The organism is Paenibacillus oryzae (assembly GCF_001675045.1).
GTDB lineage: Bacteria > Bacillota > Bacilli > Paenibacillales > Paenibacillaceae > Pristimantibacillus > Pristimantibacillus oryzae.
In genome coordinates, this window is the sequence record NZ_LYPA01000046.1 from 1 (window position 1) to 115,343 (window position 115,343).

The 115,343-nt window shown below is 47.0% G+C and carries 99 protein-coding genes, 1 tRNA gene and 1 pseudogene (1 of these 101 running past the window's edge); 67 read left to right on the plus strand and 34 right to left on the minus strand.

Annotation, left to right across the window (positions count from 1 at the left end):
* Positions 1 to 611 precede the first annotated feature (611 nt).
* Positions 612 to 3,080, minus strand: a complete 2,469-nt coding sequence (locus tag A7K91_RS08440) for a pullulanase X25 domain-containing protein (protein WP_068681637.1) — start codon at positions 3,078 to 3,080, stop codon at positions 612 to 614.
* Positions 3,081 to 3,272: 192 nt separating this feature from the next.
* Here A7K91_RS08440 and A7K91_RS08445 point away from each other — a divergent pair, with 192 nt between their 5' ends.
* From A7K91_RS08445 to A7K91_RS08465, 5 genes are all read left to right on the plus strand, one after another.
* A complete protein-coding gene (locus A7K91_RS08445) occupies positions 3,273 to 7,133 on the plus strand; it encodes a phospholipid carrier-dependent glycosyltransferase (RefSeq protein ID WP_082967308.1) in 3,861 nt (1,286 codons plus the stop codon).
* Positions 7,134 to 7,176: 43 nt separating this feature from the next.
* On the plus strand, positions 7,177 to 8,205 hold the full coding sequence (locus tag A7K91_RS08450; RefSeq protein ID WP_082967309.1) for a glycosyltransferase family 2 protein: 1,029 nt from the start codon (positions 7,177 to 7,179) through the stop codon (positions 8,203 to 8,205).
* Positions 8,165 to 8,650 (plus strand): GtrA family protein, encoded by a 486-nt coding sequence (locus A7K91_RS08455; protein WP_082967310.1) that lies wholly within the window; start codon positions 8,165 to 8,167, stop codon positions 8,648 to 8,650. Before A7K91_RS08450 ends, A7K91_RS08455 begins: the two co-directional genes overlap by 41 nt.
* A 43-nt stretch (positions 8,651 to 8,693) precedes the next feature.
* The gene (locus A7K91_RS08460) at positions 8,694 to 9,371 is read left to right on the plus strand and encodes a class D sortase (protein WP_068681639.1); all 678 of its coding nucleotides are present in this window, start codon (positions 8,694 to 8,696) and stop codon (positions 9,369 to 9,371) included.
* A gap of 221 nt (positions 9,372 to 9,592) precedes the next feature.
* Complete coding sequence (locus A7K91_RS08465; protein ID WP_068681641.1) at positions 9,593 to 11,872, plus strand: heavy metal translocating P-type ATPase; 2,280 nt, start codon at positions 9,593 to 9,595, stop codon at positions 11,870 to 11,872.
* A 129-nt stretch (positions 11,873 to 12,001) separates the two neighbouring features.
* Here A7K91_RS08465 and A7K91_RS08470 read toward each other — a convergent pair whose 3' ends face one another.
* Positions 12,002 to 12,883 (minus strand): hypothetical protein, encoded by an 882-nt coding sequence (locus A7K91_RS08470; protein ID WP_068681643.1) that lies wholly within the window; start codon positions 12,881 to 12,883, stop codon positions 12,002 to 12,004.
* Between the two features lie 293 nt (positions 12,884 to 13,176).
* On the opposite strand from A7K91_RS08470, the gene A7K91_RS08475 reads away from it, so the two are divergent.
* The 9 genes and pseudogenes from A7K91_RS08475 to A7K91_RS08510 all read left to right on the plus strand — a co-directional run bounded on the left by A7K91_RS08475 (position 13,177) and on the right by A7K91_RS08510 (position 23,447).
* Complete coding sequence (locus tag A7K91_RS08475) at positions 13,177 to 13,542, plus strand: virulence RhuM family protein (protein ID WP_068681645.1); 366 nt, start codon at positions 13,177 to 13,179, stop codon at positions 13,540 to 13,542.
* Between the two features lie 57 nt (positions 13,543 to 13,599).
* Complete coding sequence (locus tag A7K91_RS08480; RefSeq protein WP_068681647.1) at positions 13,600 to 13,824, plus strand: helix-turn-helix domain-containing protein; 225 nt, start codon at positions 13,600 to 13,602, stop codon at positions 13,822 to 13,824.
* Between the two features lie 408 nt (positions 13,825 to 14,232).
* Positions 14,233 to 14,421, plus strand: a pseudogene (locus A7K91_RS27430) (FMN-binding protein); the annotation flags it as partial.
* 6 nt (positions 14,422 to 14,427) lie between these two features.
* A complete protein-coding gene (locus tag A7K91_RS08485) occupies positions 14,428 to 15,930 on the plus strand; it encodes an FAD-dependent oxidoreductase (protein WP_425415652.1) in 1,503 nt (500 codons plus the stop codon).
* A 179-nt stretch (positions 15,931 to 16,109) separates the two neighbouring features.
* Complete coding sequence (locus A7K91_RS08490; protein ID WP_068681862.1) at positions 16,110 to 16,778, plus strand: tetratricopeptide repeat protein; 669 nt, start codon at positions 16,110 to 16,112, stop codon at positions 16,776 to 16,778.
* Positions 16,779 to 16,803: 25 nt separating this feature from the next.
* Complete coding sequence (locus A7K91_RS08495; RefSeq protein WP_068681649.1) at positions 16,804 to 18,549, plus strand: sensor histidine kinase; 1,746 nt, start codon at positions 16,804 to 16,806, stop codon at positions 18,547 to 18,549.
* A 105-nt stretch (positions 18,550 to 18,654) separates the two neighbouring features.
* Positions 18,655 to 20,223, plus strand: coding sequence for an SWIM zinc finger family protein (locus A7K91_RS08500; protein ID WP_068681651.1), 1,569 nt, complete (start codon positions 18,655 to 18,657; stop codon positions 20,221 to 20,223).
* Positions 20,220 to 23,141, plus strand: a complete 2,922-nt coding sequence (locus tag A7K91_RS08505) for a DEAD/DEAH box helicase (RefSeq protein ID WP_068681653.1) — start codon at positions 20,220 to 20,222, stop codon at positions 23,139 to 23,141. Before A7K91_RS08500 ends, A7K91_RS08505 begins: the two co-directional genes overlap by 4 nt.
* Positions 23,142 to 23,159: 18 nt before the next feature.
* Positions 23,160 to 23,447: a hypothetical protein gene (locus A7K91_RS08510; protein ID WP_068681656.1), complete on the plus strand. Its 288-nt coding sequence runs from the start codon at positions 23,160 to 23,162 to the stop codon at positions 23,445 to 23,447.
* Between the two features lie 154 nt (positions 23,448 to 23,601).
* Here the strand turns inward: A7K91_RS08510 and A7K91_RS08515 are convergent, their stop codons facing one another.
* Positions 23,602 to 23,967 (minus strand): DUF3221 domain-containing protein, encoded by a 366-nt coding sequence (locus tag A7K91_RS08515; protein WP_068681658.1) that lies wholly within the window; start codon positions 23,965 to 23,967, stop codon positions 23,602 to 23,604.
* Positions 23,968 to 24,239: 272 nt separating this feature from the next.
* Here A7K91_RS08515 and pssA point away from each other — a divergent pair, with 272 nt between their 5' ends.
* The 4 genes from pssA (at position 24,240) to A7K91_RS08535 (ending at position 26,304) form a co-directional block, all read left to right on the plus strand.
* Entirely contained in the window at positions 24,240 to 24,761 is a 522-nt protein-coding gene (gene pssA, locus A7K91_RS08520; RefSeq protein ID WP_068681660.1) for a CDP-diacylglycerol--serine O-phosphatidyltransferase, read from the plus strand.
* Positions 24,762 to 25,039: 278 nt separating this feature from the next.
* Entirely contained in the window at positions 25,040 to 25,627 is a 588-nt protein-coding gene (locus A7K91_RS08525) for a TetR/AcrR family transcriptional regulator (protein ID WP_068681662.1), read from the plus strand.
* Positions 25,628 to 25,643: 16 nt separating this feature from the next.
* The gene (locus tag A7K91_RS08530; RefSeq protein ID WP_068681665.1) at positions 25,644 to 25,988 is read left to right on the plus strand and encodes a DMT family transporter; all 345 of its coding nucleotides are present in this window, start codon (positions 25,644 to 25,646) and stop codon (positions 25,986 to 25,988) included.
* Between the two features lies 1 nt (position 25,989).
* Complete coding sequence (locus tag A7K91_RS08535; protein ID WP_068681667.1) at positions 25,990 to 26,304, plus strand: DMT family transporter; 315 nt, start codon at positions 25,990 to 25,992, stop codon at positions 26,302 to 26,304.
* A gap of 94 nt (positions 26,305 to 26,398) precedes the next feature.
* On the opposite strand, the gene A7K91_RS08540 is transcribed toward A7K91_RS08535, so the two are convergent.
* Positions 26,399 to 27,538, minus strand: coding sequence for a YfbR-like 5'-deoxynucleotidase (locus A7K91_RS08540; protein WP_068681669.1), 1,140 nt, complete (start codon positions 27,536 to 27,538; stop codon positions 26,399 to 26,401).
* A gap of 115 nt (positions 27,539 to 27,653) precedes the next feature.
* Between A7K91_RS08540 and A7K91_RS08545 the strand changes: the two genes are divergently transcribed.
* The 3 genes from A7K91_RS08545 to A7K91_RS08555 all read left to right on the plus strand — a co-directional run bounded on the left by A7K91_RS08545 (position 27,654) and on the right by A7K91_RS08555 (position 31,519).
* The gene (locus A7K91_RS08545; RefSeq protein ID WP_068681671.1) at positions 27,654 to 28,616 is read left to right on the plus strand and encodes a bile acid:sodium symporter family protein; all 963 of its coding nucleotides are present in this window, start codon (positions 27,654 to 27,656) and stop codon (positions 28,614 to 28,616) included.
* A gap of 295 nt (positions 28,617 to 28,911) precedes the next feature.
* The gene (gene pnpS / locus A7K91_RS08550; RefSeq protein ID WP_068681672.1) at positions 28,912 to 30,681 is read left to right on the plus strand and encodes a two-component system histidine kinase PnpS; all 1,770 of its coding nucleotides are present in this window, start codon (positions 28,912 to 28,914) and stop codon (positions 30,679 to 30,681) included.
* A gap of 115 nt (positions 30,682 to 30,796) precedes the next feature.
* The gene (locus tag A7K91_RS08555) at positions 30,797 to 31,519 is read left to right on the plus strand and encodes a response regulator transcription factor (protein ID WP_068681675.1); all 723 of its coding nucleotides are present in this window, start codon (positions 30,797 to 30,799) and stop codon (positions 31,517 to 31,519) included.
* A gap of 231 nt (positions 31,520 to 31,750) precedes the next feature.
* Here A7K91_RS08555 and A7K91_RS08560 read toward each other — a convergent pair whose 3' ends face one another.
* The 4 genes from A7K91_RS08560 to A7K91_RS08575 are packed head-to-tail and all read right to left on the minus strand — an operon-like array spanning position 31,751 to position 35,139.
* A complete protein-coding gene (locus A7K91_RS08560; RefSeq protein WP_068681677.1) occupies positions 31,751 to 32,617 on the minus strand; it encodes a helix-turn-helix domain-containing protein in 867 nt (288 codons plus the stop codon).
* Positions 32,604 to 33,068: a threonine/serine exporter family protein gene (locus tag A7K91_RS08565; RefSeq protein ID WP_068681679.1), complete on the minus strand. Its 465-nt coding sequence runs from the start codon at positions 33,066 to 33,068 to the stop codon at positions 32,604 to 32,606. The genes A7K91_RS08560 and A7K91_RS08565 overlap by 14 nt, the downstream gene beginning before the upstream one ends.
* A gap of 35 nt (positions 33,069 to 33,103) precedes the next feature.
* Positions 33,104 to 33,892 carry a threonine/serine exporter family protein gene (locus tag A7K91_RS08570; protein ID WP_068681864.1) on the minus strand — a complete coding sequence of 263 codons (789 nt, stop codon included), beginning with the start codon at positions 33,890 to 33,892 and terminating at the stop codon, positions 33,104 to 33,106.
* 53 nt (positions 33,893 to 33,945) lie between these two features.
* Positions 33,946 to 35,139 (minus strand): M20 family metallopeptidase, encoded by a 1,194-nt coding sequence (locus tag A7K91_RS08575; protein WP_068681681.1) that lies wholly within the window; start codon positions 35,137 to 35,139, stop codon positions 33,946 to 33,948.
* Positions 35,140 to 35,347: 208 nt separating this feature from the next.
* On the opposite strand from A7K91_RS08575, the gene A7K91_RS08580 reads away from it, so the two are divergent.
* The 9 genes from A7K91_RS08580 to A7K91_RS08620 all read left to right on the plus strand — a co-directional run bounded on the left by A7K91_RS08580 (position 35,348) and on the right by A7K91_RS08620 (position 47,153).
* Positions 35,348 to 36,637, plus strand: coding sequence for a methyl-accepting chemotaxis protein (locus A7K91_RS08580; RefSeq protein WP_068681683.1), 1,290 nt, complete (start codon positions 35,348 to 35,350; stop codon positions 36,635 to 36,637).
* 167 nt (positions 36,638 to 36,804) lie between these two features.
* Positions 36,805 to 37,464 (plus strand): phosphate signaling complex protein PhoU, encoded by a 660-nt coding sequence (gene phoU, locus A7K91_RS08585; protein WP_068681866.1) that lies wholly within the window; start codon positions 36,805 to 36,807, stop codon positions 37,462 to 37,464.
* Between the two features lie 38 nt (positions 37,465 to 37,502).
* Positions 37,503 to 38,936 carry a GGDEF domain-containing protein gene (locus tag A7K91_RS08590; protein ID WP_156739416.1) on the plus strand — a complete coding sequence of 478 codons (1,434 nt, stop codon included), beginning with the start codon at positions 37,503 to 37,505 and terminating at the stop codon, positions 38,934 to 38,936.
* Between the two features lie 8 nt (positions 38,937 to 38,944).
* A complete protein-coding gene (locus A7K91_RS08595) occupies positions 38,945 to 40,117 on the plus strand; it encodes an EAL domain-containing protein (protein WP_068681687.1) in 1,173 nt (390 codons plus the stop codon).
* Positions 40,118 to 40,322: 205 nt separating this feature from the next.
* The gene (gene polA, locus A7K91_RS08600; protein ID WP_068681689.1) at positions 40,323 to 43,001 is read left to right on the plus strand and encodes a DNA polymerase I; all 2,679 of its coding nucleotides are present in this window, start codon (positions 40,323 to 40,325) and stop codon (positions 42,999 to 43,001) included.
* A 235-nt stretch (positions 43,002 to 43,236) separates the two neighbouring features.
* Entirely contained in the window at positions 43,237 to 44,097 is an 861-nt protein-coding gene (mutM, locus tag A7K91_RS08605; RefSeq protein WP_068681691.1) for a DNA-formamidopyrimidine glycosylase, read from the plus strand.
* Positions 44,098 to 44,884: 787 nt separating this feature from the next.
* Positions 44,885 to 45,715, plus strand: coding sequence for an MntP/YtaF family protein (locus A7K91_RS08610; protein ID WP_068681868.1), 831 nt, complete (start codon positions 44,885 to 44,887; stop codon positions 45,713 to 45,715).
* Between the two features lie 269 nt (positions 45,716 to 45,984).
* Positions 45,985 to 46,581, plus strand: coding sequence for a dephospho-CoA kinase (coaE, locus tag A7K91_RS08615; protein WP_068681692.1), 597 nt, complete (start codon positions 45,985 to 45,987; stop codon positions 46,579 to 46,581).
* The gene (locus tag A7K91_RS08620) at positions 46,578 to 47,153 is read left to right on the plus strand and encodes a lytic transglycosylase domain-containing protein (RefSeq protein WP_068681694.1); all 576 of its coding nucleotides are present in this window, start codon (positions 46,578 to 46,580) and stop codon (positions 47,151 to 47,153) included. The genes coaE and A7K91_RS08620 overlap by 4 nt, the downstream gene beginning before the upstream one ends.
* Before the next feature lie 90 nt (positions 47,154 to 47,243).
* Here A7K91_RS08620 and A7K91_RS08625 read toward each other — a convergent pair whose 3' ends face one another.
* The gene (locus tag A7K91_RS08625) at positions 47,244 to 47,459 is read right to left on the minus strand and encodes an alpha/beta-type small acid-soluble spore protein (protein ID WP_068681696.1); all 216 of its coding nucleotides are present in this window, start codon (positions 47,457 to 47,459) and stop codon (positions 47,244 to 47,246) included.
* A gap of 106 nt (positions 47,460 to 47,565) precedes the next feature.
* Here A7K91_RS08625 and nrdR point away from each other — a divergent pair, with 106 nt between their 5' ends.
* From nrdR to A7K91_RS08670, 9 genes are all read left to right on the plus strand, one after another.
* Positions 47,566 to 48,042 (plus strand): transcriptional regulator NrdR, encoded by a 477-nt coding sequence (gene nrdR, locus A7K91_RS08630; RefSeq protein ID WP_068681699.1) that lies wholly within the window; start codon positions 47,566 to 47,568, stop codon positions 48,040 to 48,042.
* 242 nt (positions 48,043 to 48,284) lie between these two features.
* Positions 48,285 to 48,917: a 3-hexulose-6-phosphate synthase gene (gene hxlA, locus A7K91_RS08635; RefSeq protein WP_068681701.1), complete on the plus strand. Its 633-nt coding sequence runs from the start codon at positions 48,285 to 48,287 to the stop codon at positions 48,915 to 48,917.
* A gap of 9 nt (positions 48,918 to 48,926) precedes the next feature.
* Entirely contained in the window at positions 48,927 to 49,496 is a 570-nt protein-coding gene (gene hxlB, locus A7K91_RS08640) for a 6-phospho-3-hexuloisomerase (RefSeq protein ID WP_068681703.1), read from the plus strand.
* Between the two features lie 34 nt (positions 49,497 to 49,530).
* Positions 49,531 to 49,884 (plus strand): winged helix-turn-helix transcriptional regulator, encoded by a 354-nt coding sequence (locus A7K91_RS08645; RefSeq protein WP_068681705.1) that lies wholly within the window; start codon positions 49,531 to 49,533, stop codon positions 49,882 to 49,884.
* A gap of 160 nt (positions 49,885 to 50,044) precedes the next feature.
* Positions 50,045 to 50,965 carry a phosphate ABC transporter substrate-binding protein gene (locus A7K91_RS08650; RefSeq protein ID WP_068681706.1) on the plus strand — a complete coding sequence of 307 codons (921 nt, stop codon included), beginning with the start codon at positions 50,045 to 50,047 and terminating at the stop codon, positions 50,963 to 50,965.
* Positions 50,966 to 51,071: 106 nt separating this feature from the next.
* The gene (gene pstC / locus A7K91_RS08655; RefSeq protein ID WP_068681708.1) at positions 51,072 to 51,974 is read left to right on the plus strand and encodes a phosphate ABC transporter permease subunit PstC; all 903 of its coding nucleotides are present in this window, start codon (positions 51,072 to 51,074) and stop codon (positions 51,972 to 51,974) included.
* Positions 51,975 to 52,817 carry a phosphate ABC transporter permease PstA gene (pstA, locus tag A7K91_RS08660; protein ID WP_068681710.1) on the plus strand — a complete coding sequence of 281 codons (843 nt, stop codon included), beginning with the start codon at positions 51,975 to 51,977 and terminating at the stop codon, positions 52,815 to 52,817.
* Positions 52,818 to 52,847: 30 nt separating this feature from the next.
* Positions 52,848 to 53,663 (plus strand): phosphate ABC transporter ATP-binding protein PstB, encoded by an 816-nt coding sequence (gene pstB, locus A7K91_RS08665; protein ID WP_082967315.1) that lies wholly within the window; start codon positions 52,848 to 52,850, stop codon positions 53,661 to 53,663.
* Positions 53,664 to 54,263: 600 nt separating this feature from the next.
* Positions 54,264 to 54,336 (plus strand) — tRNA-Ala (locus tag A7K91_RS08670).
* Between the two features lie 189 nt (positions 54,337 to 54,525).
* Here A7K91_RS08670 and A7K91_RS08675 read toward each other — a convergent pair.
* Both A7K91_RS08675 and A7K91_RS08680 read right to left on the minus strand, forming a co-directional pair.
* Positions 54,526 to 55,665 (minus strand): site-specific integrase, encoded by a 1,140-nt coding sequence (locus A7K91_RS08675; protein ID WP_068681712.1) that lies wholly within the window; start codon positions 55,663 to 55,665, stop codon positions 54,526 to 54,528.
* 214 nt (positions 55,666 to 55,879) lie between these two features.
* Positions 55,880 to 56,065, minus strand: a complete 186-nt coding sequence (locus tag A7K91_RS08680; protein WP_245697347.1) for a helix-turn-helix domain-containing protein — start codon at positions 56,063 to 56,065, stop codon at positions 55,880 to 55,882.
* Between the two features lie 277 nt (positions 56,066 to 56,342).
* On the opposite strand from A7K91_RS08680, the gene A7K91_RS08685 reads away from it, so the two are divergent.
* Complete coding sequence (locus A7K91_RS08685) at positions 56,343 to 58,298, plus strand: hypothetical protein (RefSeq protein ID WP_068681716.1); 1,956 nt, start codon at positions 56,343 to 56,345, stop codon at positions 58,296 to 58,298.
* A gap of 178 nt (positions 58,299 to 58,476) precedes the next feature.
* A complete protein-coding gene (locus A7K91_RS08690) occupies positions 58,477 to 59,598 on the plus strand; it encodes a hypothetical protein (RefSeq protein WP_068681718.1) in 1,122 nt (373 codons plus the stop codon).
* A gap of 55 nt (positions 59,599 to 59,653) precedes the next feature.
* Here the strand turns inward: A7K91_RS08690 and A7K91_RS26375 are convergent, their stop codons facing one another.
* From A7K91_RS26375 to radC, 4 genes are all read right to left on the minus strand, one after another.
* Positions 59,654 to 59,857, minus strand: coding sequence for a hypothetical protein (locus tag A7K91_RS26375; protein ID WP_156739418.1), 204 nt, complete (start codon positions 59,855 to 59,857; stop codon positions 59,654 to 59,656).
* Positions 59,858 to 59,881: 24 nt separating this feature from the next.
* Complete coding sequence (locus A7K91_RS26830; protein WP_068681720.1) at positions 59,882 to 61,117, minus strand: stalk domain-containing protein; 1,236 nt, start codon at positions 61,115 to 61,117, stop codon at positions 59,882 to 59,884.
* A gap of 48 nt (positions 61,118 to 61,165) precedes the next feature.
* Complete coding sequence (locus A7K91_RS08700; RefSeq protein ID WP_068681722.1) at positions 61,166 to 61,534, minus strand: helix-turn-helix domain-containing protein; 369 nt, start codon at positions 61,532 to 61,534, stop codon at positions 61,166 to 61,168.
* A 391-nt stretch (positions 61,535 to 61,925) separates the two neighbouring features.
* Entirely contained in the window at positions 61,926 to 62,531 is a 606-nt protein-coding gene (gene radC / locus A7K91_RS08705; RefSeq protein WP_068681724.1) for a RadC family protein, read from the minus strand.
* Between the two features lie 247 nt (positions 62,532 to 62,778).
* On the opposite strand from radC, the gene A7K91_RS08710 reads away from it, so the two are divergent.
* The 4 genes from A7K91_RS08710 to A7K91_RS08725 are packed head-to-tail and all read left to right on the plus strand — an operon-like array spanning position 62,779 to position 68,937.
* Positions 62,779 to 64,626, plus strand: coding sequence for an ATP-dependent nuclease (locus A7K91_RS08710; RefSeq protein ID WP_068681726.1), 1,848 nt, complete (start codon positions 62,779 to 62,781; stop codon positions 64,624 to 64,626).
* Between the two features lie 4 nt (positions 64,627 to 64,630).
* Positions 64,631 to 66,610: a UvrD-helicase domain-containing protein gene (locus A7K91_RS08715; RefSeq protein ID WP_068681729.1), complete on the plus strand. Its 1,980-nt coding sequence runs from the start codon at positions 64,631 to 64,633 to the stop codon at positions 66,608 to 66,610.
* A gap of 13 nt (positions 66,611 to 66,623) precedes the next feature.
* Positions 66,624 to 68,096, plus strand: coding sequence for a DUF3696 domain-containing protein (locus A7K91_RS08720; RefSeq protein ID WP_068681731.1), 1,473 nt, complete (start codon positions 66,624 to 66,626; stop codon positions 68,094 to 68,096).
* Between the two features lies 1 nt (position 68,097).
* Complete coding sequence (locus A7K91_RS08725; protein WP_068681733.1) at positions 68,098 to 68,937, plus strand: hypothetical protein; 840 nt, start codon at positions 68,098 to 68,100, stop codon at positions 68,935 to 68,937.
* A 415-nt stretch (positions 68,938 to 69,352) separates the two neighbouring features.
* Here A7K91_RS08725 and A7K91_RS08730 read toward each other — a convergent pair whose 3' ends face one another.
* Positions 69,353 to 70,354, minus strand: coding sequence for a DUF4179 domain-containing protein (locus A7K91_RS08730; protein ID WP_068681735.1), 1,002 nt, complete (start codon positions 70,352 to 70,354; stop codon positions 69,353 to 69,355).
* Positions 70,320 to 70,844, minus strand: coding sequence for an RNA polymerase sigma factor (locus tag A7K91_RS08735; RefSeq protein WP_068681737.1), 525 nt, complete (start codon positions 70,842 to 70,844; stop codon positions 70,320 to 70,322). Before A7K91_RS08735 ends, A7K91_RS08730 begins: the two co-directional genes overlap by 35 nt.
* A gap of 560 nt (positions 70,845 to 71,404) precedes the next feature.
* Here A7K91_RS08735 and A7K91_RS08740 point away from each other — a divergent pair.
* Both A7K91_RS08740 and A7K91_RS08745 read left to right on the plus strand, forming a co-directional pair.
* The gene (locus A7K91_RS08740; RefSeq protein ID WP_068681739.1) at positions 71,405 to 71,992 is read left to right on the plus strand and encodes a TetR/AcrR family transcriptional regulator; all 588 of its coding nucleotides are present in this window, start codon (positions 71,405 to 71,407) and stop codon (positions 71,990 to 71,992) included.
* Between the two features lie 77 nt (positions 71,993 to 72,069).
* Entirely contained in the window at positions 72,070 to 73,896 is a 1,827-nt protein-coding gene (locus A7K91_RS08745) for an alpha/beta fold hydrolase (protein ID WP_082967325.1), read from the plus strand.
* A gap of 201 nt (positions 73,897 to 74,097) precedes the next feature.
* Here the strand turns inward: A7K91_RS08745 and A7K91_RS08750 are convergent, their stop codons facing one another.
* Positions 74,098 to 74,433, minus strand: a complete 336-nt coding sequence (locus tag A7K91_RS08750; protein WP_068681744.1) for a winged helix-turn-helix transcriptional regulator — start codon at positions 74,431 to 74,433, stop codon at positions 74,098 to 74,100.
* A gap of 255 nt (positions 74,434 to 74,688) precedes the next feature.
* On the opposite strand from A7K91_RS08750, the gene A7K91_RS08755 reads away from it, so the two are divergent.
* Positions 74,689 to 75,312 (plus strand): flavin reductase family protein, encoded by a 624-nt coding sequence (locus A7K91_RS08755; protein ID WP_068681746.1) that lies wholly within the window; start codon positions 74,689 to 74,691, stop codon positions 75,310 to 75,312.
* Between the two features lie 299 nt (positions 75,313 to 75,611).
* Positions 75,612 to 76,091, plus strand: a complete 480-nt coding sequence (locus A7K91_RS08760) for a double zinc ribbon domain-containing protein (RefSeq protein WP_068681748.1) — start codon at positions 75,612 to 75,614, stop codon at positions 76,089 to 76,091.
* A 7-nt stretch (positions 76,092 to 76,098) separates the two neighbouring features.
* On the opposite strand, the gene A7K91_RS08765 is transcribed toward A7K91_RS08760, so the two are convergent.
* On the minus strand, positions 76,099 to 77,286 hold the full coding sequence (locus tag A7K91_RS08765) for an MFS transporter (protein WP_068681750.1): 1,188 nt from the start codon (positions 77,284 to 77,286) through the stop codon (positions 76,099 to 76,101).
* A gap of 110 nt (positions 77,287 to 77,396) precedes the next feature.
* Between A7K91_RS08765 and A7K91_RS08770 the strand changes: the two genes are divergently transcribed.
* A complete protein-coding gene (locus A7K91_RS08770; protein WP_068681752.1) occupies positions 77,397 to 77,789 on the plus strand; it encodes a winged helix-turn-helix transcriptional regulator in 393 nt (130 codons plus the stop codon).
* 191 nt (positions 77,790 to 77,980) lie between these two features.
* Positions 77,981 to 78,535 (plus strand): NAD(P)H-dependent oxidoreductase, encoded by a 555-nt coding sequence (locus A7K91_RS08775; protein ID WP_068681753.1) that lies wholly within the window; start codon positions 77,981 to 77,983, stop codon positions 78,533 to 78,535.
* Between the two features lie 135 nt (positions 78,536 to 78,670).
* Here A7K91_RS08775 and A7K91_RS08780 read toward each other — a convergent pair whose 3' ends face one another.
* The 5 genes from A7K91_RS08780 to A7K91_RS08800 all read right to left on the minus strand — a co-directional run bounded on the left by A7K91_RS08780 (position 78,671) and on the right by A7K91_RS08800 (position 85,223).
* Positions 78,671 to 79,285, minus strand: coding sequence for a CPBP family intramembrane glutamic endopeptidase (locus tag A7K91_RS08780; protein WP_068681755.1), 615 nt, complete (start codon positions 79,283 to 79,285; stop codon positions 78,671 to 78,673).
* Positions 79,286 to 79,508: 223 nt separating this feature from the next.
* On the minus strand, positions 79,509 to 83,087 hold the full coding sequence (locus A7K91_RS08785; RefSeq protein WP_068681757.1) for an S-layer homology domain-containing protein: 3,579 nt from the start codon (positions 83,085 to 83,087) through the stop codon (positions 79,509 to 79,511).
* Positions 83,088 to 83,349: 262 nt separating this feature from the next.
* Complete coding sequence (locus A7K91_RS08790) at positions 83,350 to 83,880, minus strand: hypothetical protein (RefSeq protein ID WP_068681759.1); 531 nt, start codon at positions 83,878 to 83,880, stop codon at positions 83,350 to 83,352.
* 81 nt (positions 83,881 to 83,961) lie between these two features.
* Positions 83,962 to 84,183, minus strand: a complete 222-nt coding sequence (locus A7K91_RS26995) for a hypothetical protein (RefSeq protein WP_245697349.1) — start codon at positions 84,181 to 84,183, stop codon at positions 83,962 to 83,964.
* A 182-nt stretch (positions 84,184 to 84,365) separates the two neighbouring features.
* Positions 84,366 to 85,223: a hypothetical protein gene (locus A7K91_RS08800; RefSeq protein ID WP_156739423.1), complete on the minus strand. Its 858-nt coding sequence runs from the start codon at positions 85,221 to 85,223 to the stop codon at positions 84,366 to 84,368.
* A gap of 147 nt (positions 85,224 to 85,370) precedes the next feature.
* Between A7K91_RS08800 and A7K91_RS25970 the strand changes: the two genes are divergently transcribed.
* Positions 85,371 to 85,535 carry an alpha/beta fold hydrolase gene (locus tag A7K91_RS25970; protein WP_245697351.1) on the plus strand — a complete coding sequence of 55 codons (165 nt, stop codon included), beginning with the start codon at positions 85,371 to 85,373 and terminating at the stop codon, positions 85,533 to 85,535.
* On the opposite strand, the gene A7K91_RS08805 is transcribed toward A7K91_RS25970, so the two are convergent.
* Positions 85,532 to 86,185 carry a TetR/AcrR family transcriptional regulator gene (locus A7K91_RS08805; RefSeq protein ID WP_068681765.1) on the minus strand — a complete coding sequence of 218 codons (654 nt, stop codon included), beginning with the start codon at positions 86,183 to 86,185 and terminating at the stop codon, positions 85,532 to 85,534. The genes A7K91_RS25970 and A7K91_RS08805 overlap by 4 nt on opposite strands.
* A 210-nt stretch (positions 86,186 to 86,395) precedes the next feature.
* On the opposite strand from A7K91_RS08805, the gene A7K91_RS08810 reads away from it, so the two are divergent.
* The 3 genes from A7K91_RS08810 to A7K91_RS08820 all read left to right on the plus strand — a co-directional run bounded on the left by A7K91_RS08810 (position 86,396) and on the right by A7K91_RS08820 (position 88,237).
* Positions 86,396 to 87,181: an SDR family NAD(P)-dependent oxidoreductase gene (locus A7K91_RS08810; protein WP_068681767.1), complete on the plus strand. Its 786-nt coding sequence runs from the start codon at positions 86,396 to 86,398 to the stop codon at positions 87,179 to 87,181.
* Positions 87,182 to 87,538: 357 nt separating this feature from the next.
* Complete coding sequence (locus A7K91_RS08815; protein WP_068681872.1) at positions 87,539 to 87,745, plus strand: helix-turn-helix transcriptional regulator; 207 nt, start codon at positions 87,539 to 87,541, stop codon at positions 87,743 to 87,745.
* Positions 87,746 to 88,237 carry a hypothetical protein gene (locus A7K91_RS08820; RefSeq protein WP_068681768.1) on the plus strand — a complete coding sequence of 164 codons (492 nt, stop codon included), beginning with the start codon at positions 87,746 to 87,748 and terminating at the stop codon, positions 88,235 to 88,237.
* Positions 88,238 to 88,482: 245 nt separating this feature from the next.
* Here A7K91_RS08820 and pdxR read toward each other — a convergent pair whose 3' ends face one another.
* On the minus strand, positions 88,483 to 89,916 hold the full coding sequence (gene pdxR, locus A7K91_RS08825; protein WP_068681770.1) for a MocR-like pyridoxine biosynthesis transcription factor PdxR: 1,434 nt from the start codon (positions 89,914 to 89,916) through the stop codon (positions 88,483 to 88,485).
* A 154-nt stretch (positions 89,917 to 90,070) separates the two neighbouring features.
* Between pdxR and A7K91_RS08830 the strand changes: the two genes are divergently transcribed.
* The 4 genes from A7K91_RS08830 (at position 90,071) to A7K91_RS08845 (ending at position 94,793) form a co-directional block, all read left to right on the plus strand.
* Positions 90,071 to 91,120, plus strand: a complete 1,050-nt coding sequence (locus A7K91_RS08830; RefSeq protein ID WP_068681772.1) for an LLM class oxidoreductase — start codon at positions 90,071 to 90,073, stop codon at positions 91,118 to 91,120.
* 191 nt (positions 91,121 to 91,311) lie between these two features.
* Positions 91,312 to 92,010, plus strand: a complete 699-nt coding sequence (locus A7K91_RS08835; protein WP_068681775.1) for an FHA domain-containing protein — start codon at positions 91,312 to 91,314, stop codon at positions 92,008 to 92,010.
* A 13-nt stretch (positions 92,011 to 92,023) separates the two neighbouring features.
* On the plus strand, positions 92,024 to 93,328 hold the full coding sequence (murA, locus tag A7K91_RS08840) for a UDP-N-acetylglucosamine 1-carboxyvinyltransferase (RefSeq protein ID WP_425415651.1): 1,305 nt from the start codon (positions 92,024 to 92,026) through the stop codon (positions 93,326 to 93,328).
* Between the two features lie 229 nt (positions 93,329 to 93,557).
* Positions 93,558 to 94,793, plus strand: coding sequence for a winged helix-turn-helix domain-containing protein (locus A7K91_RS08845; RefSeq protein ID WP_245697352.1), 1,236 nt, complete (start codon positions 93,558 to 93,560; stop codon positions 94,791 to 94,793).
* Positions 94,794 to 94,898: 105 nt separating this feature from the next.
* Here the strand turns inward: A7K91_RS08845 and A7K91_RS08850 are convergent, their stop codons facing one another.
* A complete protein-coding gene (locus A7K91_RS08850) occupies positions 94,899 to 95,150 on the minus strand; it encodes a hypothetical protein (protein WP_068681776.1) in 252 nt (83 codons plus the stop codon).
* Between the two features lie 248 nt (positions 95,151 to 95,398).
* Between A7K91_RS08850 and A7K91_RS08855 the strand changes: the two genes are divergently transcribed.
* Positions 95,399 to 95,956 (plus strand): GNAT family N-acetyltransferase, encoded by a 558-nt coding sequence (locus A7K91_RS08855; protein WP_068681778.1) that lies wholly within the window; start codon positions 95,399 to 95,401, stop codon positions 95,954 to 95,956.
* 138 nt (positions 95,957 to 96,094) lie between these two features.
* Here the strand turns inward: A7K91_RS08855 and A7K91_RS08860 are convergent, their stop codons facing one another.
* Positions 96,095 to 96,919, minus strand: coding sequence for a sugar phosphate isomerase/epimerase family protein (locus A7K91_RS08860; protein WP_068681780.1), 825 nt, complete (start codon positions 96,917 to 96,919; stop codon positions 96,095 to 96,097).
* A 480-nt stretch (positions 96,920 to 97,399) separates the two neighbouring features.
* On the opposite strand from A7K91_RS08860, the gene A7K91_RS08865 reads away from it, so the two are divergent.
* Both A7K91_RS08865 and A7K91_RS08870 read left to right on the plus strand, forming a co-directional pair.
* Entirely contained in the window at positions 97,400 to 98,428 is a 1,029-nt protein-coding gene (locus A7K91_RS08865) for an alpha/beta fold hydrolase (RefSeq protein WP_068681782.1), read from the plus strand.
* A 103-nt stretch (positions 98,429 to 98,531) separates the two neighbouring features.
* Complete coding sequence (locus tag A7K91_RS08870; protein WP_068681784.1) at positions 98,532 to 98,846, plus strand: hypothetical protein; 315 nt, start codon at positions 98,532 to 98,534, stop codon at positions 98,844 to 98,846.
* 725 nt (positions 98,847 to 99,571) lie between these two features.
* Here the strand turns inward: A7K91_RS08870 and A7K91_RS08885 are convergent.
* The 3 genes from A7K91_RS08885 to A7K91_RS08895 are packed head-to-tail and all read right to left on the minus strand — an operon-like array spanning position 99,572 to position 104,116.
* Positions 99,572 to 100,606, minus strand: coding sequence for a sugar ABC transporter substrate-binding protein (locus A7K91_RS08885; RefSeq protein ID WP_156739425.1), 1,035 nt, complete (start codon positions 100,604 to 100,606; stop codon positions 99,572 to 99,574).
* Positions 100,560 to 102,320: a response regulator gene (locus A7K91_RS08890; RefSeq protein WP_068681792.1), complete on the minus strand. Its 1,761-nt coding sequence runs from the start codon at positions 102,318 to 102,320 to the stop codon at positions 100,560 to 100,562. Before A7K91_RS08890 ends, A7K91_RS08885 begins: the two co-directional genes overlap by 47 nt.
* Positions 102,317 to 104,116 (minus strand): sensor histidine kinase, encoded by a 1,800-nt coding sequence (locus A7K91_RS08895; RefSeq protein ID WP_068681877.1) that lies wholly within the window; start codon positions 104,114 to 104,116, stop codon positions 102,317 to 102,319. The genes A7K91_RS08890 and A7K91_RS08895 overlap by 4 nt, the downstream gene beginning before the upstream one ends.
* A 225-nt stretch (positions 104,117 to 104,341) precedes the next feature.
* Between A7K91_RS08895 and A7K91_RS08900 the strand changes: the two genes are divergently transcribed.
* From A7K91_RS08900 to A7K91_RS08920, 5 genes are all read left to right on the plus strand, one after another.
* Positions 104,342 to 105,379 carry an ABC transporter substrate-binding protein gene (locus A7K91_RS08900; protein ID WP_068681794.1) on the plus strand — a complete coding sequence of 346 codons (1,038 nt, stop codon included), beginning with the start codon at positions 104,342 to 104,344 and terminating at the stop codon, positions 105,377 to 105,379.
* A 91-nt stretch (positions 105,380 to 105,470) separates the two neighbouring features.
* Entirely contained in the window at positions 105,471 to 106,988 is a 1,518-nt protein-coding gene (locus A7K91_RS08905; RefSeq protein WP_068681796.1) for a sugar ABC transporter ATP-binding protein, read from the plus strand.
* Positions 106,985 to 108,010, plus strand: a complete 1,026-nt coding sequence (locus A7K91_RS08910) for an ABC transporter permease (protein ID WP_068681798.1) — start codon at positions 106,985 to 106,987, stop codon at positions 108,008 to 108,010. Before A7K91_RS08905 ends, A7K91_RS08910 begins: the two co-directional genes overlap by 4 nt.
* Positions 108,003 to 108,989, plus strand: a complete 987-nt coding sequence (yjfF, locus tag A7K91_RS08915; RefSeq protein ID WP_068681800.1) for a galactofuranose ABC transporter, permease protein YjfF — start codon at positions 108,003 to 108,005, stop codon at positions 108,987 to 108,989. The genes A7K91_RS08910 and yjfF overlap by 8 nt, the downstream gene beginning before the upstream one ends.
* 58 nt (positions 108,990 to 109,047) lie before the next feature.
* Entirely contained in the window at positions 109,048 to 110,196 is a 1,149-nt protein-coding gene (locus A7K91_RS08920) for an ABC transporter substrate-binding protein (protein WP_082967320.1), read from the plus strand.
* A gap of 1,166 nt (positions 110,197 to 111,362) precedes the next feature.
* Here the strand turns inward: A7K91_RS08920 and A7K91_RS08925 are convergent.
* The 3 genes from A7K91_RS08925 to A7K91_RS08935 all read right to left on the minus strand — a co-directional run.
* Complete coding sequence (locus tag A7K91_RS08925) at positions 111,363 to 113,597, minus strand: sensor histidine kinase (protein WP_068681802.1); 2,235 nt, start codon at positions 113,595 to 113,597, stop codon at positions 111,363 to 111,365.
* Positions 113,575 to 114,267, minus strand: coding sequence for a response regulator transcription factor (locus tag A7K91_RS08930; RefSeq protein ID WP_068681804.1), 693 nt, complete (start codon positions 114,265 to 114,267; stop codon positions 113,575 to 113,577). The genes A7K91_RS08925 and A7K91_RS08930 overlap by 23 nt, the downstream gene beginning before the upstream one ends.
* Positions 114,268 to 114,455: 188 nt before the next feature.
* Positions 114,456 to 115,343, minus strand: partial view of an S-layer homology domain-containing protein gene (locus tag A7K91_RS08935; protein WP_068681806.1) — the 3' portion only. Its footprint extends 486 nt past the window's final position; the window shows 888 of its 1,374 coding nt (coding positions 487-1,374); its start codon lies off the right edge, out of view; it ends in the stop codon at positions 114,456 to 114,458.

Below are 115,343 nucleotides of genomic sequence, written 5' to 3' on the forward strand. Positions count from 1 at the left end.
AGGGACTTGGAATCCTTCAATCCCTTATTCAGGTAGGCAAAAATAGCTTTTCCTTTGCAGTGGTACCTGAGTAGTAACGAAAAATCGTATAAAGCAGGTGAAATCGTGAGGGTGAGAGGCTAGTTTGTACGAAAAATCGTATAAAGCAGGCGAAATCGTGAGGGTGAGAGGCTGATTTGTACGAAAAATCGTACAAACCAAGCGACACCGTGAGAGTCAGGACCTGGTTTGTATGAAAAATCGTACAAATCAAGCGGCTACGTATGTGTGAGGAGCTGGTTTGTACGAAAAATCGTACAAATCAAGCGGCTACGTATGTGTGAGGAGCTGGTTTGTACGAAAAATCGCATAAACCAAGCGACACCGTGTGAGTGAGGACTTGGGTTTGTACGATAAATCGCACAAACCCAGAAACCCAGAAACTCTAGCCTTCTCTGCGGAACCCTATTGCAGTATTTGTTAGGGCTCTCGCCGCGATACCCCATCTGCCATCATCCATCTGTCATCATCCATCTACCAAGATCCATCTGCCATTCACATTACTGCAGCTTCGGCCGCCCGCCGTCCTTTCCGTATTTTTATACGGGTAGAACTGAAGAATTAGTATGCGTTTACGCCATATCGGGGGTTCGTATAGGGGTCCGGATAATAACAGCGGTCAAGGGCTCCAGCATGATGGAGTCCTTCGTCAGCTTAAAGCCAACTCTGTCCTGCAATGCGATTGCTTGCGTTCCAGCCTGCTGTCCATCCGCTACAACCTCGCCTTCCGTCAAATCTTCCTCCAGTGTAATGGTTCTTGCCCGAGAATCGGCATTTGCAAAAATAGTATAACAACCGGTGCCGTCACTGGATTGACAGCGATAGGCAATAACCAGATCGCATTCGCCGATTTCCGGGGCATACAGGCGATGAACATGGCGGTTTACAAGCTCCATGCTGCCAAGCCGAAACGCGTTGGTGGATTTGCGAAGCTCAATCAGGCCGACGGTATAGCTGCGGGTAACGGCAGAGACGGGATACCGGCTTGCATCGGCTGCTTTGCTCCAATCAAAGCGGTTAATGGCATCGGAGGAATTATAGGAATTGTGGACAAAATACCCCCGAATATTGCCGTGGCAATCGCGCAACGTATGGCTGTGGGCCTCCGGCGGCTGTGGGCCGCTCCACGCCTTGGTACGGCCGTATTCCTGTCCCGCATGCATAAACGCGGTTCCTTGCGCGGTGAACAGCAGCACATGGCCAAGGCGGATGCGCCGATGGATGTTTTCCTCATCCTCTGCCGAGGAAGGATCAGCGGATAGTGAAAGCGCAATGACATCATGAAGCGTCAAATTGTCGTGCGCTTCGAGATATTGAACCATGTCGCCAGGCGAATCGGCAGGCGTATTGGAGGGCTGGCCCTTCAAATTGGCGAACAGCCTGTCGATGGGTCTGGCTCCGCCTGTCAAAAAACGAGGCTCTCCTTCGTTGCCATAACCGGATTTCAACTCATTGCGAAATTCGTCGGAAAAAACGCCAACATCGTCCGTCCGGTTCATCCAACCCTGGTCGGCGCCTTGGCCTGCCAAGGCCGGTTCTGCGAGATGCCCGGAAAAGGTTCGCCAACCCTCGCCAATAAACAACGCTTGGGGATTCAGCTCCGCTGCCGCGTTGTAGGCGTTTTGCACCGCTTCACAGGTGGCGTCGCCCATCATATCCCAGCGCATGCCGTCGATTTTAAACTCCTTGAACCAATAACGGACAGAATCCACCATCAGCTTCTCCGCCATGCGATGGTTGGTTGCCAGATTGTTGCCAAATCCTCCAACCAGCTCCCCGTCCGGCTTGCGGTAGAAATAATAGCCGGGCACGATATCCTCCAAGAGCCATGCTTTCGCCATATGCGTATAAACTACATCCAGAATGACGCCCATGCCCGCGCGGTGAATAGCCGCAATCAGCTCCTTCAGCTCGCGGATTCTAAGCTCCGGGTCTCGAGGATTTTCCGAATAAGCGCCATCCGGTGAAAAATAGGAATGAGGATCATACCCCCAATTGTAGTGGTTCCCCGAAACGGAAGGCTCCAGCTCGCGTTTGCCCATTGCGTCTTCATCCCCGTAATACCAGGCCATAACCGGCAGCAGCTGGATGTGGGTAACGCCGAGCGAGGCGATATAGTCCAGCTTTTCGGCAAAAGCGGAGAACGTGCCGAAGCGATGCTTCAGGCTGCCTTCAAGACAGGGGTCCGAGGTGAAATCCCGAATATGAACCTCGTAAATAATAGCGTCCTCACGGCTGCGATAGCCTTCGATGACAGCATAGTCCAGCCCGCCCTCTGGATTGGTTTCCCCCAAATTCACAATAGCCGCTTTTCCGGTTGCATCTGCATTTTCCCCCAGCGGCAAGCCGTCCGGACTGGTACGGAACTCCGCCATCGACCTGGCGTAAGGGTCCAGCCCTTTTGTAAGCTTGCCGCCATGGCTGATTTCGTATTGATAGAAGCAGCCCCGCAGATCGGTTTGTCCAAGCTCGTGCGGCTCCGCGCGAAGCTCCCAGACGCCTTTGCTGTTTTTGCTCATAGCCATAAAGCCGATAGAACGGCTGCTGTCGTTTTTATCATAAAAAATAACGGTGACGGAATCCGCCTTTGGAGCCCATAGCTTTATTGCGACTCCGCCGTCCTTATAAACGGAGCCAAGATCGTCGCCGTCGTAATAAAACCATGCATCAAGCTCTCTCCAGCTCAAGGAGCCTGGATCGGCGTCCGGCTTCCCTTCAAACCACTCCGACAACTTTCGGGTTGAAGCATCCTCGTGAAAAATAAACGCAACCTCCTTGGGAGCCTTTAGCTCGAAAGAGATATTGCCGCCACCCTTTACCCCGCCTGCGCCATAGTTTTCATCCCAACTCCCGTTAATTGCGACCTTGTATTCGTAGCTGCCGGGATGCAGCGGCACTATCAGTATATGCGTTCCATTTCCAATGTTCTTCATTGCTGTAGCGTTGGCGCCCGGCGACCAGTCCCTGCTGCCTATTTGCGTCTGAAAATTTCCCGTTACATGTGCAACTCTATCCGATGCTTTGGCGCTGATCAGTCTCACAACCTTTTGAAAATGATAGTTTACTAACCAGTATGATGTCGATCTATGTCTATTATACTTATCGGGTTTTCCGTTGGCAGGAATTTGTTCATTTTCATTAATCAATACTTTTTTTGGCTTTTGGATTGACCGCAGAGTTCCCATTGTATAAAGTGAGAATGAGTTTTCAAATTAAGGGAGAACGTGATGACAATGAGCAGAGTGTTGATTCGCAGTGTCTGGTTGTTAATAGCCCTTTTACTTTTATTGCCAGGAGCAGGTGCTCGAGCCGCCGGCAATTTATTAATAAACGGAGATTTTGAAGTCTCAAAAAATGGACTTCCTGAAGGCTGGGAAACGGAAGCCTGGCTTAAAGACGAAGGTCTGACTGTATTTGGCTGGGATCAGCAGGGGGCATTTGAAGGAAGTGGAGTTGCGTTTATAACAAATACAGGGGATAATCACGCCCGTTTCATCCAGAAGGTCAAGGTAAAGGGAAATCAGCTTTACCGTTTTTCGGGTTATGTTCGCACGGAAGGCGTAGGATCGCATGGCACTGGAGCGCATCTGTCTGTTGAAGGAGCGGCGCTGACCTATCCTAATGTAACGGATACCGGAGGAGAATGGTCGTTTCTGGAGTTCTATGGCAAAACGGCTAAAAATCAGCGCGAAATTGAAGTTGGCATCAGCTTGGGCGGATACGGAGGCATCAATTCGGGGACAAGCTGGTTTGATTCCGTCTCGGTAGAGGAAGTGAGCAAAGCGCCCGAGGGTGCGGAGGTGCTGCCGCTTGCTCCGACCTCCATCGACGGAGGGGACAGCGGCGAAAAGGAAGCCGCTCCAAAAGTTTCGATCTTGTCCACGATGATTTATGCCGTGTTGTTTACCCTGCTGTTCGTATGGGTCAACCGGAGCTTCATTAGAGGCGGGGCGCTTGCGGCAGGAGAGCGTTCGCGCAATCTGGCGCCCGTGCTCCTGGCATTGGGCTTGGGCCTTGGGCTTGCCCTGCGCATTGTTATCGGACTAACGAATGAGGGGTATGTCAATGACATCGCCTTGTTCACTTATTGGTCGGATCATGCCGTGTCTCATGGCCTGGCGAACTTTTATCATACGGATATCTTTGTCGATTATCCGCCGGGCTACATTTATATCCTTTACGCTCTAGGCGTAGTCAAGGGCTGGCTTGGCATTGATAACGGAACAACGGCTGCCCTGCTTCTGTACAAGCTGCCCGCCATTTTGGCAGATTTGGCCGCAGCTGCCGTGCTGTACCGTGTATCGCGCTCCAAGCTGGGAAATCTGGCCGGAGCCGGCATTGCCTTGCTGTATATTTTTAATCCGGCCGCTATTTATGATTCAGCTGCCTGGGGGCAGGTTGACGCTATTTTTGCGCTTGCCTTGTGCCTCGCTGTTTGCGGCATGGCGGAACGCCGGTTTGGCTACGCATCTATCTGGTTCGCCATCGCTGCGCTGATCAAGCCGCAGGCCTTTATCTTTATGCCGGTGCTGCTGCTTGCGCTTGCCCTGAATCGCAAATGGAAGCCTTGGCTGCTTAGCGCAGGCTATGGCTTCACGACATTTTTGCTTCTTGCTACGCCGTTTTTCTGGAAAACAGGCGGGCTTGCTTCGTTGATCAAGCTGTACAGCGGCACGTTGTCCTCTTATCCGTATGCCACATTGAATGCATTCAATTTCTACGCGCTGCAAAACGCCAACTGGAAGCCGCTCGGCGAGTCCTTTCTTTTTATCCCTTACCAGGTATGGGGAGGGCTGTTTATTGCCTGCGCGGTTGCGCTGTCGGTCTATTTCGCGCTTGTTTCATTAAGGCGCAATGGAGGCAATCAGGACGACCGCTCCTTTTTTATCGCGCTAATTCTTATTGCCGTCGTGTTTATTTTTGTCACCAAAATGCATGAGCGCTACATGTTCCCGGCCTTGCTGCTTAGTTTATTTGCTTACATTCAATCCTCTGACCGGAGGATGCTGGGAATCTTTTATGGCTTCACCATCACAAACTTCATTAACATGAGCTATGTTCTGTTGTTCAGCAAATTTACGACCAACGTACCGATGGACGGCATTGTCATTTTGTGCTCCGCCGCCAATATCGGTTTGCTTCTATATGCCATCTACATTGGATATGATAGGTACAAACGAGGCAATATACTGCGCTCCGAAATGATTAAGCCGGAGGATCGCCAAGCGGAGGACAGGAGGCTGCTGGATGCAGCGCTTGGGGTCAAAGAAGGCAATGGCATGGGAGCTGCCGGAGGAGCCGTCCTGACATCCAGAAAACGCCGCAATCCGCTTTCCAAAAAGGAATGGCTCTGGATGGGCGGCATTACGCTGGTTTACGCCGCTGTTGCGCTATTTAACCTCGGCGCGATGAAAGGCCCTGTTACGCCTTGGCAGCCTGCATCCGGGGGAGAAAGCTTTTATGTCGATCTTGGTGAAAATAAGCAGCTGGAGCGGATTACGAGCTTTGGCGGAGTAGGTACGGGCAAATACAGGCTGGAATTTGCGCCGGATAACGGGGATTGGTTTAATCCAATCGAGGTGGACAATTCCCATGTTGCCGTTTTTTCCTGGCGGAGCGAAAAACTGGAGCTGACTGCGAGATACGTTAAGCTTACGGTTACGCAAGCCGGATTTTCGATGCATGAAATGGCCTTTTACGAAAAAGGCAGCAAGGAGCCGCTGCCCGTCATTGGCATTAATGAAGACGAAGCCGGAACGCCGCGCCGGGGAAGCCTGCAAAACCTGTTCGATGAGCAGGAGCTGATGATTTATAATCAGAACTTCCGCAACGGAAGCTATTTTGACGAAATTTATCATGCCCGCACGGCCTACGAAAATCTGGAAGGCATTGTTGCTTATGAAAATACCCACCCGCCGCTGGGGAAAATCATTATTGCCCTTGGCATCAAGCTGTTTGGGCTTAACCCGTTTGGCTGGCGGATTGCGGGAACGGTAATCGGGATTGCGATGCTGCCCATTATGTATATGATGGCAAGGCGGCTGTTTGGAAAACCGCTTTATGCGGCGCTGGCAACGATATTGTTTGCCGCCGACTTTATGCATTTTACGCAAACACGCATATCGACTATAGATGTTTACGGCGTATTTTTTATAATGCTTATGTTTTATTTCATGCATAAATATGTGTCCATGAATTTCTACCGCGACAAGCTGGCTGCAACATTGGTGCCGCTTGGTTTGGCGGGGCTGTTCTTTGGCCTTGGCGTCGCCTCCAAATGGATTGTCCTGTATGGCGGAGCGGGGTTAGCCATCATGCTGCTTCTGTCGCTCATTGATCGATGGAAGGAATATGCGGCGGCCAAACGGGCTATTAAAGCAGGCCAATACGACGAGAGAAATGAATCCGCTCTGCGGAATATGCTCAAACATTTCCCGAGAAATACTGTCGCTACCCTTTTAAGCTGCCTGATCTTTTATATCGCGATTCCAGCCGGGATCTACGCCTTGTCCTACATCCCGATTCTTTCGGTCATGAAGGACGGCTATACATGGCAGGCGCTCGTGGATTACCAAAAAAACATGTTTAATTATCATAGCAATCTGGTGTCCTCACATCCCTTCGCCTCCTCCTGGTGGGAATGGCCGTTTATGAAACGCCCCGTTTGGTATTATTCGGGCAGCGAGCTGGCCGAAGGAATGAAATCAACGATAGTGGCGATGGGCAATCCGCTTATCTGGTGGACCGGAATTTTCGCTATGCTGCTTACGATTTATGTCAGCGTAAAGCGCAGGGATAAGGGGATTTATATGCTGTGGATTGCGTTTTTGGCGCAATATGTTCCCTGGATGCTTGTGACGAGAGAGACATTCCTATATCATTATTTTGCAATGGTGCCTTTTGTAATCTTGAGCATTATATATATATTCAAGCATATGGAGGAGCAAAAACCCTGGTTCCATAAAGTCCGCAAAGGCTATATCATTGCTGCCGTAGCATTGTTCGTTCTCTTTTATCCCGCGTTGTCGGGCTTGACGGTGCCTAAGGCGTATGTAGATATTTTGCTGAGATGGTTCCCGAGTTGGGTATTTTAAATTTGAAACGTTTTGAACGACCTTTTAAAGGAAGGGTGTATTTATGTCAGCAGCAGCAGTCACCTATAGCGTGATTGTACCTATGTACAATGAAGAGTTAGTAATTGAGCATACGTATGAGCGGCTTAAGGAAACGATGGATGAGGCGGGAGAGCCGTACGAGCTTATTTTTGTGAACGACGGGAGCAAGGATCGGACCGTCGAGCTGGTGAACCTGATCGCAGAATGCGATCCCAATGTCCGGCTGGTTGATTTTTCGCGGAATTTTGGCCATCAGATCGCGATTTCAGCAGGCATGGATTATGCAAAAGGCGATGCCGTTGTTGTTATTGACGCCGACTTGCAGGACCCGCCTTCCGTCATTCTTGCCATGATCGAAAAGTGGAAGGAAGGCTACGAGGTCGTATATGGGCGCAGGCTTAAGCGCAAAGGAGAAACGCTGTTCAAAAAGCTGACGGCCAAAGCGTTTTACCGCTTGCTTCGCAGCATGACCAATGTGGATATCCCGCTGGATACGGGCGATTTCCGGTTGATTGACCGCAAGGTGTGCGACGTGCTGCGAGGCTTGAAGGAGAAAAACCGCTTTGTGCGCGGCCTGATCAGCTGGATTGGCTTCCGCCAGACTAGCGTGGAATACGTGCGCGAGGAGCGTTTTGCGGGAGAAACTAAATATCCGCTCAAAAAGATGATTTCCTTTGCGCTGGACGGGATTACCTCTTTTTCCTACAAGCCGCTTAAAATTGCAACCTATTTGGGCTTTCTGCTGTCGCTGAGCAGCTTTGTCTATTTGCTGATTGTTCTGTATCAAGGGTTCTTTACAGATACGACGACCCCGGGTTGGGCAACGATTGTGGTGCTCAACTTGCTGTTTAACGGCATTATTCTCATTTTGCTGGGAGTTATCGGGGAATATATCGGACGTATTTATGACGAATCCAAGGACCGTCCGCTTTATATCGTAAGGGAAGCTAAAGGGTTCCAAGCAACATCTGACAACGCGGCTGCGGCAGACAAGGAAGCAGACTCCAATAATGGGCCAGAAAACGCCAAGCGCCTGGGGAAATATGTCTAGCCCCGGCAAAAGGGACTGGGTAAACCAGTTGTTCAGGTTTGGGCTTGTCGGCGTGCTTAATACGCTGATTGATTTTTCCGTTTTTACGCTGCTCATCGTTTTGTCGGTGCATTATGTAGTAGCCCAGCCTGTAGCCTATTTGGCGGGAACGGCTAATAGCTATTATATGAATAGAGCCTTTACCTTCTCTGCGCGGAGTAGAGGAGAGAAGGGCTCTGAACCAACGGCCCCGATAGGGGATTGGGCAAGAAAGCTTCGCTTTTTGCTCTGGAATCTCGTCATGCTTGGCGCCTCAATCGGATTGATGGCTCTGGCTACTGAAGCGGCAGGTTTTCATGAGATGGTGTCCAAGGTATTGGTGACGGGGGTTATCGTTGTTTTGAATTTTGTCGGAAGCAAGCTTTGGGTTTTTGCAGAGGCGCCTGCTGTAAGCAAGGAGCATTAATAGCCAGGAAGCTTAGCGGCACTTATAGGAGGAGGCTGTCAAAATGAAAAAAGGATTGGCCTATAGTCTTGTTTTCATTGGCCTGCTGCTGTTGGCCTATCCCCGGGCAAGCGAGTGGTATAATGACCGGCAGCAGCAGAAATTGCTTGAAGCCTGGGAAGCCAGCGCAATGCAGGAGGAAGCTTCGCAGGAAGCGCTGGAGCAATATGACGGCCTTACTAATCTTTTTGCAGATGCCGATGAGGATACCGCCTTGCCCGAGGCAAGCGCATTTGAGCCGGAGGCAACTGCCAGCGAGCAGCCAGCGCCTACTAAGCAGCCGGCTGCGCTAAATGCGATTGCAAGCATCAAAATCCCCAGCATCAAGCTTAATTTGCCGGTGCTGGAGGGGGCTACGCAAAAAAATATGAAATATGCCGCCGCGCATCTGAAGGAAACATCGCCGCTTGGCGCTGTAGGCAATGCGGCGATTGCCGCCCATCGCATGAAAGCAAGGGGCAGCTTGTTCAACCGGCTGGATGAGGTGAAGGTTGGGGACACAATCGTTGTAGAGACCAAAAAAGAAAAATTTACGTATACCGTTTACAAGGTATCCATTGTTGAGCCAACCGATGTGTCGGTTCTCAATTACAATCAAACCGACAAACGGCTTACGCTCATTACGTGCGATCCCGTCGTCAACCCGACGCATCGCCTGATAGTGCATGCTGAAATGACTTAACGCCGTTCCGGCCAGCCGAATAGCTGCAGATTGCCGCCCTGGGCATAGTGCCAGGGCGGTTTTTTATTTACCGGAATATGCTGTATAGGCTGCGGCAGCCTTGAATCATAATAAAGCAGATTCAGGAAGGGAATTGACGAAAGCTGGAATTGAATCTATAATTAATATATGAATGATTGTTCATGCGTTAAGTTCCATACGTTTAGAATGGTGGTGCTGATATGGAAATATCAACCGAAAAGGTGAAACGTTCTTTTATATTGGAGGGGCTGGATTGCTCGAACTGCGCCATGAAGATTGAAGGCAATATTCAGAAGATAAAGGGAATCGAGGATTGCTCCGTCAGCTTTGCAACAAAAACCTTGACGATGGGCATGCCGAAGGAGCAGGAGCAAGCGCTAGTTGAACAGGTGACGCACAAAATCAAGGAGCTGGAGCCGCATATCAAGGTGGTGGACAAAAATGCGCGCAGAGCCAGAAAGCCGCAAAATAGCGGTCAAGGCAGCGGACACTCACATAGCGGCTCGCACAGTCATTCGCATAATCATTCCCATAGCCATAGCGGCGATCACGGGCATAACCACGCTCATGAGAATGAGGAGGAGCATGAAGACGGTCACGACCACGGACACGATCATGGAGCGGCCAACACAAAGATAATGTTAACCCGCCTGATTGCTGGAACTGTATTGCTTGCTGCCGGTATATGGGCGCCGCTGGCGGGTACTTACGAGCTTGCCGTCTTCCTACTTGCTTATATTATTATCGGCGGGGACATTTTGCTTCGTTCGGCCAAAAATATTATGCGCGGCAGAGTGTTCGATGAACACTTTCTTATGAGCATCGCAACCATTGGCGCTTTTCTTATCGGGCAATATCCCGAAGGCGTATCCGTTATGCTGTTTTATCAGATTGGCGAGCTGTTTCAAAGCATCGCTGTTAACCGGTCGAGAAAATCCATCAGCGATTTGATGGACATCAGACCCGATTATGCCAATTTGAAGCTTGGCGATGATACGAAACGGGTAAGTCCCGAGGAGGTAGAAATCGGGCAGCTGATTGTGATTAAACCCGGCGAGCGGGTTCCACTGGACGGCAAGGTTGTGGACGGTTTCTCCGCAATGGACACGTCGGCTCTGACGGGTGAATCCGTGCCGAGAGAGGTAGAGCCAGGCCAGGAGGTTTTAAGCGGCTTTATTAACAAAAACGGCGTGTTGACGGTAGAGGTCAACAAGGTGTTTGGCGAATCAACGGTTTCCAAAATATTGGACCTGGTCGAAAACGCCAGCAGCAAAAAAGCGCCTACTGAAAATTTTATAACTAAATTCGCCAAATATTATACACCCGTTGTTGTTATTGTAGCGGCATTGATGGCAGTAGCTCCTCCATTGCTATTTGAAGGAGCAACCTTTTCCGATTGGGTATACCGGGCACTTGTTTTTCTCGTTATTTCTTGTCCCTGTGCGCTTGTTGTTTCTATTCCGCTTGGCTTCTTCGGCGGTATCGGCGCTTCCTCCCGCAATGGCGTGCTTATTAAAGGCAGCAACTACCTGGAGGCGCTCAATGATGTCAAATATGTCGTATTTGATAAAACCGGCACCTTAACGAAGGGAGCATTTACGGTTACTTCCATTCAGCCAAAAGTCGCTGGCGTGTCGCAGGAGGAGCTGCTTCGTTATGCGGCTTACGCGGAAATGCACTCGAACCATCCCATCGCCCATTCAATCCGGGCGGCTTATGACCGTGAGCTGGATGAAGGTCTGATTTCCGACTACAATGAAGTTTCGGGCCACGGCATTGGAGTTCGGTTTGAAGGCAAGGAAATATTGGCCGGCAATTCAAAATGGATGGAAAAGGAGCAAATCGCTTTTTCGGCTTCCGATGAGGTCGGCACGATTGTTTATATCGCGGTTGACCGGGTTTATGCGGGTTATCTGGTCATTTCAGATGAAATTAAAGAGGATTCCGCCAAAGCTATATCAGCCTTGAAATCGCTTGGCATCGCCAGGACGGTCATGCTGACAGGCGATTTGAGGCCTGTTGCCGAAAAGGTAGGGCAGCAGATTGGCATTGACGAGGTTTGCGCCGAGCTTCTTCCGCAGCATAAGGTTGAAGAGATTGAAAGGCTGGATCGTCTAAAAAGCAAACGGGAAAAAATCGCTTTTGTCGGGGATGGCATTAATGATACGCCGGTGCTGGCAAGAGCAGATGTTGGGATTGCGATGGGCGGACTGGGGTCTGATGCGGCCATCGAAGCCGCGGATATCGTAATTATGACCGACGAACCCTCCAAGCTGGCAGCAGCCATCCAGATTGCCAAAAAAACAAGAGCAATTGTATGGCAAAATATTGGATTCGCCATGGGGGTAAAGGGCTTGTTCCTTGTATTGGGGGCGTTTGGAGTGGCCTCCATGTGGGAAGCCGTTTTTGCCGATGTTGGCGTAACGCTTATTGCCGTTATTAACGCAATGAGGGTGCTCAAAACAGAGCCTAAGGTTTAAGCTGTTGTCTTATCCTCTGTTGTCCTGTCTTGTCCAAAGACCTCCCCTCCCGTCGCAAGAGGAGATGCGGGAGGTTTATTACTTGCATAGGTTCATCGGGAAGCATAAATGGTAGCTTATAAGAGGGCTTTAATATAATTTTAAATAGTATAAAAGCTCAAACATATGAGATAAAAGCTTGGATTCATCTACAAGTTCTCCTTGCTTTAATGCCTTAATCATGTTTTGCAGATGATTGTATTTTCGGAGCATGAGCAGATCCGTTATTTTAGGTAAAGATTCGTTTATTGCGTTTATGTTGCTCTGGTATTTGCTCATGGCTTCTTCATAGGTAATCGATTGTATGGTTGAATGAGAGACAGGTGAAGCTACGGGTTGAAACGTATAGGTTGGATGATGCCCCTTCATTTGAGCTAAACGATGCCATTTATTTTGTTCTCGTATCTTGATTAATTGCTGCTTAAATCTTTTTTCGATTCTGCTCTCCTGAATAGAAGAGAGCGGAAGGCCAATAACAATTTGTGTTTTCAGCTCTTCTGCCAGAGGCAGTCGGCCATAAACGCTTGGCAGCTCCCAGCCTTGCTCATACCTGAGAAGAATGCCATCGCGCTCGAGGTCGATTTTATGGAAACCATTCGTTATATCCTTAATCAGCTCGGCAGACATCATTGTATAATTTCCGAGACAGGTTTCCCCTAGCCGATACGTTTTGTTTTCCTTGCGATGATGGACGATGTAGCAAAACCTAAGCGCCATGCCGCATTCGCATGTATAGGGACGATTTCCGTACCCGCCGTCCAAAATCTCCTTTAGCTCCCAATCATCCAATTGATCCCAAGCCTCATCTATAGATGTATCAGGATGCAGCACAACTCCCTTTTTGTGAGCAAGCTTCTCCAGCCATTTGCTTTTTTTGCTTTGCTTCAAATAACGCTGCAAAAATTCCGATTGCTCGTCATTTAACAGTTGAACTAGCCGGTTTACTTCCTTTTCGGTCAATGGAGATGCCATAACGTTTCCTCCGTTCAGAGCCAGGTTCCAGCACCCATATCATACCATATAATGGACAGGCAGGATGGGAACAAACGTTGAAGGGCAGCGGGACATAAGAGCAGGTTTTTATTGAAGCATTATGAACGAGAAGACCGTTCGCAATCATGTCTCAATTGAAGAAACAGGTGGGCACTTTATGGAGAGAGAATCAGAACTTGGAGGTTCTTTTTTTACCGTGAACTATACAAATGTGATAAGATGGGAACATATGATTGTATGATAAGGACAAGCATTAGAGAGGTGAATGTATAATGGATACCGATACAGATATTTTAATATATCAGACTGAGGACGGGAATACCAAGATTGACGTAAAGCTGGAGAATGGAACAGTATGGATGACTCAAAAGGCAATTGCGGAGTTGTACCAAAAAGGTGTCAGCACTATTAACGAACATATCAAAAACATCTATGAAGAAGATGAATTACAAGAGGAAGCAACTATTCGGAAAAACCGAATAGTTCAAACTGAGGGACAGCGGCAAGTGGAGCGAGAAGTCGCGTTCTATAATCTTGAATTAATTAGGTTTAAAATGAGGAAAGGAAAAACACAAGCGAAGTGCCCATTTTATATAGATACAGCACCACTCGGTTGCCCTCTTCATATGATAAGTTGACTGTATCCCTTGACCTTGTTATACCACAAAAACCCGAGCAAGGAGGGGTGACAAACTTTGAAGGGTAGCGACCACAAGAGCAAGTTTTTATTGACGCATCGTGAACGAGAGGTATTCGAGCTGCTGGTACAGGACAAAACAACGAGGGATATTGCCAAGCAACTTTTCATCAGCGAGAAGACCGTTCGCAATCATATCTCAAACGTTATGCAAAAGCTGAACGTCAAAGGTCGTTCGCAAGCAGTTGTCGAGCTGATCAAGCTTGGGGAGTTGCAAATATAACAACCAAATAAGCTGAATGAAGACAGCATGTCATTGTGCTGTCTTTTTCGTGTTATTCGTGTTTTCTTTATTTACAAATCTAAAAATACTTTAGTAATGTGACATTTTATTCAGCAAATCCCTTTTATTTTTGCTAAACTCACTAAGTGAAAAGATTCACAATTTCTGTGTTTATTTACTTTCTTAAAATCGGGAGGAAAAAAAGTGAAAACAGTCAGCATGGTTCAACTAAGTAAAAAAATGATGTCGTTAGCGCTTGTTGTTATTTTGGCGGCGGCAATGGTAACGGGTTGCAGTAAAGGAAACCAGGAGGCGGAGAGCACTCAAGCAGGTGTAAGCGCTACACCAAATGCCGGCGCTATATATGTGGCCGGAACTTACTCCGCAACCGTAGCCGGCATGCATGAGATGACTGTGCATGTTACCGTCTCTGATACGGCAATTACGGATATCAAGATCGACCACAGTGAAACTGCTGGGGTTGGCGAACCGGCAATCGAGTCCATAGCTAACGAAATCGTTGAAATTCAGGGGTTGGGCGTGGACATCGTGTCGGGAGCGTCCCTTACCAGTAACGCAATCGTTGACGGAGTTGCGGATTGCTTGAAGCAGGCCGGATTAAACGATGAAGGCATTAACAAGCTGCTCGCCATCAAAAAGGAAGTAACAAAGGAAAGCGATCAGGAGCTTGCAGCTGACGTTGTTGTTATTGGAGCCGGCGGCGCCGGCATGGCTGCGGCAACAACGGCCAATCAGGCTGGCAAAACTGTAATCGTAATTGAAAAGGCGTCCAAAATGGGCGGGAACACGATTTTGTCCGGCGGCGCATTTAATGCTGTTGACGATGGAAGCGAAACAGCGATTGCCAATAAGGACAGCGTAGAGAAGCATTACACTCAAACCTTTGAGGGCGGAGACAAGCAAGGCGATCCCAAGCTGGTGCGTACGCTTGTCGAAAATGCCTGGTCGGGCGTCGTATGGCTCAAAAGCCTTGGCATGGAGTTTCAGGACGGCGTATTTACCGTTACGGGAGGCATGTGGCCTCGCGCGCATAAACCGGTTGAGCCCGAAGGTACAGGCTTCTTTAAAACCTATCAGGAATACATTGATAAAAATAAAGGCATTACGATGGTGTACAACACAACGGCGGATGAGCTTATCGTTGAAAACGGAATTGTAACCGGCGTGCGCTGTACCGGCAAATCCGGCAATACCATTACGGTAAAAGCGCAAAACGGCGTCGTATTGGCAACCGGAGGATTTGGTCAAAACATTGAAATGCGCATGAAATACAATGAAATCAGCAAGAAGTGGCCAACCCTGGATGCCTCCATTCCAAGCACCAACACCAGCGGCATTACAGGCGACGGCATGATTATGGCGGAAAAAATCGGCGCTAATCTGGTTCAAATGGAAAATATTCAGCTATTACCGTTAGGCGATCCCAAAACCGGAAGCCTTTCGGGCAATATCGAGCATGCGGTAGAAAGCCGAATTTTCGTTAACCTGGACGGGAAACGTTTTGTCAATGAAGGCGGACGCCGCGATGAAATGACGCTTGCCTTATTCGATCAGAAGGATACCACCATGTATATTGTTATGGATAGCGATACGTATCCTAAGGGAGATGAATTAAACAACTTTGGCGAATCCATTGCCAGTCTGGTAAGCGCAGGCCGCAGCCTGAAGGCCGATACGCTGGAAGAGCTTGCCCAATTGATGGGCGTGCCTGCCGATAACTTGATTGGAACAGTCAAAGCCTATAACCGATATTGCAAAGACGGGGATTTGGCTGGAACGGCGGATGAATTTGGACGCACTTTATTTTCGGATACAGATGGTATTAATAATGGCATTAATGACGGTCCGTTCTATGCGGCAGTACGTGTGCCTACCGTGCATCATACGATGGGCGGCGTACAAATTAATGAATTGGCACAGGCCATTTCGACTTCTGGAGAAGTCATTCCCGGCTTGTTTGCCGCAGGAGAGGTAACAGGCGGAATTCATGGCAGCAACCGTCTGGGAGGCAACGCTCTGAGCGACACAATCGTATTCGGGCGAATTGCGGGAACAAGCGCATCAAACTTTGCGAGGCAAGAATAGCTGGCCATATTATATAAAAAATCCAAATAACCCGAATGAAGGCAGCATGGCAGCATGCTGTCTTTTTCGTGTGGCGGGAAATGCTCCATGAGGTAAAGTTTGTGGTATTATGGAAGGAAGTTGCTAAAAAGCCGTTGGAAAAACGGGAGCTAATTATAATAAAGTTGGTGAGGGGTCCCATGTTTAAATTAACTTTTTTATTCCTTTGGCTGTATTGGCTGTTGGGCAATCCGATTATAGCTATTCTTGTTTTGCTTGTGGTGTTGTATTTGCTGGACCGCCGATTTGTCGGCATTTCGCCTAGCATACTAAAGCCGCTTAAGCGGCTTTCGCGTATACGCAAGCTGAAGGCTCATATCGCGGGATCGCCTAATGATGTGTCCGCCAAGCAAGAGCTGGCCCGCCTGCTGATTGAACGAAAAAAATTCAAAGAGGCGCTGCAGCTGCTGGAGCCGCTGCAAAGAACGCTGGAGGACTCTGCGGAATATTGGGATGCTTTAGGCCACAGTCAGGCGGAAACCGGAAATGTTGAGCAAGGCATCGCTAGTATGAACAATGCGCTGAAGCTGAACGCAAGGGTCAAATACGGCGCGCCTTACCTGCGTCTTGCCGATATTTACGCAAATACGGATGCCGAAAAGGCGCTGGACTTTCTCCGGCAATTTCAGCAAATCCAGTCCTCCTCCTGTGAAGCGTATTATCGGATGGCGCAGCTATACAGCAAGCTTGGCAGACAAAACGAGGCCAAGGAGGCCGCCAAAGAAGGATTGATGATGTACCGCACATTGCCCCGTTACAAAAAACGTTCCGAGCGGGGTTATGCAGTTCGGCTGCTATTTAAAAAATGACGGGTAAAGGGGCAAGATGCAATAGATGCGTCGCAATATTTGGTTCATCGCAATTGGCGTAATTATAGCAGCCATTTTAATTAATAATACGGTCTATTATTTTTTGGCCAGACAATCGCTGGAGACAGCCCACCATAATGAAATGCTGGCGCTTTCGGCGCAAATCGAGCTTTCGGTGGAGCAGTCCCGAATCGGCGCCGAGCTTTACGAGGAAGGGATCGCAAGGGAGCTTCGCGCTGCGTCCATTGCGGCGCAATATGCGCTGGACCCCGATGTCGACAATATTACGAACGAGCAGCTAAGAGAGCTTAGAGACAAGCTGGAGCTTTCCCATATCTCCTTGTTGAAAAAAACGGAGGATGACATCGTTATCCATCGTTCCTCCGATCCCGGCCAGCTCAATAAAAGCACGAAGTCGTGGGAGCCTTGGCATGATTATTTTGGCCAGCTGTTCCGGCTTGAGCCCGTTGGCAAGGATTGGCTCGGTCAAAGCATGAGCCATTTCTGGAGCGGCCCCTTTGAGGTTTCCTCTACGGAACTGGATAAGGTGTACAAGTGGGGCTATTATTTTGACGGAACCACCAATTTTATTACCGATCCATACGTCAATTTTCAAAGGCAGGATGTTTATAACAAGGTGACGGGCGTAGACAGGCTGATCACCAGTCTGGAGGAAGGCAGACCCTCCTTGCTTGAGGTTGCTGTCATTAATCCGCGCACCTTCCCCGACGGCGTTTGGTCGACTGAAGAAAGCGGCGAGGTGCGGGAGCATTTTGTGCAGCGGCCTATCCTTTATGGAAAATACAGCTTTAAAAGCGATGGCGACGTGTCTGCCGTCCAGGAGGCCTATCAGACCAAAAGGCTGGTTGAGCTGGAGGAGCGCGTGGAGGGCAAACGGGTTCACAAAATGTTCGTGCCGGTTTTTGTCCGCGACAAAGGAATAAGCATAACCGATGAATCCGGCAAAGGGATGGATGCTTACGTCATTTCCATTGCTTCGGATTACGACATTTTGAGAGATCAGCTGAACTCGCAGTTTTTTAACCTGGGCTTTATTATTGTTTTGCTAACGATGGTTAGTCTTGCCATTGCGATTGTTGTGATGCGTTATTACAAAGGAACAAGGGAAAAGGCGATTGGGGTAGCTCAGCAAACCTATACGGATGAAATTAACAGCATGTTCCAGGCGATTCGGGCGCAGCGCCATGATTTTCTGAATCATGTGCAAACCATTCATTCCTTGGCCGTTCTGAACAAAACCCAGGAGCTTGCGGCCTATACCAAGGAGCTGACAGGCGAAATTCGTTTGATGAACGATATTATCAATATCGGGAATCCGGCGATTGCCGCCTTGATTCGGTCCAAGGTTTCGCAGGCGGAAAGCTACAAGATCCATTTTGATTGCAGCTTCAGCGGTCTTGATGTAAAAGGAATGGGCGTCAAAACGCTGGATATGAACCGCGTATTGGGCAATCTGATTGACAATGCGTTCGACGAGGCTCAGAAGTTTGATGAAGCTGATCGGCATGTTGTGCTGGCTGTCCGGCAAAATGATCAATTCATTGAAATCGACATCGCAAATCCTTGTATGGATGCCGTCCATTTGGCGAAGCAGCCATTGTTCCGGTCCGGGTATACAACCAAGCGCAAGGGACATCAAGGGCTTGGCCTGTTTATCGTCAAATCCATTGCAGAGCGCAATAAAGGCACAGTGAAGGTGGAGGCAAGAAGCGATAAGGTCATTGCTTTTGTTGTAACGCTGCCCCTATAACAACATGTTGGATACGCCGCATTCGAGATTGGTTTCTCGAAGCGGCTTTTTTTTTGGTATAATAATAAGATGCAAGAAAACGGGAAGGAACGGTGAGCGTTTCTGATGCGGGTGAACAAGGAGCTATATTCCATTTTTGAAAAGGAAATTCGGGAGCAGCTGTCCCTGCCTGAGCTTAAGAGGGGCTGGACTGTATATATAGAAGGAAACGTGGATGCGGTAAAGGAAGTTGCTCACAACACGATAACCGTTATTGTGAGAGGAAACGATTTGAACGCGGTCGTGATGGACTTCGACAACTTTCACTACACCTCCTGTACATGCCCTTATGACGGCGTCTGCATGCATATGGCGGCCGCCTTTTTTCAATCGCTGGCACAGCAGGAAGGTGAGCAGGAAGCCAAGCAGGCTTATTTTCGAATGATGGGTATTTCCACGGCCAGCGCGCTTGTTTCTGCGGGGGAGGAAGCTAGTCCCGGCATAACCCCGCATTCCCTTTCAGGCTGGTTTGACGATATGCATAGCATGTACGGACATACCTGGCAAAAATGCCGTCACTCGCTTCATGCTCTGCAGCCCGTATTGTCGGGATTAAAGGGTGTCTCAAAAAACTGGGATAAGCCAATGCTCAGGCTGCATTGGATTGCTTCCATTGTGTTTGTTTTGGAGCAGGCGGAACGTGCTATCGAAACGGTGGACAGCTTTAGCCGCTACTATCATGAGATGTCTTTTATCCGAATGGCGGAGCCGTGGATTGAGCATGCCTTTGAGCTGATTGGAGAAATCGACGCTGCCGGTCTTGAAGGGCAAGAGCTTGATATTGTAAACGAGCTGACAGCCTACGTTCGGAAAAGAGCTTTTTTGGATGAAAAACAGCTTTTTGAGTGGATTAGCTTCTATATGGCGATATGCGATAATTTTTCCTTTAATGAGGCCTGGTTCCAGCAGGAGCTTTTGTATCTGAACAACAGGCTGGAAGAAAACGCCGGGGCCGAACAAGCAAGCAGCGACAGGCTTCATGCAGCTGCCGGGATGATGCATTATTTTGCGCAGGACGACAGGAAAGCGATAGAGCATTTTCGCCAATGCAGCTTTGAGCGCAATCAGCGGCTTATTTATCCCTGCGTTGGCGCAAGGATGAATGAAGAAAACTGGGATATTGCGGGAGAATGGATGGCTTATTTGTTCGATTGTATAAAAGGGGTGCGCAGCGCCAGAAACATTGGACCTTTTATGACGCTGTGCAGACACGGAGATTTATTGCGACCGGATTTGCCTCAGTGGAACCACTATATGATGGAGCTTTTGCCTTATTCCTATGCCGATTTGTCGGAGCATTGGATTGAGATGAAGCGGTTCGGCGACTGGGCTGATTTGCAAATGCTTATGGGTGTGAAGCCGGAGGATCACAACGCGGCAACGCTGCGCGATGTTGGCAAAGCCGATCCCCATTGTCTCATTCCGCTTTACCATCAGTCCATTGAAGCCGCCATCCAATCCAGAAACCGCCAAAGCTATCGCTTGGCAGTCAAGCAGCTGAAGAAGCTGGAGAAGCTGTATAAGGCGGTGAAGGAGGGCAGCCGCTTTGAGGGCTACTTATCGGGACTCGCTGCAAAATACCAACGGCTGAGAGCGCTGCAGGAAGAACTGTGGAGGGGTAAACTGATACAATGAGAAATCTGGCAAATTTGCGTCAGCTATTGGTGGACGGAATGTGGAATGGAGAGGCTGGAAAACCCGGTGTCTGCCTCTGGTGCGGCGACCGCAAGGATATGCCGGAAGGAAAGCTGCGCTCCTTGCTGTTTGCCTGGCATAAGGGGTCCTGGTACGGAAGCGATATCGAAGAGGCGCGGACGAATGGACAAAGCGTGCTTAAGCTTTCGCCGCTGCAAGCGATGGATTTCCTTTCCAGGCCGCTGCCTGTCCGGCTGCTTCAGCTGGATTGGAGCCCAAGGCTCCAGACGCTAAGGAAGATGGCGGAGAGCATCCGTATCCTCTTGCTGAATGGCTGGTTTGTTCCGGATTGGGAGCTTTGGTCGGAGGAGCAGCGGCATTGGAAGGCGGCTTTTCCAGAAACGATGCAGGATCAAGCGGAGAGCTGGCTTGGTTTGCTGGAGGCTGCGGCTGAAGAAGGCGACGGCGGGGCGAAGCAATGGCTTGGAGCTGCCGTTGAGGAATGGATTGCACAAAACGGCGAGGTCGGAAATGCATGGGCTGATATAGGCCGAAGCGCTGGTGAAAGCGTAGTGCGTCACAAAAGCGTCGACGAAGAAGAGTGGCTGATTGCGATTGGTCTGGAAAAGGATGTGCTGCCGTTTCGGGTTGCGCTGCAGCTTGGCGAACCGGGTCATGGACATGGCTGGACGCTGCGTCCAGCCGTTCAGGATCAGAATGGCGGCCCTTGGCTGCCCATTGCCTGGAATGGAGGGGAAGCGGCTGTTATCAATGGAGCGGAGGATGGCGAGGAGCTGCCGCAGGAATGGCGGGAGCCGCTGCCCGGCAAGCTGATGAAGGAAACGGCCAAATGGCTGGCCGTGCTGCCGGATTTGGCGGAGGAAAGCGGCTTTGGTGAAGGTTTGGGCGAACCGCTGCTGCGGAATGAACTGACGGAGGACGAAGCGTGGCATTTGCTCCAGCACGGTAGCGTGGCGCTTCTGGAGGCGGGTTGTCCTGTGCTCCTGCCGGCGTGGTGGGAGGCTGTCCGTTCCAAAAAGCTGAAGCTGAGAGCCAAGCTCAAATCCTCGGTTGGTTCAGCCGCTCAGCCGATGTTTGGCCTGAACCAGATCATGCAATTCGACTGGAAGCTTGCGCTTGGCGATGTAGACCTGACGGAAGCCGAGTTTATGGAAATGGCGAAGCAAAACCGGAAGCTGTTCCGCGTTGGAGATGAATGGGTTCATCTGGACCCTCAGGATGCCGAAAAAATCAAGACATGGCTTAATCGCGCAGGAAAACGCAAAGGGCTTACCTTCCGCGATGTGCTGGAAATGCATTTGCGCGGGGAAAGCGTGGCGGACCTTGACGATGATCCTGAAAGCGATCTTCGCGCCGAGGTGGAGCTGAACCAGCATCTGGAGGCATGGCTGAACCAGCTCCAGCATATTTCCCATATTCCGCAGGCGAATGTGCCCATTACCTTCAAGGGCGAGCTGAGGCCGTACCAGCTGGAGGGCGTATCCTGGCTGCTGTTTCTGCGCCGCTTCGGGTTAGGCGGCGTGTTGGCCGACGATATGGGTTTGGGCAAAACGATTCAGTTTATGGCGTATTTGCTCTGCATCAAGCATGAGGAGCTTGGGGTAGACGGCCCTTCGCTGCTTATCTGCCCGACATCCGTTATTGGCAACTGGGAGAAGGAATTGGCCCGTTTTGCGCCGGAGCTTGACGTCATGCTTCATTACGGCAGCAGACGGCTCAAGGGCGAGGAGCTTTGGGAAGCGGCCGCCCGGAAGGATCTTGTTATTACCTCCTATTCGCTTGCCCAGCTGGATGAAGAGGAGCTGGCGGGAGTTTCCTGGAATGTGTTGTGTCTGGATGAAGCGCAAAACATTAAAAATGTATACACAAAGCAATCCAAAGCTATCCGCCAGCTGGAGGCTAGACATCGTATTGCGCTGACAGGCACTCCGATGGAAAACAGGCTGACGGAGCTGTGGTCGATCTATGATTTTATCAATCCCGGTTATTTGGGCTCGCTGCCGGATTTCCGCCGGGCGGTTGTGGCGCCAATCGAAAAAAACAGGGACGAAGGGCTGATCAGCGGCCTGCAGCGATGGGTCAAGCCGTTTATGCTGCGCCGGGTGAAGAAGGACCCCGCCATCCAGCTCTCGTTGCCTGACAAAATCGAAACCAAAAGCTATATGACGTTAACGACGGAGCAGGGCACTTTGTACGAAAACCTGGTATCGGATTTGATGGAAAAGCTGGATACGCTGGATGCCATGAGCCGCAGAGGGCTGATTCTGGCAACGTTGACCAAGCTGAAGCAGCTATGCGATCATCCCTCCTTGCTGCTGAACGATAATGCCGACAAGGAATGGGACCCCGAACGCTCAGGCAAAACAGCGCGTTTGCTGGAAATGTGCGAGGAAATTGCCGCAGAAGGCGAGCGTTGTCTCATTTTCACCCAATATGTGGATATGGGCAAGCAGATACAGCTTCTGCTTCAAAACAAGCTGGGCATCGATGTGCCATATTTGCATGGCGGAGTGCCCAAGCAGAAGCGGGATGAGATGATTAGCCGCTTCCAGTCGGAGGAGGTGCCGGGCTGCGCCTTTGTGCTTTCACTTAAGGCGGGCGGTACGGGACTCAACCTCACGGCTGCAAATCATGTGTTCCACTTCGACCGCTGGTGGAATCCGGCGGTGGAAAACCAGGCAACGGACCGGGCGTTCCGCATCGGCCAGACGCGACAGGTGCAGGTGCACAAGTTTATAACGCTGGGTACGCTGGAGGAGAAAATAGACGAAATGATCGACAGCAAGCAATCGTTAAACGATCAGGTCGTCAGCCAGTCGGATCAATGGATTACGGAGCTGAGCACGGATGAGCTGCGCGAGCTGTTTGCGCTGCGGGACGGCTGGATGAAGGAGTAAGCCAAAGGAGGTCTGGATGTGGAGGACGCCCGATTAAAGGATATGCGGGGCCGAACGGAGCGGCTGAAGGCGGGCAAGCCGCCTGGCGGCGGTACGGTTGCGGACAGCCATCCCGCAGAAGATGGACATGGGGATGCGGCAGGCAAGCTGGACGGAGCAGGCAGGCAGTTGGAAGGAGCCGGGCTTTCGGATGGAGCTTCGGCATTGGAAAGCTTGCCGGAGCAGCTTGGACCGCCGCGCGCCAACGAGGAATGGCGGCGCTTCTACGAGGCCATTTCCCGCGCTGTTCAGAAGCAGCGGGAGTAACCTTGAAGTGAAAAAAGCAAAGAGGCATGAGCCTGGTACTTTACCGGGATCATGCCTTTTAAATTGTTCAATAAAATAATGCTGTTTTCGTAAATATTGTTGCTATTAAGAAAAAGAAGCCGCTTAAAGCGGATGGTAAACCCAATAAAGCATATTATTTCTTCTTAACGTCCGCCGTCGTCTGCGCTGGGTAAGGCTGGTCAATACCGCCGCCGTTCGGAATTTCAATGCTCACCCGGTCACCTACCGCAACCGCATCGTAATCAGCTTGTTCAACCGAAATCCACATTGCGTTTGGTTCGGCGTTCTTCAATATTTCATTAAGGGGAGCTTTGAAATTGGAAGGTTTGTCGCGTACCACGAGGATTCTCCCGCTTTCTTTTGAGACGACGAATCCATCTTTGTAATCCCAATGCTCATCGTAAACCCAACGTTCATCGGAATTGCTTGAAGATGAACAACCTGTAACAACAACAAGCATTGCTATCAGAAAAACAAGGAAGATTGAGTTTTTTTTCAATTAAGTTCCCTCCAAAGTTCTTTCATGTTTTATACGAAACAATCACAATTTTGTTGCGATAGATATTACTGAGTTGATGCCTGAAAAAAGCCTACTCAACAAAGTAATAGATGGTTTCCCATTGCGCTTGATAGACTTAAGAATTATTAAGATTCCCCATCGGGCAATCTTAAGATCCTTCCAATAAGCTATTGATACGAATAGGAAGTGTCCGTGCTTGATTTCATTAAAGTATGGATGAAACATTATAAGTTGTTCGGAGGAGGGCGTCTATGTTAAAAAGGGTAATTCCAAACGTGCTTACATTCATAAACCTGGCATTAGGGGTCCTTGCCATTCTAGAAATCATAAAAGAAAATTACATTGCAAGTGCTGCATTTATCATTATTGCGGCTTTTATAGATCGATATGACGGGAGAATTGCACGCCGGTTAGATGTTTGCAGCGAATTCGGAAAAGAATTGGACTCCTTGGCCGATCTGGTCTCCTTTGGAGTTGCCCCCGCCTTATTAATATTCAATCAATTCAACCTTATCGAATGGGAAAAAGCCAAGCTGGCAGGGCTGGCCATACTTATTTTGTATATCATAAGCGGTTCGTACCGACTGGTCAGATACAACATCAATACATTTGAAGGTACATTTACCGGAGTGCCGATAACAGTTGCCGGGCTTGTGCTCGCGGCCTATTCATTGCTTGTCCCTATTAGCGAGCTTACGGTTTTTATAGCCGCAGCTTTATTGCTCATTTTATCTCTTTTAATGGTTTCCAAGCTAAAACTAAAAAAAAGATAGTCCCCATTATCAATAGCTGTCCGAAAAGCCATGCGGAACGAGTAGTTATTCATCAGAGAGGACCGGAGGGGAAAGGGTGTCTTCCAAGACACCCTTTTCCGGTAGGAACCGGTTTTGCTGGATCACTATTCACTGTAATAGACTTTTTGGACAGCCCGTTTTTGTGTGGCCATTTTTCGATAGCGGTAGCCTTGAGGACAAGTGCGGGCGTTAACGTTTGACGGCTTTGCAATGATATGCTATATTATCCTGACGAACGTTCGGAAGGGGTGGAGGGCATGACGGCAAGCCGAATTCGGGAGTCGGCGCTGAGAATGTTTGCGGAGCATGGATATGAAGGGGCGTCGCTCGCTATTATTGCAAGCGAGGTAGGCATTAAGAAGCAATCCATCTACACTCATTTTTCAGGCAAGGATGAGTTGTTTCAAGAAGTGTTTCTGGAAACGGTGAACAAGCAAATCCGGTTTCTGCACGATTATTTTTCAAATAAGCAGAAGCAGGATGTGGAGTCTTTGCTTTATGGGTTTTTAAAAGGTTTTTTTGTGCGCTACGAGGAGGATGAAGGCGCCAAGTTTTTTTTGCGGAGTATCTTTTTTCCGCCGGCTCATATGAAGGATATGACTGGTGAGCAAGGCAATCAATTTGTGCATGGGCTGGAGGATATCCTGGTCCCCATTATGGAAGAAGCAAAAAACTCGGGAGTGCTTGAAGGCTCTTTGTCGTCGCGTGCAGCTGCAATTGCGTACACCGCAGTGCTTGACGCAATATGGGTTGAATTGCTGTATGCCGGTCCGGAGCGGGGAATGGAGCGGTTAAAAGCGGCGTGGCTTGTTTACTGGCGCGGCGTAGGAGCCAATAGGAAATAGGAAGGAAGTAGGCATCATGAATAAAGGCTGGATCTATTTGTTTATCGGGTCCGTATTTGAAGTGGTTTGGGTATCGGGGTTGAAGCATGCCGATGATTGGTTGTCCTGGACGGCGACGGGCATTGGCATTGTATTGTCGTTTGGACTTCTATTGAAGGCAACTGCCGCCAAGCTTCCGGTGGGAACGGTTTATGCCGTCTTTACCGGTCTCGGCACAACGGGAACGGTAGTAGTGGAAATGCTGGTGTTCGGAGAACCTTTTCAGCTCCTCAAAATAATGCTTATCGTGCTTCTGCTGACCGGCGTAATCGGATTAAAGACGGTAACGGGCAAGACGCAAATGGAAGGAGGCGCGCGCTGATATGGCATGGGTATTTTTGCTTTTGGCCGGGTGCTTTGAGGTTGTTGGAGTAATTGGCATGAACATGATTCTGCGTAAGAAGCAGGTTAAATCCTTTGCCGTTTTTATCGGAGGCTTGGTGTTAAGCTTTCTTTTCCTTACCTTGTCCATGGAGCAGTTGTCGATGGGCACGGCGTACGCCATCTGGACAGGGATAGGCACGGTTGGTTCGGGCATGGTCGGAATTTTATTTTATGGCGAGTCCAGAGACTGGCGCCGCCTGCTGTTTATGGCGATGATTCTAAGCGCCGCCGTAGGTCTGAAGCTTCTCTCTTGAAGCTTCGGACCTTTTTTCGTTTGTCGGCGGTACAATATTTGGCAAGCCATTCCTGCAAGGCAGTCTATCGACGCCCTTTGCTCTCGACACTCGGTTAGCGGACAAAATTGTCATAGCTGAGGTCATGGAGAATATAGGCCAGAAAAAAGATGACGCAAGGATTTTCATAATGATGCTGGATATGCAGCAGCTGGCTGTAATATTTGTCCCCGTAGTGGGGATTGTTGCGAATTTCCAGATTGCTTTTGACCAAGGCGTCTATTTTGTCGGCAATATCCACCAGCTCGCCCTCGTAGGTATCGTCCTTTGCATTTACTAAAAAATCAGTAATCTCCTCATGCAGAAATGAGGGAAGTTGAGCCGTCATTTCCTGCGCTACCTTTTCCTCATAAGCGGCAAACGCCTCCCGCACGACGGCTGAGGATTTTTTGATGGGAGAAGCCACATCGCCGCTGACGCCCTCCACAATATCATGCATAAGCGCTTTGCCAAGCAGACGATGCAGCTTGATCTCGCTTATTCCAAATCGCTCCTGCTCCAAATGCCCGTTAAAAAGCGACATCGCCGCAACACGGAAGGAATGGGTGGCATCGTCGTCGGGGATCAGATTAAAGCTTCCGCCCCAGCGGTCGATCAAATCCAGATTCAGAATTTGATGAAGGAATTGGCGGATGCCTTCGTCATTGTCCAGCGACTCCAGCAGCCACTTGATGGACGGGCAAGGAGAATCGCCAAGGCGCTGCCGAAGCTGCTCGTATTTACTCACAAAATAAGGATTGGAATCAAGCTCGTATTCCCTCATGCAAAACAGCATGGCGTCAAAGGAGTCAATTTCCCGCACCAGTTGGCCGATATAAGAGTCGTCCTCGGCGCAAACGATATAATCGTGGAAGTGAGGCTGGAGCGAGCGGGATAAATGCGAAACAAGCTCCTTGCTGACCTCATGCTCAAGCCGCTTGATGTGGTCCGCGACGTGGATATCCTTTTTTGTTACATATTTGATCGATCCGGTTACGGTTTCGTTCAAATCATGCAGCAGCGCGCGTGCCGTCAGCTGAAGTCTGGACAAGCTGTTGCCAAACACGGCCTCCTCGATTTTACCGATGAGCACCGCGATTGCCGCGCAGCGAAAGCTGTGGCTGGCAGCGTTATCGCGATAACGCGGCGAAAACTCTCTCCACCGCGATACATATTGCATTTGAAAAATGGCTTTGGCATATCGGCTGTTGTTCATAGGGGACCTCCATTCAAATTCAAGTTCGAATGAAATGATATTCCGATTATGGCGTCTATGTTATTATAAGGCTTATGACCGTAAGCGGAAAGTTAAAGCAAATGAGGGAATAACGTTGCGCAGCTTTGGATTAGCCTTTAACAGGGTGTTTGAAAAATATATGTTTGTTATTATTCCCTGCTCACTGGTGCTGGGTTTTTTATTCCATAAAAGCTTAAGCGGCTTTACGGAGGCGATTCCATATCTGTTTGCCTTTGTGACGCTAACCATGGCGCTGGGCTGCGGCCTGAGCGAGCTAAGAGATGTGTTAAAGCGCCCTGGCATTATGGTGCTGACCTTTGTGCTGGCGCATATCGCTTCGCCGTTGGCGGGTTATGTCGCCGGCATTGCTGCTTTTGGACCGGATTCGCCTTATGTGGTAGGTCTGGTCCTGTTTGCCGTCATCCCGCTTGGCGTGTCGTCCGTGCTGTGGGTTGGCATGTCCGGCGGCATGGTGCCGCTTATGCTGGCGATGGTTGTGCTGGATTCCCTGCTGAGCCCTCTAGTTGTGCCGGCTTCGGTGCATTTGTTTTTCGGAACATCTGTGGAGGTTGAAGCGCTGCCGCTGATGGGGGATTTGGCGATTCTGATTGTTCTCCCGACCGTAATCGGCGTTTTGTTAAATCAGTGGAGCAAGGGAAGGATACAGGAGAAGGCCAAGCCTTTTACGGCGCCGCTTTCAAAGCTTTGCTTTGTTGCTGTTGTGGCGCTGAACGCGTCTGCTATCGCCCCTTATATGGATTCGCTCAAAAGGGATATGCTGGTGCTGGTGCCCATCGTGATTGCTCTGGTAGCGCTCTGTTATGGTCTCGGCTTTCTGTTTACCGCCCCCATGAGGGATCGTGGCTTGCAAACAACCGTTTCTTATGCGACAGGCATGCGGAACATTTCACTTGGCATTGTTCTTGCGCTGGGTTATTTTTCGCCGCTGGCGGCCGTCCCGGTTGTTTTGTCCATTCTGATCCAGCAGCCTGTAGCGACGCTACATCATTATATTTTACAAAAACTTAACAGGAAAGCTGCTGGCGAAGGGCGCTAATTGCGTGTACGATAAAGAATGGTTCGCTAAAGAGGTATATAAGTTGAACAAAAGAAAAGTAGCGACAGGCCAGAGTGTGAGGGGTTCTGGAGAAAAGCATATGCTTTCGAAGTAACGTTCTTCCAGAACGTTTTAAGCGCTCGCTTGTGTTTCAGGATTTCAACAATTAAACAATTTATTCAGGGAAATCTGGAAACAATTGCGATCGGAAGAACTTCTCACACGCCGGCCCACACAGCGGAGACTCTTTTGTTCAACTTATATAGTTAAAATAGGTAAAGAAGGGAAAGCCGCCATGAACAGTTTTCGGACAAGACTGACGATCATTATGATTGTTATGATTGCTCTGTCGGTATCGGCCGCAGGCATTTTGATGATTCGGACTTTTAAAAACAACTATATTAATGCGCTTGAAGACAACATGGTCAGGCAGATGCAATTTATAGCTGCAAAAATGGAGTGGCATGACGGCGGCCGCGAAGAGCTGATCCGCTATTATACAGATGAAGCCAAGGAGCTTAAAAAATTTACGGAGGACCGGATCACCTTTATTATGGGCGACGGCTCTGTCGTTGGAGATTCCGATTACAACCCGCTTGAAATGGACAACCATCTGACGAGATCCGAGGTTGCCGCAGCTTTGAAGGATGGCGTCGGACGAGCCGTTCGGCCTAGCGACACAATGGACAGAAGCATGGTTTATGTTGCCCTGCGCGTAGATACTTTGCCCGGCGAGCCTTATGTCATCCGGCAGGCGATGAGTCTGCAGGAGGTGGATGACAGCATCGGCAGACTGACGTTTGTGCTGATTGGCGGACTGATCATTCTTTTTGTCATTGCAGCGCTTATCAGCTATCAGATTGCGCAAAGCCTGACGCGTCCTCTGGAGCAAATTACAACTGTCGCCAAGCGGATCAAAAATATGGATTACCGCGCCAGAGTAAAGGTGCAGAAGGGCGATGAAATCGGGGAGCTGGGAACGGCGATTAACGCGATGGCGGATAGCCTGCAGGTTCAAATGTCGCGTATCCGGCAAAATGAAAGCCAGCTGGAAAGCGTATTGGCCAATATGATCAACGGTATTGTAATGATTGATGCAGGCGGGCAAATCGTGCTTATGAACCGCAGAGCGGAGGAAGTGCTTGGTTATCCGTCCAGTGAGTGGGTAGGCCATCATTACGACGAGGTCAAGCAGCAATACGAGCTGGGGCAAATGATTCAGGAGGCGCTCTCCACCAAGGAGCACGTCAGGGAGGAAATTACGTTTTATTATCCCGAGGAGCGGCTGCTGGAGTTGAATCTGGTGCCTATCCATGACAATGGCGAATTTGGCGGCGTGCTGCTTGTTCTGCAGGACGTGTCCGCTATTCGGCGTCTGGAGAGAATGCGCAGCGAGTTTGTCGCCAATGTATCGCATGAGCTGAAAACGCCTATTGCCGCGGTTAAGGGCTTTGCCGAAACGCTGCTTGGCGGAGCGGTTAAGGATGAAGAAACCGCCCGTTCGTTCCTGCAAATTATTTATGATGAAAGCGACCGGTTAAATCGGCTGATTGGAGACATACTGGAGCTATCCAAAATTGAATCCAGACGGGCCCCGCTAATGTTTTCGCCAGTGGAGCTGGAGGGCTTTATCGCCAAAACCGTTACCTTGATGGAGGCGGAGGCCGCACGCAAGCGGATTTTGCTCAAGGTGGATGTGGAAGGCGGCTTGTACGTGGAGGCCGACGAGGATCGTCTTCGCCAAATCATGATGAATCTGCTGTCCAATGGCATCAATTATACGCCGGAGGGCGGTTTGGTATCCGTTTCTGTGAAATCTCGCGATGAGGATCACATTGTTGTAACAATTACCGATACGGGAATTGGCATTCCGAAAAAGGATTTGCCGCGTATTTTCGAACGGTTCTATCGCGTCGACAAGGCGCGCTCGCGCAGCTCGGGCGGAACCGGTCTTGGTTTGTCCATCGTCAAGCATCTCGTCGAGCTGCATAAAGGCTCGATCTCTGTGGATAGCACGCTGGGGGCTGGTTCCACCTTTACCATAGAGCTTCCTGTGCTGCAATAGAGGACACTTGCAAAAAGGTTTACCTATTGTTTAAAAAGCGTGGTAAACTATTGATGGATTGAATCAAATTTCGCAGGCATAAACAGCTAATTCGCCTGCGGGGGTGGGGGAAATTATGTCACACAAAGTGCTCGTTATCGAGGACGAACCGACATTGGCAAGACTGTTGTCCTACAACTTGACCCAGGAGGGCTACGAAACAACCGTTGCCGATCATGGCGGCGAAGGCTTGCAGATGGGGCTTCAGCAGTCTTTTGACCTTATTATACTGGATATCATGCTTCCCGGCATGAACGGCTTTGAGGTATTGAACCGTCTCCGCCAGAATGGCGTGCGGACGCCCGTTATTATCTTGACTGCGCGCAATGCGGAGGAAGAGGTGGTGCAAGGGCTGAAGCATGGCGCTGACGATTACATTACGAAGCCGTTTGGCGTGGCGGAGCTGCTTGCCCGCGTGTCGGCGGTATTGCGCCGCACGGGACATGAGGAGCTAAAGCCTCCCGGCGACTCCGAGAAGGTAATTACGATCGGGGAGCTTTCCATTTTTCCCGAAAAATACGAAGTGGTCGTGCATGGAGAACCTATTCCGCTCCGGCCTAAGGAATTTGAAGTGCTGCTATATCTGGTACAGCGGCCCGGCATGGTTATTACGCGCGACGATCTAATGAACGTTGTGTGGGGCTTTGATTACATCGGCGGCCAACGCACGGTAGACGTACATGTCAGCTCGCTTCGCAAAAAGCTGGAGCTGGGCCAGCAATCCGTCCAAATCGAATCCATTCGCGGCGTCGGCTACAAGCTGGCAATGCCTAAAAAGCTCTCGACTCCCAAGCTATAAGGGACGAGAGCTTTTTTAATAGGTCGTTCAAAAAGTCCGCTTCCCATTACGGGACATGACTAGGTGTCATGGCCGGCGGCGAATATGGCATTCAGCCGAAATCTCCGGTACTCACTTAGCTGCCACTAAGCTCCGTTCCTCGATTTCTAGCTTCAAGCCACCTTCTTGGTACTGGAAAGCGAACTTTTTGAACCTCCATTTTAATAGGTCGTTCAAAAAGGCCGCTTCCCGTTACGGTGACTTCCATTGGAGCATTTTGCGCTGGAATTGCTTGGGGGAGCAGTCGTTGTATTTTTTGAACATTTTGTAGAAATGGGCCATGTTTGGCATGCCGATTCGTTCGCCTACCTCGGAGATGCTGAGGTCCTTGGTAAGCAAAATCCGCTCCGCCCACTTGACCTTGCGATAGTTGACATATTCGGTAAAGGACATGCCAATGCTTTTTTTGAAAAATTTTACAAAGTAATAATAGCTCATGTTGGCAATACGGCATACCTCTTCCACTTGAATCCGATCATTCAGATGGGCCTCCACGTAATCCAGCACAGGCTTTAGCCTCAGCTTGTCGAAGCTGTCGCCTTGCGACAAGGTTTGCCGCGTATCGCTGCGCAGCAGCAGGAGCAGAATTTGCTTGATCAAAATGCTGATCGCCAGCTCGTATCCCGTCTCTTTATCGCTTTTTTCCTTCAAAATCTTCTGAATGCATGCCCCTACCTCAGCTTTAACGCCGGGATTTTCCTGAAAAATATAATTGGCTTGGCTAAGCGGCGTATGCGTCTCCGAAAAATGGCGCATATAAGGAATGGAGCCATGATCAAAAAAGTGGTCCAGATCGAATTGCAGCACGATATAATTAAGCCCTTTGCCGCAGCGGTCGCGATGAAGCTCGTATTCCCCGATAATCATCACGTCGCCGGGATTTAGAAAATGGCTGTTGTCCTCCAGATTGACCTCCAGCTCGCCATCCAGCACCAAAAGCAGCTCCAGTTGTTTGTGATAGTGCCAGTTGATGTAGTCCGTATTTTCCCGCAGCGTCTGAAAGATGCGAATGGAAAGCAGCGGGTTTTCGTAAGGGACTTTTTCGTTATAGGCTTTCATTGCTGTTTTCGGTCTCCTTCCGGACTGGCTTCCGCGCAATCATTCGATTAACAACCTCGGAAAAAATCAACCCGATGGCAATTGCGCCGGAAATCATAAAAGCTTTGACGGCTAGCTGAACCGCTGTGTCGTATTGGTCCTCCACCACGTTGCGCATGGCGTCATACGCCAGTCCGCCAGGAACAAGAGGTATGATGCCCGCTACGCTGAATACGATAATGGGCGATTTGTACAAGCGGGAGAACAGCTGGCTGATGACCGAAACAAGAAAGGCAGCGGCAAGCGAAGAAATAACAACGTCGATGCCAAGCTGCATTCCGATATAATAGACCAGCCAGCCCAGCATGCCGATAAAGCCGCATTGTGGCAATAGCTTGGCGGGCGAGTTGAAGATAAAGCCAAAGGCCGCTGAAGCGATCAGGCTTGTGATCAGTTGGTAGATCAAATCCATGAACAAAAGGCTCCTTCAAAGACATAATACATTGCTTATTGAAGCGCAAGGGCGGCAGCAATGCCGCAGCCTATGGCGAAGGCGGTCAAAAAGGCTTCCGCGCCTTTGGACAAGCCGGAAACCAGGTGGCCCGCCATCAAATCGCGCACCGCGTTTGTAATATGCAAGCCTGGCACAAGCGGCATGACGGAACCGATAATAATTTTGTCCAAGTCCCGGCCAAGTCCATAGTTGACTGCCAGAATAGCCAGCAGGCCGATAACAAGGGAGGGGACAAATTCAGAGAAAAATCGAATCTGAACATATTTGCTCAGCAAAAGGTACAGCGTAAAGCCAATGCCGGCTATAATGCCGACGGGAAAGCAATCCTGCCACACGCCGCCGAACATAATCAGCAAGCACCCGCTTGCAGCCGTCGCCGCCAATACCTTCAGGGTGTTGGGATATTCATGGGGCGAATCCTGAATTTCCTGGAGCAGCTTGCCGGCCTCCTCGGCATCCAGCTCTCCACGGACAATTCTGCGCGAAATATGGTTCACCATGGACACCTTTTTCAGATTGGTGCTGCGGTCCGCCATCCGGACAAGACGGGTTGTGTAGGAGCCGCTGTCAATGGCAAAAATAATGCCGGTCGGCATCACAAAGCTATGAGACCGCTCGATCCCATAGGCGGCGGCGATCCGCATCATGGTATCCTCGACGCGTTGTGTTTCGCCGCCGTTTTGAAGGATAATTTTCCCCGCAAGCAGGCAGACCTCGGTAATGCGGTGTAGACGGTCGCCGTATTCCGGCCCGGGCTTTTCCGAGGGAGGAGCGGAGGGCAAGGCCACCTCGCCCGGGACGGGGGAAAGACCTCCATTCAAGCCGTTCACATTCATCAGCCTCCGTTTTTGTTCCCTGTGGTATTCCGTTTGGCAAACTCAGCCCGGATAGCGGCCAAAATAACGGGATCGGATACCGCATCATAAGCGGTGGCAGCTAGCATCTTGGCGCCAAACAACATGCGTTCCAGCGCTTTTTCCGTCATGGCGGCATCGCGGAATGCCTCCGTGTGAAGCATGTAGCGATCCTCTACAACCTTGACATAAGGATGGATGGCCGGGCATCGGGCCGAAACATTGCCCAGATCCAGTGATCCGTTATCCTTGCCGTGTTCGATATCCTCAGGCGAAATGCCGGATTCCACCAGATTGGCCTGAAACAGCTCCGACAACGTTTCATTCGTTACCAGCTCGTCGTAGGAATATTCGTAGTTGCTTATTTCCAGGCTGCAGCCTGTAGCAAGCGCGGCCCCTTCCGCAACATTTTTCACCTTGCCCACAAGCTCGTCCGTATACGCCCGCGTCGCGGAGCGAACGTAGAACTTGGCCGACGCGTAATCGGGAATAATATTGGGCGCTTGCCCGCCGTGGTCGATAATGCCGTGAATCCTAGCGTCGCTGCGGGTTTGCTGACGCAGGAACGATACCCCGTTGAACAGATTGATCACGGCATCCAGCGCGTTGACGCCTTCATGGGGGCTGGCTGCGGCATGCGCCGCCACTCCCCTGTATTCGAATTGCAGCGCATCCAGCGCAAGCGATTGTCCAGAGCGCTCGAAGCAATGATAAGGATGAGCCATCAGGGCAAAATCGCAATCATCAAAAAGGCCAGCCTCCGACATCGGCACCTTGGCCCCTTTTGTTTCCTCGGCAGGCGTACCGTAGATGCGAATGACTCCGCCGATATCGTCCAGCACCGCCTTCAGACCCACTGCCGCCGCCGCGCTCATGGAGCAGATGAGGTGATGCCCGCAAGCATGCCCCAGCTCCGGTAGCGCGTCGTATTCGCATAGAAATGCGGCCGTTGCTCCGGGCTTGCCGGAATCATAGGTCGCTATAAATGCAGTAGGAAGGCCCAATACGCCTCGTTCTACTTGAAAACCCAGCTTTGAAAGCTCATCGCACAGCAAGCCGGAGGCGAAATGCTCCTCATGTCCAAGTTCCGGACGTTTACCAATCTCCCTCGAAATGCGCTTGAAGGTTTCCGCATGCCGGTCGATTGTATCCATCGCCAATTGTTTGCCTGTCATCATACCCGCCTCCGTAAAATTTCATGAACATCCTCTAATCCGTATTATACCACATTGGGGTCGCAGAACATTTAACATTGCGTTAACAGAACGGTGAATTTGGGATAATGCGAAAGGCGTATAGTCCCCTATAGGAACATTTACCCAGAAACGCTTTGGCGCATCAGGAAGTCCTGGATTTTAAACCTTCCGAAAGGGATGAAGCGATATGGCGACAATGATAGAAGATCGGCCTAAAGCAAGCGCCGATATGGAGACGCGAAGCGAGATAAGCCAGCCGAACAAGACAGCAGCGCGCGATGAAAACAGGACGACGGAGATTCGCGGCAAAAAGGCAGAACATAATGAGAAGACAACGTATGAAAATCCTGGAAAACGCAACAAAGCGGAGCAAGGCGCTGAAGCAGCATTAAAAGCCAAAAACGAAGGCGGCCGTCTAAAGCTGGCCGATTACGCAAGACATGTTCCTGTTGTGCCTGCCGGATCGCTGTGCAAGGATTTGTTGGACCTGTTTCAGCTTCATCCGCAATGCGAATGCATCGTGCTTGAAAATGATAATGGAGGCATTGCTGGCCTGGCGATGCGCCATCGTTTTTCGTACAAGCTGGCTCATCGGTACAGCGTCGCTCTATTTTACAATAAGCCGGCTTTAGGACTGGTGGATCAGAACCCGATAATGGTCAGCCTGAATGCCAACCCTTCGGAGGTGATACAGCTTGCCATGTCGCGGGAGGGTGACAGCCTGTACGACTGTATCGTCCTGACGGATGGAGGCCGTTATGCGGGCGTATTGACGGTTGGCGACTTGCTTGGCATGTTGACCGTGCTCCAGCAGGAGGCCGAAAAATCGCGCAGCGAAGCGGTACAATCCGCAAGCGCGCTCATTCAGGGCATCGCGGACGCGGTCAGCGAGGTACAGGAGTCCTCCGCAGCTGGCGATGGGCTTTCAAGTCAAATGGTGGAATTGACCTTGCAAGGAAAAGAAGAGCTGACCCAGGTTCAACAGGCTTTTCGCCGTCTGGAGCAAAACGCTTTGCTGCAAGAGGAACGAATGAAGGAGCTGCAGCGGCAAACGGACTCCATACAAACGGTGTCCCAGTTGATCAAGGAGCTGGCGGAGCAGTGCAATTTGCTCTCCATCAACGCCTCCATCGAGGCGGCTCGGGCGGGAGAGTTCGGCCGGGGCTTCGGCGTTGTCGCCGGAGAGTTTATGAAGCTTGCGGAACAAACCAAAAAATCGGCTGTGCAAATTACGGGAATGACAAACTCGATTGTTCAATCCATCGAAGCGGCAGGTTTGCAGGTTGAAGAGGGAAGAAGGCAGACGGCATCCAGCAGCTTCCATGTCGAAGCGGCAAACGAGGTTTACCATCGCATTTTCAAAGCAGCGGCGGCCAATCGCGCAAGCGTCGGCGCAATCGGCGAGCAAGCCGGTCAGGCCCGCAAGCAGGCCATGCAGGTAGCGGGGGAGATGTCGCTGCTCCATCAGGGAAAATAAAAATATACGCAATTTCCCTCATTTTACACCCCCTTAACAATTCAGGTATACGCCATTAACAATTCCGCAGTAGTATACGGTCTGGGGAGAGCCGCCCGGCAAGCCTCGAATACGTCGGACGAAGCTCGGCGATACAAGGATGAGGAAAAGGGAGGAACGGGAAAATGATGAGTGTGAGAAAAGAGTTTGATCTCGGCCTGGAGCAGCTGCATCAATGGATCGTTGAGATGGGCAGCTTTGTGGAGAACGCATTGTCCGAATCAATGACGGCGCTGGGAGAGGTCGATTTGGAGCGCGCAAATCGCGTTATTGAAAAGGACCCCCAGTTGAATGCTATGGAGGAAAGAATCATGGAGCTGGGTGCGCGCCTGATTGCAACTCAACAGCCCGTAGCTAAGGATTTGCGTCGTATTTTGTCCTCCTTCCGCATTGCAAGCGATCTGGAGCGGATGGGCGATTTGTCCGTCGACATCGCAAAAACGGTATTGAGACTGGAAGGCCAGCCGCTGATCAAGCCGCTGATTGATTTGCCTCGCATGGCGGAAATTATCGGTCAGATGACCTATGAGTCCATACAGGCTTTTGTTCAGGAAAACGTAGATCTTGCGTACAAAATGGCTAAGGACGATGATCAGGTGGATGCGCTGTACAGCCAGATTACGAGAGAGCTGATGCTGCTTATGATGGAAAACCCGCGCAACATCGCGCAGGCGTCATTGCTAAGCTTTGTTGGCCGTTACATCGAGCGTTTTGGCGATCATGCGACAAACATCGGAGAAAGCGTCGTTTATCTTGTGACGGGCAACCGTCCTGACTTGAACCAATAATCGAGGGGATTTCCGTGAAGCAGGCAGGAGTAGGGCTTTTGCATGAGGAATTACTGCGGCAATTGGAGCAGAGCTGGAAGGCGGGCGAGGTGGCTGTCGTTTATGTGCGATTGCATAACTCCGCGCCTGAGCTTGCAGCAGTGCTTGCTGATTGGCAAACCAGGATAAGCGGCCTTATTTGGAGTCATAACCTGGGCATGATCAGCTTTTATTATATCGGGTGCGGGAGTGAAGGGCCGGGTGCGCGTCTGGTCGCCATGCAATATGCCAAGGAGCTGCAGAAATGGCTGGATGAAGTCATCTGCGGCCTGTCTGCCCGGGATGCCGCCGGGCATTCCTTATACAATATAGGCTCTGCTCCCCTGCTTCAGCCTCAAGATGAGACGGAAACGGAGGCAGCTCTGTTTTCCCAGCTTGTCCAGCTCATGGAGCAATCCTTCAGGGAGCAGCAGGTGTCAAAGCTTCCTATTATGCGGGGCAGCGGTTTGATTAAAGCGGGCGGCTATGGCTTACGGTATAACGTAGGCCAGCTTGCCGTGCCTGTTCCGGTTTTTGAAAGCAGTGCAAAGGTATCTCAGCTCGCCGAGCTGTTTGATTCGCAGCCTAAAGCCTATGGGGCTGTTATTGTAAAAAATGAGCGGCCGGTCGGCTTGGTGACGAAGCAAAGGCTGCATAAGCTGCTTGCCGGCCAATTCGGCTACTCTCTGTACGCGAATCGTCCACTGGAGGTCATCATGGATGGTCAGCCACTTATTCTGGAAGACAGCGATCCCGTCGAATTGGCGGCGCAGCTTGCCATGTCCCGGGAGTACGATCAGCTGTACGATATGGTTGTTACGGTCAAGGAGGGCAAAGTAACCGGGGCGGTTACCGTTCAGGCGTTGCTGGAATGCATGACCGCGCTCCGCACAGAGGAGGCGCGAACAGCAAGTCCGCTAACGGGGCTGCCGGGCAATGCCGGCATTCAGGCGGAGCTGACGCAGCGGCTGGAGGCAGGCGAGGCGTTTGCGGTTGTTTATGCCGATCTGGATTATTTCAAGTGGTTTAATGATTGCTTTGGCTTTGCGCGCGGGGACGAGCTTATCCGGTTTTTGGGCGAGCTGATGGTTAAATGCTTTAGCCGCGACGAGCATTTTTTTGTTGGACATGTCGGGGGCGATGATTTTATCGGGGTGGCCAAGCCGGAGGTGGCGGAGCTTGCTTGCGGGGAAATGCTTGCCCAATTTGAAGAAGGAGCAAGGCGGCTCTATAGCGGAGGTCAAAATCTGGCTGTAGAGGACCGGCAAGGCCGGCCGGTAGGTCTGGAGGGCGTAACCGTCTCCCTTTCCCTGCTGATCTGCAACGGGGGAGAAGGACTGGCGCCGGAGGATATATCGTTGTCCGCTGCGCGCTTGAAGAAAAAAGCGAAAGCGATAGTGGGAAGCTCCTGCGTAACCGGGCATTTGACGAGCAGACAACCAAGCAGGAAATGAGGACAATCATGAAACAGCATTATTTGGCGGTCGTTACTCTGACGCGAAACGCGATACCCATTCTGTCCTTGCAAGATGGCATGAGGCAGTTTGAAGCGAGGGCGGAGACTAAGCGGCTGTTGGCGGAAGCGGCGCTTTCTGAATTTTTTACATACAAAAATGTTCAGCTTGTCAAAAGCCGCTGGCTTGGCGGCGATTTGTTTCTTTCCGCCTTGATCACCGTGGATGGAGATGAACACCCGGAATGGGAGCTGGCGGCGCATGCGCCCGGGGCAGCCAAGCGATGGAGCGAATATGCGCGGCTGGAGCTTAAAAATACGGCAGCGGACTACAGCTGGAGGGCGGGAATTGGCTGCGTGTCTAATCCCACAGGCCGTTACAGGAGCGATCTTGCATATGAAGCCGCCAAAAGAGCGCTGCTTCAGGTCAATGTGGAGGGCGGTGCGGAGCAGGGGCGAACACGATATGTTTTTCAAGAGATGTTGGCTCGAAACATGCTGTTTCCCTATTACCAGCCTATTGTGGATTTAAACGATGGCAGCGTATTTGGGTATGAGGCCTTAACCCGTTTTCCCGCCAACGAAAGCTTTCAAGGCCCTCTTGAGCTGTTTCTCTTTGCCGGAGAAATCGGCGATGCTTACCGTCTTGACCGCGTGGTCCGGGAGCTGGCGATTAACGGCTGTGCTTCTCTTGGAGCCGACCAAAAGCTGTTTATTAATGTGATGGCGCAAATTATGGAGGACCCCGACTTCTCGCCCGGCCGGACAATCGGATTGCTGGAGAGGCACCATATTTCCCCGCATCAGGTTGTGTTCGAGATCAATGAGCGCACCTCCATTCAGGATTACCCTGCCATCAAAAAGGCGCTGGAGCATTATCGCAGCCAGGGCTATCAAATTGCCATTGATGATATGGGAGCAGGCTATTCATCGCTGCAATCGGTGGTGGAGCTGCGCCCGGATTATTTGAAAATTGACCGCTCCATTATTCAGAACATTCACAACGATGAGGTAAAGGCTCATATATTGCACACCCTGCAAGAAACGGGCAAAAAAATCGGGGCCAGCCTAATTGCGGAGGGCATCGAGCTGGAGGAGGAGCTGGCGGAGCTCAAAGGGATGGGCGTGCGTTACGCTCAAGGCTATCTGCTGGGAAAACCGGCGCCGTTCCCTCTGCCGTAACCGCTTTTCGGGAAGTGAAAAGGCTTAAGTCTGGACATTGGCTTACGATGCTTGGCGAGGCCTTTTTTGTGTTATACTGGAGCTATGACATTTTGTTGTTTAGAAAGTAAATTTTAAAGTGGTTGTGCAAAAAGTCCGTTCCACCATTCCGGAACCAAAAACCAGACTTTTTTGACACCCTTAATGGGAAGGACTGGCCGTATTCATGAAAAAATGGATGTTGATTGACGGAAACAGCATTGCTTACCGCGCTTTTTTTGCAATGCCGCCGCTAACCAATTCGGCCGGGTTGCATACTAATGCGATATTCGGCTTTACAACGATGCTGCTAAAGCTGCTGGAGGAGCAAAAGCCCAGTCACGTGCTGGTTGCTTTTGATGCGGGCAAAGTTACATTTCGGCATGAAGGATATGCGGAATACAAGGGCGGCCGCCAAAAAACGCCGCCGGAGCTGTCGGAGCAATTCCCTGTATTGAAGGAGCTGATTGCCGCTTTTGGCATCGCCCAGTTTGAGCTGGACGGCTACGAGGCGGATGATATCATCGGCACGTTGACTTTGGAGGCGGACAAGCAAGGCGTTCCTGCGTTAGTGGTTACGGGCGACAAGGATATGCTTCAACTGGCTTCAAGCGGCGTTACCGTCGCGGTTACGCGAAAAGGCGTAAGTGAAGTGGAACTGTATACACCGGATGCAATTAATGAAAAATATGGCCTGACGCCGGGGCAGATCATTGATCTGAAGGGGCTTATGGGAGATACCTCCGACAATATTCCCGGCGTGCCGGGCGTTGGGGAAAAAACGGCGCTGAAGCTGCTGCACGAATACAGCTCCGTCGAAAATGTATTGTCCAATCTGGACAAGCTGAAGGGCAAGCTGAAGGAAAATATCCAGAATCACCAGGAAGACGCCGTCATGAGCAAAAAGCTGGCTACGATTTTCCGCGAGGTGCCTCTGGAAAAAAGCATAGATGAAATCACGTATAGCGGGCACGACGACGCCAAGCTGGGCGACATGTTCCGCAGGCTGGAATTCAAGTCGCTGCTGGAGCGTCTGCAGCTGGGAGCGGAGTCTGGCGCAGACGAGTCCAAGGCGCAAGCGGCGGCAGCAGAGCTGACAGTGACTTCGCTGAGCGGAGATGAGGACAGCGAAGGCATGGATAGGCTGATGTTGGCGCTGGAGTCAGGCGGCGAGCATGGCTTGTTTATTGAAGCCGTGGGCGAAAATCCGCATCATGCGGAGCTGCTTGGGGTATCCCTCGCTACGGCTGACGAGGTGTTTGTATTGCCTGCGTCTGCGCTTAAGGCAGCATTTTGCGAACGGTTGAATGCTTGGCTGGGAGATGAAACCAAGCCTAAATACGGCTTTGACCTGCACAAATCGGAGCTTGCGCTGCGTTGGGCGGGGCATCGGCTGGGCGGAGCGGCCTTTGATGTTCAGCTGGCGGCTTATTTGCTCGACCCCACCGATAACCAGCTGGCGTTAAGCTCCATCAATGAACGCCAAGGCTTTACGGGTGTGCCTACGGACGAAGCCGTTTATGGCAAAGGAGCCAAGTTCAAGGTTCCTGATGAAGAAACGCTGTTCCGCCACCTGGCTCTGAAGGCTCATGCCGTATTGCGGCTTGCGCCTAAAATGACGGAGGAACTGAAGGCAACGGGCATGGAGAAGCTTTATTTCGAGCTGGAGCAGCCATTGTCCCGGGTGCTTGCCGATATGGAGCATCAAGGGATCAAGGTGGAGCGCAGCGTGCTGGAGGAATTGGGCAAAAGCCTGGAGTCCCAGTTATCCACGATCATGAGCGGCATTTATTCCCTTGCGGGGACTGAATTTAACATTAATTCCCCCAAGCAGCTTGGAGAAATTCTGTTTGACAAGCTTGGCCTGCCTGCGCGCAAAAAGACAAAAACGGGTTATTCCACCGACGCGGAGGTGCTGGAGGAGCTGGCTCCCTATCACGAAATTATTCCGCTTATCCTTCATTTCCGCCAGCTGTCCAAGCTTCAATCCACTTACGTGGAGGGCTTGCTGAAGGAAATACGGGAGGAAACGGGCAAGGTGCATACGTATTACCGCCAGACAATTGCGGCTACGGGCCGGCTTTCCAGCCAGTTCCCAAACCTGCAGAACATTCCGATCCGTCTGGAGGAAGGCAGGCAAATCCGCAAGGCGTTTCTTCCGTCGGAGCCTGGCTGGAGCATTTTGGCCGCGGACTATTCGCAGATCGAGCTGAGGGTGCTCGCCCATATTTCGGGCGATGAAAACCTGAAGGAAGCTTTTATTCATGATATGGATATTCATACTAAAACAGCGATGGACGTATTTGGCGTTGAGGCCGACAAAGTCGATGCCAATATGCGCCGTTCCGCAAAAGCGGTCAATTTCGGCATTGTGTACGGGATCAGCGACTTTGGCCTCTCTCAAAATCTGGGCATAACCCGGAAGGATGCGGCTTCGTTTATCGAGCAATATTTTAACGTGTTCAAGGGTGTTCGCCAATATATGGACGATATTGTGACCAGCGCGAAGAAGGACGGCTATGTGACGACGCTGCTGGACCGCCGACGTTATTTGCCTGAAATCAAATCCTCTAACTTCAATTTACGCTCCTTCGCGGAGCGGACGGCGATGAATACCCCGATTCAAGGCACTGCGGCGGATATTATCAAGCTGGCGATGGTGCAAATGGATGAAGCGCTGAAAAGCCGCGGACTGAAAAGCCGCATGCTGCTGCAGGTGCATGACGAACTTGTATTCGAGGTGCCGCCGGATGAGCTTGAGCTGATGAAGGGGCTTTTGCCTGAGGTGATGGAGGGAGCGCTCAAGCTGGACGTGCCGCTTAAGGCGGATGTCAGTTTTGGCGATAACTGGTACGAGGCGAAGTAACTTCTGTTTGAGCAACGGGGAGCTTGTTTTCGCTTAGGAAGCTCTCGAGGGTAAGAAAGAAAGCTGAGTAAAAAAGAATGCTGAGTAAGAAAAAATGCTGAGTAAGAAAGAAAGCTGAGTAAGAAAAAATACTGAGTAAGAAAAAATACTGAGTAAAAAAGAATGCTGAGTCATTCGCTCACGCCTGCTGCATGAGTCATGCAGCAGCAGCGAAATTTGCAAGAGGTGAAAAAAGATGCCTGAACTGCCGGAGGTAGAAACGGTCAGAAGAACGTTGATTGAACTGGTAGCCGGGAAAAAAATAGCTTCCGTGACGGTCCGGCTGCCGCGCATTATCCAAAAGCCGGCCGATCCAGCGCAGTTTGCTGACGCGCTTGTTGGACACACTATCCAAACGGTGGAGCGCAGAGGCAAGTTTCTGCGCATTGTGCTGGACGGGCTGGTGCTGGTTTCGCATTTGCGCATGGAGGGCCGGTACGGCGTATATCCATCAGAGGAAGATGTAGAGCTTCATACGCATGTGCTGTTTCATTTTGAGGATGGCACCGATTTGCGATATAAGGATGTCAGACAGTTTGGAACGATGCATTTGTTTGCGCCGGGCGATGAATTTACTCAGCCGCCGTTGTCCAAGCTTGGACTAGAGCCGTTGGAGGAAGGTTTTACGCTTAAGGAGCTGAGAAGCCGGCTGGAGCGCCGGAAAAGCCGCATCAAGCCGCTGCTCCTGAATCAGGAGCATATCGTGGGGCTTGGCAACATATACGTGGATGAGGCCTTGTTCCAGGCACGAATTCACCCGGAGCGCTCGCCGGAAAGCCTGACGGGCGCGGAGTGGAGCCGATTGCACGAAGCTATCGTCTCGACGCTGCAAAAGGCGGTGGATGCGGGAGGTTCTTCGATCAAGTCCTACGTCAACGGACAAGGCGAGATGGGCATGTTCCAGCACCAGCTTCTGGTGTACGGTCACAAGGACGAGCCTTGCCCAACCTGCGGAAGCGCCATTCACAAAACCTTGGTAGGAGGCAGGGGCACCCATTTTTGTCCGGCTTGCCAATCGCTAAAGGCTGGAAGAAAAATGGCTAAAGCAGCAGAGTAGCAAGGTAATAAGAAGCAAGGTGTCAAAGTCGCAGGGTAAGTAACAAGCTAGCTGCGTGTACGAGTTTTCATACAAACCGCCCAGCATCGGGGTTACTTTTATGTGTTTTGTACGATTCTTCATACAACATCGAGGTTACTTTTATATGTTTTGTACGATTCTTCATACAAACCGCCCAGCATCGAGGTTACTTTTATGCGGTTTGTACGATTTTTCATACAAACCGCCCAGCGTCGGGGTTACTTTTATGTGTTTTGTACGATTTTTCATACAAAACAATCAACATCGAGGTTACTTTTATGTGTTTTGTACGATTCTTCATACAAAACCGTCCAGCATCGAGGTTACTTTTATACGGCTTGTACGATTTTTCATACAAAACGCCCAGTATCGAGGTTCATTTTAGGCGTTTTGTACGATTTTTCGTATAAAGCGTCAAATATGGATAACAGGGTTGCTTCATTTGTATGTATTTTCATACAAACCATATTTCATGTGCTTTCCTACGGACCACCAACGTTTTTTCCACGGACCAGCAACTATCTGTACCAGCAGCAGATTCTGAACCAGGTTTGAGCCCACGCTGCAGCAGGTTCTAAACTAGAAGCATGCCTTAAAGCATAGCCATGCCTTCAAGCACGGCGGTTGTGCACCGCCGAGACTTTCCCGCATATGATGAAGTCATGATGTATGGGCGAACGTCCATGGCTTTTGCGCGTTTTTGCGCATTGCGATTTGAGCCGGGATGGTTTCGACCCTGCGGGGAGGCTTGGAATTGATTGCACATATGCTGTCCTTGATTCTGTTGGCGTTTGCGGTAAGCCTGGATGGTTTTGGGGTTGGCGTTACGTATGGCTTGCGCAAAATCCGAATTCCTTTTTTGTCCATTTTAATTATTGCCTGCTGCTCGGGACTAGTCATTTGGGTGTCGATGCAAGCGGGTGGCTGGCTGAGCGGATTTCTGTCCGAGACGGCGGCCAAGTTTATCGGAGCCGCTATTCTGATCGGCATTGGCTGCTGGGCGTTAATTCAGCTCGGTTTAAGCAAAGGGAACGATGAGGGAACGGAAACATCCGCCGATCGGAAAACGCCGGCCGAGGCGGAAGGCCAAAAAAGGATGCCGAAAACTGACAAGAAGCCAACTCCTGCTAACGGAGAAGCCGAAATGGTTGAGGCGTCAACTCCTGTTCACGGCTTGCCGGAAATGGTTGATGTTTTGCCTTCTGCTAACGGAGTGCCGCCAGTTGATGAGGCGGTCGAGACTTTTTCCGCGCCTACGCAAGTTATGAAGGTGGAGCTGAAAACGCTGGGGCTGGTCATTCAGATTTTGCGTAAGCCGCAGGTGGCGGACGTGGACCGTTCGGGAAGCATTTCCTCATCGGAGGCCGTGATGCTGGGCGTCGCTTTGTCAATTGACGCCTTTGGGGCGGGACTTGGGGCCGCTTTGTTGGGATTGCCGGCTTTATTGACAGCGGCCGTTATTGCTCTCTCCAGCGCCTTTTTTCTGATCAGCGGCACCTATGTCGGCCTTCGCTTTTCAGCGAAACGGAGCAGGCATGCTTTGTCTGTGCTGCCAGGGATACTTCTCATCATGATGGGCATCATGAAAATGCTGTAGAGGTTAGAGTAAAACAAACAGGGATAATGCGACAATTCTCTGGGGTAATGTGGAATTTTATGGGATAATGCAGGGATCCGTTTTAAGATGAGGCCGCATCAAGGCTGATTAAACTTAGTATGGCAAAATACGTGTAAGGCTGATCTGAGTAAGGCGAGTTAAACTGATTAAGTCGAGTTTAACTGAGTAAGGCTTATTAAACGTATAAGGCTGATCAAACGGTTTAAGGCTATTAAAACATACATTTTTTTAAAATCTGAGGTGAGGACATGATCATAGGATTGACCGGTGGGATCGCCAGCGGAAAAAGCACGGTTTCCGAAATGCTTATCGAGCGGGGAGCCAGACTGGTTGATGCCGATGCGGTCGCAAGAGAGATTGTCCAGCCGGGGGAACCCGCGCTTGAGGCAATCGCCTCCTGCTTTGGACAAGCTGTATTGCTGGATGACGGAGCATTAAACCGCAAAGCGTTAGGCGAAATCGTTTTTCGGGATGCTGAAAAGCTTAAACAGCTGGAGGCTATTACGCACCCGGCCATCCGAAAGCGTATGTGGGACAAAATCCGCGTTTATGAAGAAGAACGGCCAAAACGTCTTATTGTGGCGGATATTCCGCTCCTTTTTGAAACGAAGCAAGAAGAGATGTATGAAGGCGTTCTTGTTGTCTACGTTCCATTCGAGGTTCAGCTTTCCCGATTAATGAAAAGAAACGGCATGGACGAAGAAGAGGCCAAGCGGCGAATCGGGCTTCAGATGGACATGGAGGAAAAGCGGCGGCGAGGCAAATGGATCATCGACAACAGCGGTACGCTTGAGGAAACAGAGAAGCAAGTGCAACTTTTTATGGAGAACCAGGTACATTTATGAAGCGTAAACGGGCGAAATGGAGAAGGCGTTTTTTCCTGCTGGCTGTTGTGACGATAGTAGGTTTTCTTTTTTTGAAAAGCGATATGGTTGGCAAATGGCTTTATCCCATTCATTATCAGAACGATATAAGAGCAAGCGCCTCCAATTACGGGCTTGAGCCTCATCTGGTGGCGGCGGTTATACGCGCGGAATCCAATTTTCAAACAGGCCGGGAATCGCATAAAGGCGCGCTGGGGCTAATGCAGCTAATGCCTACTACTGCGGATTGGGTTGTGGAGAAGGCTGGCTTTGAGTCTGTGGATGAGGAGATGCTGAAGCATCGGGCGGATGTCAGCATTGAGATGGGGTCCTGGTATTTGAGCTCGCTTAAGGAGCAATTTGATCAAAACGTATATGCTGCGGTTGCTGCTTATAACGCGGGACCGGGCAATGTGCGCAAATGGCTGGATGAGGGCAGATGGGACGGCAAGCTGGAAACCTCTGATGACATCCCCTTCGGGGAAACGCGCCGTTATGTACAAAAGGTCAATTATTACTATAATAAATATAAAGAGCTGTATCCCGGCTTTTAACCATCGGACATGAAGAATGCTTCGAAGAGCTTGTCTTTTTAGGGACAAGCTCTCCAAAGCTTCTGTTATTCATACAAACTTAATGAATCATTATTTTTGGCCGGCCAGAGATTGTTCAGCGATTTGTACCAAACGGCGAGTAATAAAACCCCCGATGGAGCCTGCGTCTCTGGTCGTGAAGTTGCCATAATATCCGTCTTGCGGAATCGCGATGCCGAGTTCTTGGGCAACCTCGTATTTCAGTTGATCCAAAGCGGCAGTCGCTTGCGGCACTACCAGTTGGTTGCTGCTGCGGGATGAGCTCATTGATGTTCACCTCCTTGCGGTTGGTAACTTTATTATGTGCGTATTTTCAAAGTTCATGTCAGGAAACAGCTGGCAATTATTATGGAAAGGGAGGACGTTTGTATTTATGAAATGTCCATATTGCGACTACTCCGGAACGAAGGTGCTGGACTCCAGACCCGCCAACGAAAACAAGTCCATACGACGCCGCAGAGAATGCGAGCAATGCAGCAGGCGCTTCACCACATTTGAGATGATTGAGGAAACGCCGCTAATCGTTATTAAAAAGGACGGAAGCCGGGAGGAATTTAGCCGCGATAAAATTTTGCGGGGCTTAATTCGCGCCTGCGAGAAACGTCCTGTTCCGGTGGAGCGTCTGGAAGTGATTGTTTCCGAGGTGGAAAAGGAGCTGCGCACGACTGCGTTGGCTGAGGTGGACAGCAGCGAAATCGGCAATATTGTCATGAAGCAGCTTTATCCCGTTGATGAAGTGGCTTATGTCCGATTTGCCTCGGTCTATAGACAATTCAAGGATATCGATATGTTTATGAAGGAACTCAACAGCTTGTTGAAGCATCCCATAAACGGGATGGAGCGGGAATAAGCACCGTCTAGCTTCAAAATAGTTTTTTAAACCCGTTGCCGACTGAAGGCAGCGGGTTTTTGTCATAGATCATGGGGAGCGACGACTCAGTGTCCATCAGGCCAGCAATGGTCCAATAGTATCCTACAGGTAACTACACCACTTTCAAGTGCGTACTTCCGGTATTGATCCTCTGCCTCTACAATGAGGGAGCAGCGTTTTGCGCTTAAGCATGATTAATGAGGACAAAGGGAGAGATCAATATGAAATTGCAATTGGCATTGGATTTGGTGGATATTCCGGGAGCGCTTGAGGTCGTTAAGACCGTTGAGGCGTTTGTTGATATTGTTGAGATTGGCACTCCGATTGTTATTAATGAAGGACTGCATGCGGTCAAAGCTCTTAAAGAAGCTTTTCCAAGCATGACGGTATTGGCAGATCTGAAGGTGATGGATGCCGGCGGCTATGAAGTGATGAAGGCATCGGAAGCTGGCGCTGATATCATTACGGTATTGGGAGTTTCGGCAGATTCCACAATTAGCGGAGCTGTTGAGGAAGCCCGTCGTCAGGGCAAGCAAGTTATGGTAGATATGATCAACGTTAAGGATATCGCTGCCAGAGCGGCCGAAATCGATGCCCTTGGGGTAGACTACATTTGTGTACACTCCGGATATGATCATCAAGCGGAAGGCATCAACTCGTTTCAGGATCTTGCGATCATCAAATCTGTCGTGAAAAATGCCAAAACGGCTGTTGCCGGCGGCATCAAGCTGGATACGCTGCCTGAGGCGATCAAAGCGGCTCCTGATCTCGTCATTGTAGGCGGAGGCATTACTGGCGCAGCGGACATGGCTAAGACGGCATCCCAAATGCAAGAGCTGATTGCTCAGCGATAAGAAGAGACGATGAAGACAACGGCGAATTATTTTGACCATATAGTAGAGGAGCTGCAGCAGTCCAGCGTGGCTATCTCCGATGCTGGAACGCATTCAGGAGACCTCCTGGCAGAAAAATTGTCGGCTGCGGCTTCCGTGTTTGTCGGGGGAGCGGGACGTTCCGGCCTGATGGGCAAGGCGTTTGCCATGCGTCTCATGCATATGGGGGTAACCTCCCATGTCATTGGCGAGACGGTAACGCCGGGTATCGGACAAGGAGACTGGCTAGTGCTGGGCTCCGGCTCCGGGGAAACCGGAAGTCTGGTGGCTATGGCGCAGAAAGCCCGGCAGGCAGGCGCTCAAGTAGCTGTTGTTACGATAAAGCCTGAATCGACGCTGGGGCAATTCGCGGATGTTACGGTTGTTTTGCCAGGTGCGACCAAGGAGCAGCATAATGGGCAGCGGGGCAGCATTCAGCCTATGGCTACGCTTTTCGAACAAAGCTTGCTGCTATTTTACGATGCGCTTGTGTTAAAGCTTATGGAGCTAAAGGGCCAGAATTCGGCCAATATGTACGGAAAACACGCCAATCTGGAATAAACCATGTATACTGATGGGGGAGGGGATGAACGATATGGCTCAACAGCTAAAAGCCCGGATTAACCTGAAGGAAATTAATTGCGAGAAGGAGCTTACGCTTGCTGTCATCGGAGGCAAGTGGAAGCTGATTATTTTATGGCATCTGGGACTTGAAGGGACAAAGCGATTCAGCGAGCTGAAAAAGATGATTCCCCACATCACCCAAAAGATGCTGACCAATCAGCTTCGTGAGCTGGAGGAGGACCTGCTGGTGGAGCGCAAGGTGTACGCCGAGGTGCCGCCACGGGTGGAATATTCCTTGAGCGAATACGGAAGCACGCTGATGCCGGTGTTGCGTCTGATGTATGATTGGGGAAAACGGTATGGCGAGGATGTTGTCTGGAAATAAGGTCGCTGACAAGAGCTGCTGCGGTATGTAACCGCGGCGGCTTTTTTTGTTTACACATTTCAATTTATTTTACATGGAATTAACACTTCGCATATATTGGCTTAAAAAAACGGGTCTATAATTCGTTATGGGTTCAAAAACAAGGTGGAGGAATGAAATCATGAAAAGATTAGTTGGAAAGAAGCTTTATTCGGGGGCAGTTCTTACAGTTATGGCTTTTGCACTCGTTCTTACAGGCTGCGGCGGCGGAAACAACGGCGGTAATAATGGACAAGGCGCGACCAACGCTCCAACAAATGCAGCTACAAACGCACCAACAGAAGCTGCAACACAAGCTCCAGAGCCGTCCGTGAGCGGCACCGTTACTCTTGCTGGTTCCACTTCCGTTCAGCCTTTGGCAGAAGAGCTCGGCACTTCCTATATGGAAGTCAACAAGGACGCTCGTATTGAAGTAGCTGGCGGCGGTTCAGGCGCAGGCGTTAAAGCTGCCCAATCCGGCACGGCAGATGTAGGCATGGCTTCCCGTGCACTGAAATCCGAAGAAACAGGAATCAAGCCTGTTGTTATCGCAATCGACGGTATCGCTGTTGTTGTTAACAAGGACAACGCTGCGGCTGACCTGACAACGGAGCAAGTTAAAGAAATTTTCAGCGGCAAAATCAAAAACTGGAAGGACGTTGGCGGCAGCGATTCCAACATCGTTGTTGTAAACCGTGAAGATGGTTCCGGTACTCGCGATGCCTTCAAAGAGCTGGTGCTTGGCGAAGACGAGTTCGTAGCTGAAGCTATCATCCAAAACTCCACTGGAGCTGTGCGTGAAGCTGTTGGTCAAGACGTTAACGCTATTGGCTACATCTCCTTTGGCGGTCTGAACGATTCCGTTAAAGCTGTCAAAATTAACGGTGTAGAAGCTAGTGAAGAAAACATCAAATCGCATTCGTATCCAATCTCCAGACCGTTCAACTTCCTGGTGAACGAGTCCTCTGATCCAACTGCCATTACTCAAGCATTCATCGACTATGTGCTGAGTCCGGAAGGTCAAGCAGTTGTAGCAGATCACGGTTACGTTACGGTTGAATAGAGCGCACTGCGGTTGAAAAATGGCGAGGATAGCCCAACAACAGGCTATCCTCCAGCCATGTATAAAAAGCAGATGCCATAGGCCGTTATGTCATGGGGGGATAAAGTTGAACCGGATTCTGGAAGAAAAAATCGTGAAGGTATTCTTGTTCATTACCGCGATTACAGCCGTTTTTAGCGTGTTGTTAATCGGTGTTTTTGTTTTTATGGAGGGCATGCCCATCTTTTTGAAATACGGGATTACCGATGTGTTATTCGGTCCCGTTTGGAATCCTTCCAGTGGGGTCTATGGCATCTGGCCAATGATTGTTGGAACGATTTATGTTACGCTTATCGCTATTTTGATCGGCGCTCCAATGGGGCTTGGCGTTGCGGTTTATCTTGTTGAAATTGCAAACAAGCGGATTGCAAAGCTTATCGTGCCGGCCGTTGAATTGCTGGCAGGTATTCCTTCCGTTGTTTATGGCTTGTTCGGCATGTTTGCCGTTCGAAGCATTATCGCAGAGCTTGAGCGCGGTCCGCTCGCCGACTATTTGCCTTCCAACTATCAGACGGGTTATTCCGTTCTGACAGCAGGTATTATTCTTGCCATTATGATTTTACCTACGATTATAAACATTTCGCTTGATGCGCTTAAAGCTGTACCGCGCGAATATAAGGAAGGCTCGCTTGCTCTGGGAGTGTCCCACTGGCAGACGATTTATAAAGTGCTTGTTCCCGCCGCAAAATCCGGTATTATTACCGCGATTATTCTGGGCGTAGGCAGAGCGCTTGGCGAAACGATGGCCGTTATTATGGTTATCGGCAATACGCCGCTTGTCCCGGTGTTGGATTGGACGGGATTGTTTGCTCCGGCACGCTCGCTCACCGCCAACATTGCGCTTGAGATGGGGTATGCAGGACCCGAGCATCAGCAGGCATTGTTTGCAACGGGTATTGTCCTGTTCGTCTTTATCATTGTGCTGAACTCATTAACCACGCTGCTGGTTCGTCGCAAGGGGAGGAAATAAATGAACAACGTAGCCCGCAATCAAAAAATCGCCTTTACGTGTCTCAGCGTCCTTGGCCTGCTGACGGTTTGTATTCTCATCTACATCATCGGTTACATTGTCAGCCAAGGCCTGCATATGATCAGTTGGGAGTTTTTGACCACGAAGCCTAGAAAAATGGGCTCCGAGGGCGGTATCTATCCGGCGATTGTCGGAACGGTATACCTGGTGTTGACTACAATGATTATTGCTACGCCGATCGGAGTTGGCGCAGCTATCTATCTGAATGAATATACGTCGCGCGGCAAAATTACATCCATGATCCGTTTTGCAACGGAAGCGCTGGCGGGCATTCCTTCGATCGTTTTTGGATTGTTCGGCTTTGCGTTTTTCGTTATTTTGCTGAAGCCGGTCACCGGCGGATGGTCCATTCTGTCTGCATCGCTTACGGGCGTTACGATGGTTCTGCCTACCATTGTCCGCACGGCGGAGGAAGCGCTCAAGGCCGTGCCGGACTCGCTGCGCGAAGGAAGTCTTGCGCTTGGCACAACCAAATGGCAAACCATTAAAGGCTTGATTCTGCCAACAGCGATGCCCGGCATCATTACCGGCATCATCCTCTCCATCGGACGTGTTGTCGGGGAAACAGCGGCATTCCTGCTTACGTTGGGCGGAACGATTCTTATTCCGCAATCGTTATTTGACGGCAGCCGGACGTTATCGCTGCATCTGTACATGGTAGCCATGGAAACGGGTGCTATGGACGTTGCCTTTGGCACCGCAGCGGTATTAATCGTGCTGATCCTGGTCATCAATATTACGGCTAGCTGGTTCTTCCGCAGATTAGTCAAACGCTTCTCGTAAACCTATATACGATAGAAAGGGACTGATCCCATGGCTATTACCGAGGTAAAACAAACATCCCCATCGCAGGCGGCTGCTTCGTCCGCAGGTCAGCAATTCCAGATTGAAGCCAAAACACTGGATTTGTTTTACGGCGACTTTCAGGCTCTGCATGGCATCAATCTGGATATTTCGCAAAAACAAATTACAGCCCTGATCGGCCCTTCCGGCTGCGGCAAATCGACCTTCCTGCGTACACTTAACCGGATGAACGATCTCGTTAAAGGCGTAAGCATTAAAGGCGAGGTGCGAATTGGCGGCGAAAATATCTACGACAAAAACGTCAACGTGGTTGAGCTGCGCAAAAAGGTCGGCATGGTGTTCCAAAAGCCGAATCCGTTCCCGATGAGTATTTTTGACAATATCGCATACGGTCCAAGAGCGCATGGCATCAAGAAAAAAAGCCAATTGACGGAGATCGTTGAGCGCAGCTTGAGGCAAGCCGCGTTGTGGGAAGAGGTTAAAGACCGTCTGCATTCCTCCGCTTTGGGCTTGTCCGGTGGGCAGCAGCAGCGTTTGTGCATCGCGCGTGTGCTCGCGGTTGAGCCGGAAATCGTCCTGATGGATGAACCAACATCGGCGCTTGATCCGCTTGCCACGTTGAAGGTGGAGGAGCTAGTCAACGAGCTGAAGCAGTCCTATACGATAGTTATCGTCACGCACAACATGCAGCAGGCGGCACGGATTTCGGACATCACGTCCTTTTTCCTGAACGGCAAAATCGTCGAAACCGATGTCACCAGCAAAATCTTCACCAACCCGACCCACAAGCAAACCGAGGATTACATTACCGGTAAGTTCGGTTGATTCGGATTGTGGTGGAGCGTGTGTGTTGAAAGCGGCCTTGAGATTGTGGCGTTACGTTTGATTTGAGGTCAAACCATGAGGATTGACGATTGAGTTAAGGTCAAACAATGGGTCCTGACGATTGATTTAAGGATAAACAATGGGATGCGACATTTGCCGGACGCCAATGTCCGCTAGACGCAGAAAATGGGTTGAAAACTAATTTTAACGGTCATTCGTGGCTGTTACAAAGCCAGCTGACTCATTTTCCACCTCAAAAAGCGCTGTGATGGTCACCCGTGTCCGTTACAAATCAAAAGTATGCATAAAGCAGCTGCTAACGGACAAAAATGTCTGGCAGGATTTATTAAGAGCATGCGCGACTTGCGTCTTGTGCAAGAACCGTGCTTACGCAAAGGCAATAGCCGTAGCCCTGCGCCAAAGTAAGGCGTGAGGGCTGTTTGGCATGGTGGGGAATGGGGAGGTATGTGATGGGTATTGTTGAACCTTCGGAAGAATTACATGCTTTGCTTCATGTAATATCCGGTAAAAAATATTGTGAAATCCGTTGACACTGTCAGGTCATGCGTGATATATTATTTCTGTTGGGAAAATTACTACGGGGCCTTAGCTCAGCTGGGAGAGCGCATCGCTGGCAGCGATGAGGTCAGGGGTTCGATCCCCCTAGGCTCCATACTAAAAAAACCTTGTAACAGCGGGATTTCCCGAAGCTACAAGGTTTTTTTGATGTCATTTATTGACCAAGAATCCTATCTTGGTCACACGTTTGGTCACAGTACTGAATTTTTTGAGCTACTTTAGAGGAAATTCATTGAGTACACCGATTCCAACGTATGGGGAAATAGCATATGGGTTCAAATATTTAGCCTTGATTAATTGATTGCCCAAATAACATATCCCCATATTGCGAAGCGGTCTGCTTATGGACTGAAGGTAAAACATGAGAGTAAGTATCGAGAGTTACTCTGATGTCTGAATGACCTAGGATTTCTTTAACAACTTTAGGGTTTATATTTCGGGCTAACATGAGTGTGGCTACTGTATGCCGGAGATCGTGGAAACGGATGGGTGGTACATCTGCTTTCTTGATTAAACTGTAGAACTTGCGAAGTAAATTCCGAGGATTAAGGGGTTTTCCTGATTTAGTGCAGATGACCAAATCATTGTCTACATAAGATGAGCCCGCAGCAAGCCTTTGCTTCTTTATTTTTCGTAGCTGTTTTTTTAAATCACCTGTCGTTCGATCAATTAAAGCAATTGTCCTTGCACTTGATTTTGTTTTTGTTGCCTGAATAAGCTCTTTTCCATCGTGACTCAACGTTTGTCGAACTCGCAAGTTCCCTTCATCAAAGTCAATGTCCTTCCAGCGTAGTCCTAATATTTCTGATTGCCGCATCCCTGTAGTCAAAGCAAGTAAGAAAGCAACATGAAGGTCATCTTTCTCTGCAAGCTTTAAGAAACGAACGGCTTCTTCCAGGTTCCATACGGACATCTCCTTATGGGGAACTTTTGGAGCCTCAGCATCAACAGCCGGATTGTAAGTAATGTATTTGCGTCTTTGAGCCATCTTAAATGAGCTTTTCACGATCTTTTGAATGTCTTGGATGGAGCGTTCAGAGAGCCCAGTGTCTCTAAGCAGAAATACGTAAAACTTTTCAATTAAGACGGTGGTTATCTTGCTCATTTCCTGATTTTCGAAGTAGGGTACAATATGTTTCAGAACGTTTGATTTATAGGTTCTATAGGTTACAGTTCTGAGTTTTACCTCTTTACTTTGCAGCCATTCTCCCTGTAGGAATTCTGTATACTTCACATGCGTATTTTTAACATAGGTCTGATCGTCAACTTGCTGTAGTATCTTCCTCATTTCTTTCATTGCTTCCTTTTCTGTTTTAAAGCCTCGACGTTTAATTTGTCTGCGTTTTCCATTTTCGTCCTTACCAGCGCTTACGACGAACCAGTATGTCCCTTTGTTTTCATCCTTATTCACTTTCATTTGCATGTTACACGCCTCCAATATGATTGTTTAATGAAACACAAATAAGCAGGAGCGAATGCCCCTGCTGGTTATTAAGCTGTTACTGATCTAATTATTTTTCATTGATTAAGAAAGTCGAATCCAATGGTTTTGTTCCTTCTAGTTCGTAGCTAACTTCCAAACCAAACAAGGCTACCGTGCTAACAACGCAGCAGCTTATCTATTGAATGACATGCTATTAATCAGGAAGCTCGCTGTAGCGCTCCAGATTCATTTGTGCTTGAGAGAAAACAAAATCTTTTACTGCCGCTTTTGGGATGCGATAGCCTTTCATTTTCCATGATTTGATTTGGCCACTTCTAAGAAGCTCATATAATTTCGAGCGACCTACATTCAGTGCTTCCATAACATCTTCGACTGACATTATGTCATCATAATGTGAAAACATAGTCTCATCCTTTCTTGTCAATTTGAATATTCGTAGAAATAATATATACATAGAACTTTGAAAAGTTCGATTATAATATTGTTTAGTACAGAATAGATTGAATTGAATGACGTTGGTTAGGAGTCATAGGCGTTAAATGACGAATATCAAAATTTCAATAAAACTATGACATTCACTGCAAAAATGTGATAATGTGATAGATATGATTTGAAATTTATCACACTATCACATTTTAATGTAGGAGATGTTATTGTTGGATGCTGAAGCTAATGTGCTGTCACCCGAAGACTTAATAAAGGAATTTAAGAATAAGTATGCCGATAAAGATTTTAATATTAGTGATAACGGAGAGTTTTGCATCGTCAAAAATAATAAGCTTAGACCAATAGCTAATTTCAGTCTTATTCCGGTTGGAACCACAACGGCAGAGGATGATAGTAAAAATGTAATGTTTGTTTTCAATGCTATGATCTTTGACGGTCGGAAAAAATTAGTACTACCCAAGATAAAGGTGCAGTATAAAGATCTAGCAACAAAAAAATGGCTTCGTAATGAAATTCCTTTAGGCATGTTTAACATGAACGAGACGAAAGGATATGAGTTGCTGAAAATCTTTATTCTTAGGTCTTTGAGTAAGGACATGGTAGAAATTATCAATGTTGAAAGATCCGGTTGGCATTGTTTTGAGAATGATTGGGTGTACATTCATAGTGGTGGTACTATCGGCACAACGAACAAAAATGTACAGTTAGCTGACAAAGACTTCATGTTAAAGATCGATAAGGACATTGCGACTAAAGAAGCTTTTTTGGAAAGTTTGAAGATGTTAGACATGCTTGAGCCTAAATTGACACATGCGCTTTTTTCGCTTGTTCTAGTATCGATTATTACATCACCATTAATTGAAAACGGTTTAGCTCCTCAATTTAGTATTTGGGTTGAAGGAAGATCAGGAATGGGGAAGACAAGTTTAACAAAAATGTTTACGCAGATCTTCGAGAATCCCAAACTTGTCCATGTATATGATTTCAAAAAGGATATTAATAAGACTGTTATGAACAGAGACTGTGTTTCGATCATTGATGACTATGGTGTTGCAAAAACGAAAAGGACAGTAGATTTAACTAATGAAAAGATCGAAAAATTGATCAGAGATATTGGGGATAGGGACTTAGCCGCCAATTTTACACTGCGTCCTGAAGGCATGGTGCTCTTTACAGGAGAGAAATTTATCACAATGTCTAATGCAGATATTACATCTACCGCAGGGCGGGTTGTTCGTGTTCAAATGGATAATCTATTTGATAAAAAGCAAGTTGCTACATTTGATCCATTAAAAGTCGAAAGATTTAACTACTATGAAAAAACTCCCTTTCTATCTACAAGTATTGCAGACTATTTGAAATGGATTAGTGAAAAGTTGAATTCTCACTTTATAGATAGTTATAGACGAGATTTTGATTATAATCGCAATTATTATTCAATGATTACAGATGCACATAGTCGACAAAAAGATAGTTTCGCACATTTAACGGTGGCATTTAATTTTTACCTAGCTTATGGACTAGAAAACGGATTTATAACACCAGAAGAAAGTGCATTTTATCGTGAGAGAGCAAGAGGTTTATTCGAGGAACTACTATTGGAGCAAGTTGTTTCACCATACGATACCAATGTAGAAGTTTTTTTAAACGCTCTTGAAGAACTAATTTTGGAGGAGAGAATCATTGTTAAAGTAAAGGGCATATCATTTATGCAACAAGGTGATGTCTTAGGCATTGTTGATATGTCTGACAAGACCATGAGCCTTACCTGGCAACCCGTATATGAGCTTGTAGTTAACCATATCCAGATCAATGATGATCGTTCCGAGTTCATTAGCGATATAAAGTTAGGAAAGTTATTTAGGGAAGCTAATTTGATATATAGATCAAATGGGCGAGTGACAAAACCAGTTTCAGGACTAGATGGGCGAGCGATACAGTTCAATACAGATAAATTTCCAAAGCTGGTTGAGGCAATTATAGAGATAAATAAGAATAGAACATTCAATAGTTTACTTGAAGACTATGCACTCGATGCACAAGAAAACGAACGAAGAAAGCAAGAGAATCGAGAGTATAAAGAAAATCAGAAAGAATTGAAGGAGTTTAAAAAGACTATCTTCCAAACAGGTAGAGGGATTGACGAATTATCAGAATTAGATTAATAAAAACTTAACACAAGGACAGCGATAATCGCCGTCCTTGTGTTTTTTTAATGCAAACCAAACAAATAAAGTAACGCTTAAATAATGTTACCCCTCTTCACTAGTATGTCTTCCTACAGATGGGGATTCCTAAGTGTATTAGATATAAAACAGTTTTCTATACAAGGAGGTTTTAAACGTGGTCAATGTTGGAATAGACACTATGTACATTATCTGCCCGATTTCAAAATCAGAATTCAGTAAATTGAAAGTGCACCTCAACGAAGCTTTAGGTGAGAAGTTTCATCCAGAAAGAAAGCACAAACAAGATAGTGAGAAACAATCAAAAGACAAGTATCTTAAAAATACATTTATTACTTATGCCTATGCCAAGCAAGGATTTCGTAAAATCAGATTAAGGAAAGTTGAACGAAAAGGATATACTGGATACTTCTTAGAAATACAATTTCATCCTAAACTCTTATTAGAATCAGGCAACTATGTTCATCTGCTTTTCCCCAATGAGTTTGGACTAATTGAGGATCGATTTAACTACTACATGAGCGAGCTAAGCTTTCCGTTATTTAATGAATGGAACATCATGCGTATTGATGTTGCTTGGGATATCACTGTCCAACAGGACATGATTATTAATTATATGTTGTTGTTTAAAAAAAGTAATATAAGCGATTTCTTTCTTAGCACAGAGAAAACTCAAAAGTATTTCCCTGAAACTAATAGTTTCTATTTGTATTCAAAGGAAATTACAATTAACTTCTACGACAGATACACAACACTTCTGGAGAAAGAACAGAAGGAAAGGAAAGAATTTAGTAACATAGAGGCGGGTAAAAATACATTACGTTTGGAGGTGCAATATCGAAAGATTAGCGGTAAGTTGTCTGAGCATTTAAATGAGCAATTTATTAGATTCCTTGTTTCTTCGTGGTACTATAAAATTGTTGGCCCTGGCGATTACTACAAGAAAAAACGATGTTCTGAGCTGATATGCAAAGGAGTAAGAAGCAATAAGAAAAGATTACGTTTGTTGCGGCTACTTGATTTAATTGAACATAAAGGCAGCATTTTTGAAGCAAAAGCTTTTTTTATTTGTAAAGTTCTTAACGCTAACGAGGCTGAACTTAAAAAATCAATGAATAGGGAGTCAGACAGGAAAAAAATGATAGAAAAAGCGGGCAAAGAATTTAGTAAGCAGTTGAATGAAATCAGAACGCTTGGAATCAATCCCGTTATGCTGCCGGAAGATTTTCCAGCTGAACGGGTAGATAATCTGATTGATAATAAAATGACTGTTTTTTAGAAATCAGAAGGGGCCTTATAAGCCCCTTCCTCACTTTAATAAACTTGTTTGTCAGCTATTCATCTTCACGAACCCATCTTCCTGTTTCACCGCATTTGGGACATTTCATTTCTACAAAGTTGGCTATTGTGTTGGCACCCACTAAGCTTGAAGTTTGAGGAGAAGATAATAGAGTTTTTAAAAGACGCAATCCTGATTCAATAAGCGCCTCACCAGCACTCTTACGATAGTTACAACTAGTACATTTTATTCCCTTCAAGGTGTCACTCCTCGTATGGTTGTATTAATATCTAGAATCTTTAATTGTTACTTTATTAGCTTCGATCCATTGGTTTGCTTCATAACTAATTCCAATAACCAGTGCCCAAAACTCCTCGTCGCCTTTTGGTATGAAGATGCTTTTTGTATCCCAATACACTAGAATTTTTGTGCCTTGAACCTCCTTGACCATACCACTAAACATACCTTCGGCTGAGATGTTGTCTCCAATGTGGATTAACCTGCCATTTTTATCAAGTGGCTGGGTTTTGTTGAACTGGATGCTTAAGTCCTCATTTTCTGATTCTGGAGAATTATTATTTTGCACTTCATTTACTCCGTAAGCAAAATAACTGCTATAAGATTTTGGTAGGTAATCGAAGTCCCCTTGGTATAATGCAATAACTTGATTTTCGCCGTCCCAAACAAGCTGAATGGCTAGGTTTTCACTAACAAAACGTAGTGGAGTCATAGTCCTACCACTTATTATGGTAGGTGCGACGTCCAGAGTTTTTTCAACACCATTGACAAGTGCTTTTGTTTTTCCAACCCAAAGTACAACCAAATTTGTATCTAATGAAATCGTTACTTTTTTATTACTACCATCCCAGGTAACACTCCCCCCAAACTCCTCAATTACTCGAGCAATCGGGAGCATAGTTCTTCCTTGTCGTATAATTGGTTTAGATCCACTTTTAGGATCAAACAGTTTTATTTCATCATTCACATACATCCAATAATCGTCTACTTTGAGTATAATACTCAAATTTTTACTAACGATTTTTTCATTATGATTTTTTGTTCGAATAATAATTCGGTTCGTATAGAGGCTGACTGTGGTGCCTTCTCCTAGAATCTCTTCAAAGATAAAAGCGGGCATAAATATATTGTTATCATCAAGAAGTTTATAACTGCGACTTATTTTAATGAGGTCTTTTTCTTTTTCACACGATTTATCAAAAACAGTGACCTCGGTTTTATACTTAAACTCGTAACATGAGTCCTGAAATACAATTTGAGTAGTATTGAATGCCCCATCGTAGCCTTTATATGTTTCGCTAGTGTTAGGATCAATTGCTTTAAGAATTTCAGTCACTGGAAAATAATAAACGCCATAATCATTAAGTGGATCAGTGATTTTTCCGATCTTTTCTCCATTGAATTCATAAGTAAACTCTACACGGGCTGCATTAGATATGGTGGGAATTAAAGTAAGTAGTAAAAGGATTGATACGCAAAAAGCTGTTACTTTTTTTATCATTTTATTTACCTCTTTCTGCATGAATGTCGAGGAAACAACCGTAAGAATCTAACTATCGTTTTCTTCATTGTTCGTTTGACCTTTACAACTGAGATGCGCTCCTGATACATTATTTCTGATTGCATCAATTATGATTTGCTTTAAATCATCAGAATTAAGTACAGTAAGGACGGGGTTCTTCTCATTTACCCGATTGTTCAAGTGAGTTTCACCGCTGAAAAGAGTGTTAAAAGAACAGTCGAGGCCTGTGGCAATTTTCTCTAGTGTGTTTATGGTACAATTATTTTTTTCTCCCCTTTCAATTTGCCCTAGATAACTGATGTTTATTGATGAGTGCAGTGCTAATTGTTCCTGGCTCATTCCCTTTTGGAGCCGCAAAAGCCGAATATTTTCCCCGATATTTTTTCCAAGATTCATATTCAAATCACCTCTATAAAATGATAAATTCTTACAATGTATGCTTCAATATGATAGAGATTTTAAAAACGTATCTATAGGTACAATTTCAAGACTATTGAATAATAATTAAGTTGTTTAAAGCATTAACGCCCCCTTTCAGACAATAAAAAAGACGCATCCACGAAGACAATGTCAAAGAAGGTACGAGAAAATAGATTATCTCGTGTTTCTTTAAAATTGTCTGTGTCTACGTCAAAATGTTAGTTATTATTTACAGCTAATGCTAAGCTTGAAGGCCTTGCGGCTGTGGAACTATATGCGCGTTCCAATTATCATAATCTATAATAATATTTGAAAGTACAATAACACAATATGAATAAAAATTGCAAGCGTTAAATTCGTCTCTTTCTTATATAACCCCTTTTTCTTTTAGACTTATGAAGTTATTCCCTCCAATAATTAAGTGGTCAAGCACTTCTATACCAATGATTTCGCCTGCACTCACCAGTCTTTTTGTTAATTCGATGTCTTCAGGGGAAGGCGTAGAGTCACCGCTGGGATGATTATGAGCGCAAATAAGTGAGGCACTACAACGCTTAATTGCGGCGCGAAATACTTCTCTTGGATGAACGATTGCAGCATTAAGAGAGCCAATCGAGATGACTTCTTTGAAAATGACCCTGTTCTTTGTGTTTAAAAATAGGCAAGTGAAATTCTCTTTAGTTGCATACCTAAGTTCAGGTCCAAGCAGGTCAAATGCGTCCCTAGGACTACGAATTGTTGTTTGCTCATAAGTTGGAAGGCTCAGGTTCTTTGCAAGTTTTAGCAGGGCAGTCAGTTGACGAGCTTTACCCCTTCCTATTCCTTTTATGCTTATGAGTTGCTGCTCGGTTACATCCATTAGCTCTGCTGTAGTCGGAAACTGGTCAAGTAGCTGCTGGATAGGATAGCTTTCGGCACGTTCACGCAAAACCTTAGAAATCAACATTTTTAACTCTTCTCTTTGACCGTTCATAAGTATACCTCCTGATATATTAATTTGATAGTTAGTAACCAGATACATATGCTTATGTCGAGTATTGCCTCTCGCGAGGACTACCTATCTGTATAAGTATCAAGGATATAATATAGAATTTATTTTCTCATTTTTACTTATTCTATAGATCAGTAGTCCTATATTTTTTCTTAGAAAAAAAGGAAAATGACGGAAACAGTCGAATTAGTATTTATATTGATCTGTCCGAATGAGGGGGGGCTTTTCTATGTATCTCTCAGAAGTTAGAATTACAAACTTCCGAAAATTTGGTCAAGGAACTAACGGTGAGCCTGGATTGGTTCTCGTCTTAAATAAAGGTCTTAATGTCCTTATTGGTGAAAATGATGCCGGAAAATCTACAGTAATCGATGCAATCAAGTTTGTCTTGTTAACCCAAAGTCGGGAGTATTCCAGACTTGAGAAAGAAGATTTTAATTATGATTCTAATGAACTGAAAATTGAATGTATTTTTAAAGGATTTACTGTGAATCAAGCAAAGGATTTCTTAGAGTGGATAACAATTGATTCAGATAAAAAATATAGCCTTCGTGTTTTCCTAACTGCTAAAAAGGATATTAAAGGAAAGATATTAATTGATGATGTGCATGCAGGAAGTGATAGTGAAGGACAAATTTTATATAGTAAAGCGCGTGATTTACTTAGAACTATTTATCTTAAACCCTTAAGAGATGCAGAAAATGAACTTGCAGCAAAAAGGAATTCAAGATTGTCTCAAATTTTATATTCACATCCTGAGTTTTCATTGGGTGAAGATCATAGACTCGTCGAAATTATTAGCGAGGCTAATGAGAAAATTAAGAACTACTTTGATTATGACGAACTGACTAGTGATGAAAGAAAGATTCTAAAATCAATCAATATGTATTTGTCAAGATTCTCTGATAATAAAAATTCATTGCGTTCAAATATAGAAATAGCGGCAGTTAACTTGAAAATGATCTTAGAAAAAATTGATCTTTTACTTGTTTCTACGAAGTCAGGGCTAGGTTCTCTTAATCAACTATACATTGCGGCTGAATTATTACTATTACAAATTGAAAAAACTGAAGGTATCAATCTAGCCTTGATTGAGGAGATTGAAGCCCATTTACATCCACAAGCCCAAATAAGGGTGATAGACTACCTTCAAGAATTAAGTGAAGGCAGCACATCTCCGATGCAGATATTACTAACAACTCATAGTGTAACATTAGCTTCAGTTATCAAACTTAATAATTTAATCTTGTTTACTGAAGGAAAGGCTTTTTCTTTAGCTGAAGGAAGTACCAAACTACACAAAGGAGACCATAAGTTTTTAGAAAGGTTTTTAGACTCTACGAAAGCCAATTTGTTTTTTGCTAAAGGAGTTATTATCGTTGAAGGTGATGCAGAGAACTTATTATTGCCGACATTTGCCGATAAACTAGGGAAATCTTTTGCTAAGAATGGGGTTTCTGTTGTTAATGTGGGGAGCACTGCCTTACTGAGATATTCAAAAATATTTGCTAGACAGTTAGAGCCGATGATGCAGTTACCAATTGCAATTGTTACCGATTGTGACGATCCAGTATCAAAAATTGACACGGATTCTGGTAATATTATCTTGATTCCTGATAGAAAACCCCAAGTTACAATATTCGATAAAAAGCTCAAATATAGTGATGGAAATATAAAAACTTATGTTTCTCATGAGTGGACTTTAGAATTTGATATAGCTTGTAGTTGTTTGAAAAAGGAGCTTCTAGCCTCAATTCTGATGGCAAAGGATTATATCAACCAAGATAAGGCTCTAACAGACGGTAGAACAGTAAAAGGACACAAAGAAATTAGTGAGTATTTAACAGAAGCTGGGACACAGATTAGCGGATGGAGCACCTACGACTCTTTCACGCTGGCCTCAAACATAGTTAAAAATGTAGTGCTGAAGAAAAACATTTCAAAAGCTGTTGTGGCACAATGCTTTTCTGAAATCTTGAATGAACGTAGCTTCACTGCGGAGGAATTGGAAATTATCAGAAGCGACATTTATCTAAAGTACTTAGTTGACGCTATAGATTATGTGACGGGAGCTTAGGATAATGAACATGTTAGCCGTAACAGATGAAGACATTAAATATGCTGCTGGAGTACTAAATATCCCCAATGGCTTTGATGCTCCAAGAGTCAGCGTAATAAAATGTATAGAAAGTAGAGACGTAGTTGCCTGTCCAGGGAGCGGGAAAACCACGGTATTACTCGCTAAGTTATTAATTCTAGCAAGACATTTACCTCTGAAAAATAATAAAGGAATATGTATTTTAACTCATACAAACGTAGCGATTGACGAGATTAAAGAGCGGCTAGGAGACAAAGCCAATGATCTGCTCTCTTATCCCAACTTTGTTGGGACAATTCATTCGTTTATTAGCAAGTTTTTAGCAAGTCAAGCATTTGTTCACTATCACTCTTCAAGAATTTCAAGGGTTTTTGAGCCTGAAGACTATAAATTACGGTTAGTAAGAAAATATAAGACGCTGTATCCTCCATATACAGGAAGCAAGCTAGATGGTTTTCTGTATGGAAGACTTGAAAAAAAGGTTAAAGATTCAAAAGACAATAAAGTCATAAATAGGGCAAAAGAAGATTTACTGCGCTCCTTAGAAATAGATTACACCGATAGTACTATAAAAAGAGTGGCTTTTAACAAGAAGGCTACTCTTTTAAAGAGCCCCGACTCAGAGGCTTATAAAGAATATATCAATCTGATTCATAACCTTCTAAATGAAGGCATTTGTTCCTACAATGAGCTTCAAGGACTTGCACTTAGGTATGTTAGGGAGTTTCAAAAAGAGCTACAATCTATATTCTCTGAGCGTTTTTCGTTTGTTTTTGTAGATGAAATGCAGGATTCTAGCTTACTTCAGATGCAAGTTCTAGAAAAAACTTTTGATAAGGATAAAGTAACTTTTCAATGCTTTGGTGATCCACAACAAACAATTTATGAATCTGATGATAAGGGTTGTGCGTGGGTACCCAGAGATCCTTTGTTTATTAAAGACAGTAACAGACTGAGTGAAAGTATAGCAAAAGTTGCTGATGTTGTAGCATTAAATCCTTATGGAATGCAAGGTAGGGAGGCTCAGAGTAGTGTTCTGATTCCACCAGTAATTATTACTTATAAGAATGACGATGTATCGCATGTACTCGAGGTTTATTCTAAGTTAATTATTAAACATAAGCTAAATGAGCGGGAAAATACAATATTTAAAGCAGTTGGGTTGGTAAAATCTAGAACCGAAGAACTTTCTATAACAAGTTATTTTCCTGAATTTGAAAAATCCGAGGTTAGAAGCAAAATAAATAAAGACTTCTCTGAGCTTCAGAGCTACTTAATTAAGCTTGATAGTGTAGTCATAGAGAAAGAAGGTACCAAGGCGTATTATAATCGTTTTATTTTAGCAATTTTGAAGTACTTGCGAATAAATGATATTAAGAATCATGAAGGCAGATATTTTTCAGGTTTATCCTTGTTAAAGTATATACGAGAAAATGATGAAAGGTTTTATAGAATACTGCACAGATACTTTGCAAGAATAATCTTAATAATAGAAAAAGAGGGATCTGTAATAGCAAGCTTCAAATATATTATCGCTATTATCATGAAACGATTATTCCGTTTTAAAGTGGATATATCTAATGATCAATTTATGAATGAAACACTAGTCTTTAAATCAGTAGCTGTTAATCAAGAAAAAGAGAATACATACAAATATAATGACTTAATAATTGAGTTAGACAGTGTTCATGGAGTTAAAGGGCAAACACATACTGCAACTTTGTACATGGAAACTTTTTATTTTTCTAAAACAAATGAGAGTATTATTAAGTATTTGATTGGAGAACAGAATCCATTAATTGAGGAGTATATTGAAAAGCATATACGAGTTGCGTACGTTGCTATGACGAGGCCTACTGATTTATTGTGCATCGTTTTGAATGAATCAATATATTCAGATTATGAAGTACAATTAAAACGAATGGGTTGGGTTCATCATATGGAGGTCTTAAAATACGTGTAGGGGGAATTCACAATTGAAGATTTCAGTTGCAAATTTTAAGGCTATTGAACAACTCGATGACTATGATTTAAAACCGTTGACTATTATCTCTGGAGCGAATAGCGGAGGGAAGAGTTCTTTAATTCAGCTACTATTAGTTATAAAACAAACATTAGAAAATAATTTGGGGTCTCAAAAGCTTATACTTAATAAACCATACGTTTCCCTTGGAAAATATAAAGATATTATATTTGAAGGGAAATCTAAGAATAATTTATATTGGGGATTAATTTTTTTCAATGAGGATATACCCATTGCAGTGAAGAATTCGCTTTTTTTTAAAAAAATAAACAAAGGTGCAATCAAAAAGCTTGAGATTCAAGTGAAGTATAAAAACAATAATTCCAACCTATATATTCAAGAATTTTTCGTAGAATGGCAGTTTGAAACAAAGGGCTTTACTTTGTTCTTACATTTAAACCGAGAAAGAGGATCTAAATATAGTGTCGTAACTAATAGTGCGCTCTTTTTCAAGGATGAGTACATCCAATATTTGAAAGAGCGGGTAGTTTCTAATTCTTCGCTTTTAATCCATGATGGCTGGAAAGCTAATATATCATTCAACAAATTTTTCCCATTCGAAAGTACCCCTACTTCTTCAGATGAAGAATCTGAATATACTGATGAATACTTCTCAAGTCTGGCAAACAGTTTTTTGGAAAAAGTAATGTCTAATTATTTTTCGAAAATATCGTACTTAGGACCTCTAAGAGACGAACCTCGTTCATTTTATACAAATGATGATGATTCAACTTTGAAGATTGGAAATAAGGGGGAATACGCTGCACATATACTTGAACAGAAAGCTACTAATTCTGTAGTTTTTAATAAAATCAAATATTATGAGAGCGGTACGATTGAATATTACGATGATAAAGATACTCTTGAGAATGCAGTTAATTATTGGATTTGTGCTGTGTTTAAAATGGCAATTAGAATAAAAGTAAACCCTATTCAAAGTGGGATGATGTATCGTATTGAAATTCTTAATGACTTGGGGCAAAAAGTTCCAATTAATCATGTTGGATTTGGCGTGAGTCAAATTCTACCAATTGTCGTTGAGGGGCTTATCTCGCCATCCAGAAGTACTCTAATCTTAGAACAACCTGAAATACACCTCCACCCTAACGTTCAAAGTCTATTATTAGACTTTATTTATAGTTTAGTTCTATCGGGAAAGAAAATTATTGTGGAAACACACAGTGATCATTTCATAACTAGACTAAGAAGAAGAATTGCAGAAGGCTCTTCGGATGTAAAAAAAGTGAATTTGACTTTCGTAGAAAACAAAGAATATAAAGTTTTAAAACTTACCGATTCCGGTTCTTTAGAATACTGGCCACAAGACTTTTTTGATCAATTAGACAAAGACATTCGCGCAATTGTTAAAGCACAAAGTAAGAAAAAAAATATAGCTATGTTGAGTAATTTTAAGGGTGACAAATAATATGAATCATATTACAGTCCTTGATCCTAATATGTTCCTCTGGGAAGAAAATGATGTTGAAATGTATCCTGAAAAATATGAGATCGTTTTATTTGAAATGATGGATATCATTGACGTACTAGAATCCAATAATAACAAAATCATTTTCAAAAAAATATTTCAGGATGAGTTAGAAAATCACTACCCTGCTATAGATGGAAATTCTGATGTAACAAGGGTCATATACAGGTTTTTAGCGAAAATACAAGATAGAATTATTGACTATCCAGATTTTAGTTTTACTCATATTCACTCCGAACCACATATCAATAATTATTTATTAAGTGAAGTATTACAAAACGAAATCAAAGTTTTACTATCAGCAATATACAAATATAATAAAATTAAAGAAGATGATGAAGAGCTATCATTCATAACGGTGGGTTTCCTTAGGGACGAGTCAAACGGTTTACTAAAAATTATTGCTATAGATGTAGAAAAAGAAATTGTTTCCATTGAAAATAGTGAATCCTTAGGTGATTTCTTAATGCGTTCCAAAAGAAAATATGAAATGAATCCAAAACATGAGCCCGAATCTGGTTGGGGTTCTCCTTTTAGTGCTAGTAAAGATATAGCAAAAAAGATGTTATTTAATTCTATAAATAGTGCTAAAGGAAATTCCCAAGCCTTATACTTTTATGATAATGATAAAGAAATTTTTATTGTTTTTCGGCCGCATGTTGACAATGTATATCATGCCTATGAAAATGATAACCCTGACGAGATACCTTCAGACATCAGGCAACATTTTTTGAAAAAGTATCCTTCAAAAAAATTAAGAAGACAAAACAGAGGAAAATAAATTTGGGTTTGGTCACATTTTTGGTCACACTTTTTAATTTCCGAGAGCCGCGGCGCACTCGAATGTGGAACCATCAGAGTCAAAAAAGCCTTGTCCTACAAGGCTTTCCTCCCCTCTATCCTTAACGTACTGAACCCCATCTCTCCACTGGCAGCGATGAGGTCAGGGGTTCGATCCCTCTAGGCTCCATACAAAAAGGAACGTCACCACATTACGTGGTGGCGTTTTTTTTGTTTGCCTGCCCAGGGGGCGAACCCCGGGGTTCAGTCCGCGTGGAGGAAGTGGTTGGGATGCTGCGAAGAAACAGCATCAAACGAACGAGCACGGCGTCTGAATCTACCGCTAAAAGTCCTCGTCGAGTTCGCTTCGTCAGCCTATAATCAGGATTCGGACATCCCTTTATTGTACGTGGCAATTACTTCGTTACCGGAATCGTTACATTCCCAATCGAAATGCTTTCCACATCTTCAGGGTTAATGATCTTACCCAATTCGTAATAGAGGTGATTGCCTTGATCGTCGTTTGAATTACTGTACATAAATGCTTTTCCTGGGCTCTTATAGTTAAAACTCAGTTGGCTGCCGTCTTTGAATTTTACGATAGGTTCTACTCGGGTCACTATATCGGTACCCTCTATGAGAACAAAAATGGATAGTGGTGATACTTCAATTTTTGTAATTTTGTTTTTACTTCCTTTTAGACTAACAGATTTATTAGGTTCAAGTTTAATGCTTTGCGTATCGTCAATTTTATAATCCCATGTTATCTGCCATTCACCCTCAATAAGTGGAATTTCTTTTAGATCAATAAATTCCCCCTTTTTATCGAAAATCTTCTGATTCAAGGTCAAATCATAAAATTGCATAGTAGCTGTACCTGTACCGTTATGGACCTTTCGTTGCTCATGAAATAATACGGTACGTGAATGTTTATCCTGCTTCAAAATGGCTCCCGAGCGTGACCCGAAACCATTCGTGCGAGCTTGGTTCAAATTAAGAGAGGTCCAATCCCACACGATATCGTCATTCAGTTCAATCGATTCGGGCACAGTCATTTCATACAGCACGTAAAAATTTTGAGAGTCAGCTATCGTTTGTTTCACAGTTATCGTAACCCCATTTTTCGTCACAGTTGCTCCCGGCGTACTTACTGAGTCATTCATTTTATTGATTTGATCTTCCGATGGCTTGAAATGTTGAATTAATAGTTCGTTCCAATTCAAGGTTGACGCAAACGCAGCCGTAGCGAAAATGAGAAAAGCCGCTGTGACTACCGCAAATACGGAAACTTTTTTAGTTGTTTTTTTCATAGGTACTTCTCCTTCTTTATAGGTTTTTATTTTGGCATACATATTCCGCATCTGTTCGTCGGTTGGAGTAATTTCATTGAAAAAAGAAGTTAGTTCTTTCCGATTCATTTAATTTTTCCTCCTCCAACATGATTTTTAATTTGTTGCGGGCTGTACGCATATGCGTTCGAACCGTTGCATGATTAAGACTAAGGATTTCGGAAATTTCCTGAGTAGAATAACCTTCATAATAGTATAAATAGATGGGCAGCTTATATTTGTTGCTCAAGCTCATCACCTTCTCCCATACATCGCTATTGGAGAATTTTTGAATGTAGCCCTGTTGCTCAACCTGTTTCAGGTTATCTCTTTGCAACCAACGCCACCAACTCTTTAACGCATCTTTGCAAGTGTTTTTTGTCGTAACAATAAGCCACGCTTTAATATGCTCATCGTTCTCAAACTTGCCTTCATATTTTAGCAGCTTGAAAAAGACAGTTTGAGTAGCATCCTCGGCTTCAACGACATTTTTAAAAAGCATAAATGCGATTCGATATACCATTGCTGCATATTTGTCAAAAACTGCAGCTATCTCATCATCCTTGCTCACTATAGACATGCGAATTCTTTCACCTCCAAGGTTGCTTATAACTATTAACACGATTGAGAGGTTGAAAATGTTTTATTTAGAGAAAATCTGATTGATATTAAAACATTGTCATTATATATTAACTTCCAGCCAGTGTCTTTTTTCTGTGCCGTCCGCGGTCGTGCAACTATCCGGCTGGTACTACGCATAATATAAACGTTGTTTACATGCTGCATGGAGGAAAAGGAAAAGACTTCCAATCTCGATATGTTAGCGGAGATCCTTGATTGCAACGCGAGGTATTTGACTATGCAGTTCAAAAACAAAATGAATGAAAGTCCTATTCACTTTCTTACGTAAATCCGTATGGATAAGGCTGCGTGGCTGTTAACTGAAACAGAGGCTCCGCTGAAAGAGATTGCCTAGCAAGTATCTATCCCGATGCGCATACGTTTAGCCGCAGTTCGCCTCGTCAGCCTATAATCAGGATTCATCCCACTTGACTCCACCACGCATAAACTTTCAAACACGCCAATCCCACACAACATCGAGGGTTTGACATACCCATTTTAGTACTGTATAGTAGCAATATGAAAAACAAAAAATCAAGCATTTCAAACAAAGATATCGTCCTGCAGACCGCATCGACCTTATTTTTAACAAAAGGGTATCAAGTGACAAGCATGGACGAAATTGTTGCCATCAGCAAGGTTTCAAAAACTAACATTTATTACCACTATAAAAGCAAGGAGGAGCTTTTGTTAGCCATTGTTGACCAATTGATTTCGCGTTATGAAGAACGCATATCCCGTACCTTGATGCAAGACATGTCCATTCATGCAAAAATGGAGCGATTATTTACAATCCTCACGGAGGATAATGAACAAATCGATTATGTTGGCGGATGTCCGTTCCTGACACTTTATACGCAGACTTCCCATTCCTCTTCGGAAGCGAGAGCTAAAATAAAAGGATTTTTCGATAAACAACTACAAGTTGTTGAGAAGCTGCTGGAAGAAGGCATAGAAAAAAATGAATTAAGCCGGAATCTTCCCGTTCATGAGACAGCCGCATTGATCGTCACCTCCATCGAAGGCGCTCTATTCCTTACCAAGGCCACCAACAATCCAATGCTGGTTCAAAATCTTATTCAAGCTTTTGCTTCAATGCTTAAGTAATTATTTACTTAAGTCATTTTTTTTACACCTATTAGCACTAATAAGTACTATTAAAATTCGAAAGGCAGATGATTCATTTGAACATATTCCTGACTGGCGGTACGGGTTATATCGGTAGCCATATTCTTGCCGAGTTAATATCCAAACAACACGACATATTTGTACTCGTGCGAAGTCTCGATCGCTTTCAACATACGCTCGAGCGCCTACAATTGCTTGAGGCGCAACACGTTACTGCAGTAATAGGAGACTTATCGGAACCGAAATTGGGGCTATCCGCGAACGATTACAAACGAATACAAGATTCCGATATCATCATTCATGCGGGCGGTCCCATGAATATTGAGTTGAGCCAGACTGAGGCAGAGCAAGCTTTTCTTAATCCTGCCATCGAATTGGCCGAGCTTTCCGAAAAAATCCATAAGAAAAAAGGATTGAAGCAATTTATTCATGTTGTTGGCTATATGAGTCCATATAACGAGCAAAATGCTAATCAGAATCTGGATGCCGTTCTTGAGGAAGCTCCTCCGTATGAGAAGCTTAAATTTCAAGCGGACTCCTATATACGAAAAGCACTAAAACCGTTAGGCATTCCGCTGTCCACGGTTAATCCCAGTACCGTCATCGGCCATTCTTACATGGGAATGACGGAGCAGATTGGCGGTCTTAGTATACTGGTGGATTCTGTGAGAAGGAATCTTATGCCACTCGTTCCAGGAGGCAAGGACTACTGGCTGCCGATGGTACACATTGATCATGTTGCATCATTCATTGTTAACTTAGTGCAGACAAAGGAGCTTGCGAGCAATACGTATTATTTATTGGACCCCAAGCAGGACAGTCCGTCGATCCGTTCATTGATCAGGCAAATTGCGATAGAGATGCAAGTAACGCCGCCTTTCGGCACAATTCCGCTTCCTCTGTTGAAGTCTTTATTAAGGCTTGGCATTGGCAAGACACTGGGAATTCCCAAAGAATCGATGAATTTTCTCGTGAAATCGGATTTCCCGGTTTCCTCGAAGCTTGAACTTGAGCGCAAGCAAGGGGTACGGACATCCGTTGTTCCGACCACGCTTCCTTACGTAATCGCCGATCTTGATTTCCGTTTAAGCCACCCCTCAACCGAGCACCACGAAGGGTTTGTGCAGCGCAGAAGATCCAACCTGATTTCGTTGGAAAAAGAGAGTCACGGTACACCGGTTATTTTTCTGCACGGAACATTCAGCGGGGCCGATTGCTTCGTTCCAATAGCGAAACAATTAAATGATGTCAATACTTGGCTGGTGGACCTTCCCGGATTCGGTCATTCACCGCGTCATCATCATCCTTCCCTGATGGACGGCTATGTAGAGGCTGTGATCGAAATGATTAACGAGCTGAATCGCCCTGTTATTTTGATTGGTCATTCGTTGGGCGGACTTATCGCTGCCAAGGTTATGGAAAGAATCGAACCGCAGATCAAGCAGCTTTTGCTATTGCAGCCCGTACTGCATCCCATTCATGGCAAATATAAATATGCAGGTGTTACCAGGTCGATTCTTAAGCATATATCTCGCTCCGCGTTCAGAAAAACACTGCTGAAAGCCAATGACTTTATCGCGGACAGCGAACGACTGGATCACTACTCGAATTACGTCATTCATGATCTGCAGTCGGCCCGCATTCGTTCTACCAACGCAATGGTCATGTCAGCGTTAACAAAAGCCCAGTCGTTCCAGCTAAAACCTGAATTATGGAACGCTCAAAAAGTACGAATCCAATGGGGTGACCGGGATGCAGCACATCATATTCCGGAACGATTCAAGCATATCGATACAACCTTCATCCCTTATGGTCATCAATACCCTTTGGAAGCTCCGCATCAGGCGGCTGAGTGGCTTCGTCAAGTTTTGGATCTTGAGTAGTCATAGATGCATATTCTAAAAGGATTACATCCAACGCTTTCTTGTGGTACTTTATTCCTTTACGGTTTCAAAGCTTGTTATAGCAGACAAGCAAAAAGCAAAAAGTGGCTAACTACGAGCCACTTTTATTGCTTTTAATATCAAGATCAACATATTAACTATGTTCACGAATGGATTGTATCCTGTCATGATGGTCACGCTTTAAGATTGATTTTCAACCCCCCATTTGCACATTCCCTCTAATATTGGCATCAATGTCCTTCCTCTTGGTGTTAAAGAGTATTCCACCTTCGGAGGGATTTGATGATATTCTTCTCTGTTAACAATGCCACAACACTCTAATTCCTTTAATTGAGAACTTAACATCTTATGTGTAATAGCAGGAATCTGTCGTTTTAACTCTCCATAACGTATTACTTTTTCGCCAGCTAATTGATACATTATTTTCATTCTCCATTTCCCGCCAATTACAGATAATGTATAGTCAAATGGAGTTTGTTGGACTTGTGCGTTAGAGTTTTTACTCTGATCAGTCATAGAAGTCACTCGCTTTCAGGTAAGTATCTAACGAAAAAGTGCATACTATCTTTTAAAATTATCGAGTTTATACTAATGATGAGTATCGGATGAATAGCTACAAAAACATAGCTTGAAGCGTTGTTCAAAAATGCATGATCTGAGCTCATTTCCTTTTTTCCTAATGTTATCTGCACAGCGATGGAGGTTAAAGGCTCCATATAATTATCGCATTCATGACTTTTTTGTTCAAATTTTGCTGAAGGAAGATGAAATATGCCGAAGAAAAATGCATTCATATTTAATACGAGCGACTTGAGTGAACAGGAGATGTACAAGCTGATGATTGGCTCGGTTGTACCAAGACCGATTGCATGGGTTTCGTCAAAGAGTAAGGATGGTGTTCTTAATTTGGCGCCATTTAGTTTTTTTACCGTGGCCTCTCGAAACCCGCCAACGTTGTTGATTTCAATTGGACCAGGCGTTAATGAACGAGAGGGGAGTATAAAGGATACGCTAACAAACATTCGTGAGGTCGGGGAGTTTGTAATTAATATGGTTTCAGAGCCACTTGGCGAAGCAATGCAGTGTTCATCTGCTAGCGTCGAGCCAGAAAAAAATGAGTTTGAGCTTGCGGAAGTCACCCCACAGCCTGGTGGTCTTGTGAAGGTGCCGGCGGTACTTGAAGCGCCGATTGCATTTGAACTTAAACTCGATCGGATTATTCCAGTAGGCGGAGATCATCTTGTGCTTGGAAAAGTTGTACGTGTTCAAATAGACGCGGCTGCCTATGCTGGAAACTACAAAATTGCTATTGATGATTGGAAGCCGCTTGCAAGCCTGGCAGGGGACTATGCTGGAATTAAACCTACATTTTCAATTGTACAGAAAGACGATTAAGTAATAAGTAAGTCATTTGTTTATGCAATCCCCGTAGTCTCCATATTTAAATAACCCGCTATACACAAGGATATTGCTGTGTTTAACGGGTTTTTGTGTCTGTGGTCATCCGAATGGTTTTCAAAACCAAAGATATGAAGAAAAATTAACCTTTTCAGGAACGACGAAAAATAGTAACATGTTGTTGTAACTTTTGTTAATTCGAACCATATGGTCATATTCAAGTGAGAACTATACAACAATTGAATTTGGCAAAAAATATGAATAATTATAGATTAAAATCTACAGGGGGACGGATAATGGCGGTTAAGGTATGTAACCAATGTGGAGAAGATAATAGCGAATCCGCTACGGTATGTGTTGGTTGTAGCAGTTCAATTAAAGATGTAAAACCTGTTGGAACATTGAATTCAGAAAAAACGGAAGAAGTGGATCTTAAATCAAAATCAAAGTCATCAAGGATCTGCTCTCACTGCAACGAAAGATTTAATGCAAATGAGACAAAGTGCAGGTATTGCGGCACACCTTATTCGAGCAAAATTATGACGAGCACAACATCAAGCTATTATGAAAATAACCAAGGGGGAGGCGATGGTTTTGGCTGTGCGACTGTGTTGCTCTTTATCGCTACCTTCTTTATTCCTTTAGTTGGTTTGATAGTTGGAGGGATTTTTGCATTTAATGATGATCCAGATAAACAAAGCATAGGTAAGGGATTGTTGATATTTGGATTAATCATGGTGGTCTTAAGTATTATTGGATATGCGCTGATATTTTAAAATGCTTTTATGAATAGCTTTTATCAGAAGCTGACAATTCCATCCTGCCGAAGAAGCGATAATACATAAAGAAAAGGACAGCGATAAAAATGAGAACAAAAACGAAAAATTCGATTTTGTAGCCAAAACGATAAAAAAACGTACCTGCTATTGGCCCAATCGTCATCCAGACATAGCGGAAAAAATTATAGACTCCTGTTGCGGTTGCCCGATGATTTGGCATTTCATTGGATAGTATCGTGATTTGAACGGGCAGCGATAAGCCGAGACTTAAACCAAATATGGCTAAACCTGTCGCCAGCGCGGGAACCGAGAGCGACGCCGTTATCACGAACAGAAGTACAGACATCATATTAAACGATGCTAGCAGCAGCAGCAATTTTTTGGCTTCGACATGCTCCTGCACACGTCCTCCAATCATGCTGCCGATGACGATACAGACCGATATGGGCAGAAACAACCACCCAATCCGGCTTGGCGTCAGGGCGTATACATCGACCAAAAGGTTCGGAAGCAGAACAAGCAACGTATAGAACACCGCATATTGAACAGAACCCAATACAACAATGGCCAGTCCGATGCGGTGGGTCAGAACCGCAGTCATCTGCCGAAGCCGGAATTGACCGCCGCTGGCGTGGGCAGTCCTGGTTTCCGGCAAACCAATAAATAAAACCAGCCAAAACGCTAAACTGCATGCAAACAGAAGCCAAAACAAACGATCAACGCCGTAGTGTTGTCCCACAATACCGCCCACGACAGGCCCTAGACCGGGCCCCAACGCAACCAGCATTTGATAAATCCCCATAGAACGTCCCCGTTTGTGCCCTTCAAACAAATCTCCGATGATCGTAATGGCTGCTACCGACCCGGCAGCAACCCCCATGGCCTGTAGCGCCCGAAATAAAATCAACTGCGCGACCGTCTCAGACAAGGCAGCGCCGATCGTAGCGCACACATAGAACATAAAACCAATCAACAATAATTTTCGTCTTCCAAATCGATCCATTAACGGGCCATAAACGAGCTGCATACATGCAAAAAAAATCGGATAGATGGCGATCGTTAAATTGACAGCATCTTGAGAGGCTTGAAGCCGCCTTGCTAATTCCGGCAGCAACGGCGAATAGATGGTTTGTGTAAATGGACCAAAAAACGCAGCTATAGAAACCAAATAAACCAAAAACGTTTTGCGCATCTCATTAACCTCCATAAAGCTCTATTTACAACACTAATCATACAAAATATACTTACAATAGATAAGTACGCACTTTTTTGAAAAAGACTTACCAAAAGGGAAGTGTCACTATGGAAACGTCTGCTATTCAATATGAATTCAATGGGAAGAAGTATCAATGTCCAATCGAGCTTTCAGTCTCTCTCTTCTCTGGGAAATGGAAAACAACCATTATATGTAAATTAATGGATGGTACGAAGCGGTACGGGGAATTGAAAAAGCTCATCGGCGGAATTAATCATAAGATGCTTGCCGAGCAGCTTCGAGAGCTTGAACAGGCAGGAATTGTTCATCGCGAGGTTTACCCTGTCGTGCCTCCCAAGGTTGAATATGCTTTAACCGAACTGGGCGAACAATTAAAGCCAGCCATACGGCTTTTACAGCAATGGGGCAGTCAGTTCGGAACAGAGCTTCCCCTTGAATCTCCAGCTTCTATCTCCGTTCCATTATCCGCGGAAAGTTAGACCTCTTTAGCTTCCCGGCAAACATACAGCCAAAAGGCAGCCTTGCGCATGAACAACATGCCAGGCTGCCTTTTTCAGCGTGCTTTCTATTATGTAAGTATTCGCCCGAAAAGTGCGTACTTACTTTTGTAAAGTCGATTGGCTATGATGTAAGGGGTAAACACATCATTTTGCAGAATGGAGAGATGTACATGAAAACATTGATTATCGTAGCTCATCCCGATCTGGCCTCATCACGGATTAACCAAGCTTGGGTGAAAGAATTGCAGCGGCATGATCATATTACCGTGCACGACTTATATCGCCAGTATCCATCCGGTAATATTGATGCGGGCCATGAGCAACTGCTGCTGGAGCAGCATGACCGTATTATCTTCCAGTTTCCGCTATATTGGTATAGTTCCCCGCCGCTGCTAAAAGGGTGGTTTGATACCGTGCTTCAGGCAGGATTTGCCTATGGGCCGGACGGAAGCAAGCTGCAAGGAAAGCAGATGGGCGCTGCCGTCTCGACTTTTGGTACGGCTGAATCTTATCAGTCTTCCGGAGCCAATCGCTTCACGATCGAAGAGCTCTTAAGGCCTTTGGAGGCGCTGGCTCGTTATGTTGGCGCAGACTATCTGCCTCCTTATTCTCTTCATGATGCGTCGCATGTAACCGAAGAGCAGTTGAGGCAGAGCCAGTTGCAATATCTTCAGTATGTAAAAGCTTCTGCCGCGCAAGCAGAAGGTCAACGAGTTTCCTCTTGATGGCTTCTGCGACCTGGCTTTTTCCACGGTAATAACCGTCCATCCAGAAGCCTAACAGCTGAACGGCACAAAGAGGGCTGCGCAGGCCTCTTGCCTTGACCTGCGCAGCCCTTCGCGTGTTTTGCGTTACGGAGGCTAGTGATTTCTCATAAAGTATATTCCAATGCCTAGATTATAAACAGCATGGGCAAGGATGGGGGCAATCAACGAACCCGTAAAATAAAACAATAATGCAAATATCATTCCATTAATGAATACTAATCCGTACGTTAAATAAACCCCTTTATATTGCGGAATATGAATAATCCAAAATAAAAAAGTGCTTAAACAGATCACCACTCCATCTACAAAATGGTTGTAGCCAATAAACAATCCTATTAATACTCCCCTAAAGAAAAATTCTTCAAAAAATCCGCCCCCCAGTGAGCTTACCGCAATACCGCTTGGGGTTTTCATCAGGTTAAGAATCATTTCCCCGCCTTCCGATTGAGGAAGCTTTGTCTTTGTTTTGATGATGAGGGCAACAGAAACAATTACTACAACCGTACCCGTGATTAAACCCAGCAAGGTCGAATCAAGAAAAGACAACTCATTGGGAACAAACAACGAAAGGATATAGGGGATGATTTTACCCCGCTTAAAAATCGCAATAAGTACCAGACCTAAAAAGAGAAACGGCATTAAGCCTAACATAATTTGAATCAACAGTTTATTATGCTGTCGAGCGCTTAATTCACTCCTACCATTCATATTCTTTTTCTCCTTTGCTTCGTACTGGGTTGATATAAACACATGGAGAGCTTCATTGAAAAATTCCGGCATATCAACAATCATAAGCGCTGTGTTTTACATGTTAAGCTGTGACGTAACGTCCTAATCAAGACCTGCAGGTCCCGGCCGGAGATTGAAATAGAAGGACCCTCCCGGCTGGATTTTGTCCAACGGGAAGGGCCCGCATTTTCTGTATGCGCTTTTACTTAGCCAGATATTCGACAAACCTTGCAAAGATGGCGGCTACTTCCGCGCGGGTGGCGGTGTCTTTGGGAGCCAAGAGATTGTCCGGCTTGCCTGATACAATACCGATATCCGACAGCGCTTGAATGGCCTCTAACGCCCATGAGCTGATCTCGCTTTCGTCCGCAAAGGAATCAGATTGGCCCTCAGGTATCTCATAGTCTTTGTACTTCATGTAGTTGTACAGGATCACCAGCAACTGCTCGCGAGTCAACGATGCATTGGGGTCAAACTGGTTTGCTTTTATGCCATTGACGATCCCTTTTTCAGCTGCCCATTCGATTGCCGCCGTGTACCATTGTCCGTCGGTCACATCGCTAAAGCGGGAGCTCGCGTTGCCTGAGAGGTCTGCGTTCTCAAGATTGGCCAGTACCTGCACAAACATCGCGCGCGTCATGGAGGAATCCGGCGAGAACGTTGTAGTTGTTGTGCCGTTGAATAGACTGTATGTGTAGGCGAAGTTTACGTAGCTGTAGTACCAGCCGTTCAAGTTGACGTCCCGGAATGGATTGCCCGTTACCACAAGGAAACCTAGCGGGGCGTCATCAGCGAAGGCAAGCTCTGTGCCTTCACGGATGTTTAGCGACATAGCGTCGTCGAAGCTGACTTTCGCGCCGCCAGCTCCTACCACAATTGCGCCGGCGCTCCGTATCTTTGAACCGCTGAAGAGAACTGCATGGTTGCCGTTCATCAGCGCTACATGCGCGTCTCCGCTGCCTACGGTGATCGTACCGTCTCCCGCTATCGTCGAGCCGCCGGGAATGGTCACTGTGGCGCCGCCGCCGGGTAATGTCACTTTAGCATTTTTGGCTGCCGGAATGGCCGCCTTACCATTGGCATCTATAGTTGTGCCTTCGGGTACTATAATCTTTGTTCCGCCCTTGGTCACAATTTCGCCGCCGCCGGGCAGAGTGATGTTGCCGTTTTTGTCTGTGAGCGCGGGCTTATTCTTAGGTGTAGTCACTGTGTACGTCGAATTCGACGGTCCGGCGTTTGTCTCGGTGTCTGTACTGCTGGTGTTGCCCGGATTGCTGATGTAGACGCCAGAAGGAGGGGGCGCCGTGGGCGTTGCCGCCGCACTTACCTCAGCGCTGTCGCCCTTTGCATTTACCGCAATCACTTTGAAGGTGTAGCCTTGGCCGTTAGTCAGACCCGTGAAGGTATATTCGGTTGCCGAAGCACCCAATGTGACCGGCGTACCGTTGCCATGCCAGACCTTGTAGCCCGTTATTGCACTGCCGCCGTCGTCAGCCGGAGCAGTCCAGCTTAATTTGACCTGGCCGTTGCCCGCCGTTGCCTTGAAGCTGCCCGGAGCAGCTGGAGCACCCGGTTTTCTCTGCGCGAACATCCAATCAAAGACGTCAGTGTAGTCATTGTTCCAATCCGGCAAATTAGAGGACTGCGCCGTTGGAGCAATGCTCCATGTTCCCATAGTGATCTGGTTGTAAAGAACCGCCGCTTCAACCTCGTGCGCTATATAATCAGGCAGGGCAGGCGTGTTGGCCGGATTAGGCCTCAGATTCGGCTGATCAAATTGATTATATGGCCATGTAAGAGCCTCATTGCTCTCAAAGCGCGATGCCCTTGCATTGGTCATTTTTGGCATATTGGTGTTTATGAAGTTAGCGAGGTTAGTCTGGTATATTCCGGTGTTATGAGCATTTATGAACATCCAATAAGCCAGGTTTGCGTGAAGGTCGTTGGTGTTTGCGTTGGGCGAGCCGTTTACCGGTGCCATAGGTGCAGCGGCCGCAAAGAAGCCAGGGAAAGCGTTAACTAAGGTGTTCGTATATTGGCCGCCCCATGAGAAGCCTGCCGCATATATACGATTCGGGTTTACATCGCCGCTGGCAACCAGGTCGTCTATCACCTTTTTAACATTTTCTGTGGAGGGAGTGGAGGTGCCGTTATAGGAAATGTTCAAGATATGGCTGGCGTATTTGCCAGGGTTTTGTTCCATTTTTTTCATCAGAGCGACGGAGCCGTTGGCTGATTTCATAGCCGCTTTTTGGTCTGTCGCAGCGTTTGTGCCGCCACGTGACATGCCATGGGTGTAGACATATAGCGGCAAGCCTTTTATTACTTCTCCTTTTTCATCCTTGTGAAGGTAAAGCGCACGATTGACCGAATTGCCCGTAGGCGTTGTAAATTTATCAAGAATTGGATTTACAACTTTTTCCTGTTCAAACACCACGTTGCTAAGCGAACTGCCGTCTGTCAATGCGATTTCTCCATTTTGCACGATGGAGTAAACCTGCTTTGTGGAGTTACTGCTTCCATCCAGCGTTGTTTTGCCGCCGCTTGCGGAATAAAACTCAGCCTCAATGACGATGTAACGGCCGCTTGCCAGCCCTTCCCGATAATCCGGTGAATTGCTTATCGTTCCCAGATAACCGCGAACCTTAGGTTCGTCATTGGCGTATACCCTTGTGATCTTGCGCGTCATTTCAAAGGTCACCGCTTCGCCGTTCAGCGTCGTGTCTCTGGCGGACAAGGTAAACAAGCCTGGATTAAGCGCGGAGCCTGATGCCGCCTTCCCTTCCCCTAAATCAATGATGGCTGCCGTCGTGTATTCGCCGCTGGCGAAGTTGTCATTCCATACGATAAAGGGGAGTATCCCCGCGTTTGGATCATTTTTGAACGTTGCATGAATGGTATGGTCAGCCTCAATATTCGAAAACGTATAAGTGCCGGCAGATAGAGTTACAGTCTGGCCATCTACCGTTACGGTATCCACAATTTTGCCGTGATCGGGAAGAAACGAAAATACTTTGGTTGTGTTCCTGTCTACTCTCAGTACTTCGCCAGGAGGGCTTGGCGTAATTCGTCCGCCCGGTCCCGCAGTGGCGGTAATTGAAAATCTGCTATCCACTTCATTGGCTAAAATGAGCTGCAGGCTGTCTGTAAATGAAGCAGAGCTGCTATAACCGGTGTCTGGATCTCCGAAGCTGGAAACGACTTCATAGCGGTCACCGCCTTTTTCCGTCGAGTTATTGATGTAAACCTCAAAGGTAAGCTTCCCCTCCTGCAAGTTAAGGGTTCCTTTGGGTATTCTCATCTCCACGATATATCCTGTTTCCGTAATCTCTGTCCATGCAGCTCTGCCCGGTGCGGCTTGCCCTGAAAATACGCCCGTCGAGCTGACGCGCCATTGGTTTGAGCCGCTGCTTCCGGCGCCGACATAAAACTCCAGGCTGTCGTACGTATGATCTCCGCCAGCTCCCTGATATAGATTGCTGTCATTCACAGCTACGCGGGCATACAGATAGTCATGGTCCCAAAGGATTCTGGCTGTTCCCGTGGCATGGGGTCTGGGGTCGGTGGGTACCGTGCTTTTGTTGATGTGATGCTCCATTGTTTGGCCCCAGAGCGGATCGTTTGAGCCGAGCTCGGGAGTTCCAAAAATGGCGGTTGGTGTTTCAATCGCTTCTGTAATTTCGTTGTTGTCAGTGTCCGCGGCATAGCTGGTTGGCATTAGCGAAACCGCCATTACCAAGCAGCAGAGGAAAGCGAGCATTTTGCGAAATCGTTTTGGCATAAATGGGAATCCTCCTTTTTTTGAACCGGTGCGTCCAGGGTTTGTCAGCATCGTATTGTGCCACATTGTCAATATGACAAGCCCCAACAACATATATATTATGTTTACCGGGTTTCAATGCTTGAATTAAAAATAGAATACATTGAAATGCAAGCGCTTTCTATAATGGGTTTTATAGGGACGAGCTGGGGACAAACCTTGTCCCCAGCCATCCTGCGCTATCTAATCCATTTATCAAGTAATGCTCGTTGAATGGTCGTTGCTATTCAGAGGGGCGAGCATCTTCCCTGGCTTTAATTAGCGAGAACACGTCATCCATGTCCAGGTAAAAAATAACGCTTTCGCTCGTTATCGGCTGGAAGTAGAATTCCAGCTTTTCCTTCTCGAATTGCTTCTCCAGTTCCACCCACTGCTCCGTTGACAATAATAGAAATGCTAACGTATCACTGCCTAAAGAACTCATAAACCATCGGATCTGATATTGCGGAGCAATCATCTCCTGCATAGCACGAATGGCGCTGTCCCGATCAGTCCGATCATCGGCGAACGGAATCGTCAGCTTACGGTCACCCGAGCTTAACACGATATCGACGCCTCGTGGTTTGTCGATGTCGGTTATTTCGCACTTGATTTGGTGAGACTCTGGCAGCTGATCGTTAAAGTATTGGATAATGTCCCCTTCCTCTTCTCTCCAATCAATCCAGATTAACGACTCGTGCTCGAAGAAGTCCTCTACGACGGATTCATCGGATGAATGCTGCAAGAATTGGATAATCGGTTGAAGCACGCTCATAATAATTCCATCCTTTCCATTAACAACTGTTCATTAAAAATATAGGGCTTGTCTGACCTCAAGCGGGTTTTCAGACACGCCCTAGCCTTCAGGCATTGTCCAGCCTAATTGCTCATCCCATACAGCATCGCTATCATCGAGGTGAACATGCCATTCACCACCGTCTACTTTTCTGCGTATGTCGGTCAAACACTTCAACCAATAAAATAAGTCGTTTAACAAAGTCTCAAACTGATCCGTCATGGTCAGCTTGGTAGAACCTGCGAATATCTCTGTTTGGCTGGACGCATCGAATTCGTACACCGTAAAAGACTCTGCCCGGTCTTTCCCTTCAAAATCCTCATTATATTGTTGGACAATGGTTGAAATTGCTTCTTGTTCGCTATCCGTTAATACGTGTTCCCTCGTGCATGTGTAATAAATAGAAACACTAATAAGTCATTCCTCCCAAGTCTAAAGTCATAGCTGCGATATCGGACAGGTTGTTATCCTCCAAAGCTCGAAAGCAAACCAGGCCAAACCTGTATTCTGAGGCCGCATGATGGACAATTCATTTCCCCGGCCAAATAAGGCAATTGGTTCAAAAAAGAGGAATCGCCCAGCTGCTCGGCTCTTTCAGCCAATATTTTATGTTCCTCTTCAACGAATAAATCAGCGGCAGTGATTTCATGCGGCGTCTGAAGGGGCTCGAAAACCGGGTCCTCTGCGAATGCTTGCATATGCCCGTCTTCTTCGCTAGGCCATAAATAAGCCTCTTGTTCGCATGCTCCGCAAACGGCTACATATTCATCGCCAGCCGTAAAATTAAGCAACATATTGGCCACGTTCCGGGATTCCCGATAAGCTGCGTCGGCAATGAGAATATATCTTTTTTCGCTATCATTGCTTATTTCTTGCTTGGCGTACGACGATATTTCCGGAACCAGAGAAGCCAGCTCCGTTATTGCTTTTAGGTAAGATTGGTATATCTCCGCGCAAACCCCGGTTCCCGCTTCTGCAGCGAGCGTACTCAAATCGGAGGGATACGGCTCTGGGCTTGCTGTTTCATGACACGACTCGATGATCCCGCAAGTGACGTAGATTTCATGGCGTACTTCCCTATTTTTTGATGCAAAAGCAAGTTTGGCCAGATAAGGGACTGCCGCGTAAGTAACGGTATAGATCGTATTTTGGTGATATAGGTATTCCTGGAATAGCTCGTCCAAAACTTCCTTTTTGAAATCAAGCATCAAGCGCTCCAACAGTTCGGGCACCTGTTCGCCAGACCCGTAAGGGCCTGTCAGCTTGCCCCAAAGCTCGCTGGTTAATTGAAGCAAGAAGAACCACTCCCATTTTTTGTTCAAGTGGATATATCTTCTATATTATCCTATAAGAGCAGCCGATTCTGAATAGGACAAGGGATACAGTTTATTCCTTGTCTCCTCGGGAGTCAATTTCATTTTGAGCAGCTATGGCATCCGTTGGGAAAAATGTATCGCTTTAAGAGGAATATGCATGAGGTATCAATCTATTATATTTTGGGAGGTAATGATTGGCAGGCGCCATATTTGCTCGCGCAGCAGTATTTTGAAGAAATCAAGGCTCCACGTAAAGGAATACATATTATCCCGGGAGCCGGACATATGACCATGATGGATGAGCCCGATCTGTTTTAACGATTGTCCCTAAAAAAAGTCCGGATTACATTCAACAAGGCTTTATCATATAACACCTTTGCTGTTTCCTCATTTTGAATATGACCTCCTAAGTACAGGTGAATCACACCATGCAGCGATGCCCAAACAAGATTAACGACAAGCAGGGGGTCTTCTTCATTAATAAACCCTTCCTCCATAGCGTTTGAAATAATAACGGTTACTTGCTGCAATGCGGTTCCGATAGCCTGCAAGCTTTCCTCTTCCGGTTTGAATTCACTAAAAGCCCCGCCAAACATGACCATGTAATAACTCGTATAGTCCTTCGAAAAACGCCAATAGGCCTGCCCAAGTTCAAGCAGATATTGCTTGAGCTCTGCTTGTTCGGGAACAGCCCGAAATGTATTAGCCAACAATTTGCAGCCTTCCAAAAAAAGCTCTTTGGCAAGGCCTTCCTTACTTCCGAACAAATTATAAATGACCTTAGTGGGACATTCCATTTTTTCAGCTACTTTTCGGATGGTTACAGCTTCGGGGCCGGATTCCCGCATAATGGATGCTGCGGCTTCAATAATGCTGCGCCTCAACAGTTCATTATGCTGAAGTTTTACATTAGGATAGGTTGTAACCTGATGATTGCTTTCGGAAGCGATATCAGATGAATGCTGCATATCATTTCACGCCCTTAAATCATTAATTTTCTGAATCCTGCTTCATTCTCTAGTGCCTATTTTACTGTTTCGAAGGGTAAAATGCCAATTAATCAATGGTTGTTATCCAAAATGATTTACTTCTTTTGTTGACAACGTCAATTTCCGTAGATACAATGATTCATATAGAAACAGTGTTTCAATATGTCAATAATAGGGAGAAGTGATTCAATGCTGGCAATAAAAAACAAATGGACGTTGATAACAGGTGCTTCTTCAGGGATAGGAGAAGCATTTGCACATGAGTTTGCAGCAAGAGGGAGCCATTTGATTTTAGTTGCACGTTCAAAGGCGAAGCTGATAGCTTTAGCGGAGAAGCTGCAACAAAAACACGGTATCCAAGCGCAGGTCATTGCTTCGGACCTATCTCAACATGATTCTGCTACAGAAGTCTATCAGCAATGCATTCAGCGTGGACTGGATGTAGATTGTTTAATTAATAATGCGGGTTTTGCTACTCATGGATTATTTGAACAAGTATCAGGTCCAAGGCAGAATGACGAAGTGATGCTGAATGTAGCGGCGGTGGTGAATCTGACTCATTTATTTTTGCCGGGTATGTTGAAAAAGAAAAGCGGAGTGGTTATTAACGTAGCATCAACTGCTGCCTTTCAGCCTACTCCTCATATGGCGGTTTATGGGGCTACAAAAGCATTCGTGTTATCCTTTACGGAGGCGTTATGGGAGGAAAATCGAAAACGGGGCGTACAATTTCTCGCCTTATGCCCAGGTTCGACGGAAACGGAGTTTTTTAACGTTGTAGGGGCGGAGGAGGCTTCGGTCGGGAAGCGGGATACTCCGGAAAATGTGGTTCAGATTGCTATGCGCGCGCTCCGAGCTAATAAACCCTATGTGATTCCAGGGGTAAACAACTTTTTCTCTTCTCATCTGTCACGTTTCTTCACCCGCAAGCAAATGCTTTTTGTTGTTGGACGAATGCTTCGTACACGTCATTAAAGGATAGCAAATGGAAGGGACTGTCCGAAAAGTCTATTTCGGTGAATAAATATTCAGCAAAACCGGTACCTGCAGGAAAAGGGTGTCTTGGAAGCTCAAACATTTTTACCGGCTTTATTTTGATCCTATTTTGTAGGGGTTAAAAGCCGACAAAAAAACTCGCCCTCAAGACACCCATTCCCCTCCGGACCTCTCTGCTGAATAGGTATTCGTTTCACCGTGACTTTTCGGAAGTCCTTTTTTTGTGGAGGAATGACGTAGAAAATATTGACAGCTGAAAAGGTGTAAAGTATACTTTACGTAAAGCTCGCTTTACATTAAGTGTTCATTGTATGTATTGTGTTTGGAGGGGTTAGCATTAAAAATCATATTCGGGCATTACGAAACGAAAATGGCATGACGCAGGAGCAGCTTGGAGAGATCATTGGAGTATCCCGGCAATCCGTTATTGCGATTGAAACGATGAAATACAACCCGTCGCTGGAGCTTGCTTTCAAAATCGCCAAAGCGTTTCACATGCAAATCGAGGATGTATTTGTATTTGAAGAAAAGGAGGAGATTTAGATGGTATATGCTGGTATATGCGGAGGTCTGCTTTTTGGAATTGCGGGCTGGTATTGGTATTTCGGAAGGCACGCAGCAGGGGGGAGCAAAGGCCGGGATGAGGTGCTTACTTACATGTCCGACAAGGCCCGCTCGGTTTCATGGTATTTTACACTTGCGGCACTTTTGGGACTGATGCTGCTGGAAATATTGGATTTGTCCATGGGAACTATGCCTTCACTGGGAATATTGCTGTTTGCGCATCTAGGCAGCTGGGGGTTGACCTCAATCCTTCTGCATGCACGTATGACAAGAGATCCCGACGATCCAGTCACGGGTAAAATGGCGCTCGTGCAGGGTTTTGCTGTCGGAGGGGCGATTCTGATCCTGTTTGCAATCATCTCCATTTTAAAAGCCGATTGGCGGTTCCTGCTTGCTGCTATCCTGCCCGTTATGCTGGGTGCAATGATTATGATTACTAATAGTAAGAGGCAAAAAGGAGAGAGGACATGAAACCGGAAGTGCTTAATCATCAATTAAAGCGCCGAGGGAATACATGAAAGCAAAACTTCGTTTAAGAAAATGGGTTCTATAGGATATTGGCCGTTCCATGGCATAGGGGCTGGGAGCGGCCGGGCCAGTATTTTTTGATGAAATGCTCCTTTATCTGGCCCCCCGAGTGGTCGATTGAGCCAAACTCGGGAGCTCCAAATAAAAAACCTCCACTAAAAAACCTCCACATTTTTATCCGCTTGGATCTAACCTGCCTCAAACCAAGCCCTGTGAAGGGCACATACTCCTTCGGTAATATCCTCCATACTTAATCCGCCAAAACCAATCTGAACCATGGATGGCTCCGCTTGAGCTGGCAACGCCCAAAAGGGAGATACCGGGTATACCTGAACACCTTCCTTCTGAGCTGTAGCAATAAGCTTTTGTTCATCCATTCCGTTATGTACACGCAATAAAATATGAAGCCCTGCATCCTCGCCAATAATGGTCACTTGAGCACCCATCATCTTTTGAATCATTGAAATGAGTGTGAATTGCTTTTGACGGTATACTTTCCTCATTTTGCGAATGTGAGCCTCCCAATGCCCATTACTCATAAACAGCTCTAAGGTGTGCTGATGAACGGGAGAGACCGTTTGATCATATAATCGGTAGTTTTGTTTACTGTGCAGCTCTAGCAGGGTTTGGGGCAGAACCATATACGCAATACGTAATGAAGGAAGAAGACACTTTGAAAATGTTCCCAGGTATACGGTCCGCTGTTGGGTATCCAGGCTTTGCAAGGAAGGTATCGGTTTGCCGACATATCTGAATTCACTATCGTAATCGTCCTCAATAATAATCCCATTCCGGTCGGTTGCCCATTTCAATAATTGCATTCTCTTGGCGAGTGGCATAACCATTCCATAGGGAAATTGATGAGACGGCGTAATGTAGACAATGCGGGTATTGCTTTCGTAAAGCTTTGGGATATGAAGTCCATCTGCTTCCAACGGAATAGAGTGAACGTTTAAACCCTTATGTTGAAAAACCGTCCGAACACCATCATATCCCGGGTTTTCCATCGAGATGCCTTGACTCACGTCACTAACTAAACCAGATAAAACACCGAGCAGATGCTGAATACCGGCCCCAATTATAATTTGATCCGGTGAACAATTTACTCCTCTGGAGCTGTGCAGGTATTTTGCAATTTCCAAACGAAGACCCGGTTCCCCAAGCGGATCGCCATAAGAAAACAGCTTCATTTGGTTCTGGAGCAAGCTCTGATTGGATAGTTTGCGCCAGGCAGCAAATGGGAAATGTTCAGCATCTACGTCACCATAACGAAAATCGTAACGAATCGCAGAGCTAGGAATCGCAGAGCTAGCCTGAATACTGTTTTCCACCCTTTCCTTATTATCGACATGAGACATTTGCAAGGATTCCAGCTTCAAATCCATAACGTATAAGCCACTCCTTGGCCTGCTCTGGACATAACCTTCAGCTATTAACTGCTGATAGGCCATATCCACTGTGTTGCGGCTAATGTGGAGATGACTGGATAGTGATCGAATAGAAGGAAGGCGAGTATCGGCTGATATCTTTCCGTTCAAAATGTCTTCCTTAATGTAGTGATAAAGCTGAGAGTACAACGGATCTCCAGACTCTCTGTCCAACAATACTGTCAAATCAATCATGCAAATCCCCTCCTCTCCATCAAAAACTGACCCTATTATTTTATCGGAAGTTGTCACTATAAACAGGGTCAATCTATTGTTATAATTTTACCAGCTCCAATCGATTTGAAAAGATACCAGTATACTGGATGACCATTTTCTAGGAGGAAAAGGAATGCACAAACCTATAGATGCTGCGGGACAAATAGAAAATCCGTCACCACAAGCGGCAGAAAGCTTCAATCAACATCCTGGCTTCCGCCGTATGTTTGCCCCGGATCAATTGACAATCGGGCTGTTTTTGCCCCTTAAATTTTATAAAGGACACATGGATGTTTTGAAGGGCCAAGCTGATCTCGTGGAAAGCATTGATCAACGAAATTTTGCAGCCGTTTGGGTGAGAGATGTGCCTCTATTTGATCCTGGCTTTGGAGATGCCGGGCAAGTATTTGATCCATTTGTTTATCTTTCCTATCTTGCCGCAAGAACCAAAAACATCTCCCTGGCAACGGGAAGCGCAATCTTCACGCTTCGTCATCCCATCGACCTGGCAAAGGCCGCTGCATCTGTAGATGTATTGTCAGGCGGCAGGCTTGTATTAGGGATAGCTTCCGGCGACCGGCCAGCCGAGTTTCCGGCATATGGGATAGACGGGGGGCAACGTGATGTGCGATTCCGAGAGACGTTGGAGTTTTTTCGTCAGCTTATACAGGATAGAACAGGAGCCATTCAATCTTCTCTTGGTCAAATGAATGGGCTTGAATTGCTCCCTAAGCCCGCAACAGGCGGCATTCCGCTCATTGTGACTGGGTCAAGCAGGCAGTCTTTGGATTGGATTGCGAAGAATAGTGACGGCTGGCTAACGTATCCCGAAGCAACGGCAACCGAAGCCGGACCCCGAATGCTTGGTCATAAAATTAATGCCTGGCGTGAAAAAATACCTTCCGGCATGTTCAAACCCCATATAACCAACGAATGGATCGATCTTGTTGAAGATGTCAATCATCCGCGAACACCGCTTCGAGGGGGGTACATTTTACGCACTGGACGAGCAGGTCTGATCAAGCTATTGGAGGAATGGAGAGCGGTTGGCGTTAATCATGCTGCGCTTGGCATTCATTTTTCGAGTCGACCTCCTGCTGAGGTGATTCAGGAATTGGCTGAGGAAGTGCTGCCGCTTTTTCCTACGCATGTGGGTCCGAAGCCATTGTTTACTGGGTGGTAAAGGATAAAGCCAATTTTAACGGATCTTTAGTTCAGCCAATGCGGTAATCCTATCAATCCACTATCATTGAATTATCAGCGCTCCGTCAGCGAACGGAGCTTTTCTTATTCCTTGCAATGGGGTACGATCTATAGCAGGGCGATAGCTCTATTATCTGTGGCCGATTGGCAATACGAACGGAGTGGACAACCATGGACAACTTTGCATGTCTGTACGTCATTCGCGGCGAGCCATTTCCATCAGGCACATGTGTCAATCTGAATGCGAAAGAGACGGTCGTTGGACGAGTATCCCATCAGTTGACGCCGGATGTGGCGTTTACGAATGCTTTTATATCCCGGCAGCATTTTGTCATTCGCAAGGAGCAGGAAAAAGCTGTGTTATACGATCTCGGCAGCTTGCACGGTACGGAGGTTAACGGCGAGCGGGTAAAGCCGCATGAGCCTTATGTGCTCAATAATTTTGATATTATTAAGCTGGCCAAAGGAATGACGGTTCTCCACTTCTCCTATTTATTTGCGGATCAGACGCTGGATATTGAACCGCTTAGCATTACTAAGCGATTGCAAGCTATAGAAACTTCGTTTTCTGTTGATTGGGAAAAAAGAGAGTGTGTAGTGGATGGCCGGCGGATTGCGATGTCGGAGAAAGAGTTTTTGCTGATTCGCATTTTGTACGAAAATGCCAATCGGCTTGTGCCGCTTGATGTCATCAAATCCAGCGTTTGGCCTGAAAGAGCGGTGGAGGATGCCGGTATTCCGAATGTTACGCTTGATGAATTAAACGCCCTCATATATCGTTTAAGAAAAAAATATGGAAAAGATACGTTTATGATCAGCGCTGTGCGGGGAATCGGCTACGTGCTGGAATCTGAATTGAAATCGTCCTGACAAAGGCGGGAATATGATGTTGAAAATGATTCAAACCGAATTATCCGGCCCGTTGAACGGGACCGTTCATATACCGGGAGCGAAGAATAGCTCTCTTGCCATTCTAGCAGCTGCTTGTCTGGCGGACGATATCGTAAAGCTGGAAGGCATTCCGACGATTGAGGATGTCCGCGTCATTGCAGACATAAGCCGGGATATCGGCATGGGGTTTAGACAGGAGAAGGGACAAGTCATTATTGATCCACGCTGGATTCATAGCGCCACGATCGACCCCGGCAAAGCTTCGAACTATCGGGCATCGTATTATTTTGCCGGTGCGTTGCTTGCCAAGTTTGGCAAGGTCACGATTGGATTTCCGGGAGGAGACGACTTCCACGCCAGACCGATTGATCAGCATATGAAGGCGTTTCGGGCGCTTGGAGCAGAAATTCAGCTGTTCAATGATTATTATATCGTAGAGGCTTCAGTGCTGAGAGGCGCAACCATTTATTTTGACACCATAACCTCTGGGGCAACCATTAATGCCATGCTGGCTGCTGTGCGCGCACAAGGGGTAACAAGGCTGCATAATGCCGCTATGGACCCGGAAGTGGTGGATACGGCGGCCTTTCTGAATCTTCTCGGTGCGCGAATATTCGGAGCGGGGACGGATTCCATTCGTATTGAAGGCGTTCCTTATTTGAATGGAGGCGCATATTCCATCATTCCGGATCGGCTCATTGCCGGGGCGTTCCTGATGGCTGCCGGGCTTCGCGGGGGCCGGATTACCGTCAAGGATGTTATTCCTGAGCATATGGGCACCTGTCTGGCCAAGCTTGAGGAGGTTGGGCTGCAGGTGGAATGCGGGGAAAACCATATTACCGCTTACGGTACGGGCAGGCTGAGAGCCACTCGCGTTCGTACAGGCATGTACCCCGGCTTTGCTACTGACCTGCAGCAGCCGATGACCGCCCTTCTTCTCAACGCCGGGGGAAAAAGCATAGTTACCGACCGTATTTATCCCAAGCGCTTTGCTCATGTGCCTCAGCTTCGCAGGCTCGGCGCGGAGATTGAGCTGCGTAAGGAAAGCGCCTTTATAACCGGAGGCCGTCCTCTTCAAGGCGGGTGGGTTCATGCGACGGATGTTCGCGCAGGCACCTGTCTGATTATGGCGGGTCTCACAGCCGAAGGCCGCACAAACATAACGGGAATCGAGCATATCGAGCGAGGATACGAGGATGTTATCGGAAGCTTCAAATCCATTGGAGCCAAGCTTTCGATGGTGGAGATGGACCGTGAGGAAGCATACCCATATGTATCAAAGAGCGCCCATCAGTAGAGGGCGCTCTTTGGTTAAATGACATGCTGGAAGTTATTACAAGAATGAAGCGGCTTTACAACGTGGAGGGAAGCGATCCTAACCCCGTATCCAGCAATGATTATTCAGGATTTATATTGTTTTAAACAATCACATAATGGTAAGATTAAATGAGAACATTTGTTTGTTTATTGTGCGATTTCCTCGTGGTTGAGGTAAAAAGTGGTTGAGGTGAAAAGGGGGAATTAACGTGGATGATACGTGCGAAATCCATCTGACGAAAAGCCAGGCGAGGCATTTTTTGTTAATGAAGCATGGGTTGTTGGGGGAATATCGCTTTTTTGGAAAAGAAGGCGTTATGGATTTTGTACGGCAGGCCGGCTGTATTCAATATGACCCCATTGATGTTTGCGGCAAAAACGCGGAGCTAACACTGCAATCGCGCATTAAAGGCTTTTCCAAGAGCATGCTGGATGAATTATTGTATCAGGACCGATTACTGGTGGATTATCCCGACAAAAATTTGGCTATTGTCCCTGTGGAGGACTGGCCGTATTTTGAGCGATACCGAAAAGCCGCGCGACAGCATGCTGAACGTTATCCCGCAATGGAGGCTTTGGCAGACCAAGTCAGGGATTCTATTCAAAGCAACGGGGAGATAAGCTCAAATGAGCTGAAGCTGGAGGGGGATTTCACCTGGCAATCAGCGATTCATTGGAGCGGCGGTAGCAATGCATCGCGGTCGGTGCTGGAGCAGATGTATTCAACAGGCGAGTTGATTATCCACCACAAAAAAGGGACTCGCAAATATTATGATTTTGCCCAAAAGTACATACCGCCCCATTTGCTGAATGCGCCGGAGCCGCTAGAGGACGAGCTGCAGCATTACAAATGGAGGGTAATGCGCCGTATCGGCGCCGTGGGGCTTTTATGGAATCGCGCTTCGGATGCCTGGCTGAATATTTGGGGGTTGAAGTCGGAGCAGCGAAATGAGGTTTTCCGCCAATTGCTGGCTGAGCATCGTATTGCTGCTGTTTCAGTAGAGCAAATGAAAGATAAGCTATATTGCCGTTGGGAGGATTTGCCGCTTATTGAAGCTGTTTTGCAAAACCCAAAGCCCAAACCGCGCTGCGAGCTGATCGCCCCGCTTGACAACCTGATGTGGGATCGAAAACTGATTAACGAATTGTTTGGCTTCGATTATACATGGGAGATTTATACGCCTGAAAGCAAGCGGAAATACGGTTATTATGTGCTGCCTCTATTGTATGGGGAACGATTTATCGGGCGGGCCGAAATCGTTGCGGAACGAAAAGCCGGTAGGCTTGTTGTTAAAAACGTATGGTTCGAAGATGGCGTTACGTTATCCAAGCAAATGCAAAAAGCACTGAAAAATAGCTTTGAAAGATTTGCACAATTCAACGGCTGCCAGCTGGCTTTTTCAGAAAAATGCTTATATGACAATGCGGGCTTTAAGACGCTTTGAAAGAGGGTAGTTCTGTCTGAAAGGAAGGATACCAAAGGAAGGAGCCCCTTTTGCATATTGGCAAAAGAGGCTTTTTGGCGTAGTTACCCTTTACTGCCGGATTAGTTAGCGTGCAGCCTTTTGCCGGTTCAGCTCTTTGCGATGCTTTCTGCGATAGCCTAAATGCTCTGTCGGCACCGCTTTGTCAGCGGTGGCTGCATCGACCGAGTTACATTTTTTGCATACTTTTAATAGTTTGCCTTCCGAGTTTGTTGCAGAATAAAGCAGCTTAACTCTTGTTGATAGACAAAGCGGGCAAATTCCTCTGCCTCTGGAGGGGGTTTTCCATAAGCCTTTACCACGAGTTGTTTTAGCCATAAAAGCTCCTTTCAATTTCACCGGTATTTACATCATCTTTATGTGAAACAGCTGATATTTATAATCATAAAGGCCAAATTTCGCAAAGAAAAGGTAAAGAACAGTTATGATTAAATAGTCCTCTTTTTGAGATTTTTACAAGCTTCTGGTAATGAATGAGTATAGTCATTTTATACGTTTTTTCGTTTAATCTTTTGACGGATAATAGGAATGGAGTATGATTACGGGTTAATTGAGGAGTCGTAGATATGAAAATTGAAGGGGAAAAAGTCCGTCTCTCCAAAATAGACGAAAATAACTTGAGCTTTGTTAGCGAATTGGAATGTAATAGTATGGTTTGGCAGTATGAGGAGTCTGTGGAAAAGGACAAGGAGGCTGCCAGGAGCAAATATAGGGAACAAATGAATTCGCAGTATCATTATGATTTTGTCATCACAAAAGAGAGTAATGATAGCGAGAGTACTGATTTGGAATCGCCTATCGGGATCGTTCAAGCCTGGAGCTACGTGGAGCATAGGCATAGCTGGGAGCTGGGTTTTGGCATGCTTGCGGATTATCAGGGCAAAGGCTACGGGTATGAGGCTGTTCAGTTATTGCTGCAATATATGTTTGAAACAACAAACGCCCGAAAAATCGTTGGCATGTGCAATAGCAAAAATGTGAAATCAATCAAGCTCATGGAAAAGCTGAATATGACTAGAGAGGGGATTTTTAAAGAGGAATTTTTATGGAACGGCAACTATTGCGATCAATATTTTTATTCGATTCTAAAAAAAGAATGGCAATCGGCTAACAAGGGAGGTTAGCGGGTTGCCGAAAAAAGCCGCTTCGTAAGAAGCGGCAACGACCCAGTTCATTCGGCTGAGAGCGATGCAACGATTCGCTTTCTTCGCCAAGAGAAGTGCAGTGTACCATTTCAGAACTAAAGTCCTGTAAGGATGTTTTTATCGTGCAGCGGCCCGTCCTTCACGTACGAAGCGGGAGGCGGCTTCCATCTGCTCCTCGCGCACATCCTCAAGGGTGACGAAGCCATGCGGCTTATGCGCCTCCAGCAGGGACCAGAATTGTGGATAATTCAGATTCCCCAGTCCGGCTGCCGTATTTGTTAACCCGCCATCCTCGCCGAGCTTCATGTCTTTGGCATGTGCGCTGACAATTCTCGGACCCAGCTTGCGGAATGCGTCCTCAATAATGGCGTCGCGCCTTGCAAAGTTTTTTGCATTCAGCAGATTGCATGGATCAATGACGACGCCAACACAGGAGGAAGGAAAACGCTCCAGCGTCTCCGCCATTGTATCAACGCTGCCGATCAAATGAGGATCGGCTGCCTCAAGCCCAATCGTGACGCCCCAACGCTCGGCTTCTTCCACAATTTCCTCCAAGGCGCGATGCAAGCGCTCCCAATGCTGCCTATGCTGAGCCGGATCTGACGGGACGCCAACCTCGGTCGCCACAATTGGCGCACCAAAATGCCGCGCATGCCGCACATGCTCCTTGAAACGGTCCACGTTATGCCGATAGCTTTCGTTGTCGAGCTCAATCAAGCTGGCATAACAGCCGAGAACGGCAATACCAACCCCCTTTTTGTCAAAAGCGCCTCCGATTTCATTAGCTAATCCCGGGCTAAGCTTGCCCAAGGAAAAATCAATATTTGCAATCGCTTTGCTCAGCGCAAGCTGAACGTAATTAAATCCACGCTCCGCGACCTTGTCCGCCAGCTTATCGTAAGGCTGCTTTCCGAGCAGATGGGCCAATACTCCAACCGTCATTTTGCTTCCCCCTTGTGTGTAAATGTTAGGTTTGCTCTATTATATCATTGCACCGACAGCTAAGGAATTGTTTAAAGGTTGGTGAAACTTTATGGTATGTTTGATTTTTTCATTCGTGGGCTTATGTGTAAATCAGCTTGTTTTTTTATAACCTGATCTGTCATTTTCCGGTCACTGATGACCGTTAGAGTCTGAAAAAGGGGGATTCGTCTTGAACAACGGTCACCCGTGTCCTTTAGCGATCAAAATGAGAGCAATCGGACGGGATTATGCGGTTTTACGGACGCCAATGTCCTTAAGAAACTAACAATCCGTTAAAAACGCCTTTTAAAGGTCATTGTTGTCCGTAAGATTGGACACATCATTTCCTGTTTCCTTGTTCATACTCCGTTCATGTTGTCGTCATGGAGAGTACATCTTGGCTGATTAGACTTAAATGAATGGATTGTTGAGCCATTAGAAAGATAAGGATAGGAGCAGATGAAATTGACGCAGCTAGAAATAAAGGAAAAACGGAGCCGTTCGAAAATAAAAAAAGCATTGTTCATTTTGCTTAAAATAATCACGGTGCTAGTCATGTTGCTTGTGTTATTTGTTGTGATTGTGTATACCGTAAACAAGATTAGCAGCAATGCCGAGCAAAAAAGAATGGAGCCTTACGGCCAGCATGTATCTGTAGACGGAAAGCTGATGAATATTTCGGTTCAAGGTGAAGGCGAAGAAACGATTGTGCTGCTGCCCGGCTTTGGCAATCCGTCGCCGTATCATGATTTTAAACCGCTCGTAAGAGAATTAACTCCTTATTACCGGGTTGTGGTAGTAGAACCTTTTGGTTACGGTTTGAGCGATCAGACTGATAAGGAGCGCAGCACGGCGAATATCGTAAGCGAGATTCATGAAGCGCTGCAGAGTCTTCAAATTGACCGTTATATTCTGATGGGTCACTCCATTTCAGGAATCTATAGTCTGGATTACGTGAATCAATATCCAGATGAAGTGAGTGCGTTTGTTGGGCTGGATAGCAGCGTCCCGGCGTTAAGCGAGCAGAAGATTGATTCGTCAATGACCGCGCCGGTTAAATGGTTCCGTAATTTGGGCTTTGCGCGTTTACAGATCAAGCTGGAGGCTGATCCTTATGACGGACTGGCCTATGATGAAAAAACGAAGGAGCAATTGAGCATTTTGATACGTAAAAACAGGTTCAACAATACTCAATTAAATGAAGCCGAAAGCATGTTTGATAATTTCCTGACGGCTCAGACGCAAGCTCTTCCAGCTGATCTGCCCGTCCTGCTTTTTGTCCAGGCTAATCATCCGGCAACAGATCAGTGGGTGCCCGAGCATGAGAAGCAAATAAAGGACTCTGCAAATGCGGAGCTGGTGCTAGTGGAAGGGGATCACTACCTGTATCGCACCCATTCAAAAGAAATCGCTGAAAGCTTTAGAGGGTTTATGGCGGAGCTTGGGAACGGGGCAGCCTTTATTGACAGTGCTGCTGGAAACCATTAAGGTAATGGAAGAATAAAACGTCATGTAGCGGCAGATCAAAAAATCCGCTTTCCATACTTAATAATGAACGCTTAATCATGAATTTTTACTTTGGAGGCTGCTTATGAGTCAGAAGCAACGTTTTGTTATTACAAGATCCATGCAACCAAATGGGGGTGGAGGGGAAATTTCGCTTGAGGAGTGTAAGGCTTATTTTGAAGCAAGAGCGGATTTTACTTATGAAAAAGTGCTGACCGTAAAAGGTCCGGAGAGCACGATGAGCATAGAAGGCGACTTTTTTATGTGGAGGCACGGGGAAACGCAATTTCCGTTCCGGCATTATATGGGAGATGTGTACGTTGCTATCGCGCATGAAGATATAGTGCCTGTTATGATTGAAGTTGCAACCTTTTTTCTGGCAGACATTGTGGAGGGGTAACGGGAATGTCCCGCGCCCCTCGCACATGTAGGGTAACGTTTGTCTGCTCCATGTGCTTGGTTATGGCCATCGATTCGGTGGAAAGGAAAGGCGAGGGAGAAAAAGGGATAAAGAGGGATAAAGAGGGAGAAAGAGGGAGAAAGAGTCCTGACGTTTGTCTCATTTCCTCTTCAATTTTTAATGCTTGAAGGGTAGTTGTACGGTACCCCGATTAAGATGCCGTTCACGGCAAAAAAACGTTGTACGAATAATCGTACAAATCCTCCAGTGCGAAGCCCCGAGGCCTGCATTTTGTACGTATAATCGTACAAATCCCCCAGTGCGAAGCCCCGAGGCCTGCATTTTGTACGTATAATCGTACAAAGCACCCAGTGTGAAGCCCCGAGGTCTGCAATTTGTACGAATAATCGTACAAATCCCCCAGTGTGAAGCCCCGCGGCCTGCATTTTGTACGAATAATCGTACAAATCCCCCAGTGTGAAGCCCCGCGGCCTGCATTTTGTACGAATAATCGTACAAATCACCCAGTGTGAAGCCCCGCGGCCTGCATTTTGTACGAATAATCGTACAAAGCCCCCAGTGTGAAGCCCCGAATCCTGCATTTTGTACGAATAATCGTACAAATCACCCAGTACGAAGCCCCGAGGCCTGCAATTTGTACGAATAATCGTACAAATTGCAAATGCCACTCATGCAAAGCGGCACGCACAACACAAATCTTCATGTTAACGCCTCTGCCGTTTCTGGAGCCTCGTTACGTCGGGGAAAGCGTCCACAGTGTCCCGCGTCAGCACCGCCGTTCCGGTATCAATGTGATCCGGCAACGGCTTTTTGTGTGCGGCGCTTACAAGGCTGGATATGATTTCTGTTGCCCAGCGTTGTTCATTTTGCGAAATAACCGACGTAATTTGTCCGTTATGGATAGCCTCCTTTATGTCGCTTTGCATGCCGAAGGCAATTACATCTCTGTTTAACCCCTTGGCTTTCCAGACAAGGATGGAGGAGGCGGGCGACCACAGGTCGAGCGAAACAAACGCATCAAAATGCGGATGGCCGTCAATCATGATTTCCATGTCGGCTAATGCCTGATCCTCGCTTCCGTTGTTGAAACGGACATCCAGCACCTGAATGTCCGTTTTGGTATTGATGTATTGAAGCATGCCGTCAAGCCGCTGCTGCTGCGCCGGCAATTTGGGAAAACCGCTTTCCACCAGCACCATCCCGCGACCTTTGAGCAATCCATCCAACACCTCTCCAACCAATATTCCGGCCTCATCATGATTGCTCCCGATATACGTCGACCGGCTGCTGTCCGGCGAATCCGTCTCAAAGCAGATGACAGGGATTCCTGCAAGCACGGCCCGATCAATGACGGGAGCAAGCGCATCTCCGTCCACCGGACTGACGGCAATGCCGTCGACTTCTTGCTTGATCATTTGCTCCATCATTCGGATTTGCTGCTCTATATTGAATTCATCCGGCGCCTTGACGATCAGCTCGATTTCCAGAGGGGCAGCTGCTTCCTCTGTCATTTGAGTAATCATTTCATAGAAGGGATGCGCTATCGGATACAGGATGCCAAACGTAAGCGGCGCCTCGCTGCGGGGCTGCGGCCCGGTAGGATAAAGGGAAGGCCTATGTTCCTCGGAGGAGCCGCTGATGCAGCCCGCGGTTGTGAACAACACGATTAAAGAGACAAGTGCAAAAAGCCGCTTACCCATGCTTGAAGGCAGGAGCATAGCCGTCTCCCTTCGTCTCAAGCGTCAGCCCGCCATTTTTCCGGAATTGCTTGGTTGTCATGCCCGTCACCCTTTTGAACAGGTTGGAAAAATAATGTGCATCGTTATAGCCCACCAAAAAAGCAACCTCATAGGATTTGGCCGGGGTCGTCAGCAGCAGCTCCATTGCTCTTTTCATCCGGGTCTGGGTCAAATGCTCGATAAACGTCTGTCCGGTGCCCTGGCTAAACACCTTGCTTAGATGGCTTGGACTGAGCTGAACATAGTCGGAGGCGCTTTGCAGCGAAATATAGTCTTTGTCATAATGCTCCTCGATGTAGGCTTTTACCTTGTCAATCAGCTCGCTATATCTGTCGGCTCCTTCGGTCCGCCAGCTCCAATATTTTTTGGCAAGCCGCACGAGGTAGGCGGAAGCTTCATCCGAGGTTCGGATGGTGCTGATTTCGGACTGAAGGCTTATCAGCGCCTCCTTGTACGAGATGCGGAAGGATTGCTGGGAGACGTGCAGCACTTCAACGGTCAAATCGTTAAGAAGATAATAACCGAGCGGCGAGCTGTCCCAGTTTTGACGGTTTATTTCCGCCATGTAGGTTGTAATAAAGGCTTCCACCTCTGCCGGCTGGCCCAGCCTCAGGAAGTCCATGAACCTGGAGCGTTCCAGAAACAAGGCGGGATCAAGCAGAGCTTGAGCCGATGTGTTCATATCCAGGCGGTTTTGTCTGGAAAGACGTTGTCCATGCATATCCTCCTCAGCCTCCAGATAGGAGAGATGAATGCTTTGCAGACGGTCATATATGCTTCCGATTCCGATCGCAGCCGCCTTATTCCCGGTGTTATTGGCCTGTTTGCGCTGCTTGTGGAAATGCTCAAGCGTTTCGTCCAGCTGCGCGCGCGATTCACCCGTAACAATCCATACTGTCTCGGAGCGGCTGCGCTTGTAGGAAAGCCCTTCAACGGTAGAGCGAAATGTTGATAGTGCAGGCCGCATTTCCTGCAATGATCGAGACGCATCGCGTTCAAGTGTCATGCTGTCTGAATGCAGTGACACATCGCGTTCAAGCGTCATGCTGGCCGAATGCTGTGACGTATCGCGTTCAAGCGTCATGCTGGCCGAATGCTGTGACGTATCGCGTTCGAGCGTCCTGGCAGTTTCATTCTGCATCAAATCGCGGTCATCGGAAATGACGACGGCGTAATAAGGCGCAATCAAGTCGAGAGAAAGCGAAGAGCTCCAGCGAATCGCCTCCGAGGCGGTCAAAAAGCCGCAGCATAGCTCGCCAAGCAGCTTCTCCTTCGTCATCGTTTTTTTCTCCGTTTCGCTTTGCAGCAGCTTTCGGGCTTGCTCCTGCTGGAGCCGCTCCGCGTCGATTTTTGAGCCAACGCGGTGCAGCAGCTGAAGAATGCTGGCCGCGCTGACCGGCTTCAGGCAATATTCCTCAACGCCAAGCTGCAGCGCCGTACGGGCATATTCAAATTCGCCATGACCGCTAAGGATAACAATTTTGACATGGGGCATGCGCTTGCGGACAATGCCGCTTAGCTCAAGGCCGTCCATAAACGGCATCATAATGTCCGTAATAAGAATGTCGGGCTGAAGCTGCTCGATCAGCTGAAGCGCAATTTCTCCGTCAGGCGCATCACCCACGAACAAAAAGCCTTCCTTCTCCCACTGGATGCATTCCTGAATCGTTTCTCGAACGAGAATTTCATCATCCACCAGCATGACCTTTTTCACGGGTTTTGCTCCTCTCTCATTGGCAATCTGATGATAACCTTTGTTCCGGCGCCTTCAGCGCTTTCGAGCCTTACGCCATAGGATTCGCCGTAATACAGCCGCAGTCTTTGCTCCACATTATAAAGGCCGAATCCGCCTGAAACCTCCTTGCCGGTTTCCTCCGGCAGCTGCTGCGCCAGCAGGCTGCGCCGAAGATTTTCCAGCTTAGCCGGCGTCATACCGGCGCCGTTGTCCTCAACCATTAGGAGCATTTCCTTCTCCGCTGTTTCATAGCCGACGATACGGACAAGCCCTTTGCCCCTTTTATTTTTGATACCGTGATAGATTGCGTTTTCAACGATGGGCTGGAGCGTCATTTTCAAAATGGAAAAAGGCATAAGTCGAGGGTCAACATCAATTTCGTAGTCCAAAATATCCCGGTAGCGCATTTGCTGAATGACCAGGTAGCTATGCACATGCTCCAGCTCCTTCTCGACGCTGATCCAGTCGCGGCCTCTGCTGAGCGATATCCGAAACAGCTTGGAGAGCGCCTCGACAAGCAAAATGACCTGCTTGTTGCGGCCGGCCTCCGCCATCCAGACAATGGAGTCCAGCGTATTGTACAGGAAATGAGGGTTGATTTGTGCCTGGAGCGCTCTCAGCTCCGCCTTTTTCATCGCTTCATGCTCCTTGATGCTGGTGTCCAGAAGCCCTTTGATTTTGCCCAGCATAATGTTGAAATTGGCGCTTAAGTTGGCGATTTCGTCCCTGCCGGTTGTGGAGACTTTGGCTTCCAGATAGCCGGAGGCGGCCAGCTGCATTTTGTTTTTGAGCAATTGAACAGGTCTGGTTAATCTGGCGGAAATAAAGAAATGCAGCGTAATGGCGAAAAGAATGCTCAGAATGACACTGACAATAATCATTTGCCGGATGGAATTGGCTTCCTGCACGATTTCCTGCAGCGGAACATAGCCGATAATGTTCCACCCCGTCCTCGGAGAATTGGATGCAAAAATAAATTTCGGTTTTCCATACGAAGAATCAATATAATGGCGCTCCGGCAAGGAAATGACATCCCGTCCGTTTGGCAGCTTATCCGCTTGACGTCCCGACGGGGTGAATATGGGCGTGCCTTCGGTATCCGCAACATAGAAAAAACCGCTTTTGCCAAGCGTTGTCCCGTCTATGGAACGGACCACGATGGAATCGTCGATGTCGATCACGATAAAGCCGATAACCTCATGTGTAATTCGCTGCTTGACGGTCGCCATAATGGAAATGACGTTGGAGGTTTCGTATTGAAAGCCGTCGATCCGGTCAAGCGGCGACGATTGGGACGGCGGAATGTTCAGTATGTCGTCGGGATGGCTGGTCAAGTAGGCAAAATGGTGGTTCCGCAGCGGATTTTTGTCCAGCTGAAAAACACCGCGCCGATCACTGATTCCTCTTCCGTACAAATTGATAATGGAGATGTTGAGGACGCTTTCGTCGCTGTAGGTATCCAGATAGGAGTCCATTGTTTTCAGAATGTCTTTTGCATCGGAATAGGTATCGCTTTGCGAGAGCAGGAAGTGAAGGACGCGGGGATCATTGCCAAGCTCCAGCAGCTTGCCGGTATCCTCGAAGAGCAGGTCGATATCGCGCGCAAGCTGCTCGCCTACAAGCATGGAGGACGCCTTGCTATTGCCAAACACCGTATTAAAGGATTTCTGATAGGAAACCAGGCCTACGATAATCAGCGGCACGCAGGTGAGCATGATAAACATCGTAAGCAGCTTTGCCCGAAGGCTGGAGGCAATCCAATGTATGAGCTTCATAGGTTTACTATACCAAAATCCAGGATTTAAGGATATGGAAGCGTAAACAATCGCAAGAAAATACACGAAACGAACAAAAAAGAAAACAAACAACGTCTGGATGCCCAAAAATGCATAAAAATTTACAAGGATTACGCATCAAACTCCGTATAAGACTCCAATGTAAGCGTTTTATAATGGGTTCAAACCAATGGAGTTGGTTATTACAGGGGAGGTATGAAGGATATGAAGGCTGTAAAAAGGAAAGGGCTTGCCCTTGTGGCATTGGCGGTTATGCTGTTTTCCGCCGCTTGCTCGGGGAACAGCGGGGCAAATCCTCCAGCCAGCAATGGGGGCGGAGCCTCCAGCTCGTCAACGACAGAAACGACAAAAGCGCCGGAGGGCAAAAAAATAACGCTTGGTTTTTCTCAGGTCGGCGCGGAAAGCGGCTGGCGCACAGCCAATACGCAGTCGATTCAGGATTCGGCGAAGGAAGCCGGCTACGACCTGAAGTTTTCCGACGCGCAGCAAAAGCAGGAAAACCAGATTAAAGCCATTCGTACCTTTATTCAGCAAAAGGTAGATGTTATCGCCTTTTCCCCGGTAGTTGAATCGGGCTGGGACACGGTGCTCAAGGAAGCAAAGGATGCCGGCATTCCGGTCATTCTGACGGACCGCGCCGTTGATTCCACGGATACGTCGCTGTATGAAACGTTTATCGGCTCCGACTTTGTTGAGGAGGGCCGCCGCGCCGGAACCTGGCTCGTCGAGCAGTTCAAGGACGCAACAGAGGATGTCAACATTGTGGAGCTGCAGGGCACAACAGGCTCCGCTCCGGCGAACGATCGCAAATCGGGCTTTGACGAAATTATTTCCTCCAACCCCAAATTGAAGGTTATTGCATCGCAAACGGGAGATTTTACGCGCGCCAAGGGCAAAGAGGTTATGCAGGCGTTTCTGAAGGCAAATCCGGACATCGATGTGTTGTATGCCCATAATGACGATATGGCGCTTGGCGCAATCCAGGCAATCGAGGCAGCTGGCCTCAAGCCTGGAGAGGACATTATCATCATTTCGGTTGACGGCGTCAAAGACGGCTTTATTGCCGCAAGCGAAGGGAAAATCAACTTTATCGTGGAATGTAATCCGCTTCTTGGTCCTCAGCTGATGGAGGCTGTTCAAGCCGTGGTCGATGGAAAAGAGATTGAAAAGCGGATTGTGACTGAGGAAGGCGTATTTACATCGGAGGACGCGAAGCGCGAGCTGCCGAACCGCAAATATTAACCCTGAACAGCCGGCTTGCCGGAAGGGAAAGGAAGCCGTATCCCGGCGTTATGCCGGGACGGCTTTGTTGCAAATAGAGAGGAGCATTCCGATGGAAGAACGCCGGCCGATTCTGCAGATGAGGCATATTCACAAGCAATTTCCGGGCGTTAAAGCGTTGTCGGACGTACAATTCCGTTTATTTCCCGGCGAGGTCCATGCATTAATGGGGGAAAATGGAGCGGGCAAATCAACGCTGATCAAGGTGCTGACGGGCGTATACAGCATTGACCGCGGCGAGGTGGAGCTGGAGCAGAAGCGCATCGTCATTCAAGGACCGCAGGATGCCCAAGCTGCGGGAATCAGTACGGTTTATCAGGAAGTGAATTTATGTCCGAATTTATCCGTAGCGGAAAATATATTCATCGGCAGAGAGCCAATGCGCTTTGGCCGCATTCAGTGGAAGAAGCTGAACGCCGCAGCCGCAAAGCTGCTGGAGGAACGTATGCATTTAAAAATTGACGTGACGCAGCCGCTTCATGTGTATCCCATTGCCATCCAGCAATTGGTTGCTATTGCGAGAGCGCTCAACATTTCGGCTAAGGTGCTTATTCTTGACGAGCCAACGTCAAGCCTCGACCGAGGCGAGGTGCGCCAGCTGTTTGACGTCATGAACAAGCTCAAGAGCGAAGGGCTTGCTATCCTGTTTGTCACGCATTTCCTTAACCAGGTCTATGAAATATCCGATCGAATAACCATTCTCCGGGGTGGAGAATTTGTAGGGGAATATGCGGCTTCCGCATTGCCCCGTATAGAGCTGGTCTCCAAAATGATCGGAAAGGAGCTGAAGCTGCTGGAGGAGCTGCCCAAGCAGCCGGCTGCTGCTGAGAAGAAGGAAAGCGGTATTTTGATGGAAGCCAAATCGCTTGGCAAAAGAGGGGCGATCGAACCGTTTGACCTCTCCATTCGGCAGGGGGAAATCGTGGGGCTTGCCGGCTTGCTGGGATCAGGCAGAACGGAAGCGGCGAGGCTGCTGTTCGGGGCCGACGCTCCCGATCAAGGCTCTCTGGTCATTGGAAGGGGAGGCAGCGCGCAGACGCCAAGACGAGCGATCGACAACGGCATCGCCTTTTGCTCCGAGGACCGTAAGGGAGAAGGCATTATTGATGACCTGACCATTCGCGAAAATATCGTGCTTGCGCTGCAAGCCTCACAAGGCTGGTTCCGCAGCATATCAAGGAAGCGGCAGACCGAAATAGCCGGGCAATTTATTGAGGCGTTAAACATCAATCCGCCTAATCCGGACCAGCTGATCAAAAATTTGAGCGGCGGCAACCAGCAGAAGGTGCTGCTTGCCAGATGGCTGCTGACAGACCCCAAGCTGCTTATTCTGGATGAACCAACCCGCGGCATTGATATCGGGGCGAAGGCGGAAATTCAGAAGCTGGTCATGTCGTTGTCGCAAAAGGGCGTGTCCGTATTATTTATTTCATCGGAGCTTGAGGAAGTACTGCGGGTTAGCGACCGTATTGTTGTGCTGCGCGACCGGAGGAAGGTTAAGGAGCTGCAGGGCGATGAGATGAGCGAGCAATCCGTTATGAAGGCGATTGCCGGAGGGGGAGAAGGATGAAGCATCATCTGTTTTGGCCGGTCACTCTGCTGGCTTTGCTGCTGCTGTTTAATTTGCTGTACGATCCGTCGTTTTTTTCAATCAAAATCAGGGATGGCCGTTTGTACGGCAGCTTGATCGACATTTTAAACTTTGGAGCGCCGCTTATGCTGGTTGCGATTGGCATGACGCTTGTTATTGCAACAAAAGGCATTGACCTGTCAGTTGGCTCCATTGTCGCTATTACAGGGGCGATGGCCTGCATGACCATCAGCAAAGGCACGGACCAGAATAGCTTGGGACTGGTGGCCATGGCTGTAATTATGGCGCTTGGCCTGTCGCTGCTGCTGGGGCTATGGAACGGCTTTCTTGTTGCCGGCATTGGCATTCAGCCCATTATCGCCACGCTGATTCTGATGGTTGCCGGCCGGGGCATTGCCCAGCTTATAACAAACGGCCAGATCATTACCTTAAACAGCGGAAACTACAAATACATCGGGGCTGGCGACCTGTTCCGGCTGCCGTTTTCCATTTTTATCGTTGCCGTTGTGTTTGGGGCTGCGGTTCTCTTGACCCGTCGGACAGCGATCGGCATGTTTATTGAATCGGTCGGGAACAAGCCGGTGGCAAGCCGTCTTGCGGGCATACGCGCGAAATCGGTCATGATTGCGGCGTATCTTTTCTGCGGTCTCTGCGCCGGCATTGCCGGTCTCATTCTCAGCTCCAACGTTTCCAGCGCCGACGGCAACAATGCGGGCCTTTGGTACGAGCTTGACGCTATTCTTGCCGTTGTTATAGGAGGAACCTCCTTGAACGGCGGACGCTTTTATCTGGCAGGCACCGTTATCGGGGCGCTTATTATCCAAACGTTAACGACCACAATTTATGTTATTAATGTTTCGCCGGAAATTACGCTTGTTGTCAAGGCGTTTGTTGTGCTGGTCGTCTGCCTGATCCAATCCGAATCGTTCCGGCAGGCGATTGTGAGCCGATGGAAAACGCGCCGGTACCCTGCCGAAAAGGAGACGACCCGCCATGCTTAAACGCCAGCATATGCCTATTTTTGTAACTATCGCTTTGTTTGCTTTTATGTTTATTGCCGGGTCCTTCCGGTATACAGGTTTTTTCTCTGCCCAGGTGCTGCTCAATTTGTTCATCGACAATGCGTTTCTTTTAATCGTTGCAATAGGAATGACGTTTGTTATTATTTCAGGAGGCATTGATCTTTCGGTTGGCTCGGTAATTGCGTTAACAACCATGATTTCATCCACGCTGCTGCAGGACGGCTGGTCTCCGGTGTTTGTCATTCCGCTGGTTCTGCTGCTGGGACTGCTGTTCGGCGGGGCAATGGGGGCCATTATTCATTATTTCAAAATACAGCCGTTTATCGTTACGCTGGCGGGGATGTTCCTTGCAAGAGGACTCTGCTATGTCATCAGTACAAATACGATTACGATCAATCACGCCTTTTATACGGCTGTTGCCCAAACAAAGGTAACCTTGCCGGGCGGCAATTTCGTTTCCATAAGCGTGCTAATCGCGCTGCTTGTGTTTGCCGCAGCCTTTTATATGGCGCATTATACCCGTTTTGGCCGCAATACGTATGCGTTGGGCGGGAACGAACAATCCTCGGTGCTGATGGGTCTGCCTGTTGCTCGGACAAAAATCGGAGTTTATATGTTTAGCGGATTTTGCTCCGCGCTGGCGGGCGTTGTGTTTACCTTCTACATGCTGTCCGGCTACGGCCTGCATGCCATCGGGATGGAGCTTGACGCAATAGCCGCGGTTGTCATCGGAGGCACTCTGTTGACCGGAGGTTTTGGTTATTTGGCCGGAACGCTGTTTGGGGTGCTGATTCAAGGCGTTATTCAGACAATTATCAGCTTTGAAGGAACGCTAAGCTCGTGGTGGACGCGCATTGTCATCGGTTTGCTCCTGTTTTTCTTTATTTTATTGCAGAAGCTGTTCAGCAGCAGAGGGCCGCTTCAAAGAAATATTGCGCTTGATGGGAAGAAGGATTAATCAGGCACGCGTCGAATTCCCTCTTTTATCCATCTGCTGTTTATTGGGGGGAGGCGCTATGAGGAGCATAAAGGAATGCCAAAAGAAATTCAAAAATGAAAGCAAAAATAATGAAAGCAAAAAGCAACGCAAAAAGAAATATGAAGGCATAAAGGTAATAGTAAGCAGGAGCGTTTTTTTTGCGATTCTGATAGTGCTTACCATATCGGGTATCATCGGTTGCGAATCGGCTGAACCAACGGGCTCGCAGCCTGCCTTCGAGAAGGAGCAAACGCTTATTTCGGTGAAGGAGCAGGCGGAAGTGGAGGATACGCAGCCTATTAAGCATCATATCAGGCTGGGTTTTTCCCAGCTGGGCTCGGAGAGCGATTGGCGGCTCGCCAATACAAATTCAATACGTGAGGCAGCCAGGGAAGCGGGCATCCAGCTTTTATTTGAAAACGCCGAGCAATCTCAGGAAAAGCAATTTGAAGCCGTGCGTTATTTTATAGAGCAAGGCGTTGATGTCATTGCGATTGCGCCGGTGGTGGAAACAGGCTGGGAGGCCATCCTGCAGGAGGTGCAAGAGGCTGGTATTCCCGTACTTATTATTGACCGGAAAATGGAGCTGTCGGACCCGTCGTTGTATGTCACCTTTATCGGCTCTGATTTTTACGAGGAAGGCGTTATGGCAGGCCGGTATTTGCTGGACAAGATGCGGGATCGGCCGGGAGAAATTACGATTGCCGAGCTGCGTGGAACGGAGGGGGCTTCTCCCTCCATTGACCGTGGCGCAGGCTTTCGGGAGGCGATCCGCGAGCGTGCCGAAATGACCATTCTCGCCAGCGAACCGGCGGATTTTACTCAGGCTCGCGGCAAAGAGGTGATGAAATCCTTTCTGGAGGCTCATGGAAGCCGTATTGATGTGTTGTATGCGCATAATGACGATATGGCGCTTGGCGCAATCGAAGCGGTGGAGGAGGTAGGGCTGAAGCCGGGCAAGGACATCATCATTATTTCCGTAGACGGCACGCGGCAGGCCTTTGAAATGATGGTGCAGGGCAAAATCAATGCGGTTGTGGAATGCAATCCTATGCTGGGGCCTAATGTGATGCAGGCGGTCTTGGAGCTGATGGAAGGACGGACGCTGCCGAAGCGCATCATTACGCCGGAGAGAATATATACAGAGGTGACCGCCGAAAGAGAACTTAACAACCGCATCTATTAGAGGAGGTTCAAAAAGTCCGCTTCCCATTACGGGTCATGACTGGCGTCATGGCCGGCGGCGAATATGGCATTCAGCCGAAATCTCCGGTCCTCACGTAGCTTAGACTACGCTCCGGTCCTCGATTTCTAGCTTCATGCCATCTTCTTGGTACTGAAAAGCGAACTTTTTGAACTTTCATTTTGGTGAGGTTCAAAAAGTCCGCTTCCCATTACAGAAGCATGACTGGCGTCATGGCCGGCGGCGAATATGGCATTCAGCCGAAATCTCCGGTCCTCACGTAGCTTAGACTACGCTCCGGTCCTCGATTTCTAGCTTCATGCCATCTTCTTGGTACTGAAAAGCGAACTTTTTGAACTTTCATTTTAGAGAGGTTGTTCAAAAAGTCCGCTTCCCATTACGGGTCATGACTGGCGTCATGGCCGGCGGCGAATATGGCATTCAGCCGAAATCTCCGGTCCTCACGTAGCTTAGACTACGCTCCGGTCCTCGATTTCTAGCTTCATGCCATCTTCTTGGTACTGAAAAGCGAACTTTTTGAACTTTCATTTTAGAGAGGTTGTTCAAAAAGTCCGCTTCCCATTACGGGTCATGACTGGCGTCATCGCCGGCGGCGAATATGGCATTCAGCCGAAATCTCCGGTCCTCACGTAGCTTAGACTACGCTCCGGTCCTCGATTTCTAGCTTCATCCCATCTTCTTGGTACTGGAAAGCGAACTTTTTGAACTTTCATTTTAGAGAGGTTGTTCAAAAAGTCCGCTTCCCATTACGGGTCATGACTGGCGTCATGGCCGGCGGCGAATATGGGATTCAACCGAAACTTCCGTTGCTCACTTAGCTCCCACTAAGCTCCGCTACTCAGTTTCTAGTTTCATCCCATCTTCTTGGTACTGGAAAGCGAACTTTTTGAACTTTCATTTAAAGGGGGTTCAAAAAGTCTACTTCTCGGAGCATGACTATGAGAGTTTAATAATAAAAACAGGCGGTAGGCCAGAGTGTGAGATGTTCTGGAGAAGCGAAGCGTTCGCTTGTGCTCCCGGATTTCACCATTTGAAAAGTAGAATCAGGAAATCTGGGAACAATTGCGATCGGAAGAACTTCTCACACGGCGGCCCTCTTCGCTGGAATTCTTATTAATATTTCGTCATGGCCGGCGGGGAATAAGGAGTTATCCTGTCTTTAGTGTGACGGTAGCTTTAAACAGATCGCCGTCTGTCTCCAATGCAAGGCGGCCGCCATGCAGCTCGATGATTGATTTTGCAATGGCGAGCCCAAGGCCCGAGCCTTCTGTGTGGCGTGAGGTATCGCCGCGTTTGAAGCGCTCGAATAATTCCTCGGCATTTTCGCCGATTTCATATTTTGACACATTTTTGAAGGAAATGACGACTTCGCGATGCTCCAAAAGCTGCATGGAGATATAGGCGCGCGTACCCTCTAGCGAATACTTCAGCATATTGCCGATCAGGTTGTCGAAGGCGCGCCATAGCTTTTGACCGTCGATGTACAGGATCAACGGCTCCTCCGGCAAGCTGATGCGAAATTGAATATCGGAGGCATCCATTATTTCCTTATGCTCTGCTATCGCTTGCTGCATAAGCTGGACGAGATCAGATTTCTCCGGGAGCAGCTTAACATTGCCGCTAGTCATTTTGGACACCTCAAATAAATCGTCAATCATCGTTTTTAATCGCTTTGATTTTTGGTTAATAATTTCAATGTAGGCGGCGCGCTCCTCGGCCGTTGCTTCCGTTTCCTTCAGTAATCCGGCGTAAGTGATAATGGAGGTTAACGGAGTCCGCAAGTCATGGCTGACGTTTGTAATCAGCTCTGTCTTTAGTCTTTCGCTTTTGGCCTGTTCGTTTTGCAGCATGTTGAAGCCTGATCTTAAGGCATTCATATTGGCAGCCAGAGATGATAATACCCCGGTTCCCGATTGAAGAAGCTCATTTGGCGTTTGGCCGGCGGCCAGCTCGCTTGAGGCACTGGCAATTATGTTGAGACGGCTTAATTGGCGAGTTAACAGGAAAAATAAGGAGCCGCCGATAACGGCTATAATAGGCACGCAAACCAGGAATGCATCATCGTTAAATTGATAGTATGGGAAAAAAGCCCATGCTGCGAAAAAGCCAAGTCCAATTAAAAGGAAAAACAGAATAACAAGCTGAGCTCCGGCGCTTTTGTAAATAAAGGAATCCTGTACCGACTTTATGGCTTTAGCCAAAGCCGTTTTTATACGGAGGAAGCCGCGAACCAATAATGATTGTCTCCATTGACTTCTGAGGCTGCTCCAGCTTCTTAATTCGTTAATAAGGAATTGCCCTTGAAGAAGAGCCGCTGCTACGGCAAGCATCGCGAATGCAAACGAAATAAGCAGCGTCGCGTTATAAAGCAAGGAGAACTCAGCTAGCTCAGAGTAGTAGCTGGCTAAATCGCTCAGCAAACCAATAGCAATCGCCGTCGCTCCAGCTAACAGCACTATTTTTAAATCCAATGGAAGCTTGTGGTGAAAATCCTTCCATCGGCTGGATTCAGCCCGCACGGATAAAATGCCTTTGTAGCGGGTGAAGCAGCCGGCCATCAGAATGATGCTTGCAAGTCCATAAGCGAGCAAAATCCACTGCTCCCACTTGTATTTTATAGCTTCCTTCTGCATGGTGCTTCCCTTTGGCACTGAAATCCAGCCTTGATAAGGGAGAGGAGAGCTTTCAATTAAGTAGCTGCCCTCCAACGAGTAGTGAGGGGAATTAAAAATGTCTATTGTATAGTCTGTCGTATAGAGTTGACTGCCGCCGTACATCGTTTTTTGTGCGTCTATTTCATTTGCAACATTCAAGTTTGTATGGACCATGCCCATGGAAGGGTTTTGCAGGTAATAACGGAACTGGCTTTTCAAATCATTAAAAAGTGTCCGGTACATCTCACGCTGTCTGTAGTACTCGTCAATGCGTTGCTCCTTTACTTTGCGGATCAGAGGAATAACAACTTCGTTATCCTGAAATAAGGCCATCAACGCTTCAAGCTTGTCCTCCTTCTGCGCTTCGTAATATTTCTTCAGCTTATCATCGCTAGCGCCAGCCGCTTGCTGAATGAGAAATTCATATTCCTCCGAAATCAAGCTCATCTGCTCCGATAGCGGGGATAACTGATTCCGGTAGTTAACAATATCCTGCTCATCCACGGTTATGAGGGATTTGGCCTTCTCCTCGGAAATCGAATTAAGCTCGAACAGGTTCAAATAAGAAGCAAATTGCTCAAGCTGCACCTGGAATTTTGACGATTTGAAATAATCGGGATACAGGTAACGGCTTCCCTGGTTTAGCGACAGCACCAGTCCGTTCAAAGCAAAGGTGACTACTAAGATGTAGATGATAAAAAGAGTGCTATTTTTCCATTTTGTACCCAATGCCCCACACCACCTTCAAATATCTTGGATATTTAGGATCAATCTCGATTTTTTCGCGGATTTTGCGTATATGTACGGCAACCGTATTTTCGGCATTAAGTCCCGGCTCCCTCCAGACGCGTTCGTAAATTTCCTGAATCGAAAAGACGCGCCCCGCATTTGTCATCAGCAGCTCTACTATTTTGTATTCAATTGGCGTCAGCTTCACCGATTCTCCGTTTACGCTTACCTCCTTGCCCTCCTGATTCAAGACGAGGCCGTGAAGATCAATTCTTTTTTTGACGCCTTCGTAGGAGCCCAGGTTTACATATCGCCTCAGCAGCGATTTCACTCTGGCAACAAGCTCCATAGGGTTAAACGGCTTCGATACATAGTCGTCCGCCCCTACGTGGAGGCCCAATATTTTGTCGCTGTCCTCGCTTTTGGCGCTCAAGATGAGAATGGGAAGATTGCGGCTTTCCCGGATTTTGATCGTTGCGGCAATTCCGTCAAGACGCGGCATCATAATATCCAGAATGATGAGATGCACAGGGCCAGCCTCCAGCAGCTGGAGCGCTTCAAGCCCGTCCTTGGCCTTTAAAACAGAAATGCCTTCCAGCTTTAAATAAATGTCAATGGCGTCGCGAATTTCCGTATCGTCGTCGACAACCAGCACCACGTGCTGCTCCATCTGTATCCTCCTTATTAACCATCTATTTCCTTACTCATTATAGTTGGAAAATCTTAATATCCAATAATCAAATTTATGAAGAACTTCTTATTTTCGGTTTGATACGCCGCCTCAACAAAATAAACCGTACAGAGCCTAAAGGCTGCGTACGGTTTTTTGAACGGGTACAAGGAGGTGAGCAATCTCAGTTACTTTTTCTCCCGAATGATTGCATCATTCAACAAAAACGCAGAAAACGAAATAGTATTGTCTGTCAGCAACCCGCCGTTGTTGCTTGTATTAACAAATCCGAGATTGGCAAAAACCTCGTATTCTACATTTTTTTTGATCGTTATAGATTTGAACAAAGCGAGATGCGTCCCAAATTTGGGAGAAGGGTCGTAAAATAGATGGCTTTGATCACTAAAGCTTGTTGCCTTGAATGTAAAATAAATCCTCATATAGCTTTGGCCATCTACAAATACAATCGAAGGCTCTGCCTTAACAATCCCTCCCGTAACTTTAGTTTTATTTTTTTTCGCAGCTGTTATGTAGGTTCCAAGCGTGTCATTTAATTGCCGGTCCATATGGTCGGAATTTCGTGGATTAACCGTTTCTTTGATGGGCTTCATCCAGTTTTTATCCAGCTTTGTGTAGTCTACATTTATTAAATGGGAAATGTATGTTTCAGCAAGCTCTACCCATTCAACTAAATGATCGGTGTTGTAAACGACATAGTCCTGATTGGCATATGACCGCAGATCCGTAAATGCAGCAGGAGTGATATTGGTATGGTAAGACTTGAAGCTATGGTTAAGCTCGTACATTTCATTAGGCCACTCTTCCAAAATGTAAGGGAAATCCTTTGCTTTTTTTGGAAGATTAGTTGTGCGGATAGCTCTGCCCCAAGGATCTTTTTTGTTCAGCTTCACTTTATCGGCGGCCTTCAGCGCTTTCTGGTCTACGGGCAGCTTTTCCCCTTGCTTCACACGCAAAATCCGGTCGATTACAACTGCGGCTTGAGCGCGTGTTGTCTTCACTGCGGGTTCAAGCTTGCCATTGCTTGTACCGCTAATCAAGCCTAATGAGATGGCATC

Coding starts and splice junctions, on each gene's coding strand:
- A7K91_RS08445 (WP_082967308.1), top strand. CDS start 3,273: ATGAGCAGAGTGTTGATTCGCAGTGTCTGGTTGTTAATAGCCCTTTTA.
- A7K91_RS08450 (WP_082967309.1), top strand. CDS start 7,177: ATGTCAGCAGCAGCAGTCACCTATAGCGTGATTGTACCTATGTACAAT.
- A7K91_RS08455 (WP_082967310.1), top strand. CDS start 8,165: ATGGGCCAGAAAACGCCAAGCGCCTGGGGAAATATGTCTAGCCCCGGC.
- A7K91_RS08460 (WP_068681639.1), top strand. CDS start 8,694: ATGAAAAAAGGATTGGCCTATAGTCTTGTTTTCATTGGCCTGCTGCTG.
- A7K91_RS08465 (WP_068681641.1), top strand. CDS start 9,593: ATGGAAATATCAACCGAAAAGGTGAAACGTTCTTTTATATTGGAGGGG.
- A7K91_RS08470 (WP_068681643.1), bottom strand. CDS start 12,883: ATGGCATCTCCATTGACCGAAAAGGAAGTAAACCGGCTAGTTCAACTG.
- A7K91_RS08475 (WP_068681645.1), top strand. CDS start 13,177: ATGGATACCGATACAGATATTTTAATATATCAGACTGAGGACGGGAAT.
- A7K91_RS08490 (WP_068681862.1), top strand. CDS start 16,110: ATGTTTAAATTAACTTTTTTATTCCTTTGGCTGTATTGGCTGTTGGGC.
- A7K91_RS08495 (WP_068681649.1), top strand. CDS start 16,804: ATGCGTCGCAATATTTGGTTCATCGCAATTGGCGTAATTATAGCAGCC.
- A7K91_RS08500 (WP_068681651.1), top strand. CDS start 18,655: ATGCGGGTGAACAAGGAGCTATATTCCATTTTTGAAAAGGAAATTCGG.
- A7K91_RS08505 (WP_068681653.1), top strand. CDS start 20,220: ATGAGAAATCTGGCAAATTTGCGTCAGCTATTGGTGGACGGAATGTGG.
- pssA (WP_068681660.1), top strand. CDS start 24,240: ATGTTAAAAAGGGTAATTCCAAACGTGCTTACATTCATAAACCTGGCA.
- A7K91_RS08525 (WP_068681662.1), top strand. CDS start 25,040: ATGACGGCAAGCCGAATTCGGGAGTCGGCGCTGAGAATGTTTGCGGAG.
- A7K91_RS08530 (WP_068681665.1), top strand. CDS start 25,644: ATGAATAAAGGCTGGATCTATTTGTTTATCGGGTCCGTATTTGAAGTG.
- A7K91_RS08535 (WP_068681667.1), top strand. CDS start 25,990: ATGGCATGGGTATTTTTGCTTTTGGCCGGGTGCTTTGAGGTTGTTGGA.
- A7K91_RS08540 (WP_068681669.1), bottom strand. CDS start 27,538: ATGAACAACAGCCGATATGCCAAAGCCATTTTTCAAATGCAATATGTA.
- pnpS (WP_068681672.1), top strand. CDS start 28,912: ATGAACAGTTTTCGGACAAGACTGACGATCATTATGATTGTTATGATT.
- A7K91_RS08555 (WP_068681675.1), top strand. CDS start 30,797: ATGTCACACAAAGTGCTCGTTATCGAGGACGAACCGACATTGGCAAGA.
- A7K91_RS08560 (WP_068681677.1), bottom strand. CDS start 32,617: ATGAAAGCCTATAACGAAAAAGTCCCTTACGAAAACCCGCTGCTTTCC.
- A7K91_RS08565 (WP_068681679.1), bottom strand. CDS start 33,068: ATGGATTTGATCTACCAACTGATCACAAGCCTGATCGCTTCAGCGGCC.
- A7K91_RS08575 (WP_068681681.1), bottom strand. CDS start 35,139: ATGACAGGCAAACAATTGGCGATGGATACAATCGACCGGCATGCGGAA.
- A7K91_RS08580 (WP_068681683.1), top strand. CDS start 35,348: ATGGCGACAATGATAGAAGATCGGCCTAAAGCAAGCGCCGATATGGAG.
- phoU (WP_068681866.1), top strand. CDS start 36,805: ATGAGTGTGAGAAAAGAGTTTGATCTCGGCCTGGAGCAGCTGCATCAA.
- A7K91_RS08595 (WP_068681687.1), top strand. CDS start 38,945: ATGAAACAGCATTATTTGGCGGTCGTTACTCTGACGCGAAACGCGATA.
- polA (WP_068681689.1), top strand. CDS start 40,323: ATGAAAAAATGGATGTTGATTGACGGAAACAGCATTGCTTACCGCGCT.
- mutM (WP_068681691.1), top strand. CDS start 43,237: ATGCCTGAACTGCCGGAGGTAGAAACGGTCAGAAGAACGTTGATTGAA.
- A7K91_RS08610 (WP_068681868.1), top strand. CDS start 44,885: ATGCTGTCCTTGATTCTGTTGGCGTTTGCGGTAAGCCTGGATGGTTTT.
- coaE (WP_068681692.1), top strand. CDS start 45,985: ATGATCATAGGATTGACCGGTGGGATCGCCAGCGGAAAAAGCACGGTT.
- A7K91_RS08620 (WP_068681694.1), top strand. CDS start 46,578: ATGAAGCGTAAACGGGCGAAATGGAGAAGGCGTTTTTTCCTGCTGGCT.
- A7K91_RS08625 (WP_068681696.1), bottom strand. CDS start 47,459: ATGAGCTCATCCCGCAGCAGCAACCAACTGGTAGTGCCGCAAGCGACT.
- nrdR (WP_068681699.1), top strand. CDS start 47,566: ATGAAATGTCCATATTGCGACTACTCCGGAACGAAGGTGCTGGACTCC.
- hxlA (WP_068681701.1), top strand. CDS start 48,285: ATGAAATTGCAATTGGCATTGGATTTGGTGGATATTCCGGGAGCGCTT.
- hxlB (WP_068681703.1), top strand. CDS start 48,927: ATGAAGACAACGGCGAATTATTTTGACCATATAGTAGAGGAGCTGCAG.
- A7K91_RS08645 (WP_068681705.1), top strand. CDS start 49,531: ATGGCTCAACAGCTAAAAGCCCGGATTAACCTGAAGGAAATTAATTGC.
- A7K91_RS08650 (WP_068681706.1), top strand. CDS start 50,045: ATGAAAAGATTAGTTGGAAAGAAGCTTTATTCGGGGGCAGTTCTTACA.
- pstA (WP_068681710.1), top strand. CDS start 51,975: ATGAACAACGTAGCCCGCAATCAAAAAATCGCCTTTACGTGTCTCAGC.
- pstB (WP_082967315.1), top strand. CDS start 52,848: ATGGCTATTACCGAGGTAAAACAAACATCCCCATCGCAGGCGGCTGCT.
- A7K91_RS08675 (WP_068681712.1), bottom strand. CDS start 55,665: ATGCAAATGAAAGTGAATAAGGATGAAAACAAAGGGACATACTGGTTC.
- A7K91_RS08680 (WP_245697347.1), bottom strand. CDS start 56,065: ATGTCAGTCGAAGATGTTATGGAAGCACTGAATGTAGGTCGCTCGAAA.
- A7K91_RS26830 (WP_068681720.1), bottom strand. CDS start 61,117: ATGATAAAAAAAGTAACAGCTTTTTGCGTATCAATCCTTTTACTACTT.
- A7K91_RS08700 (WP_068681722.1), bottom strand. CDS start 61,534: ATGAATCTTGGAAAAAATATCGGGGAAAATATTCGGCTTTTGCGGCTC.
- radC (WP_068681724.1), bottom strand. CDS start 62,531: ATGAACGGTCAAAGAGAAGAGTTAAAAATGTTGATTTCTAAGGTTTTG.
- A7K91_RS08710 (WP_068681726.1), top strand. CDS start 62,779: ATGTATCTCTCAGAAGTTAGAATTACAAACTTCCGAAAATTTGGTCAA.
- A7K91_RS08715 (WP_068681729.1), top strand. CDS start 64,631: ATGAACATGTTAGCCGTAACAGATGAAGACATTAAATATGCTGCTGGA.
- A7K91_RS08725 (WP_068681733.1), top strand. CDS start 68,098: ATGAATCATATTACAGTCCTTGATCCTAATATGTTCCTCTGGGAAGAA.
- A7K91_RS08730 (WP_068681735.1), bottom strand. CDS start 70,354: ATGAATCGGAAAGAACTAACTTCTTTTTTCAATGAAATTACTCCAACC.
- A7K91_RS08735 (WP_068681737.1), bottom strand. CDS start 70,844: ATGTCTATAGTGAGCAAGGATGATGAGATAGCTGCAGTTTTTGACAAA.
- A7K91_RS08740 (WP_068681739.1), top strand. CDS start 71,405: ATGAAAAACAAAAAATCAAGCATTTCAAACAAAGATATCGTCCTGCAG.
- A7K91_RS08750 (WP_068681744.1), bottom strand. CDS start 74,433: ATGACTGATCAGAGTAAAAACTCTAACGCACAAGTCCAACAAACTCCA.
- A7K91_RS08755 (WP_068681746.1), top strand. CDS start 74,689: ATGCCGAAGAAAAATGCATTCATATTTAATACGAGCGACTTGAGTGAA.
- A7K91_RS08760 (WP_068681748.1), top strand. CDS start 75,612: ATGGCGGTTAAGGTATGTAACCAATGTGGAGAAGATAATAGCGAATCC.
- A7K91_RS08765 (WP_068681750.1), bottom strand. CDS start 77,286: ATGCGCAAAACGTTTTTGGTTTATTTGGTTTCTATAGCTGCGTTTTTT.
- A7K91_RS08770 (WP_068681752.1), top strand. CDS start 77,397: ATGGAAACGTCTGCTATTCAATATGAATTCAATGGGAAGAAGTATCAA.
- A7K91_RS08775 (WP_068681753.1), top strand. CDS start 77,981: ATGAAAACATTGATTATCGTAGCTCATCCCGATCTGGCCTCATCACGG.
- A7K91_RS08780 (WP_068681755.1), bottom strand. CDS start 79,285: ATGAATGGTAGGAGTGAATTAAGCGCTCGACAGCATAATAAACTGTTG.
- A7K91_RS08785 (WP_068681757.1), bottom strand. CDS start 83,087: ATGCCAAAACGATTTCGCAAAATGCTCGCTTTCCTCTGCTGCTTGGTA.
- A7K91_RS08790 (WP_068681759.1), bottom strand. CDS start 83,880: ATGAGCGTGCTTCAACCGATTATCCAATTCTTGCAGCATTCATCCGAT.
- A7K91_RS25970 (WP_245697351.1), top strand. CDS start 85,371: ATGCATGAGGTATCAATCTATTATATTTTGGGAGGTAATGATTGGCAG.
- A7K91_RS08805 (WP_068681765.1), bottom strand. CDS start 86,185: ATGCAGCATTCATCTGATATCGCTTCCGAAAGCAATCATCAGGTTACA.
- A7K91_RS08810 (WP_068681767.1), top strand. CDS start 86,396: ATGCTGGCAATAAAAAACAAATGGACGTTGATAACAGGTGCTTCTTCA.
- A7K91_RS08820 (WP_068681768.1), top strand. CDS start 87,746: ATGGTATATGCTGGTATATGCGGAGGTCTGCTTTTTGGAATTGCGGGC.
- pdxR (WP_068681770.1), bottom strand. CDS start 89,916: ATGATTGATTTGACAGTATTGTTGGACAGAGAGTCTGGAGATCCGTTG.
- A7K91_RS08830 (WP_068681772.1), top strand. CDS start 90,071: ATGCACAAACCTATAGATGCTGCGGGACAAATAGAAAATCCGTCACCA.
- A7K91_RS08835 (WP_068681775.1), top strand. CDS start 91,312: ATGGACAACTTTGCATGTCTGTACGTCATTCGCGGCGAGCCATTTCCA.
- murA (WP_425415651.1), top strand. CDS start 92,024: ATGATGTTGAAAATGATTCAAACCGAATTATCCGGCCCGTTGAACGGG.
- A7K91_RS08850 (WP_068681776.1), bottom strand. CDS start 95,150: ATGGCTAAAACAACTCGTGGTAAAGGCTTATGGAAAACCCCCTCCAGA.
- A7K91_RS08855 (WP_068681778.1), top strand. CDS start 95,399: ATGAAAATTGAAGGGGAAAAAGTCCGTCTCTCCAAAATAGACGAAAAT.
- A7K91_RS08860 (WP_068681780.1), bottom strand. CDS start 96,919: ATGACGGTTGGAGTATTGGCCCATCTGCTCGGAAAGCAGCCTTACGAT.
- A7K91_RS08865 (WP_068681782.1), top strand. CDS start 97,400: ATGAAATTGACGCAGCTAGAAATAAAGGAAAAACGGAGCCGTTCGAAA.
- A7K91_RS08870 (WP_068681784.1), top strand. CDS start 98,532: ATGAGTCAGAAGCAACGTTTTGTTATTACAAGATCCATGCAACCAAAT.
- A7K91_RS08895 (WP_068681877.1), bottom strand. CDS start 104,116: ATGAAGCTCATACATTGGATTGCCTCCAGCCTTCGGGCAAAGCTGCTT.
- A7K91_RS08900 (WP_068681794.1), top strand. CDS start 104,342: ATGAAGGCTGTAAAAAGGAAAGGGCTTGCCCTTGTGGCATTGGCGGTT.
- A7K91_RS08905 (WP_068681796.1), top strand. CDS start 105,471: ATGGAAGAACGCCGGCCGATTCTGCAGATGAGGCATATTCACAAGCAA.
- A7K91_RS08910 (WP_068681798.1), top strand. CDS start 106,985: ATGAAGCATCATCTGTTTTGGCCGGTCACTCTGCTGGCTTTGCTGCTG.
- yjfF (WP_068681800.1), top strand. CDS start 108,003: ATGCTTAAACGCCAGCATATGCCTATTTTTGTAACTATCGCTTTGTTT.
- A7K91_RS08920 (WP_082967320.1), top strand. CDS start 109,048: ATGAGGAGCATAAAGGAATGCCAAAAGAAATTCAAAAATGAAAGCAAA.
- A7K91_RS08930 (WP_068681804.1), bottom strand. CDS start 114,267: ATGGAGCAGCACGTGGTGCTGGTTGTCGACGACGATACGGAAATTCGC.